This is a genomic window from Corynebacterium frankenforstense (genome assembly GCF_030211955.1).
Classification (GTDB): Bacteria; Actinomycetota; Actinomycetes; order Mycobacteriales; family Mycobacteriaceae; genus Corynebacterium; species Corynebacterium frankenforstense_A.
In genome coordinates, this window is the sequence record NZ_JASODI010000006.1 from 1 (window position 1) to 114527 (window position 114527).

At 70.5% G+C, this 114527-nt stretch carries 92 protein-coding genes, 5 tRNA genes and 2 CRISPR repeat arrays (1 of these 99 running past the window's edge); of the genes, 41 read left to right on the plus strand and 56 right to left on the minus strand.

Translation table 11 applies throughout. The annotated features are described in order from the left end of the window. Positions 1-48: 48 nt before the first annotated feature. A CRISPR array of direct repeats spans positions 49-4959; the repeat unit is 28 nt; unit sequence GGCTCATCCCCGCTGGCGCGGGGAGGAC. A 69-nt stretch (positions 4960-5028) separates the two neighbouring features. From cas2e to QP119_RS04305, 16 genes are all read right to left on the minus strand, one after another. Beyond that, a complete protein-coding gene (gene cas2e / locus QP119_RS04230) occupies positions 5029-5382 on the minus strand; it encodes a type I-E CRISPR-associated endoribonuclease Cas2e (RefSeq protein WP_284774011.1) in 354 nt (117 codons plus the stop codon). Next, positions 5382-6326 carry a type I-E CRISPR-associated endonuclease Cas1e gene (gene cas1e / locus QP119_RS04235; protein WP_284773848.1) on the minus strand — a complete coding sequence of 315 codons (945 nt, stop codon included), beginning with the start codon at positions 6324-6326 and terminating at the stop codon, positions 5382-5384. The genes cas2e and cas1e overlap by 1 nt, the downstream gene beginning before the upstream one ends. A gap of 17 nt (positions 6327-6343) precedes the next feature. After that, on the minus strand, positions 6344-7006 hold the full coding sequence (cas6e, locus tag QP119_RS04240) for a type I-E CRISPR-associated protein Cas6/Cse3/CasE (protein WP_284773850.1): 663 nt from the start codon (positions 7004-7006) through the stop codon (positions 6344-6346). Continuing rightward, a complete protein-coding gene (gene cas5e / locus QP119_RS04245) occupies positions 7003-7701 on the minus strand; it encodes a type I-E CRISPR-associated protein Cas5/CasD (protein ID WP_284773852.1) in 699 nt (232 codons plus the stop codon). The genes cas6e and cas5e overlap by 4 nt, the downstream gene beginning before the upstream one ends. Then, positions 7698-8861, minus strand: a complete 1164-nt coding sequence (gene cas7e, locus QP119_RS04250) for a type I-E CRISPR-associated protein Cas7/Cse4/CasC (protein WP_284773854.1) — start codon at positions 8859-8861, stop codon at positions 7698-7700. Before cas7e ends, cas5e begins: the two co-directional genes overlap by 4 nt. Before the next feature lie 87 nt (positions 8862-8948). After that, positions 8949-9584, minus strand: coding sequence for a type I-E CRISPR-associated protein Cse2/CasB (casB, locus tag QP119_RS04255; protein ID WP_284773856.1), 636 nt, complete (start codon positions 9582-9584; stop codon positions 8949-8951). Positions 9585-9589: 5 nt separating this feature from the next. Next, the gene (gene casA, locus QP119_RS04260) at positions 9590-11284 is read right to left on the minus strand and encodes a type I-E CRISPR-associated protein Cse1/CasA (RefSeq protein ID WP_284773858.1); all 1695 of its coding nucleotides are present in this window, start codon (positions 11282-11284) and stop codon (positions 9590-9592) included. Next, positions 11281-14100, minus strand: coding sequence for a CRISPR-associated helicase Cas3' (cas3, locus tag QP119_RS04265; RefSeq protein ID WP_284773860.1), 2820 nt, complete (start codon positions 14098-14100; stop codon positions 11281-11283). Before cas3 ends, casA begins: the two co-directional genes overlap by 4 nt. A 239-nt stretch (positions 14101-14339) precedes the next feature. Continuing rightward, complete coding sequence (tgt, locus tag QP119_RS04270) at positions 14340-15626, minus strand: tRNA guanosine(34) transglycosylase Tgt (protein WP_284773861.1); 1287 nt, start codon at positions 15624-15626, stop codon at positions 14340-14342. A gap of 178 nt (positions 15627-15804) precedes the next feature. Further along, a complete protein-coding gene (locus QP119_RS04275) occupies positions 15805-16182 on the minus strand; it encodes a hypothetical protein (RefSeq protein WP_284773863.1) in 378 nt (125 codons plus the stop codon). Between the two features lie 53 nt (positions 16183-16235). Then, positions 16236-16928 carry a hypothetical protein gene (locus QP119_RS04280; RefSeq protein WP_284773865.1) on the minus strand — a complete coding sequence of 231 codons (693 nt, stop codon included), beginning with the start codon at positions 16926-16928 and terminating at the stop codon, positions 16236-16238. A 377-nt stretch (positions 16929-17305) separates the two neighbouring features. Continuing rightward, positions 17306-19870, minus strand: coding sequence for an MMPL family transporter (locus tag QP119_RS04285; protein WP_284773866.1), 2565 nt, complete (start codon positions 19868-19870; stop codon positions 17306-17308). A 264-nt stretch (positions 19871-20134) separates the two neighbouring features. Next, a tRNA-Ser gene (locus QP119_RS04290) sits at positions 20135-20222 on the minus strand. A 191-nt stretch (positions 20223-20413) separates the two neighbouring features. After that, on the minus strand, positions 20414-20617 hold the full coding sequence (locus QP119_RS04295) for a CsbD family protein (protein WP_284773867.1): 204 nt from the start codon (positions 20615-20617) through the stop codon (positions 20414-20416). A gap of 273 nt (positions 20618-20890) precedes the next feature. Beyond that, positions 20891-21319 (minus strand): nucleoside deaminase, encoded by a 429-nt coding sequence (locus QP119_RS04300; RefSeq protein ID WP_284773868.1) that lies wholly within the window; start codon positions 21317-21319, stop codon positions 20891-20893. A gap of 170 nt (positions 21320-21489) precedes the next feature. After that, on the minus strand, positions 21490-22023 hold the full coding sequence (locus QP119_RS04305) for a tRNA adenosine deaminase-associated protein (protein ID WP_284773869.1): 534 nt from the start codon (positions 22021-22023) through the stop codon (positions 21490-21492). Positions 22024-22060: 37 nt separating this feature from the next. On the opposite strand from QP119_RS04305, the gene QP119_RS04310 reads away from it, so the two are divergent. Beyond that, complete coding sequence (locus QP119_RS04310) at positions 22061-23116, plus strand: prephenate dehydrogenase (RefSeq protein WP_284773871.1); 1056 nt, start codon at positions 22061-22063, stop codon at positions 23114-23116. 287 nt (positions 23117-23403) lie between these two features. Here QP119_RS04310 and QP119_RS04315 read toward each other — a convergent pair. The 5 genes from QP119_RS04315 to QP119_RS04335 form a co-directional block, all read right to left on the minus strand. Beyond that, a tRNA-Arg gene (locus tag QP119_RS04315) sits at positions 23404-23476 on the minus strand. A gap of 256 nt (positions 23477-23732) precedes the next feature. Then, complete coding sequence (locus QP119_RS04320; RefSeq protein ID WP_284773873.1) at positions 23733-25316, minus strand: SLC13 family permease; 1584 nt, start codon at positions 25314-25316, stop codon at positions 23733-23735. 512 nt (positions 25317-25828) lie between these two features. Continuing rightward, positions 25829-27190, minus strand: a complete 1362-nt coding sequence (gene mgtE, locus QP119_RS04325; RefSeq protein ID WP_284773875.1) for a magnesium transporter — start codon at positions 27188-27190, stop codon at positions 25829-25831. A 118-nt stretch (positions 27191-27308) separates the two neighbouring features. Further along, positions 27309-27384: transfer RNA gene (locus QP119_RS04330), tRNA-Arg, on the minus strand. 1 nt (position 27385) lies between these two features. Next, positions 27386-27476, minus strand: a tRNA-Ser gene (locus QP119_RS04335). A 255-nt stretch (positions 27477-27731) separates the two neighbouring features. On the opposite strand from QP119_RS04335, the gene QP119_RS04340 reads away from it, so the two are divergent. Both QP119_RS04340 and QP119_RS04345 read left to right on the plus strand, forming a co-directional pair. After that, positions 27732-28769 carry a histidinol-phosphate transaminase gene (locus QP119_RS04340; RefSeq protein WP_284773877.1) on the plus strand — a complete coding sequence of 346 codons (1038 nt, stop codon included), beginning with the start codon at positions 27732-27734 and terminating at the stop codon, positions 28767-28769. Positions 28770-28861: 92 nt separating this feature from the next. Next, complete coding sequence (locus tag QP119_RS04345) at positions 28862-29869, plus strand: MDR family oxidoreductase (protein ID WP_284773878.1); 1008 nt, start codon at positions 28862-28864, stop codon at positions 29867-29869. A 105-nt stretch (positions 29870-29974) separates the two neighbouring features. On the opposite strand, the gene QP119_RS04350 is transcribed toward QP119_RS04345, so the two are convergent. Further along, positions 29975-30059, minus strand: a tRNA-Ser gene (locus tag QP119_RS04350). 169 nt (positions 30060-30228) lie between these two features. Here QP119_RS04350 and QP119_RS04355 point away from each other — a divergent pair. Then, positions 30229-31206 (plus strand): NAD(P)H-quinone oxidoreductase, encoded by a 978-nt coding sequence (locus QP119_RS04355; RefSeq protein ID WP_284773879.1) that lies wholly within the window; start codon positions 30229-30231, stop codon positions 31204-31206. 312 nt (positions 31207-31518) lie between these two features. Here the strand turns inward: QP119_RS04355 and QP119_RS04360 are convergent, their stop codons facing one another. From QP119_RS04360 to QP119_RS04370, 3 genes are all read right to left on the minus strand, one after another. After that, positions 31519-32565: a hypothetical protein gene (locus tag QP119_RS04360; protein ID WP_284773880.1), complete on the minus strand. Its 1047-nt coding sequence runs from the start codon at positions 32563-32565 to the stop codon at positions 31519-31521. Between the two features lie 341 nt (positions 32566-32906). Continuing rightward, positions 32907-33254, minus strand: coding sequence for a hypothetical protein (locus tag QP119_RS04365; protein WP_284773881.1), 348 nt, complete (start codon positions 33252-33254; stop codon positions 32907-32909). A gap of 201 nt (positions 33255-33455) precedes the next feature. Beyond that, positions 33456-34742 carry an aminotransferase class V-fold PLP-dependent enzyme gene (locus tag QP119_RS04370; RefSeq protein WP_284773883.1) on the minus strand — a complete coding sequence of 429 codons (1287 nt, stop codon included), beginning with the start codon at positions 34740-34742 and terminating at the stop codon, positions 33456-33458. Positions 34743-35055: 313 nt separating this feature from the next. On the opposite strand from QP119_RS04370, the gene QP119_RS04375 reads away from it, so the two are divergent. The 7 genes from QP119_RS04375 (at position 35056) to QP119_RS04405 (ending at position 40313) form a co-directional block, all read left to right on the plus strand. Beyond that, positions 35056-35904 carry an ABC transporter permease gene (locus tag QP119_RS04375; RefSeq protein ID WP_083666743.1) on the plus strand — a complete coding sequence of 283 codons (849 nt, stop codon included), beginning with the start codon at positions 35056-35058 and terminating at the stop codon, positions 35902-35904. 24 nt (positions 35905-35928) lie between these two features. Further along, a complete protein-coding gene (locus QP119_RS04380; protein WP_284773885.1) occupies positions 35929-36840 on the plus strand; it encodes an ABC transporter ATP-binding protein in 912 nt (303 codons plus the stop codon). Positions 36841-36978: 138 nt separating this feature from the next. Next, the gene (locus QP119_RS04385) at positions 36979-37185 is read left to right on the plus strand and encodes a hypothetical protein (protein ID WP_284773887.1); all 207 of its coding nucleotides are present in this window, start codon (positions 36979-36981) and stop codon (positions 37183-37185) included. Between the two features lie 4 nt (positions 37186-37189). Then, positions 37190-37984 carry a hypothetical protein gene (locus tag QP119_RS04390; protein WP_284773890.1) on the plus strand — a complete coding sequence of 265 codons (795 nt, stop codon included), beginning with the start codon at positions 37190-37192 and terminating at the stop codon, positions 37982-37984. Between the two features lie 134 nt (positions 37985-38118). Then, positions 38119-38733 (plus strand): hypothetical protein, encoded by a 615-nt coding sequence (locus QP119_RS04395; RefSeq protein WP_284773891.1) that lies wholly within the window; start codon positions 38119-38121, stop codon positions 38731-38733. 24 nt (positions 38734-38757) lie between these two features. Beyond that, complete coding sequence (locus QP119_RS04400) at positions 38758-39282, plus strand: hypothetical protein (protein WP_284773893.1); 525 nt, start codon at positions 38758-38760, stop codon at positions 39280-39282. A 122-nt stretch (positions 39283-39404) separates the two neighbouring features. Beyond that, a complete protein-coding gene (locus QP119_RS04405; RefSeq protein ID WP_284773896.1) occupies positions 39405-40313 on the plus strand; it encodes a glycosyltransferase in 909 nt (302 codons plus the stop codon). On the opposite strand, the gene QP119_RS04410 is transcribed toward QP119_RS04405, so the two are convergent. From QP119_RS04410 to QP119_RS04425, 4 genes are all read right to left on the minus strand, one after another. Continuing rightward, positions 40310-40852 (minus strand): hypothetical protein, encoded by a 543-nt coding sequence (locus tag QP119_RS04410; protein WP_284773898.1) that lies wholly within the window; start codon positions 40850-40852, stop codon positions 40310-40312. The two genes, QP119_RS04405 and QP119_RS04410, sit on opposite strands and share 4 nt — an antisense overlap. A 75-nt stretch (positions 40853-40927) precedes the next feature. Next, the gene (locus QP119_RS04415) at positions 40928-41428 is read right to left on the minus strand and encodes a GtrA family protein (RefSeq protein ID WP_284773899.1); all 501 of its coding nucleotides are present in this window, start codon (positions 41426-41428) and stop codon (positions 40928-40930) included. A gap of 11 nt (positions 41429-41439) precedes the next feature. Next, entirely contained in the window at positions 41440-42492 is a 1053-nt protein-coding gene (locus QP119_RS04420) for a hypothetical protein (RefSeq protein WP_284773900.1), read from the minus strand. Positions 42493-42721: 229 nt separating this feature from the next. Then, the gene (locus QP119_RS04425; RefSeq protein ID WP_284773903.1) at positions 42722-43348 is read right to left on the minus strand and encodes a hypothetical protein; all 627 of its coding nucleotides are present in this window, start codon (positions 43346-43348) and stop codon (positions 42722-42724) included. A 42-nt stretch (positions 43349-43390) separates the two neighbouring features. Between QP119_RS04425 and QP119_RS04430 the strand changes: the two genes are divergently transcribed. The 5 genes from QP119_RS04430 (at position 43391) to QP119_RS04450 (ending at position 52609) form a co-directional block, all read left to right on the plus strand. Next, positions 43391-43615 (plus strand): hypothetical protein, encoded by a 225-nt coding sequence (locus tag QP119_RS04430; protein WP_284773904.1) that lies wholly within the window; start codon positions 43391-43393, stop codon positions 43613-43615. A gap of 462 nt (positions 43616-44077) precedes the next feature. Then, the gene (locus QP119_RS04435) at positions 44078-45502 is read left to right on the plus strand and encodes an FAD-binding oxidoreductase (protein WP_284773907.1); all 1425 of its coding nucleotides are present in this window, start codon (positions 44078-44080) and stop codon (positions 45500-45502) included. 136 nt (positions 45503-45638) lie between these two features. Beyond that, positions 45639-46400 (plus strand): decaprenylphospho-beta-D-erythro-pentofuranosid-2-ulose 2-reductase, encoded by a 762-nt coding sequence (locus QP119_RS04440; protein WP_284773909.1) that lies wholly within the window; start codon positions 45639-45641, stop codon positions 46398-46400. 521 nt (positions 46401-46921) lie between these two features. After that, positions 46922-49009, plus strand: coding sequence for a galactan 5-O-arabinofuranosyltransferase (locus QP119_RS04445; protein ID WP_284773911.1), 2088 nt, complete (start codon positions 46922-46924; stop codon positions 49007-49009). Between the two features lie 129 nt (positions 49010-49138). After that, the gene (locus QP119_RS04450; protein ID WP_284773913.1) at positions 49139-52609 is read left to right on the plus strand and encodes an arabinosyltransferase domain-containing protein; all 3471 of its coding nucleotides are present in this window, start codon (positions 49139-49141) and stop codon (positions 52607-52609) included. On the opposite strand, the gene QP119_RS04455 is transcribed toward QP119_RS04450, so the two are convergent. Both QP119_RS04455 and QP119_RS04460 read right to left on the minus strand, forming a co-directional pair. Beyond that, positions 52606-53916 (minus strand): PrsW family intramembrane metalloprotease, encoded by a 1311-nt coding sequence (locus QP119_RS04455; RefSeq protein WP_284773915.1) that lies wholly within the window; start codon positions 53914-53916, stop codon positions 52606-52608. The two genes, QP119_RS04450 and QP119_RS04455, sit on opposite strands and share 4 nt — an antisense overlap. Beyond that, entirely contained in the window at positions 53913-54770 is an 858-nt protein-coding gene (locus QP119_RS04460; RefSeq protein WP_284773917.1) for a hypothetical protein, read from the minus strand. Before QP119_RS04460 ends, QP119_RS04455 begins: the two co-directional genes overlap by 4 nt. Positions 54771-54820: 50 nt before the next feature. On the opposite strand from QP119_RS04460, the gene QP119_RS04465 reads away from it, so the two are divergent. Continuing rightward, positions 54821-56758: a M13 family metallopeptidase gene (locus QP119_RS04465; protein WP_284773919.1), complete on the plus strand. Its 1938-nt coding sequence runs from the start codon at positions 54821-54823 to the stop codon at positions 56756-56758. Positions 56759-56948: 190 nt separating this feature from the next. Here QP119_RS04465 and QP119_RS04470 read toward each other — a convergent pair whose 3' ends face one another. Together QP119_RS04470 and QP119_RS04475 are read right to left on the minus strand one after the other, a co-directional pair. Further along, positions 56949-59087 (minus strand): acyl-CoA dehydrogenase family protein, encoded by a 2139-nt coding sequence (locus tag QP119_RS04470; protein ID WP_284773921.1) that lies wholly within the window; start codon positions 59085-59087, stop codon positions 56949-56951. A gap of 225 nt (positions 59088-59312) precedes the next feature. Then, complete coding sequence (locus QP119_RS04475; protein WP_284773924.1) at positions 59313-60611, minus strand: acetyl-CoA C-acetyltransferase; 1299 nt, start codon at positions 60609-60611, stop codon at positions 59313-59315. 290 nt (positions 60612-60901) lie between these two features. Here QP119_RS04475 and QP119_RS04480 point away from each other — a divergent pair, with 290 nt between their 5' ends. After that, a complete protein-coding gene (locus tag QP119_RS04480; RefSeq protein ID WP_284773926.1) occupies positions 60902-62299 on the plus strand; it encodes a 3-oxoacyl-ACP reductase in 1398 nt (465 codons plus the stop codon). Positions 62300-62302: 3 nt separating this feature from the next. Beyond that, positions 62303-63346, plus strand: coding sequence for a MaoC family dehydratase (locus tag QP119_RS04485; protein WP_284773928.1), 1044 nt, complete (start codon positions 62303-62305; stop codon positions 63344-63346). Between the two features lie 184 nt (positions 63347-63530). Here QP119_RS04485 and QP119_RS04490 read toward each other — a convergent pair whose 3' ends face one another. Further along, positions 63531-64166, minus strand: a complete 636-nt coding sequence (locus QP119_RS04490) for a CG0192 family protein (protein ID WP_284773929.1) — start codon at positions 64164-64166, stop codon at positions 63531-63533. 90 nt (positions 64167-64256) lie between these two features. Between QP119_RS04490 and QP119_RS04495 the strand changes: the two genes are divergently transcribed. After that, entirely contained in the window at positions 64257-65219 is a 963-nt protein-coding gene (locus tag QP119_RS04495; RefSeq protein ID WP_284773930.1) for an alpha/beta hydrolase, read from the plus strand. Between the two features lie 12 nt (positions 65220-65231). On the opposite strand, the gene QP119_RS04500 is transcribed toward QP119_RS04495, so the two are convergent. Together QP119_RS04500 and QP119_RS04505 are read right to left on the minus strand one after the other, a co-directional pair. Then, positions 65232-66998, minus strand: coding sequence for an ATP-binding protein (locus QP119_RS04500; RefSeq protein WP_284773932.1), 1767 nt, complete (start codon positions 66996-66998; stop codon positions 65232-65234). Between the two features lie 315 nt (positions 66999-67313). Beyond that, positions 67314-68189, minus strand: coding sequence for a hypothetical protein (locus tag QP119_RS04505; RefSeq protein ID WP_284773933.1), 876 nt, complete (start codon positions 68187-68189; stop codon positions 67314-67316). Between the two features lie 80 nt (positions 68190-68269). On the opposite strand from QP119_RS04505, the gene QP119_RS04510 reads away from it, so the two are divergent. Further along, positions 68270-68824, plus strand: a complete 555-nt coding sequence (locus QP119_RS04510) for a hypothetical protein (RefSeq protein WP_284773934.1) — start codon at positions 68270-68272, stop codon at positions 68822-68824. A gap of 154 nt (positions 68825-68978) precedes the next feature. Here the strand turns inward: QP119_RS04510 and QP119_RS04515 are convergent, their stop codons facing one another. The 4 genes from QP119_RS04515 to QP119_RS04530 form a co-directional block, all read right to left on the minus strand. Further along, a complete protein-coding gene (locus QP119_RS04515) occupies positions 68979-69323 on the minus strand; it encodes an MGMT family protein (protein WP_284773936.1) in 345 nt (114 codons plus the stop codon). A gap of 1 nt (position 69324) precedes the next feature. After that, the gene (locus tag QP119_RS04520) at positions 69325-70155 is read right to left on the minus strand and encodes a VOC family protein (protein WP_284773938.1); all 831 of its coding nucleotides are present in this window, start codon (positions 70153-70155) and stop codon (positions 69325-69327) included. Next, a complete protein-coding gene (locus QP119_RS04525; protein ID WP_075663028.1) occupies positions 70156-70446 on the minus strand; it encodes an RNA-binding S4 domain-containing protein in 291 nt (96 codons plus the stop codon). It lies immediately after the preceding gene. A gap of 187 nt (positions 70447-70633) precedes the next feature. Further along, entirely contained in the window at positions 70634-71329 is a 696-nt protein-coding gene (locus QP119_RS04530) for a LysE family translocator (protein WP_284773941.1), read from the minus strand. A 194-nt stretch (positions 71330-71523) separates the two neighbouring features. Between QP119_RS04530 and cas7g the strand changes: the two genes are divergently transcribed. Genes cas7g through cas2 form a run of 6 tightly spaced genes read left to right on the plus strand, consistent with a single transcriptional unit; the run spans position 71524 to position 80107 of the window. After that, positions 71524-72732 (plus strand): type I-G CRISPR-associated RAMP protein Csb1/Cas7g, encoded by a 1209-nt coding sequence (gene cas7g / locus QP119_RS04535; protein WP_284773942.1) that lies wholly within the window; start codon positions 71524-71526, stop codon positions 72730-72732. A gap of 3 nt (positions 72733-72735) precedes the next feature. Next, on the plus strand, positions 72736-74277 hold the full coding sequence (csb2, locus tag QP119_RS04540) for a type I-G CRISPR-associated protein Csb2 (RefSeq protein WP_284773943.1): 1542 nt from the start codon (positions 72736-72738) through the stop codon (positions 74275-74277). Beyond that, positions 74270-77101, plus strand: a complete 2832-nt coding sequence (cas3g, locus tag QP119_RS04545) for a type I-G CRISPR-associated helicase/endonuclease Cas3g (RefSeq protein ID WP_284773944.1) — start codon at positions 74270-74272, stop codon at positions 77099-77101. The genes csb2 and cas3g overlap by 8 nt, the downstream gene beginning before the upstream one ends. Positions 77102-77127: 26 nt before the next feature. Continuing rightward, on the plus strand, positions 77128-78174 hold the full coding sequence (locus QP119_RS04550; protein ID WP_284773946.1) for a hypothetical protein: 1047 nt from the start codon (positions 77128-77130) through the stop codon (positions 78172-78174). Positions 78175-78233: 59 nt separating this feature from the next. Then, positions 78234-79802, plus strand: a complete 1569-nt coding sequence (gene cas1, locus QP119_RS04555) for a CRISPR-associated endonuclease Cas1 (protein WP_284773947.1) — start codon at positions 78234-78236, stop codon at positions 79800-79802. After that, positions 79799-80107 carry a CRISPR-associated endonuclease Cas2 gene (cas2, locus tag QP119_RS04560; protein ID WP_284773948.1) on the plus strand — a complete coding sequence of 103 codons (309 nt, stop codon included), beginning with the start codon at positions 79799-79801 and terminating at the stop codon, positions 80105-80107. Before cas1 ends, cas2 begins: the two co-directional genes overlap by 4 nt. Positions 80108-80306: 199 nt before the next feature. Then, a CRISPR array of direct repeats spans positions 80307-80996; the repeat unit is 37 nt; unit sequence ATCGCTGCAGCAATCTGCTGCAGCCCTTCATTGAGGC. A 93-nt stretch (positions 80997-81089) separates the two neighbouring features. Here cas2 and QP119_RS04565 read toward each other — a convergent pair. Next, positions 81090-81824: an SDR family NAD(P)-dependent oxidoreductase gene (locus QP119_RS04565; RefSeq protein ID WP_284773949.1), complete on the minus strand. Its 735-nt coding sequence runs from the start codon at positions 81822-81824 to the stop codon at positions 81090-81092. A gap of 157 nt (positions 81825-81981) precedes the next feature. Then, complete coding sequence (locus QP119_RS04570; RefSeq protein WP_284773951.1) at positions 81982-82668, minus strand: alpha-ketoglutarate-dependent dioxygenase AlkB; 687 nt, start codon at positions 82666-82668, stop codon at positions 81982-81984. 29 nt (positions 82669-82697) lie between these two features. On the opposite strand from QP119_RS04570, the gene QP119_RS04575 reads away from it, so the two are divergent. The 3 genes from QP119_RS04575 (at position 82698) to hrpB (ending at position 88037) form a co-directional block, all read left to right on the plus strand. Further along, positions 82698-83336, plus strand: a complete 639-nt coding sequence (locus QP119_RS04575; protein ID WP_284773953.1) for a sugar O-acetyltransferase — start codon at positions 82698-82700, stop codon at positions 83334-83336. A gap of 641 nt (positions 83337-83977) precedes the next feature. Then, positions 83978-85495: a hypothetical protein gene (locus tag QP119_RS04580; RefSeq protein ID WP_284773955.1), complete on the plus strand. Its 1518-nt coding sequence runs from the start codon at positions 83978-83980 to the stop codon at positions 85493-85495. A 94-nt stretch (positions 85496-85589) separates the two neighbouring features. After that, on the plus strand, positions 85590-88037 hold the full coding sequence (hrpB, locus tag QP119_RS04585) for an ATP-dependent helicase HrpB (RefSeq protein ID WP_284773957.1): 2448 nt from the start codon (positions 85590-85592) through the stop codon (positions 88035-88037). A gap of 65 nt (positions 88038-88102) precedes the next feature. Here the strand turns inward: hrpB and QP119_RS04590 are convergent, their stop codons facing one another. After that, positions 88103-88264, minus strand: a complete 162-nt coding sequence (locus QP119_RS04590) for a hypothetical protein (protein WP_284773959.1) — start codon at positions 88262-88264, stop codon at positions 88103-88105. A 10-nt stretch (positions 88265-88274) separates the two neighbouring features. Further along, entirely contained in the window at positions 88275-88730 is a 456-nt protein-coding gene (locus tag QP119_RS04595) for a TSUP family transporter (protein ID WP_284773960.1), read from the minus strand. A 165-nt stretch (positions 88731-88895) separates the two neighbouring features. Between QP119_RS04595 and QP119_RS04600 the strand changes: the two genes are divergently transcribed. Further along, the gene (locus QP119_RS04600) at positions 88896-89954 is read left to right on the plus strand and encodes an AbrB family transcriptional regulator (protein WP_284773962.1); all 1059 of its coding nucleotides are present in this window, start codon (positions 88896-88898) and stop codon (positions 89952-89954) included. 17 nt (positions 89955-89971) lie between these two features. Here the strand turns inward: QP119_RS04600 and QP119_RS04605 are convergent, their stop codons facing one another. Continuing rightward, positions 89972-91648, minus strand: coding sequence for a DUF885 domain-containing protein (locus tag QP119_RS04605; protein WP_284773964.1), 1677 nt, complete (start codon positions 91646-91648; stop codon positions 89972-89974). 263 nt (positions 91649-91911) lie between these two features. Between QP119_RS04605 and QP119_RS04610 the strand changes: the two genes are divergently transcribed. Next, a complete protein-coding gene (locus QP119_RS04610) occupies positions 91912-92640 on the plus strand; it encodes an NAD-dependent deacylase (protein ID WP_284774013.1) in 729 nt (242 codons plus the stop codon). 259 nt (positions 92641-92899) lie between these two features. Beyond that, entirely contained in the window at positions 92900-94054 is a 1155-nt protein-coding gene (locus QP119_RS04615) for an ROK family transcriptional regulator (RefSeq protein WP_284773965.1), read from the plus strand. Between the two features lie 57 nt (positions 94055-94111). Here the strand turns inward: QP119_RS04615 and QP119_RS04620 are convergent, their stop codons facing one another. Together QP119_RS04620 and QP119_RS04625 are read right to left on the minus strand one after the other, a co-directional pair. Continuing rightward, on the minus strand, positions 94112-95176 hold the full coding sequence (locus QP119_RS04620) for an FAD-dependent oxidoreductase (protein ID WP_284773966.1): 1065 nt from the start codon (positions 95174-95176) through the stop codon (positions 94112-94114). Between the two features lie 4 nt (positions 95177-95180). Continuing rightward, positions 95181-95510 (minus strand): ArsR/SmtB family transcription factor, encoded by a 330-nt coding sequence (locus QP119_RS04625; protein WP_284773968.1) that lies wholly within the window; start codon positions 95508-95510, stop codon positions 95181-95183. Between the two features lie 144 nt (positions 95511-95654). Here QP119_RS04625 and arsB point away from each other — a divergent pair, with 144 nt between their 5' ends. Continuing rightward, on the plus strand, positions 95655-96716 hold the full coding sequence (gene arsB / locus QP119_RS04630; protein WP_284773970.1) for an ACR3 family arsenite efflux transporter: 1062 nt from the start codon (positions 95655-95657) through the stop codon (positions 96714-96716). Positions 96717-96774: 58 nt separating this feature from the next. Here arsB and QP119_RS04635 read toward each other — a convergent pair whose 3' ends face one another. Together QP119_RS04635 and QP119_RS04640 are read right to left on the minus strand one after the other, a co-directional pair. Next, the gene (locus QP119_RS04635) at positions 96775-97311 is read right to left on the minus strand and encodes a gamma carbonic anhydrase family protein (protein ID WP_284773972.1); all 537 of its coding nucleotides are present in this window, start codon (positions 97309-97311) and stop codon (positions 96775-96777) included. Continuing rightward, on the minus strand, positions 97308-97904 hold the full coding sequence (locus tag QP119_RS04640; protein ID WP_284773974.1) for an HAD family hydrolase: 597 nt from the start codon (positions 97902-97904) through the stop codon (positions 97308-97310). Before QP119_RS04640 ends, QP119_RS04635 begins: the two co-directional genes overlap by 4 nt. Before the next feature lie 59 nt (positions 97905-97963). Here QP119_RS04640 and QP119_RS04645 point away from each other — a divergent pair, with 59 nt between their 5' ends. Then, on the plus strand, positions 97964-98377 hold the full coding sequence (locus QP119_RS04645; RefSeq protein WP_284773975.1) for a phage holin family protein: 414 nt from the start codon (positions 97964-97966) through the stop codon (positions 98375-98377). 87 nt (positions 98378-98464) lie between these two features. Here the strand turns inward: QP119_RS04645 and QP119_RS04650 are convergent, their stop codons facing one another. The 3 genes from QP119_RS04650 to QP119_RS04660 all read right to left on the minus strand — a co-directional run bounded on the left by QP119_RS04650 (position 98465) and on the right by QP119_RS04660 (position 102320). Next, positions 98465-99043 (minus strand): nitroreductase family protein, encoded by a 579-nt coding sequence (locus QP119_RS04650; RefSeq protein WP_284773976.1) that lies wholly within the window; start codon positions 99041-99043, stop codon positions 98465-98467. Positions 99044-99201: 158 nt separating this feature from the next. After that, on the minus strand, positions 99202-100593 hold the full coding sequence (locus QP119_RS04655; RefSeq protein ID WP_284773978.1) for an amidohydrolase: 1392 nt from the start codon (positions 100591-100593) through the stop codon (positions 99202-99204). A 5-nt stretch (positions 100594-100598) separates the two neighbouring features. Continuing rightward, positions 100599-102320: an AbgT family transporter gene (locus tag QP119_RS04660; RefSeq protein WP_284773980.1), complete on the minus strand. Its 1722-nt coding sequence runs from the start codon at positions 102318-102320 to the stop codon at positions 100599-100601. 264 nt (positions 102321-102584) lie between these two features. Here QP119_RS04660 and QP119_RS04665 point away from each other — a divergent pair, with 264 nt between their 5' ends. Both QP119_RS04665 and QP119_RS04670 read left to right on the plus strand, forming a co-directional pair. Further along, positions 102585-104948, plus strand: a complete 2364-nt coding sequence (locus tag QP119_RS04665) for a DUF6541 family protein (RefSeq protein ID WP_284773982.1) — start codon at positions 102585-102587, stop codon at positions 104946-104948. A 134-nt stretch (positions 104949-105082) separates the two neighbouring features. Further along, positions 105083-106840: an FAD-binding dehydrogenase gene (locus QP119_RS04670; protein ID WP_284773984.1), complete on the plus strand. Its 1758-nt coding sequence runs from the start codon at positions 105083-105085 to the stop codon at positions 106838-106840. 128 nt (positions 106841-106968) lie between these two features. On the opposite strand, the gene QP119_RS04675 is transcribed toward QP119_RS04670, so the two are convergent. Beyond that, positions 106969-107751 carry an ABC transporter ATP-binding protein gene (locus QP119_RS04675; protein WP_284773987.1) on the minus strand — a complete coding sequence of 261 codons (783 nt, stop codon included), beginning with the start codon at positions 107749-107751 and terminating at the stop codon, positions 106969-106971. A gap of 49 nt (positions 107752-107800) precedes the next feature. Beyond that, positions 107801-108832, minus strand: coding sequence for an FtsX-like permease family protein (locus QP119_RS04680; protein ID WP_284773989.1), 1032 nt, complete (start codon positions 108830-108832; stop codon positions 107801-107803). Positions 108833-108965: 133 nt separating this feature from the next. Here QP119_RS04680 and QP119_RS04685 point away from each other — a divergent pair, with 133 nt between their 5' ends. The 4 genes from QP119_RS04685 to QP119_RS04700 all read left to right on the plus strand — a co-directional run bounded on the left by QP119_RS04685 (position 108966) and on the right by QP119_RS04700 (position 112687). Further along, entirely contained in the window at positions 108966-110513 is a 1548-nt protein-coding gene (locus tag QP119_RS04685; protein WP_284773991.1) for a sensor histidine kinase, read from the plus strand. Between the two features lie 270 nt (positions 110514-110783). Further along, the gene (locus tag QP119_RS04690) at positions 110784-111557 is read left to right on the plus strand and encodes a response regulator transcription factor (protein WP_284773993.1); all 774 of its coding nucleotides are present in this window, start codon (positions 110784-110786) and stop codon (positions 111555-111557) included. Between the two features lie 102 nt (positions 111558-111659). Next, positions 111660-112238, plus strand: a complete 579-nt coding sequence (locus QP119_RS04695; RefSeq protein ID WP_284773995.1) for a Panacea domain-containing protein — start codon at positions 111660-111662, stop codon at positions 112236-112238. After that, positions 112235-112687 carry a type II toxin-antitoxin system death-on-curing family toxin gene (locus QP119_RS04700; protein WP_284773996.1) on the plus strand — a complete coding sequence of 151 codons (453 nt, stop codon included), beginning with the start codon at positions 112235-112237 and terminating at the stop codon, positions 112685-112687. Before QP119_RS04695 ends, QP119_RS04700 begins: the two co-directional genes overlap by 4 nt. Positions 112688-112696: 9 nt before the next feature. Here QP119_RS04700 and QP119_RS04705 read toward each other — a convergent pair whose 3' ends face one another. Then, positions 112697-113917, minus strand: coding sequence for an acyl-CoA dehydrogenase family protein (locus QP119_RS04705; RefSeq protein ID WP_284773998.1), 1221 nt, complete (start codon positions 113915-113917; stop codon positions 112697-112699). Between the two features lie 130 nt (positions 113918-114047). Then, a protein-coding gene (locus tag QP119_RS04710; protein ID WP_284774000.1) for a LysR substrate-binding domain-containing protein crosses the window boundary here: on the minus strand, positions 114048-114527 show its 3' portion. It continues 420 nt past the right edge of the window; the window shows 480 of its 900 coding nt (coding positions 421-900); the start codon falls outside the window, past its right edge; its stop codon occupies positions 114048-114050.

Here is a 114527-nt window from a genome sequence, read left to right on the forward strand (position 1 = left end):
TGGCGCGGGGAGGACGCCCACGTATCAAACATATAGGGCGTCTTTTGGGGCTCATCCCCGCTGGCGCGGGGAGGACCATATCGGCCAATTCGGCCAAATACTTCACAACGGCTCATCCCCGCTGGCGCGGGGAGGACGCCCACGTATCAAACATATAGGGCGTCTTTTGGGGCTCATCCCCGCTGGCGCGGGGAGGACCGGCGATGATGGTTTCTCTGTCACGCCGGAGCGGGCTCATCCCCGCTGGCGCGGGGAGGACTCGCCGGAGGTGATGATCCGCCCCGATGATGGGGGCTCATCCCCGCTGGCGCGGGGAGGACTTGGTAGAAATAACATCGCCCTCTTCGTCAAACGGCTCATCCCCGCTGGCGCGGGGAGGACGTGACCACACCAAAAGCCCGCCGGGCCGGTCAGGGCTCATCCCCGCTGGCGCGGGGAGGACGCTCGGCGCGATCCGGTGCGGCCGGACGACTCGGGCTCATCCCCGCTGGCGCGGGGAGGACACCTTCCACTGCGCGGCGCGCACCGCCGCACTGGGCTCATCCCCGCTGGCGCGGGGAGGACGATGGTGAGAGCGGTTTTCCAGGTGACGCATGGGGCTCATCCCCGCTGGCGCGGGGAGGACACTCAAAATGCGGTGTCCGCGAGGACGTCCCGGGGCTCATCCCCGCTGGCGCGGGGAGGACCCAAAAATCGAGCCACCCAAGAAAATATTCGACGGCTCATCCCCGCTGGCGCGGGGAGGACTACACCTGGCGAAACAAAGGCGCTGATGTTCCGGGCTCATCCCCGCTGGCGCGGGGAGGACTCGCTCGGGCTTCACGCCAAGAAGATCCAGATAGGCTCATCCCCGCTGGCGCGGGGAGGACGCGGCCGCGATCCGGCCGGCGGCCTGCACGGCGGGCTCATCCCCGCTGGCGCGGGGAGGACGCGTCGACGAGGGTCAGGTACTGGCCGGCGGAGGGCTCATCCCCGCTGGCGCGGGGAGGACGGCCGAGCCACCCGTCGACAGTCTCCGGGGTGGGGCTCATCCCCGCTGGCGCGGGGAGGACGCCTCGGTGAGGTCCGCCTCGGCCTGCTTGACCGGCTCATCCCCGCTGGCGCGGGGAGGACACCACCTGGATGAAGCAGATGATCGGCTACGGCGGCTCATCCCCGCTGGCGCGGGGAGGACTGCCTCCGGGAAGCGTCCGGTCCGGGTGGATGGGGCTCATCCCCGCTGGCGCGGGGAGGACTGCGGGCCGACGTGGCCCATGGCCCAGCCGGAGGGCTCATCCCCGCTGGCGCGGGGAGGACGTCCCGTCGCCGCCGTGCTTGAACACGAGGAACGGCTCATCCCCGCTGGCGCGGGGAGGACCACGGACCCATACGGATACGACGGTGGAGGGGGGGCTCATCCCCGCTGGCGCGGGGAGGACTACGGCGGAACTACCGCCGATGCCGTCGAGGCAGGCTCATCCCCGCTGGCGCGGGGAGGACGACGACGTGTCCTGCTCCGGCCATCCGGTCTACGGCTCATCCCCGCTGGCGCGGGGAGGACAGTCCTACCCGCCGCGGCCCGCAGGCTCAGAAGGGCTCATCCCCGCTGGCGCGGGGAGGACTCAATCGGCTTAAGCGTGACCCGGCCGGTCACCGGCTCATCCCCGCTGGCGCGGGGAGGACTTTCGAGGTCGTAGGAGGTTAGTGTGACGAACGGGCTCATCCCCGCTGGCGCGGGGAGGACCGCACCCGGCCACGCCAGTAGACGGACCCCGACGGCTCATCCCCGCTGGCGCGGGGAGGACGCCGCCGGGGTCAAGTTCGGGTTCGTGTGGCAGGGCTCATCCCCGCTGGCGCGGGGAGGACTCCCCACCAACCTGCCTAGATCGCGCCGGTGATCGGCTCATCCCCGCTGGCGCGGGGAGGACCCGGCCGGTGCGGAGCCCGGCACGGACGCCGAGGGCTCATCCCCGCTGGCGCGGGGAGGACGAACTGCTCGACGTGGACGACCGGCAGCGGGCGGGCTCATCCCCGCTGGCGCGGGGAGGACGTCGGCTCCCGCTTCCAGACCGGTGAGCCGATCGGCTCATCCCCGCTGGCGCGGGGAGGACCGGTGCCAGTCGTCCACATCACGGCGCGTGAGCGGCTCATCCCCGCTGGCGCGGGGAGGACCCTGCGGGTGACCAGGTGGTGCGGGGCCAGGACGGCTCATCCCCGCTGGCGCGGGGAGGACGGACGCCCGGGAGGCGCGCCGTCGGTTGGACGGGGCTCATCCCCGCTGGCGCGGGGAGGACCGGGTCCCAAATGTCGTCAAACCCGGGGTCCTTGGGCTCATCCCCGCTGGCGCGGGGAGGACCTAGTCGGCGCCATTCGGCGAGCCCCTCGGTGGGGCTCATCCCCGCTGGCGCGGGGAGGACTCCACACCACGGCCGTGAAGGTCGCGGCTGGGGGGCTCATCCCCGCTGGCGCGGGGAGGACCACGACGGGCTTATGTCGTGGTGGGAGGATGAGGGCTCATCCCCGCTGGCGCGGGGAGGACTGATGATCCATGAGGCCGCCCAATTCGCCGATGGGCTCATCCCCGCTGGCGCGGGGAGGACAACATGGCATTAACCTGGGCCGGATCATCCGCGGGCTCATCCCCGCTGGCGCGGGGAGGACTGTGCCGAATGCCATTGTGCTCAATGAGGCCGAGGCTCATCCCCGCTGGCGCGGGGAGGACCAGGTCCTCGAGGACAAGGAAGTCCTCATGCACGGCTCATCCCCGCTGGCGCGGGGAGGACGTGGCGAAGGCCTACGTGGCCCGCGTCCACAAGGGCTCATCCCCGCTGGCGCGGGGAGGACAGGCCGCGTTCTACCCCCTGGATTCGCGGGTGGGGCTCATCCCCGCTGGCGCGGGGAGGACAACGCCACGGTCCTCGCGAACCCTCACTGCAACGGCTCATCCCCGCTGGCGCGGGGAGGACTCGATCTCGGCGAGCCGTCGGAGTTTCTCATCGGGCTCATCCCCGCTGGCGCGGGGAGGACGGTGAGCTCGCATGTCTCTTAACTACCGCAAGCGGCTCATCCCCGCTGGCGCGGGGAGGACGGGCCGTTGCCGTCGAGGTGATCGGCGATGTTCGGCTCATCCCCGCTGGCGCGGGGAGGACTGTCTTTTGTGGTTGTGCACCATAATGCGGGTGGGCTCATCCCCGCTGGCGCGGGGAGGACCACCCAGTAGGTCTTGTTGGCGGCGCTCGTTCGGGCTCATCCCCGCTGGCGCGGGGAGGACACGGAGATCGCCTACACCGACGGCGAGTTGGACGGCTCATCCCCGCTGGCGCGGGGAGGACCGCGTCGGTTATGTGCAGCGTGAGCGAGGACGGGGCTCATCCCCGCTGGCGCGGGGAGGACCGCGCTCGTTTTGGCCTACAACCGGTCTGAGACGGCTCATCCCCGCTGGCGCGGGGAGGACCTTTCCGCCGAGATTGGTGCGGACCTGGAGAAGGGCTCATCCCCGCTGGCGCGGGGAGGACTTGGAATTGCGGGTAATCAGTGTGATGTCCCGCGGCTCATCCCCGCTGGCGCGGGGAGGACGCGGTGTCGGAACCGGGCAGCACCGGAAACACCGGCTCATCCCCGCTGGCGCGGGGAGGACTTCGCTTTTGCGGCATGATATAATTCCCTCATGGGCTCATCCCCGCTGGCGCGGGGAGGACTGGAATCCGCCCGTGAGTCCGAGAAGTCGGCGCGGCTCATCCCCGCTGGCGCGGGGAGGACTACGTATGACGCTTTCGGTTGGGAGATTGACCGGGCTCATCCCCGCTGGCGCGGGGAGGACTCCGCGGCACCGAGGGCGGCCGCACGCTGACGGGGCTCATCCCCGCTGGCGCGGGGAGGACCTGGCCCTGATGGCCGGCGCCTACGTGATGGTGGGGCTCATCCCCGCTGGCGCGGGGAGGACCCCGCGCGGCGAGCAGGGCTCCCCCGGCTCCGGGGCTCATCCCCGCTGGCGCGGGGAGGACGACGGTGCGGTCATGGAGGTCACCCCGAAGATCGGCTCATCCCCGCTGGCGCGGGGAGGACGGTAGTGCGCCGGAGGATTTCGACCGCATGACGGGCTCATCCCCGCTGGCGCGGGGAGGACATGCCGCAGAAAGCAAGCCCAGGTCCGGGCACCGGCTCATCCCCGCTGGCGCGGGGAGGACGACCGCGCCGCCCGCGCCGCCGCCCGCGCCGAGGGCTCATCCCCGCTGGCGCGGGGAGGACAGCTCCGAGGCGAGCCTTTCGGAGAGGTTGCTGGGCTCATCCCCGCTGGCGCGGGGAGGACCGGCCGTGGCGCTTCACGCTCGGCCAGAAACGCGGCTCATCCCCGCTGGCGCGGGGAGGACAAGTAGTGCTGCGCGGCAGCGACCTCGGGAATGGGCTCATCCCCGCTGGCGCGGGGAGGACGACCGGGCCTAAACGGACAACGAGACGACCAGAGGCTCATCCCCGCTGGCGCGGGGAGGACAAGGTCGGCAATCTAGGCGGCGGCGGGTATTACGGCTCATCCCCGCTGGCGCGGGGAGGACGCTCGGCCTCTGCCGAACCTCTGTCCTTCTTGCGGCTCATCCCCGCTGGCGCGGGGAGGACTTCGATCGAAGAAGAGCGCCGGTTCAGAAACACGGCTCATCCCCGCTGGCGCGGGGAGGACGGCTTCACGCCAAGAAGATCCAGATAGGCGGGGGGCTCATCCCCGCTGGCGCGGGGAGGACTGCTGACGGCCAGGCAGATGGCCGACGACGAGAGGCTCATCCCCGCTGGCGCGGGGAGGACCTCATGATCTTCAAGGCGTTGTCGATCTTCGGGGGCTCATCCCCGCTGGCGCGGGGAGGACTTTCCGCCCGCGAGTCCGGGACAACGTGAGGCGGGCTCATCCCCGCTGGCGCGGGGAGGACACCGAGCGCTTCCTGCGGAAGTCGGGTGCACAGGGCTCATCCCCGCTGGCGCGGGGAGGACACTTGCAGAGCTGCAGCTTTAGGAGCCTGAACCCCATTCTAGATACGACTTGTCCGCGGAAGCCCGACTCTAACCGTGCGGACGACGGGCTCGGCGGGCATTTCTAGCGATACTCCAGCCGGTGTTTCTCCGCGCCGTCCTGCCGCGGGCTTTGGTATCACGCATCATCAGCGTCAATCCATCGAAGTCGGTCGGTGTCCAATCGCTCAGATGCGTGCGGAATTCCATTCCCTGTTCGTTGTCACTGGAATAAACCAGAATCGCTCTACCCTGCTGGAGAAGATCCTCGGTTCGATCCCACAGCAGATCACGGACCCGGGCAGAGGGCCTACCCACGAATACGCCAGGCGCGACCTCCATAAGCCATTTCGTCAGATCTCCGCGCAACCCCGCCGGACAGGCGGTCACCACGAGAACCATCATCAATGCATCACCGGATCATCCTCTGGCCCCCAGTTCACCCCGGATGCAATGACCTCAAGCTCGTTCCACAACATAAGGTCCACATCAACAAGTTCCGCTCCCTCGACTTTCATCAGCGAATAAAGGTCCCGAACCATACGCTTCATCACACGCAATTTCTTCACCTTGTGCCGGAGCGCTCGGCGTACTCTTCCGCCAATTTCTCCGTCGGGTGCGCCAGCGCATTCAAACGCAGCGGGGATAGCGGTCTCCGCCTTGTAGAGATCGGCGATGTCATAAACGAAAGCCCGGTCGGTGCCCGTGTGCACAACCCCGAGGGAGGGCACAAATCCGAGTCCTACGATGACGGCATGCGTGATCCCGTACAAGGCGGCGTTTGCAGTGGTCAACGCGCGGTTTATCGGATCTCCGGCGTCAAAGTCGTTCGGGTCGTATCGGCGACGGTTCCAGTCGACGCCGGTGCGCTCCGCTTCCGCGGCGTAAATGCGCTTAACCCTGGCGCCCTCTCGGCCCCGAAGCTGCGACATCGTCAACCTGGAGACATCCTCACCGGGGAAGCGCATGCCATACATCTCGCGGGCACATTGGAGACGGCGACGTTGGTTCGTCACGATCCGGGCCTGCGCCTCAGCCATCCGGGAGGACTTCGCCGGCGGCCTCCCGTGCGCGTAGTACCGCACGCCACCTGTACCGACCCAGACGACCGTGCACCCGGCGTCGCCAAGCAACGCAATCGCGGCGTTGGTGATCCTGGTACCCGGCCCCAGCATCAACACGGAAAGCGTGGTCGCAGGTACGTGAGCGATGCCCCGACTGTCCAGGACGGTCAGTGCGTTGTCCTTCCTGTTGACGACCGCCCGTTCCACGTAGAGGAAAGTCAGGCGGTCCTCCATGCGCGCGAGTTCACGGCGCACGATCGGAATTTCGCTGGGTGTCCTTGGCATCTTTAGGGGTACCTGTCTTAATGCGGCTGCGCCAGTGTCAGCAGACCACACCCGTAGGCTTTGGCCTTGCCCAATCCGTTAACGAGAGTCGACCTCAATGCGTCGACGTCAGTCACTTCAAGGACGCCGTCGAAACGCGCGGTCCGCACAGTGACCGTCCGGTCCCTTCTCCGGAACCTGAGGTTGGCTCTCTCCACCACTCGTGCGGTAGGCGGACATCCGTCTTCGTCGGACCCGGCCACGGAGAATCCCGCGTTAACGGACTTCTTGATCAACCAGTCCAGCTGTTGCTCCGGGGTGACGTGCGGCACGACTTTGCCTCGGGTACCACGGTCGCCGGCCTTGCTCATGACCGGATTGGCCACTAGCTCGAAATGCCAGTGCTGCCCTTTCTTGAGTGCAGCGAGGAATCGTGTGTACTCCGCGGTTTGCGCCGGCCGTGTCGCCCACCCGGCCTGTTCGACCAGGCCGGTGGCATCCGGCTGCTCAGGCCCCACGACATAGAGAACATGCTCGTGGCCCCGATGATCGACCCTCCACAGCACCCGGGCATCGTCTTGCTCGATGTCCGGCGGAAAAGTCGCCCGCACCGCCGCGTGCATGGCCTGCGGATTGGTGAGGAGCTTCCGCGCCTGCCTGCGCTGCGGGTTGATCAGAACCCTGGTCAGTGTCGCCGTCACGCTGAGATCACCGCCTCGAAGAACGGGTCGTCGGAGCGCCCCTCGGGGTTGTCGACGATCACCGGTTCATCCTGGACGACTTCACGCCAGGAGTAACGGCGGTGTTCCTGAGCGAAGGACACGGGGACGTCCTGATGCGGAACGCCTTCCTCACCGGGGTCCGCATCCCGGTAGATCGGAAGCGAGACACTCCGCGTGCGCTCACGTCGGTGCGATCGACTCGCCTGCCAGGGGGTGTCTCTGAGTGCGGCGACCGCATCACCGTCATGCACCCCGATCACGAGGCCGGCGGGGACCGGGCAGTTACGGCGCCCGAGGAACAACGGGAAACGCGGCTTCCGCAGCGCTTCGGCCAGATTCTCGAGGAGATCACGGTCGTCGGCCTCGATCGCCGCGACGAACACGGCATCGGCCAGGTAGTAACGGGTCACCAGACTCGTCCCGCCCCCGGACTGCCATTCCTGTGCCGTCTGATAGTCCCGGAGAAGGGAACCCGGCTGATCCACGCGGACAGCGAACCGCAGACCTGCCAGATCCGTGACCGGCTCAGAGCGCCGCCGACCCTGAGCGGCGGCGAGCATCCCGATCACACCCGACTTGGTGGGGACCTGGCCGGTGGCACGAATCTTGTATCGGCTGGAGTCGCCCCAGGCCTGCATCGGCCCCTTCAGCAGCAGTAGCAGTGTCGCGGTCACCGGGCCTCATCCTCCAGCGAAAGTTCGCGGACGAGCACCTCGTGGAGCTGGCCGCCGAGCTCCGGCAGCGTCGTCGCCTTCGCGTCGAGCTCCTCGAAGGGCTTGCGCAGATCGCCCAGCCCGATGAGGAAGGCTGCGACGGGGACGAACCCGTACTGCTGCTCGATCTCGCGTTCCTCCGCCGCGAGGCGACGCGCGGCCACCGCGCGTCGCCCTTCATCCTGCTCTGCGACGACGGGCTCCTCGAAGGCGTTGACCAGGGAGACTGGGCGCGTGTCCCGGACAGCGACGTAGACCAGCTCCGGGAGGGTCTGGTTGGCGAAGGTGTTCAGCTTGCCGGTGGGCATACTCTTGATGAAGGCGTCGACGAACGCCTCCGCCGCGGTGACAGCGGCGGAAGCATCACCGAGGTTCTCCGCCAGGGAGTCCAAGGAGACATTGGCGTAGCGGTACAGGGTCGATGACATCATCTGGACCGTGCCGATCATGCCGGCACCGGTCTCGGCCTCGTCCTCGTCGAGGTCGTCCACCGCGGTGAAGTAGTCGAATTCCGGCTCAGAGGCGTGCACGCCGATGGCGTGAGCGACCTGGACGGACGCGTCGACGTTGTAGTCCGCGTCATCTGCGACCATACGACCGAACATCGCGATGTCTACGGAGTGGTCGGTGTTGAAGAGCTTCTTGGCGTCTGTCTTCTTGATCTTCTCCCCGTCAGCGTCGACGACCGCCTGGGCGATGTTGTGGATCTGCTGCTTGCTCAGGAAGAGCAGGTAGCCGGTCTTGGCGAGCTCACGCCGGTGGTCGTCGTCCAGCTCATCGTCCTCGGGAGCGTTCTTCGGGTCGACGAGTTTGATCTTCAGGGTCTTGAACACCGCCGAGGCCTCGGAGACCGCACGGTCATCGGGCCACGCGTCCTCGCCACCGATCTCCTGGATCTCGTCCACCACCAGGTCGAGCACCCGCTTGGTGCGGAACCCGACCATCGCCGGGTCGAAGTCCTCCTCGAAGGTCCTGCGGATCGCGCGCTTCCACGACTGCGAGGAGACACGCTGACGAGGGACGCCGCCGAATACGGCGGACTTGGGCGCGCCGGTGTCGTCCCGGTTGATCAGGCTCGGCGGCAGCGACTGCAGTGCGTGGATGTCGAGGATGAGGGGCATGTCATGTTTCCTTTCGGAGGTCGCCGGGAGTGTTTCCCGGCGTGGGTTGATTCTGGATTCGAGGTGTCGGTACCCGGACCAGCCGGGCTAGGCGGTCGGGTGGCTTTCGGCCCGCCGGTTCTTCCGGTACGGGGCGAGCGCGAAGTCGCGCCCCCACCGCAGCAGGACGCCGTCGCGGTGTCGGGGGTTCATCAGGGCCCGGAGATCCCGGGCGAAGGCCCCGTAGTCGAAGCCGAGCTGCTGACCGCGCAGCAGCGTGATCAGCGACCGGACATGGGTGAGACGGGAATGCGGATTCTGCGCCAGCAACAGCGCGTCGAAACGGGGCTTCATGGACTTGGATTCGCTGCGTGCGGCGAGCAGGCCGCAGGCGGTGGCGAAGGAGGTCCCACGAACGTGCACCGGTGCCGTCGCGCTCTGCATGTGCAGAGCGAACAACGCCAGCGCCTGGTAGGCCGCCTCCTCGGACGGGGACGGCCCGTCCTGGGTGCCGACCTCGTTCTCGGTGAGGACCGGATCCATCACGCCCAGGACCCGCTCCAGGGCGAGCGGGTCCGACAGCGCCGGCCGCCCTGCACCACGCCGCAGCTCAGCGAGCACGCCCCTGGCTGCTGGTGCCCGGCCGCCACCGGAGAGATAGTCGTTCTGCAACCGGTTGACCGTCACACCGACGGCGACGGCGAGTGGCGCACGCTCCTCCGCGTGTGTCTGGGTTTCTGACATCTTCGTCACTTCTCCTCACTGGTCTCTGGGTTCGTTTCCACGGCGGTCGTGGGCAGTGCCTTACGCAGCGCCACCTGCAGGCTCCGGTAGGCGCTGCCGGCGGAGACGATGGAGTCCGGCCCGTCGCCACGCCCGGGTACCGTCTTGCCGACGAGTGCCTTCGGGCCGGCACCACGCAGCAGAACCCGGGCCTGCGAGAGGATGGTCTCCTGCACCGTGGACTGCCAGGCGCGCACCGCCTGGTCGAGGCCCTCCCGATCGAGCTTCCCTATCCACTCGAGAAACTCGGGCTCGAGTTCCTTGAGCAACGCGTCGGTCGGGGAGCTCTGGAATTCGTAGTCACCGCCGGCGGCCTCGAGGAGACTCCCGGCGAACCTCCCCAGCGCCACCGCCGCATCGCTGGTGGCCGCGGCCTGGTCGATCAGCGTCCGCCGGGTGGACACCGCCGAGGGTGCCAGGAGGCTCCGCGGAAGTTCGATGTGGGTCGCCACGGTGGTGCCCATCGTCGAGGCCTGCGGCCCGTACTCGGTCGAGACCAGCTGCAGGTCCACCCAGTCGGGTGCGGCGTCATCGTTCTCAAATTCGGCGACCTGGTCCAGGGTGCGGGGACGCTTGGGAGGGAGGTCCTTCTTCGACCTGGAGTCGCTCTCCTCGCCGTAGCCCTCGTCCTTCTCGGCGATGATCAACGGCTCGAGCGAGCGCCACATCGTCCGCTCCAGGTCGTACGGGCGCGGGTAATAGACGACGTGATCGCGCTTCGACTTGTTTCTGCTGTACCGGTACGGCGTCATCGGGTCGTCGCTCACGTTCGCACCGGCGTCGGGGATCTTGTCGCCGTTGCTGACGAGCACACCGGTGACGAGGTCCCCCTCGGTGTGGAGACGCACGCGGCGCGACTGCCAGGTCGCCAGGTCCGCCGCGCCCTTTGGCGTCGGGTCCTTCCGCTCGGCGGGGTCGTCGGGCTGGCGCTCCCATACGGGGTGGTCGTCCTCGCGGGCCAACGCCTCCTCCACCGTGTTGAACAGCAACGTGTGCCGGAGGGTCTCGCCGACGATGACCGTGCCTCCGGTCATGCCGCTCCAGCCGGTGCCGATGGGATAGCCTCTGCCGCCCTTCACGCGGGGATCACCGAGGGCACCGGACTTGATCCCCGAGTAGTCGTAGGCCTGCAGATGGACCAGCCAGCGGGCCGCCTCGGCCAGGCCCAGGCTCTGCCGGCCGGCGCCCGCGCGCATGGTGAAGTCGTCCGACTCGGCCTCGGGGATCATCCTGCTGACCCCACTGATCTTTCCCGACCCGGTGGCCAGGTCAGCGACCTGCATGAACGGCTGTTCGGGGTGGAGCAGGTCGAAACGGTCACCCCACTTCTCCAGGTACTCCAGGACGGCTGCATCAGCCTCGCCGGCGTCGACACTGGCTAGCTGGGTCTCGAACCACCCGCCGTGGTCGTAGGTCTCACCCGGCGCGGGCTGCGCGTCCGGGACGTGGGCGCGCCAGTAGATCGCCAGCAGCAGTCGCAGCACGGCGTAGTCCTGCGTCGGCGAGTCGCCTCGCACGCCGCGGATCCCGGTGCTCCCGTCGAAGACCTGTCGGATGCTCACCTCCGCTTCCGTTCCGTCGGTGAGCTGGCAGCGGATCCACGGTCTGTCCACCAGCGAGAAACTCTCTGCCATCGGCTTCTTCTCCTTTGCCTCTGTCATTCGTTTTTCACACTACGGTCACCCCGTGACGGAGCCGACAGATCTTCGAAACCAAGTTCGGACGAGTAACGCACCGGATGCCCCGCGATCTCGCCGCGACCGTCCTCGTCCAGCACCAGGGCCAACTGCCCCTTCAGGAGGAAGTGGTTCGCCCACTCCGCGGGCGTGTGCGCCTCAAGATCGTCAAGGACCTTCACGATGACGCCCTCCCTGGTGAAGGTCCCCGGCAACCGCACCGTGGTACGGGTTAACAGGTCCATCACCTCTCGCTCGGGTTCCACACCGAAGCTCGCTTCCGCGGGCGATCCCCACGGGTGGTAGCCGTATTCTCCGACCACGATCGGGATGACCTCGATCGAGTCGCCGGCGTCGCGCACCTGGGCCACGGCGGCCTGCTCCGGATCAACCTTTCGGTCCGGCGCGTGATACCTGGTAAACAAAGGTTCCAGCTTCATGGCGTGCCCGGGCTCCGGGATCTGGAATACCCCGGCACGCCAGAGTGCTTCAGCGCGCGCTTCGCTGCTGCGCTCCTGGGCCTCCGCCCAGGCATTCTCCCAGCCCGGGGGCGCCTCCCGGGAGGGGTCATAGACGGCGTGCACCAACGGCTCGATGTCGTCGGGACGCCGGAACCCGCCGGGGATCACTGTCTCCTCGAACTCGGCCATGGTCGCCAGCAGCACCGCCGGGTCGTAGATGGCGGCGGTACCGGGGTCGAGCCTCGGTGCGGGGTCACGGCCGAGGACTCCCCGCACCAGCATCGCCGCTTGCGTGACCGGTCCCGGCCGGTCGCCGGCCGGACGGTCGTGGCGGTGCATGCGCCCGGCGCGCTGGATGAGCAGGTCCATGGGCGCGACGTCGGAAATCAGCAGGTCCACGTCGATGTCGAGGCTCTGCTCGGCGACCTGAGTGGCCACCACGACCTTGCGGTACGGGCGCCCCGCCCCCCGGTGCGCGTCGGGGCCGAGTTCCGCACGCAGGCGGTCCTCCTTCACGGCGCGTTCGTTGGCCAGGAACCGGGAGTGGTGCAGCTCGACCTCTCCGGGGAATTCCTCGACGCAGGCCGAGTACATCTCCTGGGCCCGGGCAACGGTGTTGCACACGACCAGTGCACACCCGCCCTCCGCGAGCCTTTCGCCCAGTTGAGCGACGGCAGCCGGCACGGCGTCGTCGATGAACTCCACCACGGCGTGCATGTCCGTCGGCCGCGCGGGCACCTCGATCTCGCTTACCTGCTCCCGAGCCACGGTTGTGACCAGCGGGTAGGCGCGGGAGGAGACCGCGGCCGGCTCCGTGGACCACTCGCCGCGGTAGGCGGCGATGAGCTGGGCCTTCTGCGCAGGTGGGAGGGTCGCGCTCATCAGGATCACCGGGACGCGGTAACGCGCCAGCCACTCCAGGGTCTTCGCCAGATAGGAGTACATGTAGGCGTCGTAGGCGTGCACCTCGTCGATGAGCACCACCTTTCCGGCGAGGCCGACGTGGCGGAGCATGGAGTAGCGCATCTGCAGGGCGAGCATGAGCACCTGGTCGACGGTTCCGACGACGAAGTTCGACAGGAGCCCCTTGTGCCGTCCGCTCAGCCAGCGCGACGCGAAGACCTCACCGACCTCGCTCTCGGCGGCCGCCGCGTCCTCGTCGATCCCGTCGAGGAGCAGCCGCTGGTAGGAGTCGGAGAGCGCGGACTTCGAGTGCGCGAGGAACATGGAGGCGACCTCAGACCCGGGGGTCGCGGCACGCGACCACTCGAGGACGCGGTCGAAGAGGCCGTTGGCCGTGGACATCGTGGGCGCGGCGAAGAAGACGCCGTGGGCACCGTCCTTGACCGCGAGATGATGCGCGGCCGCCAGTCCCGCCTCGGTCTTGCCCTCACCGGTCGGGGCCTCGATGATCACCAGTCCGCCGTCACCGTCCGGCATCCCCTCCACCGCCTCGAGCACGGCCCGCTGGACCGGGCGTGCGGTGAAGTGCCCCGGCCAGGCGAAGATCGACCGGAAGTACTCGTCGGCGTCAAGGTGCCCCGGCCAGACGGAGTGCCAGGCCCCGGAGAGGTCGACCGCCGCAGTACCTGCCGCGACCCGGTCGGCCTGGGTGCCGCGCGAGACCATCGGGAAGGCGAACTTGTTGGAGGCGATCCAGTCCGCCATCACCACGATGCCGGTGAGCAGCGAAAGCGCCGGTGCCGCAGGCCGGATCCGAAGGTCCGGCAGCACCTCGTCGATCCCGGTCAGCTCGGCGATGGCCGCGAGAATCTCCTCCTGGACCTCGTGCCACTCGGCGGGGTGCTCCGTGATGAGTATCCGGGCCTGCTTGACGTCCTGCCCGGCCGGCGCGATGCCGTGGTGGGCTCCCGCGACCGAGGCGAAAGCACCGGCGACTCTCCCACCGACGCCCCGACCCTTGAGCCACGCGGCGAGAATCACCTGCGAGGCGGTGCCGTGGGGCAGGAACGGCATGTCCGCGGCCCGCCGCCAGGCGCCCAGGGACAGACCCGCTGCACCGATGCCGGCGACGATTTCCGCCCCGGCCCCCGTCGCCTCGATCTGACGGGTGAAGTTCTGCGTCGCCTTACCGATGTCATGGGTGCCGGCCAGCCAGGTGACTAGGACGAGGGCCTGCTCCTCATGCAGCCCCGTCATCCTCGCGATCTCCCGCTTCACCGCGTCGGGCACCCATCCGCCCCAGAGGGCCTCCGCGACACAGGCGGCGTCGACGAGGTGCTGCGGAAGGGTGAGCCAACCGGTCTCGTCACCGGACTTCGCCCACAGGCTGCGGGCGCGCGCGCTCAGCCCCGAGACGGCGTCGCCGCGCTCCCACAAGGGCACTCTGCCGGCCGGGGCATCTCCCTCCGACGCCGATTTCGGTCGGTGCTCCCCATCCGCCATGACAGCCGCCCGTCGCTTCCGGTTCCCTGAATACCGGCCGAAAATCGCCTGTATTCATCTTTACGAATAGACGCCTTCAGGTTACCGGAACCACTGCGCACCAACAGTGAGCATGACACCACCCCTGGTGGGAATCGCAGACAGCACTCCTCCGAAGCCCAGAACCCAGCCCCCTACTTCCGCCCCGCGTAGTACCGCCCGAGAAACTCGTCGCGGTACTCGGCGAAGCGCCCCTCGGCGATCGTGGCGCGCATGTTTTCCACCAGCCGGACCATGAACTCCAGGTTGTGCAGCGTGCACAGCGTGCCGGCCAGGTACTCGTGCGCCTTGAGCAGGTGGTGCAGGTAGGCGCGCGAGTAGTTCCGCGAGACGTAGCCGCCGAACTCCTCGTCCACGCCGCGGAAGTCCCGCTTGAAGCGCGCGGCCGGCAGGTTGATCCGCCCGTCGAGCGTGTAGACCCCGCCGCGCCGGCCCAGCCGCGTCGGCGCCACGCAGTCGAAGGTGTCCGCGCCCGCCGCCACGGCGGTGAACAGGTCGTCCGGCTCGGAGATGCCCAGCAGGTGGCGCGGCTTGTCCTCGGGCAGCTCGTCGCAGACCCAGCCGACGATGGTGCCCAGGTTCTCCTTCTCCAGCGCCCCGCCGATGCCGAAGCCGCCGAAGCCACGCGCACCGCGCTGCTGCGCGGCGTCGGAAAGCTCAATCAACCCGCGCGCCGCACGTCGCCGCAGGTCCTCGTACTGCGCGCCCTGCACCACGCCCCACAGCGACTGGCGCGGCCGGTGCGTGCGCTCGCGGGTGAGCCGGTCGTGCTCGATGAGGCAGCGCTCGGCCCAGCGGCGCGTGCGCTCGACGGAGGACTCCTGGTAGGCGCGCGTGTCGACGAGCGTGGTCAGCTCGTCGAAGGCGAACATGATGTCCGCGCCGAGGGAGTGCTGGATCTGCATCGAGCGCTCCGGGGTGAAGCGGTGCAGCGAGCCGTCGATGAAGCTCTTGAAGTCCACGCCGTCCTCGTCGACGTGGGCCTTGCGCTCCTTGTCCACGGCGCGGATGTCCGCCTCGGTCAGGTTGGTCAGGTCCATGGCCAGCACCTTGCGAAAGCCCACGCCCTGGCTCATCACCTGGAACCCGCCCGAGTCGGTGTAGGTGGGCCCGCGCCAGTTCTCGAAGGCCGCCACTCCCCCGGCCTCGTCGACGATGTCCTCGCCGGGCTGCAGGTAGAGGTGGTACGCGTTCGAGAGGATCGCCTGCGCGCCGGTGGAGCGCACCTGCTCCGGGGTCAGCGTCTTGACGGTCGCCTTGGTGGCCACGGGGATGAACGCCGGGGTGGCGATCTCACCGTGCGGCGTGCTGATCACGCCCGTGCGCCCGTGCACCTCGTGCCCGCTGGCCGCCACCTCGGCGGGGTCCAGGCGCGTGTCCACGCGGAAGCTGAGGTCGGTGTCCATGGCGGGGGTGTGCATGTTCTCCGATGCTAATGGTCCGATTGACGACGCCGCGCGTGCCCCGCGTGAGCGCGTACGTGCGGCCGTGCGCGGTGCCGTACGCGTTCTTGCGCGGCGCCGGGCGCCTGCGCCCGGCACGGGAAAGCCCCGGGGTGCGGCCTTTCGGCCGCTCCCCGGGGCTCACGCCTCAGCACTGTCAGGCGCGGCGGCGGTTGGTCAGCGCGGCGGCGCCGCGCAGGGCGACGCCCGCCAGCAGCCACCAGGCCACACCGTTGCCGCCCGCCTTGGGCAGCGTGCCGGTGCGCACGTCCGCGACCTTCAGGACGCCGACGCAACCGCAGTCCGCGGTCCCGGCGACCTCCGCCTCAGGGTGCTGGGCGGCGTCGAGTACCTCGGTGACCACACCGTCGTCGGCGTTGACGAGCCGGAACCGGATCGGCTGGGCCAGCAGCTCGAAGCCGCGCGGGGAGCGGGTCTCCACCAGCAGGTACTCCTGGTCGAGCTCCAGCGGCTCAGTACCGGTGGACAGGAGCCGTCCGCCGTCGTCGGGCAGCCGCTGGTCCAGGCGGGCCACGGTCTGCCTGCCGTTGGCCGTGCGGACCTCGGAGGCGTGGCCGGCGTCGATGCTCAGGCGGGCTCGGTGACGCGGTAGGTCTTGACCTCACCCGCGCGGACCTCACCCGCGCGGACCTCGGCCTGTGGGCCACCGTTGCTGCCGGCGACCGCGAAGGTTCCGTCACGCTGCACGCGCACGGCCCGGTCGTCCACGCGCACCTCACGCACCTCTACCGTGTCGGTGAAGCCGAGGCGGTCGACCACGGTGATCTGCCGCGGCACCCGGGACTTCCGGTTGTCCACGGAGATCCGGTAGGTGATCCGGCCGTGCTCGGTGTCGTTGCCGACGACCTCCTTGGTGGTCGACGGGGCCGGATTCTTCGGTTCCGGCACCGGCGCGCAGGCGTCGGCGGCAGCGTCACCGCGACCGGGAGAGCTGACATGTGCGGTGTTGAACAGTCCATGGCCGGGACGGCCGGTGCACTCAGCGTCCGGGTCGTTCTTCGCCTTCAGGAAGTCCCTGTAGCTGAAGTCGACGACGACTTTGAAGCCGAAATGCTTCTTGGCGGGCACGATCGCCCGCCTGTCCTGCGTGCCGTGGATCGTGTATCGCCCCTCGCGGTTCGCGGTGCGCTCCATGCCGCCGACTTCGAAACGCTTGATCTCGACATTGTCGGCGAACTGCGGGCGGTCGAGGTGCGCCGGTAGTTCACGCGCACCGTGTAGGTGTGCTTCTTGCCGGAGAGCCTGCCGGAGATGCCCCACAGGTCGTCCTTCCCGCCCTTCTGCAGCTTCATCGAGGCCGGGTCGATCGGGTCAAAAATGGCGACCTCGCTCATCGTGCCGTCGCGATAGGGCGCGGGCACCTCGTAGCGGCAGGAGTCGCGGGACTCCGGATCGTTCTTGGCCACGGCCTCGCCGGCGCTGGTCGTCAGGTCGACGCCGTCAATGCGGCGCGCCTCGAAGACCGCACCCGCGGCCGGCTGCTTCGGCGACCCCTCCCCGCCGCATCGCGCAGCCGCTCCCCCACCCACGTGCCCCCGGAGACGGCTCGAGCACCCTGCCGCGGCAACCTCGCCGCGCACAGACCGACGCCGCGCCGAACACCCCTGGGTACGCGGCGCGGCGTCGTCAAGCGGGCCTCAACGCCGACGGTGCGCGGCCACCGCACGGGCGCGCGGCGCGGCGTCGTCACTTTCATCCGTGGCGTCCCCGGCCCCCTCCCGGCCGATGAGGCCGGCCTCGAAGTCCTTCTCCAGCTTCGAACCCTCGACGTCGAGACTCGGCAGGATGCGGTCGAGCCAGCGCGGGATCCACCAGGTCGCCCGGCCCATGAGGAACATGGTCGCCGGCACGAGCGTCATGCGGATGAAGAACGCGTCGAAGAGGACGCCCGCGCCCAGCGCGAAGCCGAAGATCTGGATGAACGGCAGCGGCTGGTTGATGAACGCGACGAAGACGGCAATCATGATCAGCGCCGCCGCCGTGACCACGCGCGCGCCGGCGGAGAAGCCCTCGATGACGGACTCCTCGACGCCGTTGTAGCGCGAGCCCTCGCGGGCGCGGCCGCCGTTGTGCGTGTAGTGCTCGCGCATTCGGCTGACCAGGAACATCTGGTAGTCCATCGCGAGGCCGAACGTCACGCCGATCAGGAAGATCGGCATGAAGGAGATCAGCGGCCCCGGCGAACTGACCAGCCCCCACAGGCCCTCCTGCCAGAACAGCACGGTCACGCCGAACGCGGCGCCGACCGAGAGCAGGAAGCCCAGGCCCGCGACCACCGGCACCGTGATCGAGCGAAAGACCAGCAGGAGCAGCACGATCGCCAGGCCGACCACGATGGCCAGGTAGAGCGGCATCGCGTTGCCCAGCTCCTCGGTGATGTCCATCTGGACGGCCGTCAGGCCCGTCATGCCGACCGTGGCGCCCGTGGCGGCCTCGATCTCGGCGGCGCGGTCGCGCAGGGCGTGGGAGACGTCGACGGTCTCCTGCTCCTCGGGGCCCGTGAACGGGGTGATCATGACCTGGGCGGCGGTGGTGTCGTCGTTCATGCCGACCAGCTGGGCGTTCTTGATCTCCGCCATGCCGTCGATCTTGTCGACGGTGTAGATGTAGGCGGCCTGGGCGGCGGCCCTGTGCTCGTCGAAGGGCTCGGGGGCAGCGTTGGCGGCGCCCTCGGCCGGTGCACCCTCGGCGTCGGCGGACTCAGCCTCCGCGGCCGCGGCCTCGGCCGCCTGCCGCTGCGCCTCCACGAAGGGGCGCAGGGCGGGCGCGTCGGGGTCGACGGCGTGGGCGTCGACGACGAAGAGCAGCGGGGCGTTGACGCCGGCGCCGAAGCCCTCGGCCATCAGGTCGGCGGCCTTGCGCTGGGTGGTGTCGACATTCGAGGTCGTGTCCGAGGGCAGCGCCATCTCCAGGCGCGTCACGGGCAGCGAGAGCACGCCAAGGCCCAGGATCACCGCGGCGAGCATGAGCGCCGGGACCTTCTGCACCAGCGTGACCCAGCGTCGGCCCATGGTCATGCCCTTGCGGAAGCGCTTCGGCCAGGTGCCGTCGCGCTTCTTGTTGCCGGCCACGCCTGGGATGCGTGCGCCGAAGGCCTTCTCGCCGAAGATGCCCAGCAGCGCGGGCACCAGGGTCAGGGCCACCAGCATCGCCACGGCCACCGTCAGCGCGGCGAGCAGGCCCATCCAGGACAGAAACTCGATGCCGGCGACGACGAGGGCCGCCAGCGCGATGATCACTGTCGCCGCGGCGAAGACCACGGCCGAGCCCGCGGTGCCCACGGCCATGCCGGCGGCGTCGGGCGCGGACATGCGTTCCCGTTCCACGCGGTAGCGCGAGAGGATGAACAGCGCGTAGTCGATGCCCACGGCCAGGCCGATCATGATCGCCAGGGTCGGGGTGACGTCGTTGAGCTCGACGACGGCTGTGGTCAGAAGGATCGAGAGCACGCCGATGCCCACGCCGATCACGGCGGTGATCAGAGGCAGACCCGCGGCGATCAGCGAGCCGAAGGTCAGCAGCAGCACCACGAAGGCGACGGCCAGGCCGACGACCTCACTGGTGGCCTTGATGGCGATCGGGTCGCCGAAGCCGGCGCCGCCGGCCTCGACCTGCAGGCCCTGCCCGCGGCCGAGCTCCATGGCGTCGTAGACGGCCTGGCGCTGCTCGTCGCTGACCTCCATCGCAGAGTCGACGTCGTAGTCGAAGGTCGTGTAGGCGATGCGCCCGTCGTCGGAGACCAGCGCGAGGTTCTCGGCGTCCTCGCGCGCGGTCGCCTCGGGCAGACCCTGCTCGACGGACATGTCGTAGACGCCCTGCGTCAGCTGCGGCGAGAGCACCACCGGGTTGCCGAAGCGCTGGGTGTTGCGGATCTCGCCCTGCAGGCTGTCCTCGACGGCGCCCACGACGTCGTCGATGGTCTCCTTGTTGTGCTCCTCGTCGAGCCTGCTGCCGTCCGTGGTGGCGAAGACGAGGTTGACCGTCGCGGCGTCGGCGGGGTTGCCGGCCTCGGGGAAGTTCTCCATCATCAGCTTGGTCGCCTCGATGGACGGGGCGTTGCCGATGCTGAACTGGCTGGAGAACGGCTTGCTGAACCCCACCGCGGCACCCGCCACGGCACCGAGGATGATCAGCCACGTCGCGAGGACGACCCACTTGCGACGGAACGACCAGCGTCCCATTTTGAAGAGCAGTTCAGCCACGTCAGTCCAGACTCCAGAGTCGAGGGTGCAGGGCAACAGTCCAATTCTACCCGTGTCCCGGAACGGTACCGAGGCCCCGCGGGTGCCACAAGAACTTTCCGACGCGCGCTGCCCCGGCGTTACATCACCGTCGCGGTGCGCGCCCCGTCTGCGGTGCGGGCGGATTCCCGCCCGCGTCCGGCGACGGTCGCCCCCGCCCATCGCTAAAAAAGGGACCGCGCCCCCCTCCCGATCCATTCGGGGAGGGGACGCGGTCCCGCTGCGCGGTGGCGGAGGGATTTGAACCCTCGGTTGGGGGTTACCCAACAATCGCTTTCGAGGCGATCACCTTCGGCCGCTCGGACACGCCACCGCCGAATAGGCTAACCGACCGGTTCCGCCGCGACCAAATCACCCGTTCGCGACGCTTTCCCCGCCCGCCTCGCGGCACCGCACGCGCCCCCGCGCACACCCCGCGCGCCCCACACACACGAAACGGCCCGGGAGGAAAATCCCGGGCCGTGCGCAGGGACCGCTCGCGCGGGCCCTTGAGGGAGACAAGTCTTACTTGTCGTCCTTGAACTTGCCGATGACCTCGTTGGCCTTGTCCTTGATGGCGTCGCCGGCGTCGGAGACCTTCTCCTTGGCGTCGGAGACGACCTGGTCGGCCTTGCCCTCGTTCTGCAGGTCCTCGTTGTCGGTCACGTCACCGGCGGCCTCCTTGGCCTTTCCGGCGAAGTCCTCAGCCGTGTTCTGGATGTCACCCATATGCATGCTCCTTTCGTCGGTGTTCTTGTGCTCTTCAGTCTAACGACGCCGCGCGCGCCGTGACGGGCGCAAAACTTTCAACGAACACCGTTCATCGATAAATGCCCAGTTCACGGCCCCGCATTTATTTCATGCATTGTGCACGGTCTGCGCGCGGCCCGCCACCGCGCGCGGTTGCGCGGTCGCTTTCCGACGCCGCGCCCGTCACCGTCGCGGCCGCCGCGGCGGCGTCGGCGCCCCGCGCCGCGCGCACCGAGGCAGGCGCCCCACGCCTCACCGTCGGGCGGCGAAGAACTGCGCGAGCAGACCGGCGCACTCCTCGGCGAGCACCCCGGCGCGCACCTGGGGCCGGTGCATCGTGGCGGTGTCGCGCACGAGGTCGAAGGCCGAGCCGCACGCGCCCGTCTTCTCCTCCCAGGCGCCGAAGACCAGCGAGCCGACGCGCGCGCCCACCAGGGCGCCGGCGCACATCGAGCACGGCTCGAGGGTGACCACGAGCTCGCAGTCGGTCAGCCGCCAGTCCCCGCGCGTCTTCGCCGCCGCGCGCAGCGCGAGGACCTCGGCGTGCGCGGTGGGGTCGCCGTCGGCGTCGCGGCGGTTGGTCGCCGCGGCCAGTTCCTCACCGTCCGGCGCGAAGACCACCGCGCCGACGGGCACGTCACCGTCCGGGGTCGTGCGCGCGACCTCGAGGGCCCGGCGCATCCGCTCGCGTGCGCGACGCTCCCCCGTGGCCTCAGGAAGAACAGAGCCCCCGTCCCCGGCCGAACGGGACCCCGGCCCTCCGGCGGCCGCGGAACCGGCACCACCACTGCCCCCGCGCACGGGCGCGCCTGAGCGCCGGGCGCCGGGGGACGGGACGTCGGAAATCGAACTCAATGCTCCGGGATCTCGACCTCGTCGAAGAGCTCGTCGTCGAAGCCGAGCTCCTCGGCGACACGCACGATCTGCTCGCTGGCCCAGGCGTCGAGGTCGTCGGTGATCAGCCCCATGACCTGCTCGGAAAGCCCGAGGTCGGCGAGGATGTCGAAGTCGCCCTCGGCCCAGGGGTCGACGTCCTCGACCTCGTCGGGGTTGAGGTCCGGCACCTCGGCGCCGATCTCCTCGAGCGCGGCGGCGGCGATGTCGTCCTCCACCCCGGCGGTCGCGTCCGAGAGCAGCACGCGGGTGCGGTTCGGCGAGGGGCGCACCACGATGAAGTAGTCGTCGTCCACGCACAGCAGCGCGAACGCGGGCCCCTCGGCGCGCAGCGCACGCACCGCGCGGATCGAGGTGTCCAGGTCGTCGAAGTCGTCGTCGAACTCGCACACGTGCCAGTGTGCGTCCGTCCTGGTCACGGTCACCGCGAAACTGGCGAAGTCCTCGCCCTCGCCGTCGAAGTCCACGTCGTCCGTGGTCTGGGGCTGCATACCGGCAACGGTAGTCGTCTTGTGTCATGCTTGTCAGGTGAGCTCACAACGCATCTCCCGCCCCGTATGCATCCTCGGCCTCGGCCTGATCGGCGGGTCCCTGCTGCGCGACCTCGTGGCCGCCGGCGAGACCGCCTACGGCTACAACCGCTCCCCCGATGCCGTCGAGGAGGCGAAGAAGGAGGGCTTCGACGTCACCTCCTCAATTTCCGACGTCCTGTCCCGCGCCCAGGGCGATGACGCCCTGGTCGTCGTCGCCACCCCCATGGGCGCCGTCGGCGAGATGCTCGACGCCATCGCCGAGCACGCCCCCGACTGCGGCTTCACCGACGTCGTCTCCGTGAAGGGCGCCGTGCTCGACGCCGTGCGCGAGCGCGGCATGGCCGAGCGCTACGTCGGCTCGCACCCGATGGCCGGCACCGCCGAGTCCGGCTGGGAGGCCTCGCACGAGGGGCTCTTCCGCGGGGCGGCGTGGGTGATCGGGTTTGACCTGGCGTGCGGGGCCTCCGGTGCCGGGGCCTCGGGCACCGGCGCCGCGGAGGTCCCGGCCTCCTGGGTGGAGCTGTGGAAGGACGTTGCGACGCTGGCCGGCGTCGTCCACGCCGAGGTCGTGCCCGGCCGCGTCGGGGTGCACGACGCCGCGGTCGCCCGCATCAGCCACATGCCGCACGTCCTCGCCGAGGTGCTCGCCGTGGTCGGCGACCAGGGCGGCGCCCTGGCGCACTCGCTGGCCGCGGGCAGCTTCCGCGACGCCACCCGGGTGGCAGGCAGCGAGCCCGCCCTGGTCCGCGCCATGTGCGAGACCAACGCCGCGGCCGTGGTCGACGTGCTCGACGAGGTCCTCGAGCTGCTCAACGAGGCCCGCGAGTCGCTCTCGTGCCCCGAGCCCGACATCGCCGAGCTCGCCGACGCCGGGCACAGCGCGCGCATCCGGTTCAAGGCCCGCGAGGCCTCCGGGGCGCGCGGCGGCGAGTCGGTCAGCCCGGTGCCGGTCTCCTCGCGCCCGGTGCTGCGCGTGCGCCCGGGTGAGGGCGAGTGGGTCCAGGTGCTCATCCAGGCCGAGTCGCTCGGCGCCCGCGTCGAGGTGTTCTAGGGGTTGGCGTGGGGCGGCCTGGGGTGGTCTGGGGGCGTTCCGCGTGCTCAGTCGACGTGCTCAGTCGGCGCGCCTCGCTCCCCCGGCCGGCGCCGGCCAGCGCCCCGCGCGTGCGGTTTTACCGGGCGCGGGTCGGTAAAAGCGCGCGGATCCGGGCGGGAAACCGTCCCCGCTCCCCCGATTGGCCCCGATGACCGGCCGACCGGACCGGTCAATCAGTCGGCCCACCCGCTGAATCGGGTCACAGACACGAAAATGGACCCCACCTTTCGACGGGGCCCTGATCGTGCGCCCGGAGGGATTCGAACCCCCAACCTTCTGATCCGTAGTCAGATGCTCTATCCGTTGAGCTACGGGCGCAGTCCGTCACCGGGGCTAGCCCCTGCAACGAGGAAATACATTACCCCCGGCCCCCGCGGCCACCAAATCCCCTGCTCACCAGGCAAAAATGCGCCGGCAGGCCCGGCCTTTCGCCCCGGCCCACACACAGACCCGGATCACACACAAAACCAGCCCGCGCAGGACCCTCCCCACGAAACGCAGAACCGGCCCGGACCCCACGAGGGGGCCGGGCCGGAACCGGGGTCACGCAGACCCGACGGTCACCGCACGGACGTCACAACACGATGCCGAAGACCGGGATCGCGATGAAGTACACGGTGATGGTGGTCAGCACGACGGCGATCAGGTTCAGCCAAATGCCACCCTTGATCATGTTGTCGATGCTCACGTAGCCGGAACCGAAGGCGATCGCGTTCGGCGGGGTGGCCACCGGCAGCATGAACGCGCAGGTGGCGGCCAAGGCGACCGGGATGGTCAGCAGCAGCACGTTCTGCTCGTTGCCGCCCTCGGTCAGGCCGATGCCCACGGCCACGCCGGCGAGGATCGGCAGGAAGGTCGCGGCGGTCGCGGTGTTCGAGGTGAACTCGGTGAGGATGAGCACCAGGGCGGCCACGGCGGCCACCAGCAGGATCACCGGCAGGACCTGCAGGCCCTGGGCCAGGTCACCGATCCAGAGCGAGAGCCCGGACTCGGAGAACATCTTGGACAGCGCCAGGCCGCCGCCGAAGAGGAGCAGCACGTCCCACGGCAGGTCGTTGGCGGTCTTCCAGTCCATCAGCTTCACGCCAGGCTTGTAACCGGAGGGCAGGATGAACAGCAGCAGCGAGGCGGCCAGGCCGATCGCGGCGTCGGCGATGGTGACGGACCAGCCGAAGTTGTCGATGAGGATCGGCACGAAGATCCAGCACAGCGCGGCACCGGCGAAGACGATCGCGGTGACGGCCTCGGGCTGGTGCATCTTGCCTAGCTTCTTGATCTCCTCGCGGATGAGCTCCTTGCCGCCGGGGATCTCCTTCATCTCGGGCTTGAACGCGGTGACCAGCACCAGCCACGCGATGATGAGGAAGACCACGGCGATCGGCACGCCGACGAGCATCCACTGGCCGAAGCCAATCTCGATGCCGTGATTGTTGGACATGTAGGCGACGAGCAGGGCGTTCGGCGGGGTGCCGATGATGGTGCCGACCGATCCGATCGACGCCGAGTAGGCGATGGCGAGCATCAGGGCGGTGGCGAAGTTGCGCTGGTTGCGCATGCCGCCGACGGTCTCGGCGGTCAGCTGCAGCACGGACATGCCGATCGGCAGCATGACCACGGCGGTCGCGGTGTTGGAGACCCACATCGACAGGAAGCCGGTGGCCAGCATGAAGCCGAGCACGAGCCGCTTGGGCTGGGTGCCCACGGCGTTGACGACGGTCAGCGCGAGCCGGCGGTGCAGGTTCCAGCGCTGCATGCCGAGCGCGAGGATGAAGCCACCCATGAACAGGAAGATCGTGGGTTCGGCGTAGGAGGAGGAGATCTCGCCGAACTCGATGACCTGGAGCAGCGGGAACGCGACCAGCGGCACCAGGGCGGTGGCGGCCAGCGGGATGGCCTCGGTCATCCACCAGGCGCCCATGAGCACGGCGACGGCGGCGGTGATCCGCATCGCGCTGCCGGTGTAATCGACGCCGTCCTCGGCGTAGGCGTCGTTGATGCGCTCGGCCGCGCCGTCCGGGAAGATCAGGTAGATGACGACGGCCAGCAGCAGGCCGACGATCAGGCCGGTCACCCGCCGGCGGATGTCCTTGAAGTCTGGGGTGCGGGAGTCCTCGCCTACTGCGTGTGAGGAACTCTCTTGGACCTTGGGTGTGGTCATGGCTACGGCGTCCTTCGTGCTGGGGGTCCCGAGTTTTTCCGGGGGTTTTCCCGTGGGTGACCGCGCCTCCCGCCCAGGGAGGCCAGCACCTCCCGCCCGGGGAGGTCAACGGGGTGGACGTCGATATTCTCCACCACCGGCGGTTACGATAATGATCCTAACCACCGGAACACCGGACTCCCAGACGCCTCACACTCCCGCCCCACCTGTCACACATATGCGCAGGTCCGCCCGGTCAGGCGAACCTGGGTGCGGGGGTGGTGCCACCCCCGAAGCGGACGAAATAAATACACCCGGATTTCCGACGTCCCGCCGCTCGCCGCCGGCGCCCACCCGCGCCCATCGCGCAGATCACCCACGGCCCCACACCCCGCCGCGAACCCACCGCACACCTCACCCACCGCCGCTCCCCTGCCACCCGCACCCGCCGCGCGCCGCAGGCGCGCGGCCGCCCCACGCCGGACGGCGCACGGGACGCGCACGGGGTGGGGCGGGACGTCGGCAATCGAAGGTCAGAGGCCGAGCACGGAGATGGCGATGAGGAAGTAGATGATCAGGCCGGTGGCGTCGCAGAAGGTGGAGATGAACGGGTTGGAGAAGACCGCGGGGTCGGCGCCGACGGACTTGGCAACGATCGGCATCGCACCGCCGACGGTCGCGGACATCGTGCACACGGCCAGCAGGGTACAGCCGATCACGGCGCCGATCGGCACGCCGTAGACGAGCGCGGCCAGGCAGAAGCCGATCGCGCCGAGCAGCACGCCCATCATCAGGCCCACGCGCAGCTCGCGCCACATGACCTGCAGGATGTCGCGCTTGCGCACGTCGCCGAGCGCCAGCGCGCGGGTGACCGTCGTGGCCGCCTGGTTGCCGGTGTTGCCGCCGGTGCCCGTGAGCAGCGGGATGAACAGCGAGAGCGTGACCACCTTCGACAGCGTCTCCTCGAAGACGTCGAGGACCTGCACGGTCAGGATCGCCGAGACCGCCAGCACCAGCAGCCACACCACGCGCGAGCGCACCAGCTTGGCCACCGGGGTGGACAGGTAGGGCTGCTGCAGCGGCTCGGAACCGCCGGAGCGCGCGGAGTCCTCGCTGTCCTCCTCCTCGACGATGTCCTGGGCGTCGTCCCAGGTCAGAAGCCCGACGAGGCGGTCGGTGTCGTCGACGACGGGCAGGGCGAGGTAGTCGAGCGGCAGGAACCAGCGGGCGGTGTCCTCGGCGTCGTCGTGCGCGCGGCAGTAGACGGGCTCGTTCATGATCTCGGCCAGGCGCGTGTCGTCGTCGGCGGTGAAGATCTCGGTGAAGGAGCAGAAGCCCTCGAGCTTGCGGTCGTGGGCGACGACGGGCACCGCGTAGATCGTCTCGACGTCCTCGGCGGAGCGGCGCAGCTTCTCCAGCGCCTGCGCGGCCGTCATCGTCGAGTAGATCGTGGCGACCTCGGGGCTCATGCGGCGGCCGACCGAGCCCTTCGGGTAGCCCATGACGACCTCGGTGACGTGCGATTCGCCGGGGTCGAGCTGGCGCAGCAGGGCCTCGGCGATCTCCGCGGGCAGCTCGTCGAGCAGCGAGACGCGGTCGTCGGGGTCGAGCTCGTCGAAGAACTCGTAGATGTCGCGGTTCTGCAGCGCGCCGATCAGGTCGGCCTGGTGGCGCGGGTCGAGCGCGTCGAAGACCTCGATGGAGCGGCGCCGGCTGAGCAGGCGCAGCACCAGGGCCGCGCGGGTGGGGTCGCTGCGCTCGACGAGGGCGACGACGTCCTGGATCGGGGGTTCGGCCAGCCGGGCGGCGAGTTCGTGGGCCTGCTCGGGGCGCAGGCTGTCGGCGCGCAGGATGCGCTTGAGTCCGTCAAGATCCCAGGTTTCGGTGACGCCCACGGCGCACCTCCCGTCTGTCATGGTGCTTGTCCCCCGCCGCGTCCACCGACGCCGCGGCACGAATGAGGCCCCGCGCCCGCCGACTCTAACCGGCGGCCACGAGGCCGTCACTTCATGGTGGTGCGCCCGGAGGGATTCGAACCCCCAACCTTCTGATCCGTAGTCAGATGCTCTATCCGTTGAGCTACGGGCGCGTGGCGGAGACGAGAGGATTTGAACCTCCGGACCTCATCACAAGGTCAACTCCTTAGCAGGGAGCCCCATTCGGCCGCTCTGGCACGTCTCCTGACCGTCCGACTCGAAGTCGGACTGCGTAGAGCCTACCGGAGCGTCGCGTGCGAATTCAAACTTGCTTGACGACGTCCCGGGGCACCCGCCCAGCGCGCACCTGCGGCGTGGGTGGGGGCGGCGCTGTCCGGGCCCCGGGGACTGGGCGGGCGCGGCGCCGGCCGGGCCGGGCGTCCGGTGGTGGGCCCGCCGGGGCGGGCGTCCGGGCGGCGCCGGTGCTTCGGTGCACGCAACCGGTACTAGGGTGAATCCCATGATCCGCCCTGACCTGGACACGCTGCCCTCCTACGCCCCCGGCCGCAAGCTCGCCGACGCCCTGAAGCTCTCCTCCAACGAGGTGACCTTCCCGCCGCTGAAGGCCGCCGTCGACGCGATGGCCGAGGCCGCCGCCGGCGCCAACCGCTACCCCGCCATGCCCGCCGCCGAGCTGACCGCCGCGCTGGCCGACCACCTGAGCCTTTCCCCGGAGCAGGTCACCGTCGGCTGCGGCTCCTCCGCGCTGTGCCTGCAGCTGCTGCAGGCGACCACCCGTGAGGGCGACGAGGTCATCTACCCGTGGCGCAGCTTCGAGGCCTACCCCATCTTCGTGCAGGTCGTCGGCGCGACGTGCGTGCCGGTGGAGCTCACGGAGACCGGCCGACTGGACCTCGACGCGATGGCCGCCGCCGTGACCGAGCGCACCAGCGTGATCTTCGTGTGTAACCCGAACAACCCCTCGGGCCAGACGATCACGCGCGCCGAGTTCGCCGAGTTCATGGACAAGATCCCGGAGCGGGTCACCGTGGCCCTCGACGAGGCGTACTTCGAGTTCAACCGCGCCGAGGACACCCCGGTCGCCACCGAGGAGATCGCCGCGCGGCCGAACGTGGTGGGGCTGCGCACCTTCTCCAAGGCCTACGGCCTGGCCGGCGCCCGCGTGGGCTACGCCTTCGGCGAGCCGGGCATCATCGACGCGATGACCAAGGTCGGGGTGCCTTTCGCGGTCTCCGCCCCGGCGCAGGCCGGCGCGCTGGCCTCGCTGAACTCGGCGGACGCGCTGATGGAGCGCGTCGAGGGGATCGTCGCCGACCGCGACCGGGTCTCCGACGCACTGGGCACCGCGCCGACCCAGGCGAACTTCGTGTGGCTGCCCACCCCGGCCGGCGACGCGGACTACCCGCGGCGGGTCTCCGAGGCGCTGGCCGGGCACGGCGTGGTGGTCCGCGCCTTCCCCGAGGGCGTGCGCGTGACCGTGAGCACGCCCGAGGAGAACGACCGGCTGCTCGAGGCCTGGCGCGCCGCGGGGCTGTAGGTCCCGGGCCGCACCCGGCCGCAGTCCCGGGCCGCACCCGGCCGCGCGAAACCCCCTCACCGCGGCCGGGTTCTCTCCTACACTCACGAGGCATGAGCCACTCCCCCGCCTCCCCCACCCGTGCCGTCATCGTCCGCGAGCTCAAGCAGCCCGCGCAACTGACCGAGGTCGACCTGGACGCCGTCGAGGTCGCCGACGGTGACCTGCTCATCGACGTCGCCTACTCCTCCCTGAACTACAAGGACGCCATGGCGCTGGCCGGCAACCCCGGCATCGTGCGCACCACCCCGCTGATCCCCGGTATCGACGCCGTGGGCACGGTCCTCGAGGCCCCCGGCGGTGAGTTCCGCCCCGGCCAGACCGTCGTCGTCAACGGTGCGGGCCTCGGTGAGCGCCGCGACGGCGGCTATGTCGCACGCACGTCGGCCCCCGCGACGTCGGCAATCGCGGTGCCGGACCGCTTCGACGCGCGCCAGGCCGCCGCGATCGGCACGGCCGGGTTCACCGCGGCGCTGTGCGTGCAGGCGCTGGTCGACCACGGGGTGACCGCCGGCGACGCGCCGGTGCTGGTCACGGGCGCGACCGGCGGGGTGGGCAGCATCGCGCTGCACCTGCTGACCGGGCTGGGCCTGGACACGGTGGCGCTGACCGGGCGGGTCGACGAGCACGGCGACTACCTGCGCGGGCTCGGTGCCGGCGAGATCCTCGACCGCGCCGACTTCGCCGAGCAGGGCAAGCCACTGCAGAAGGCGCGCTTTTCCGGGGTGGTCGACACCGTCGGCTCGCACACGCTGGTCAACGCGGTCGCGCAGCTCAAGTGGGGCGGCGTCACGGCGGCCTGCGGCATGGCGCAGGGCCCGGACCTGCCCGGCTCGGTGCTGCCGTTCATCCTGCGCGGCGTCACGCTGGTCGGCGCGAATTCCGTGGACGCCCCGGCTGAGCTGCGCAAGCGCGCCTGGGCGCTGCTGGCCCGGCACCTGGACACGGAGGTTCTCGAGTCGCTGACCGAGGAGATCGACCTGTCCGAGGTCATCGACGCGGGCTCCGAGCTGCTGGCCGGCCGGCGCCACGGGCGCACGGTGGTACGCGTCGCCGATTGACGACGCCGCGCGGGTCGGCGTTGTGTGAATGGCGCGGGTCGGCGCGTGGTGACGTGAAAAGACCGCCCCGCGGATCCCGGTGGACCCGCGGGGCGGTCGCTCGCGCGGAGGCGGGGGGATTTGAACCCCCGGACGGTTGCCCGTCGCCGGTTTTCAAGACCGGTGCATTCGGCCGCTCTGCCACGCCTCCCTGCCCCCGGAACAATACCGAAGCGGGGCTCGACGACCCGCATGGGCCCGCCCGTGGACCAGGCTGCACCGGCGTCGGGACCGGGTCCGTGCCGGCGTCGGGGCGAGGTCTGCGCCCGGGGGCGGAAACGGTGGCCGCGGCCCCGCGGTCGCCTTTAGGGTGGGGCGGTATGAAGGCCATCACACAAAAGGACCCGAACGACCCGACCTCCCTCGTCCTCGAGGACGTCGCCGACCCGGTGCCCGATGCCGGCGAGATCCTGGTCAAGGTGCACACCGCCGGGGTCAACCGCGGTGACCTGCTCCAGGCCCGGGGCCACTACCCGCCGCCGCCCGGGGCCTCCGAGATCATCGGCATGGAGTGCTCGGGCACCGTCGTTGCGAACGACACCGGTAAAGGGCCTGCGGTCGGCTCCGAGGTCGGCTGTTTGCTGGCCGGCGGCGGCTACGCGGAGCTGGTCGCCGTGCCGGTCGGGCAGACCGCGCCGCTGCCTGCGGGGCTGAGCCTGGCGGAGACCGGCTCGATCATGGAGGTCACCTGCACCGCCTGGTCGAACCTCGGGATGGCCGCCGGCCTGCGCCCCGGCACGGCCGAAGGCAAGAAGGTGCTGGTCCACGGCGGATCCGGCGGCGTCGGCTCCTTCGCGGTGCAGCTGCTGCACGCGCTCGGCTGCGAGGTGGCGGTGACGGCGGGTTCGGCGGAGAAGCTCGAGTACTGCCGTGAGCTGGGTGCCTCGAAGCTAATCAACTACCGCGAGCAGGACTTCGCCGAGGAGCTCAAGGGCTGGGCCGACGTCATCCTCGACATCATGGGCGCGAAGTACCTCAAGGGCAACATCCGGGCGCTCGCGCCGGACGGGCAGCTGGTGATCATCGGGATGCAGGGCGGTACGAAGGCGGAGATCAACCTGGCGCCGCTGCTGCCGAAGCGGCTGACGGTGCGCGGCACGACGCTGCGGGCGCGCCCGGTCGAGGGCAAGGCGGAGATCGTGGCCGACGTGGTGGAGAACGTGTGGCCGCTGATCGCGGACGGGTCGATCACCCACCGCGTGCACGAGACCTTTCCGCTGGCCGAGGCCGCCCGGGCCCACGCCGCGCTCGACTCCGGCGAGGTGACGGGCAAGCTCGCGCTGCGGGTGGAGAGCTGAGGGAGGGGTCTTAGGCCTGTTGACCGGGTATCCGGGGCCGGTTTTCCGGTGAGTCTGGGGCCGGCCCGGGGTCGGCCCGGGCTTTCGGGTCTCCAGCCGAGGTCCGGCGACGCGGTTTTCCGGTCAGCCCGGGGCCGGTCCGACTTTTTGTGTCATCCCAGAACTCCGCTCGGATGCCGACCTGGGGAAACGCGGTTCGTTGAAAGCCCCCATGACACATTTTCCCGGTCCCCCCTGCTATCCCCGGTCGCCCCCTGCTATCCCCGGTCGCCGGTACCTCTCACTCACGCACACTCCCGGAATTCCGCCGACTCACGCACAGTCACGGAGATCCGGCGGCAGATGCCGACTGCCGCTCCCGGTCGGGTACCGGACTCCCCGGTCCCACTGCTCCGGGGACGGTGGCGGGGCCCAGAACCGCCGGTCCACCGGTCTTCCCCTCACCTGGAGCGCCCGGTGGAGGTCCTTCACCCCGAAGAGAGCGCTCGGATCCCGCAGTGTCTCGGCGTCGAGGTGGCGCAGCACCATGCCCAAGTTGTGGAAGCCACGGCTGCGGTGAAGCTCGCGCAGGGCAGTGTTCCTCCCCTCCGCCCCCGTCGTCTTCGCCGCTCCCTCGTATTCCAGGATCATCCCGACGTCCGGGAAGAAGAAGTCCACTCTCCCGATGAACACCCCGTCCCCGTCGAAGATCGACACCTGACGCAGGGGTGCCGGCAGGCCGACGGCGGCGATGTGCAGCGCCGAGATGCTCTCGGCCGGTGATTCGCCGTAGGGAGTGGCGATCTCCCGCGCCTTCCTCGCATACGGCATCCCTGGTGTCCCGGCCAAGAGGTCCAGTTGGACGTCCAGGTCATGTCCGGTCAGCCTCCCCTCGTGCCAGGCGTTCTCGAGAGGAACCAGCCCCGCCGCCGCGCCGTCGAACCGGGCCGCGTCGAGAGCAGCCCGGACCGGGGAGACCACGCGGACCGGCATCCCCGCCACCGTCGTAACGCTCGTCGGGAAAGTGCCACCGGTCTTCGGCCGGTGCAGGCGTACTCCCGGCAGCCGTCTCGGACGGCGGCCCTCGGGAAGGTAGAGGTCGATGCGCATCTGCCCCGGCCCACTCCAGGTCGACAGCCCCATCGCGAGTGCCGCGGCCTGCCCCGTCAGCACACCGCCAGGCACTGCGTGCTGAAGAGCCGCGACTCTGAGGAACAACCTCTGCTTCGGGGTGAGCCGGCGCCAGTCCTTGGAAAGCACATAGGCCCCCTTGGCCAGCTTGATCAACTTCGATTCCCCGTGAGTGTCCCGCCGCCGCAGCTTCTCCTGCTGCCAGGAGGAGAGCCTGTCGGTCAGGATCAGCGCCGCCCCGAAATCCATGACTCCACCCCAGCAGATGATGGGCCGGGAAGGTATCCCCCAAAGTCGGGACTGTGGATACCGCTTCCCGATCACAGCGGTCTTCCACAGGCGAGCGGAGCTATCCCGCGCGGGCCGCCGGCGGGTGCTATCGGCTGTCCTGCCACCGTGGAACGACTCTCCTGCCGCCAGAGAACGGCTCTCGAGCCACCGAGGACCGACTTTTTGTGTCATTCCAGAACTCCGCTCGGATGCCGACTTGGGAAAACGCGGTTCGTTGAAATCCCCCACGACACATTTTCCCGGTTGGGGCGCTTCGCGGCCCCGATCCTGGGCCACCAGGGCACCACTCCGGCGGGGCGCTACACCGGCGGGCCCGAGAAGCAGCAGCCGAACGCCACCGCGATGACCACGAAGGGCGCGGCCACGGCCAGCAGCGCCGCCAGGAACAGGTCGTATTTCTTCCTCGTGACCGCCAGATAGCAGTTCGCGGCGAAGACCCCGACCAGGACCGCGCAGGTCACGATGACGGCCGGCCACCACCAGTCCCGGCCGATGATCCAGAAGAGGTAGCCGACCACGTAGGCGAGGACGGTGAGTCCCCAGCCGATCAGACGAGGCGAGCGGGTCAGCAGAGAATCGCGGTTCGGAGAACCGCCGTCCGAGGAACCACCGTCGGGGCCTTTATCGACCGAATGCGACTCGACCATGGTGCGCCTCCCGGAACATGCGTGCTGCGCTTCTAGGAATAGGCACACAATAAGTGAGCTAGGTCTCGCTCACAAGGGGTCGCGGAGGCACCAGCGCCACGCCCACGGAGCCAACTGCCCCGCTGACCCCGCGGGACCCGCGAGCCCCGACCCAGCGAGGCCAGCGAGGCCACCGCGCCCCGCACCCACAAACCCCGCGGTCTAAGCCAGCGAGGCCACCACGCGGGTCAGGTGCTCGATGTCGTGGCTCTGGTTGAACGGCGCCAGCGAGACCGTCACGGCCCCGCCGACCTCGTCGGCGCCCATGTCGGAGAGCAGCCCGCCGGTCGGCGCGACCGTGGTGACCAGGCCGTTGTCCAGCAGCCGGCGGTGCACCGTCTCGGCGGGCACGCCGCGCACGGCGAAGGAGATCCGCGGCACGCGGTCGACCCGCGAGCCCTGCGCGACCTCGCCGGTGACGCCCAGGATGTGCACCGCGGGCAGCGAGCCGATGAAGGTCACCAGGTCGCGGCTCAGCGAGCGCAGGTAGGCGGCCATCTCGGTCGCCGAGCGCACCAGCCGGTCGCGCCGCGGCCCGCCGGCGCCACCGCGCGCCCCGGAACCGCCGCCGGCACCGGCACCCGAACCCTCCGGGCGCGCCAGCGCCGCGAGGTGCTCCACCAGCGGCGCCACGCCGCCGGCCAGCCCCTCGGAGACGGGGAACTCGAGGCTGCGGTTTGTGCCGCGCTCGGCGGCCGGGTCCACCGGGTCGAGGCGGCGCAGCATCAGCTCGTCGCGGAAGACCAGCGCCGCCAGCTGCGGCCCGCCCAGGCGCGCGAGGTCCACGCCGACGATGTCGGTGCCCCACTCGCCCATGTCCACCGGGCGGTAGGCCGCGTACGTGGTGGCGTCGACGAGCACCCACAGCCGGGCGGCGCGGTGCGCGGCGTCGACGATCTCGGCGACCGGGGTGACGGTGCCCAGAAGCTCGTGCGCCGCGGGCAGCGAGACCAGACGGGTGCCCGGCTCGACCAGGCGCTCGTACTGGTAGGCCGGCAGCTCACCGGTGCCCAGGTCGGGCTGCGCCCAGCGCACGTGGTCGGTGGCGGCGGCGAGCTGGTGACTCAGCTCGGGCCGGTCGAGGTTGGTCAGCAGCACGCTCGAGCCGCGCCGCCACATCGGCCGCATCGCGCGCGCGAGCGTCGCGTAGAGCTGCTCGAGGCTGGAGCCGAGCACGACCTTCTCCGGCGAGGAGCCGACCAGGTCCGCCACGGCCAGGCGCGCGGCCGTCAGGTGGAGCTCGCCTTCGAAGCCGCCGCCGGTGGTGCGCGTGTGCGAGCCGACGCGCCCGGTGGTCGGCGGCAGGGGCGCGGCGGACGTGCGGAAGGCACGCGCGACCCCGGCGGCGACCCGCTCGGGGATCTGGGGCCGGTCGTGCGCGTTCAGGTACGTCCAGCCGTCACCCAGCGACACGTACTGACCGCGCACCTCCGCGACGTCGTAGACCATGGTTCTCCTGACGAGAGTGTGCGCTGTAGTCCCCACCAGTATGCCCGCCCCCGCCCGCCGCGCCACATCGCCAGGTCAGGGCGGGCATGGGTGACGACCAGCACATAATGTGATCCGTCACTGACCGCCATTCACTTTCCGACGTCGCGCCGGGCGACGTCCCCACGCACCCGCGGCGTCGGCGCGCACGACGCCGCGCGGCGCGGCGTCGTCAAGCACGCCACGGCTCACGATCCGCCCACCCCGCCCGCTAGGCTTGGGTGCCGTGCAGGAACAAACACGTACCCAGCAACTGCGCGCGGACCTGGCGCGGATGACGTCGGAGCCCGAGGGCGAGGCCCCCGCCTCGCAGTCGCGCACGATGAAGGCCGCCTGGGCCGACCTGGTCCGGGGGCTCGGCCAGCATGAGCTGTGGCTTTTGCTGGGCTGGCAGGACATCAAGCAGCGCTACCGGCGCAGCGTGCTCGGCCCGCTGTGGATCACCATCGCCACCGGCGTCATGGCGCTCGCCCTCGGCCTGCTGTACTCGGTGCTGTTCAAGGTTCCGATCGCGGAGTTCCTGCCGCACGTGACCGTCGGCCTGATCATGTGGGGGTTCATCTCCGGGTGCATCAAGGAGGGCGCGGACATCTTCATCGACAACGAGGGGCTGATCAAGCAGCTGCCCTCGGCGCTGTCGGTGCACGTCTACCGCCTGGTGTGGAAGCAGACGCTCTTCCTGGCGCACAACATGGTCATCTGGCTGATCCTGGTGCTGATCTTCCCGCGCAACCTGGGCTGGGACCTGCTGCTGGCGATCCCGGCGTTCGCCCTGCTGATCATCAACGGGGTGTGGGTGGCGATGTTCTTCGGCATCGTGGCCACCCGCTACCGCGACATCTCGCCGCTGCTGGAGGCGGGCACGCAGCTGCTCTTCTACGTCACCCCGATCGTGTGGATGACCTCGACGCTGCAGGAGAACATGGCGGAGATGGGCTCGCGGGCCAAGCTCGCCCAGCTCAACCCGCTCTACCACTACCTGGAGATCGTGCGTGCGCCCCTGATCGGCGCCCCGCTGCCCGCCTACCACTGGTGGATCGTCATCGGGTTCACGGTCTGCGGCGTGATCCTGGCGCTGATCGCGATGCGCCAGTGGCGCTTCCGGGTCTCGTACTGGGTCTAGGTCTAGGCGGATAAGGAGCACATCATGGTTTCCATCGACACCCACCACGCGTGCGTGGACTTCCCGATCTTCGACGCGAAGACCCGCTCGCTGAAGAAGGCGTTCCTGGGCGCGGCCGGCGGCGCGATCGGCCGCAACACGGACAACGTGGTCGTCGTCGAGGCGCTCAAGGACGTCAACCTGCACCTGCGCGAGGGCGACCGCGTCGGGCTCGTCGGCCACAACGGCGCGGGCAAGTCGACGCTGCTGCGGCTGCTCTCGGGCATCTACGAGCCGACCCGGGGTTCCGCGTCGGTGCGCGGGCGCGTCGCGCCGGTCTTCGACCTGGGAGTGGGCATGGACCCGGAGATCTCGGGGTACGAGAACATCATCATCCGCGGGCTCTTCCTGGGCCAGACGCGGCGGTCGATGAAGAGGAAGATGGACGAGATCGCGGAGTTCTCCGAGCTCGGCGAGTACCTCAACATGCCGCTGCGCACGTACTCGACCGGTATGCGCGTGCGCCTGGCGCTGGGCGTGGTCACCTCGATCGAGCCGGAGATCCTGCTTCTCGACGAGGGCATCGGCGCCGTCGACGCCGCCTTCATGGCCAAGGCGCGCGTGCGCCTGCAGGAGATGGTCAAGCGTTCGGGCATCCTGGTCTTCGCCTCGCACTCGAACGACTTCCTGGCGCAGCTGTGCAACACGGCAGTGTGGATCAACCACGGCGAGGTGCACCGCACGGGCCTGGTCGACGAGGTCGTCGAGGCCTACGAGGGCCCCGAGGCCGGCGCTCACATGCGCCGGATGGTCCGTCAGTTCCAGGGCGAGGACGCCGCCGTGTCCGTGGCTCCCGAGGACGAGGAGGCCCACGCCCGTGCGTTGGGCCTCGCGATTGACGACGCCGCGTCCCCCGCCCCGGGTGCGGACGCGTCCGGTTCCGGCGACGAGGCGTAGGCCGGCTAGCGCCGGCGGGGGCCGGCGGGGGAGCCGGCGGATCTCCTCGCCGACTTTCGTTGTTCCGCACCTCGAGCGCCTTAGACTCGGTACCACCACAGACTCGGCACGACCACCGCCGGCAGAGGGAGGCGAACCATGTCCAGCCCGACTTCCCCGCTTCGCTACGTCGTCCTCACCCGTGAGGAACCACTCGACGAGATCGACCGCATCCTTGAACGGGTCGGCATGACCGAAGACGAGCTGGGCGAGCTGGGCGAGAGCTCCCTTCTCTCCGAATCCGAGTACACGGATTGGCGACGCCTCGATGGACCCCGCTGGTTGACGCGGCCCGACGCGGAGTGATCCCGTGAGCGCCAGAGACGATCGAGAAGTTCCCGGCGCCATCAGTGACTTTCTGTCGTCTTTGACCACGTCACTGGAGTTCTTCACTGATTGCCGCGTGGAGCTCGAGATCACCCGGCTCGAGAGCATCAACGACTTCTCTATCGCGCCACCCCGGAACGAAGAGGAGAAGGGCAGGCCGACGTCACAACTTGTCGCGCTCACTGCTTACGACGCGATTGCGGAACACCCGGTCGCGCTTCTGGGGCTTGATCTCAATTTCCGCGGATTCATCAGTGATCGACACGGCGACCTCACGATTTCGCAGTCCACGATCGCTGTGTGGCCACTCGCCAAGCGGAGAGGAACTCAGCTTTTCCGCTACGACTACCTACGCAAACCCGGCAGGGAAATTCCGGCGGCATATCTCCAAGTCGCAGCGCATCGAGATCAGTTCACCCACCTTCTCGGTTTCCCGGGACGAGGAACCCATCGATCCAGGGGACGCGCCAAACGAGACCTTTCCGCCAAAGTCCCCTCGGTCGCCGAATATCATTTCCCGCTCGGAGGCCCTCGCTTTCGCCCCTGCCTCGAAGACATCCTCGAGTCGCTGCGCGCCGAATTCGGTCTGGAGGTCGACACAAACAAGTGGAAAACCACACCTCGAAAAGCTCGTGACGAGTGGCACCGCATCCAGCTGACGGCCGCGATTCTCGACGATCCCCGCGTGGCCGCCGAGATTCTCTCCCGGTACACCAACTCGGAAATCGTCCTCGACGAAGAAAAGCTGCCTCAGCCCCGCTCTCCTCACTCCTGGTAGCTGGCCCGCGCGAAAGCTGAACGGCCCGTAGCCGAAGCCTCCGCAGAGTCCGAGGACAACAGCTGCGCAGATACTTTTTGGTACACAAATGGCGGTATTTTTATAAATAGCATTCACTTCGGCATATTTACGAAGTGACCTTTGCAATCGCCGATAAATCCCTGAACGCGCTCGCGGCTCAGGTTCACCTCTTTGAGAGGATCTTCTCCATGAAGAAGCGCCTGATCGCCGTCGTCGCCGGCGCCACCATGCTGACCTCCGTCCAGGTCGCGCAGGCCGAGGAGGCCACCCCGGGCACCCCAGGAGAGTTCGCCTCTCACATCGGCGAGATCGTCAATCGGACCCAGAAGTACCCCAACTGGAACCACGGTACGGAGTGCCCCCGCTTTCAAGGGCTCCTGAGAAACCGCTCTCGAGCAGCAGCCGGGCAAGACCACAGATCAGAGCTCAAGGAGCACGACGACTGGCGGACCGCGGTCGGCTCCTCGATCGAGAACGACGCCAAGCAGAACTACCCTGAGGGCACCACCTGGGACATCCTGTGGGGCGTCGGTATCGCCACCGGCATCGTCGCTCCCCTGGGCGCGCTCGTCCAGGGCCTCGGCCTCCCGATCCCGGGCCTAGGCCGTCAACTCGGTTCTTTCGAGTCACCTGTAACCCGGCCCGTCGCTCCCTGCGGCGCGGCGGGGTTTCCTGCGACCACCACCCGTGCAGATGGCCACCTGAGAGCCACCCGGATAATCTTGTAACCCAGTCGTCCCGAAAGGAAGCCCATGAAGAAGCGTCTTCTCGCCGCCGTGATCGCCGGCGCCACCATGCTCTCCACCGTCCAGGTCGCCCAGGCCGCGGACAACGTTCCGCAGTCCACGGCCCCGGGCACCACCGCGGGCGCAGGCGCGAACGACAAAACCGACGCCGAGAAGGACCCCTTTCTCGACGGACTGGACCGCTACGGCAAGCTCCCTGAGATCGGCAAGCTCCGCGAGGAGCACCCCGAGTGGGCCGAGGGCAACGGCAAGAAGACCAGCGAGCCCTTCAACGGCTCTTCGGCGCTAAGCTCTGAGCGCAGCGACCTCGAGAAGGGCAAGGCCGCCGCCGATTGGTGGTCGATCGCCGGTTCCTCGGTGAAGAACGACGCCGAGAAGGACTACAAGGTGGGCACCACCTACGACATCCTGGCCGGCACCGGCATCGCCGCCGCGGTCATCGCCGTGCTCGGCAGCGTCGCCAACTTCTTCCTCAACGGCGGCCAGCTCCCGCCCCTGCCGCAGATCCAGCTGCCCGGTCTCCCGCAGTAGATCCCTCGTCCGCGCCCCCCACGCACGGGCGAGTTGGGCGACCGCCGAGCGGTGCGCCCCGGCCCCACCCACGTCGCGCGGCGCGGGCGGCGCGCCGGCGACCGTGTGCCAGAATTGAGCCCATGGAGATCCCGCCGCTCAACCGCGAAAACCCGACGATGGCCGTCATCGTCACCCACCACCGCGCCGAAATGCTGCGCAACTCGCTGAAGGTCGTCGCGGACCAGACGCACCGCGTCGAGCGGATCATCGTCGTCGACAACGACAATGAAGAAGCTGTGCGCGACGCCGTCAATCACATCGCCGGGGACCGCGGGGTCTACCTGTCCAGCCGCACCAACCTCGGCGGCGGAGGCGGATTCGCCTACGGGTTCCTCACCGCGCTCGCGCTCGGCGCCGGCGCCGTGTGGTGCGCCGACGACGACGGCCGGCCCGCCGACGAGCACGTGCTGGAGAAGCTCTTCGACGCCGCCGAGGCCCACGGCCTGCACGAGGTCTCGCCCGTGGTCTGCAACATCGACGACACCGACCGGCTCGCCTTCCCGCTGCGTCAGGGGCTGACGTGGAAGCGTCGACGCTCGGAACTCGAGGGCGACCTGGTCGAGGGCATCGCCAGCCTCTTCAACGGCGCGCTGATCTCCGCGCGCGCGATGGAGGTCATCGGCGTGCCGGACTACCGGCTGTTCATCCGCGGCGACGAGGTCGAGTACCACCGCCGCCTGGTGCGCTCGGGGCTGTCCTTCGGCACCGCGCTGAACACGGCGTACCTGCACCCGGACGGCTCGGCGGAGTTCCGCCCGATCCTCGGCGGGCGGATGCACACACAGTACCCGGACAACGAGAACAAGCGCTTCTTCACCTACCGCAACCGCGGCTACCTGATGAACCAGCCCGGCATGCGCCGGCTGCTGCCGCAAGAGTACGCGCGCTTCGGCTGGTTCTTCCTGGTGCAGCGTCGCGACCCGAAGGGGTTCCGCGAGTGGCTGCGGCTGCACCGGCTGGGCCGGCGCGAGCACTTCGAGCGGCCCTAGCGGGGCTTTTCGGCCCCAGGTCGGCCATCGGGCTCGGGCCGGCCCTCGGGCTCGGGTGCACCGTGGTCGAGGCCGGCCCCGGGCTCGCCGAGCTCCCCGCCCGTCTCGTCCCCGCGGCGCCGCTGCAGGAACAGCGCGGCCGAGGCGCCGAGCAGCACCGCGATCGGGCTGAGCGCCACCAGTTCCGCCACGCGCAGAAAGGTCGCCAGTCCCCCGGTGCCGATGGCCGCCGAGTAGACCAGCGACCACACCGCACGCACCGCCAGGTAGGCCAGCGCGCCGCTGAGCGCGATGCGCGCGTGCCCGCGGCGCTTGCCGGAGGTGCGCCGGAAGATGAACCAGGACACCGTAGCCAGGCCCAGGCCCGCGGCGACGCCGATGAACTCGACGCTGGCCATCACCCAGCTGATCGAGCTGCGCACGCCGCTGCCGAGCTCCGCGAACGAGTCGCCCATGAGCACGACGACGACCACGGCCAGGACGGCGGAGAGCACCCCGGCGCAGACCAGCTCGGCCCGGCGCGCGCGCACGGCGGTCATCGGCGGCTCCTCTCCTCGTGTTCCCGACCCGGTGATTCCTCCCCGAGACTACCGGGCGGGACGCGAGAGGTCAGATCAGCGGGCGCCGCGGAAGATGATGGTGCGCTGGATGACGAAGTTGGCCACCGTGGCCGTGCCCTGAGAGACGACGAACGCGATCAGCGTGGACAGCCAGTCCGGCAGCCCCCAGCCGGCCAGCAGGATGAAGCCGTACTTGTAGCCGCCGACGTTGATCAGGTACGTCACGCTGTAGAGCAGGCAGACCGCCAGGAAGCGGCGGACGGAAGGCTCGGCGCGGAAGGTCCAGCGCCGGTTGATCATGTAGGCGCTCAGCGTGCCGAAGATGAAGCCGACCGTGCGCGAGACCGCCAGGCTCTGCCCGAACAGGTACTGCATCACGGCGGTGAAGCTCAGGTCCACCACCGCCGAGGCGACGCCCGAGATGATGAAGCGGACCGCCTGGGTGCGCAGGCTGGATTCGTCGGTGCCCTTGATCACGGTCGTCTGCCTGCCTGAGTGGTGCTCCTCGTGGCCGGTCGGTTCGGTGCGGGAGTCGTCCTCACGTGCGTCGCGCATGGTGGGAAAGCCTAGTCCACCGGGGCCGCACCGCCCGCGAGCAGCGCACGGTAGAGGTCCAGGCGGCCGACCGGCGGGAGGCGGTCGGGGCCGTAGCCGCCGTGCGCGGCGAGCCGGTCGAGCGAGTCCCGGCACAGCCCACGGATCTCGTCGGCCTCCAGGTTGCCGCCGCCGGGGGCGGTCCAGCCGAGGGCGGCCATCGTGGTGGTGATCACTTCGTCGGTCAGTTCCTCGTCGGACAGGCACGTCAGCGCGAGCACGGTCGCCCAGAAGGCGTCGGTGCCGCGCTGGTCGTGCTCGAGGGGCAGCTCGGCGAGCGGCACTAGCACGTCCGCGGCGCCGTCTGCGCCGGGGCCCGCGCCCGTGCGCGCACGGGTGTGGGACGCGACGTCGTCAATCCGCTCCGGCCAGGAGGAGGCCGCCGCGGTGAGGTCGAGGGCCTGCAGCAGGGGCACGAAGTCGAAGAGCCCGCTGCGCGAGATCAGCCCGCGCACCTGCGGGTGCACCGCCGCGAGGACGTCGGTGATCGTCTCCGCGCCGGTCAGGCGTGCGTTGATGCCCGGCAGGTCGAAGGGCGCGCCGGTGAAGCTGCCGTAGCCGCCGACGCACAGCGCGTCCGGGGTGGCCGCGTCGCGCGGGAAGCCGCCGACCACGGTCACGGGCACGGCCCACAGGCCCCAGTGGTAGGTGACCTCGTCGTCCTCCTCGGCGAGGTGGAGGTGGAGCTCGTCGTCGCCGTGGAGTTCCTCGTCGTCGCCGGGGGCGGTGTCGGCGGCCGCGGGGCCGAACCACCAGGCCACGGTGCCGTCGCCGGTGGCCTCGGGGGTGTCGAAGCCGAGGCAGACGTCCAGGATCTGGTGCAGGTCGAACAGGTGCAGGTGGTCGTTGACGCCGATGTGGCGGTAGACCTCCCCCTGGCTCTCCGCCCCCGCGACGCGCAGCACCACGGTGCGCGCGGCCGGGTCGTCGCGGGGCCCGCGGCTGCGCTCTCGACGCGCGGCTGCCAAATCGACGACGGTGTCGTCGTCGATCCCGTGGCGGACGCCGGCCGGAGACGGTGACATGAGCCCCAGCGTAGCCGCGTCTGGCCGCCTCCCGCCGGGGCGAAACCCGGGGGCCGGCCGGGGTGCGGCAGGCTCGTGGGCATTTTGGGTGGGTTTGTCGGATCGGCCCGGTATTTCCCCAGGTCAGATTCCGGCCGTCCGCGCAAACTGCAACAAAATGCCCAAGGTGGCCCGGGATCTGGAACCAGGTCAGGGGCCAGCCCAGCCCCTGCCAGGCCAGCCCAAACCCCTACCCCAGCTCGGGCAGGGGGATCGGGCGCACCGACTTACCGAACTCGTCCTTCAGGAAGGCCCGCGAGCGCCGCTTGTTCTCCACCGCGCGCCACCCGTCGACCACGTCGGCCACCGCGCGCGCCAGCGCCCAGCAGGCCTTCGCCCCCGGCTCCCCGTGGTAGGCCTCGGCGAGGTACCCCGGGTCCGGGACCTCGACCTTCGGCAGCAGCAGCCCCTTGGCCTGCGGGTTCTTCTCCTTGTTCGCCGCGACGGCCGCGCTGATCTCCTTGGCCGCCGCGCGGATCGGCTCGACCAGCGCCGGCAGGACCCCGGCACCGGAGCCGGGTAGCACGCCGGCGGCCGTGGGAAAGTCAAGCCCCCGCTCCACCGCGGCCTCCGTGCGCGCGACGACCGTGCCCGTGAGCAGGTCGTCCAGCCGATCCGGGTCCACGTCACCGTCGCCCTCCGAGAGCACCCACGCCCCCGAGAGGATCGCCGCCGGCGAGGAGAAGTCCGGGTTGGTCTGCACGTGCCAGACCACGGTGCGCGCCTCCCCGGCGTCGACGACGGCGATGACGGGGTGCTCGGCGGGGGCGGCGTTCTCAGCCGCGGTCTCTGCGGCGGTGGTCTCAGGCGACGTCATGGCTCCCGACGTTACCGCCCCGACCCCGCTAGCCTGGATGCCATGTCCGAGATCAGCCACGACGAACGCCACGGCGTCCACGAGGCCGCGCAACGCACCAACCTGCCGCTCGACGACTTCATGGTGCGCCTGGTCGCCCAGGAGCTGCCCATGGTGGACACCACCAGCCAGTCCCTGGTGCTCAAGGAGCTCCGCGAGTACTCCGGGCCCACGATCACCAGCCAGGAGGAACTGCCCGAACCCGTGCGCCGTCTGCTGGACCTCTGAAGCCCCGATTGCCGACGTCGCGCCCCTCCCCGCCGGCGGTTCCCGCCCCGTAGGTGGGCACCACCCCAGGGGCGATTCCCGCCCCGTAGGTGGGCACCGCCCCCAGGGGCGGGCCCGCCGCGGGCGGGCACCGCACCACGGCGGGAACAACCCAGTGACGGAACGCACCGCACCACCCGGAGGGTGGCGCAGATCTCATGTGACGGGACGTCGTCAATCACAACCGGGCAGAACCGGAAACACGGACACGCAGATGTACGCAGACTCACCCCCTGGACACAGCTGTTACATTGTGGATTCCTACGCCCACCCGGGTATCGTTGACCACGTATGAGACCGAAAAGGTCAACATATCCACCCTGCGCGTCGCGTAGGGCCTCTCGTCTGCCCCGAGGCCACAGCCACGGAACCGGGCACAATCCCACATCCATCGGCACCGAGCACAAGGAAAGATAGCTTCCCATGGCACAAGAGACCATCCCCACGACGGAACAGTCGCTGCACGGCTGGGGCCGCACCGCCCCGTCGACGGCCCACGTCCTGTCGACCCCGGACGTCGAGACGATCATCGACGCCGTCACGATGACCGCCGAACGCAACTCGTCGCTGCCCGAGCGCGAGCGCCGCGGCATCATCGCCCGCGGCATGGGCCGCTCCTACGGTGATCCGGCCCAGAACGGCGGCGGCATCGTCGTCGACATGCAGCCACTCAACAAGATCCACTCGATCGACCCGGACACCGCCATCGTCGACGTCGACGGCGGCGTGACCCTCGACCAGCTGATGAAGGCCGCCCTGCCCTACGGCCTGTGGGTCCCCGTCCTGCCCGGCACCCGCCAGGTCACCATCGGCGGCGCCATCGGCCCGGACATCCACGGCAAGAACCACCACTCCGACGGCTCCTTCGGCGACCACGTCACCTCCATGGAGCTGCTCGTCGCCGACGGCCGGGTGCTCCACCTCGAGCCCGAGGGCAGCGAGGACGACCCCGAGGGCACCCTGTTCTGGGCGACCGTCGGCGGCATGGGCCTGACCGGCATCATCCTGCGCGCGCAGATCCGCATGACCAAGACCGAGACGGCCTACTTCATCGCGGACACCGACCGCACCAGCAACCTCGACGAGACCATCGCCGCCCACTCGGACGGCTCGGAGAAGAACTACTCCTACTCCTCGGCCTGGTTCGACGTCATCTCCCCGGAGCCCAAGCTGGGCCGTGCCACCATCTCGCGCGGCTCGCTGGCCACCCTCGACCAGCTCAAGGAGTTCGCCCCGAAGCTGGCCAAGGACCCGCTGAAGTTCAACGCCCCGCAGCTGATGACCGTACCGGACATCTTCCCGTCCTGGACGATGAACAAGCTGACGCTGTCCGCCATCGGCGAGGCCTACTACATGATGGGCGCGCCGGCGCGGAACCAGGTCAAGAACCTCACGCAGTTCTACCAGCCGCTCGACCTGATCGGTGAGTGGAACCGCGGCTACGGCAAGGCCGGCTTCCTGCAGTACCAGTTCGTCGTGCCGACCGAGGCCGTCGAGCCGTTCAAGGACATCATCAAGCAGATGCAGGCCAGCGGCCACTACTCTGCGCTCAACGTGTTCAAGCTCTTCGGCGAGGGCAACCGCGCCCCGCTGAGCTACCCGATGCCGGGCTGGAACGTCTGCGTCGACTTCCCGATCCGTCCGGGCCTGAACAAGCTGCTCGACGACCTGGACCGCCAGGTCCTCGAGTTCGGCGGCCGCCTCTACCTGGCCAAGGAGTCGCGCACCACCCCGGAGATGTTCCACAAGATGTACCCGGGCATGGAGGGCTGGCTGAAGACCCGCAACGAGATCGACCCGACCGGCGTGTTCGCCTCGGACATGTCGCGCCGCCTCGAGCTGCACTGATCCGGCGAGGGCGCCGTGCGGTCGCGGGCCGCGTGGTCGCGAGCCGCATGCTCGCACGCCGCGCCGCGCGGCGCCCACCTACACTCACCGCAAAGCCAAGCGAAGCTACAAGGTAAGCAACAAGGAGAGTCACCAAATGCTCAACGCTGTGGGACAGGCCCAGAACATCCTGCTGCTCGGCGGCACCTCGGAGATCGGCCTGGCCGCCGTCACCGAGTTCCTCGAGCGCGGCCCCGCCCGCGTCATCCTCGCCGCCCGTGAGGACTCGCCGCGCATCGAGGCCGCCGCCAAGCAGGTCCGCGAGGCCGGCGCCTCCGAGGTCGAGGTCATCGACTTCGACGCCACCGCCTTCGACACCCACGAGGAGGTCATCGACAAGGCCTTCGCCAACGGCGACGTCGACGTGGCCATCGTGGCCTTCGGCACCCTGGGCGACCAGGAGGAGCTGTGGCAGAACCACGACAAGGCCGTCGCCTCCGCGCAGGTCAACTACACCGGCCCCGTCTCCGTGGGTGTGCTGCTCGGCCAGCGCATGCGCGAGCAGGGCCACGGCACCATCGTGGCGATGTCCTCGGTCGCCGGCGTGCGCGTGCGCCGCTCGAACTTCGTCTACGGCGCCTCCAAGGCCGGCCTGGACGGCTTCTACACCCAGCTCGGCGTCGCCCTGAAGGACTCCGGCGTCAACGTGCTGGTCGTCCGCCCGGGCCAGGTGCGCACCAAGATGTCGGCCGGGGTCAAGGAGGCCCCGCTGACCGTGGACGCCAAGGAGGTCGGCGAGCGCATCGTCGACGCCGTGCTCAAGGGCAAGGACATCATCTTCGTCCACCCGGCCTTCGAGGCTGTCGCCGGCGTGTTCAACTTCATCCCGCGCCAGATCTTCAACCGCCTGCCGCTGTAAGGGTGGAGTCTGAGGCGGCGGCGCCCTAGAGCGCCGTACGTCCTAGCGCGCCCCGCGCGGGGTGAGACCCGGGTTCCGGTCCTTTGATGGGCCGGGGCCCGGGTTTCCTGTTGCTTGGAGGGCCTGGTGGGGTTGGTGGGGGGGGTTGGTTTTGACGGGGTCGGTGGGGTTCGGCGCGGGGTCGGCGGGCATTTTGTGTCGTTTTGTGCCTGGACCGCGAAATCGACCTGGGAAACGTCGGCGCGGCCGGACAAACCCACCCAAAATGCCCACAGTCGGCCCGCCACAGCCCACCGCCTACCCGCCACAGTCCACGGCCCGCCCGCCACAGCCCACGGCCCGCCCGCCAGAGCCACCCAGGAGACCCCACCAACCCCACCCGCCCCAGGTTCCCCGCGCTGCGGCCGCCTGCCCTCCCCGACCGACCCCGCCACACCCGCCCCCGAGCCCGCCGAACCCCACACGCGACCCGGGCTCCGGGGTGCCGGGCCGCAGACCACCGGTGTGCAAGACTTGAGCTCATGGCAACCAGCAGCACCGCCTCCCCCACCGGCGACCCGGAGACCCCGGTGGGTGCCTCCGCGACCCCGGTGAACGGGGAAACCACCACCGACCCCGAGGCCCACCGCCTCACCCCGCCGCCGGCACCGGTCCGCCCGGACCGCTGGGGCCGGGGCGCAACGGTGGCCGCGATCCTGCTGGCCGCACTGGCCGGCGCGGTGGCCACGCTGGCCGGCTGGCTGGTGCTGCGCGCGGTATCGCTGCCAGCCTTCAACACCTCGATGGTCACCCGCGCGCTGGCCACGGCGGGGACGGTCGTCGTCGTGGCGGCCGTGGTGGTGCTCTGCGCGCTGTGGATCCGCGAACGCGACACAGACGCCGACAAGACCGGCGCCAACACCGGCGCCGACACAGACAACCCCCGCCCCCGCTGGCGCACCTGGCTGACCGTCGCCGTGACCTACCTGGCCCCCGCCGGCCTGGTCCTGACCTCCACGGGCGTCCCGCTCTCGGCGACCCGCCTCTACCTCGACGGCCTGCAGGCCGACCAGTCCTTCCGTACCCAGTTCCTCACCCGCATGACGCAGACCGCGCACCTGGCGGACATGAACTACTGGGACCTGCCCAGCTACTACCCGTCCGCCTGGTTCTGGGGCGGCGGCCGGCTGGCCAACCTGCTGGGGCTGCCGGGCTGGGAGGTCTACCAGCCGTGGGCGCTGGTCTCCATCGCCGCGGCGGCCTGCGCGCTGGTGCCGGTCTGGCAGCGGCTGACCGGCTCGCTGCCGCAGGGCGCGGCGATCGCCCTGGTGACCACCTCGATCATGCTGGTGATGAACCCCGAGGAGCCCTACGCGACGATCATCGCCATGGGGGCGGCGGCCGCGGTGCTCGTCGCCCGGCGCGCCGTGGACGGCTCCTGGTTCGCCACCCTCGGCGTCGCCGTCTACCTGGGTGTCTCGGCCTCGATGTACACCCTCTACACGGGCTTGCTCGCCGGCACCGTGGTGGTCCTGGCCTTCTGGGCCGCCGCCGCGCACCGCTCGATCCGCCCGCTGTTCCACCTGCTCGCCGCGGGCCTGGGCTCCATGGCGATCGCCGCGGTCGTCTGGGCGCCCTACCTGATCGAGGAGCTGACCGGCGGCCACGCCTCGGGGGCGACGGCCATGCACTACCTGCCCGGCGAGGGCACCCGCCTGCCGATGCCCTTCCTGGCCTTCTCCCTGGTCGGCTTCCTCTGCCTGGTCGGCCTGGTCTACCTCATCGCCGGCTGGCGTGACCTCGACGCGCGCGCCCTGGCCATCGCCACCGGCTGCTTCTACGGCTGGATCCTGCTGAGCATGCTGATCACGGCGCTGGGCACCACGCTGCTCGGCTTCCGCGCGGACGTGCTGGTCACCGTGGCGCTGGCCACGGCGGGCATGCTCGCGCTGGCCCGGCTGCGCGCGGTCGGCCCGGACAAGCTCTACCCGGACCGCGTCACCCCGGCCGCGCGCCGCACGGTCAGCCTGGTGCTCGTCTGCCTGCTGGGCCTGGCGGGCCTGGCCTACGCCCAGCAGATCCCGGGCCGCAACGAGGAGCACATCGACCACGCCTACGTGGACACCGACGGCTACGGCGAGCGCGCGGACCGCTTCGCCCCGGACGCCACGCAGTACTACGCGGAGATCGACCAGACGATCCGCGAGGCCGGCCGCGTGCCCGAGGACACCGTCGTCTTCACCGACGAGATCCGCTTCATGGCCTACTACCCCTACTTCGGTTTCCAGTCCTTCACCAGCCACTACGCCAACCCGCTCGGCGAGTTCGACCACCGCAACGAGGCCATCGAGCAGTGGGCGGACGACTCCTGGGAGGCGGACCCGCGGGGCTTCGTCGACAAGATCGAGGACACCCCGTGGCGCGCCCCGGACGTCTTCGTCATGCGCGGCGACGTCGAGGCCGGGCTGGCCGGCGAGGACGCCTACAAGGTCCACCTCGCCGAGGACATCTACCCCAACCAGCCCAACGTCCGCTACCGCGCGGTCTTCTTCAACCCGGAGGTCTTCGACGACGCGGACCTGTGGACCGTCGAGCAGGTCGGCCCCTTCGTCGTCGCCGTGCGCCGCTAGGAGAGAGATTGCCGACGCCCCGACCTCGCCGCCCCGCACCCGCTGCGGTGGCGCGTGGGGCAGGCGCCCACCGGGCGGCCCGGGCGCGGCTTGGGGCCGCGCCGCGGGGCTGCCGTAGACTCACGATATGTGACTGACCCGTCGAGATCCCCCAAGAACCCGCACCCCGACGCACCCGCGGCGGAATCGCCCGCGGCGGCCACGGCGACGTCGGCAAGCGTGCGCGGTGACCACGACGCACGGCGCACGCACACCGCGGAGCTGCCGCAGCCGGAGCGCCCGCTCGCGCCGCGGTGGCTGAAGACCCTGGCCGTCGTCACCGGCGTGCTGGCGTTCCTGTCCTTTTTGGCCGTGCCGTTCCTGCCGGTCAAGCAGACGCAGTCGACGCTGAACTGGCCGCAGGACGGCGACCTGGCCAGCGTGAACGCGCCGCTGATGTCCTACGCCCCGGAGGAGCTCGAGGCCACGGTGCCCGTCGACGCCGTCGGCCGGCTCAACGAGGGCGAGACGCTGCTGCTGGGCACGGTGCCCTCGGACTCGGAGAAGTCCGGGCAGCGCGGGCTGTTCGTGCGCTCCGTCGACGGCGACCTGAGCGTGGCCAGCGCCGGCACCGTCTTCTTCCGGCTCTCGCCCGAGGAGGTCGACGCCCTCGACGCGGACGCGGCGCTGCACGTCAAGGTCACCGAGGACGCGGCGACCGTCGACGTGACCGGGCAGGCCGCCGGCGTGGGCACCCTCGACGAGGAGACCCTGACCGGCGAGAAGCCCGACGAGGACCTGCGCCCCATGGTCACGGGCGTCTACTCCGAGATCGCCGACGCCCCCGACAACGCCGCCGCCCTGGCCGACGCCGGCCTGGACGTGCACGTGGAGATCAACTCCCGGTTCACCTCCTCGCCGACGGTGTGGAAGTCGCTGGCGATGTGGCTGGGCGTGGTGCTCACCGCAGTCTCCCTGTGGTGCCTGTGGCGCCTGGACCGCCTCGACGGGCGCGGCCGGCTGCCCGTGGTGCGGCCCGGGTCCTGGCGCCCGCGGGTGCTCGACTGGATCGTCGGCGGCGTACTCCTCTTCTGGCACTTCTTCGGCGCCAACACCGCCGACGACGGCTACCTTTTGACCATGGCCCGCGAGGCCGGGCCCAGCGGCTACATGGCAAACTACTACCGCTGGTTCGGCGTGCCCGAGTCGCCCTTCGGCACCCCCTACTACGACCTGCTGGCCCTGATGACGCACGTGTCCACCGCCTCGGCGTGGATGCGGCTGCCCGCCCTGGTCAGCGCCCTGATCATCTGGTTCGTGCTCTCCCGTGAGGTGCTGCCGCGCCTGGGCGAGGCCGTCGGCGCACGCAAGGTCACGCTGTGGACCGTCGCCGCGATCTTCCTGGCCTTCTGGCTGCCTTACGACAACGGCACCCGCCCCGAGCCCGTCATCGCGATGGGCGCGCTGGTGACCTGGGTCAGCTTCGAGCGGGCCATCGCCACCCGGCGCCTGCTGCCCGCCGCGGTCGGTCTGATCATCGCCACGCTCTCCCTGGGCGCCGGCCCGACCGGCCTGATGGCCGTGGCCGCCTTCCTGGTCAGCCTGCCGGCGCTGTTCCGCGTGCTCTTCGCCCGCCGCGCCATGGTCGGCTCGGTGCTGCCGATGCTCGCGCCCTTCCTCGGCGCCGGCACCGCGATCCTCATCGCCGTCTTCGCCGACCAGACGCTGGCCGGCGTGCTCGAGTCGACGCGCGTGCGCGGCGAGATCGGCCCCTCGCTGCCCTGGTACCAGGAGTTCGCCCGCTACCAGTCGCTCTTCGACGTCGGCACCGTCGACGGCGCGTTCACCCGCCGCTTCCCGATGCTCATCCTCTTCGTGGCCCTGGCCGTCGTGGTCCTGGCCGTGGTGCGCTGGCGGCGCATCCCGGGCACGGACCTCGGTCCGGTGCTGCGTCTGGTGGGCATCGTCGTCGGCGCGATGTTCTTCATGATGTTCACGCCCACCAAGTGGACCCACCACTTCGGCGTCTACGCGGGCATCGGCGCCGCGCTCGCGGCGGTGGCCGCGCTGGCGGTCTCGCTGCTCGCGCTGCGCTCGCGGCGCGCGCACACGCTGATCGTCGGCGGCTTCCTGCTGCTCTACGCACTCGCCCTGGCCGGCGACAACGGCTGGTGGTACGTCTCCAGCTTCGCGATCCCCTGGTGGGACCGCCCGGTGCAGTACCACGCGGTCTTCGCCACCTCGATCGTGCTGCTCATCGCCATCCTGGTGCTGGCCGTCGGCGTGGTGCAGGCCCTGGTCGCCGGGGTGCGCGGCACCAGCCCGGCGCCGAGGCAGAACGCCTGGACCCGCCTGGTCGCCGCCCCGATCGCGGTGCTCGGCGTGGTCACGGCGGCCTTCTCGGTGGCCAGCTTCGCCAAGGGCTTCATCGACCAGTACCCGGCCTACTCCGTGGGCAAGGGCAACCTGAACGACCTGCGCGGCAAGACCTGCGGGCTCGGTGGCGACGTGCTGGTCGAGGCCGACACGAACGACTCCTTCCTCACCCCGATCGACGGCGTGCCGCTCGGCGAGTCCCTCGAGGCCGGCGAGGTGCGCGGCTTCGACCCGAACGCCGTGCCCAGCGACATCGCCCCGGACGACGTGGCCACCGGCGATGCCGGCTCCTTCGCCACCCAGGCCTCCCAACAGCAGAACACCGCGGACGGTGACGACGCCACCTCCGGCACCACCGGCGGCGAGCGCGGCGGCGAGGCCGTCGGCGTCAACGGCTCTACCCAGGACCTGCCGTTCAACCTGGACTTCCGCCGGGTGCCGGTGATCGGCTCCTACACCCCGGAGGGTGAGCTCGGCGCGGCCGCCGCGGCCAAGACCGCCTGGTACGAGATGCCCGACCAGCGCAGCGGGGACAAGCCGGTGCTCGTCGTCTCGGCGGCCGGCTCCATCGAGCACCACGACATCAACGGCGAGCTCAAGGAGGGCCAGCGCCTGGTCCTCGAGTACGGCACCCGCGGCGCCGACGGCGAGGTCACCGACACCGGCACCGTCGAGCTCTACGACGTCGGACTCTCCCCGACGTGGCGCAATCTGCGCCTGCCGCTCGACGAGCTGCCCGAGTCGGCCGACGTGGTGCGCATCAACGCCCGCGACACCTCGCTCGACGAGGACGAGTGGCTGGCCTTCACCCCGCCGCGCGTGCCGACGCTGGAGCACCTGAGCGAGCGCCTCGACGCCGACGCCCCCGGCATGATCGACTGGTCGGTCGGCCTGCAGTTCCCGTGCCAGCGGCCCTTCGGCCACTACGCGGGCGTGGCGGAGATCCCCGAGTTCCGCGTCTCGCCGGACGGCCCGGGCAAGCGCACGCTCTCGCCGGTGCAGGACTACGCCGGCGGCGGCACGCTGGGCCTGGCCGAGACGGTCAACTGGTCCTACGAGCTGCCCGCCTACCTCGACGGCGACTGGCAGCGTGACTGGGGCTCCCTGGAGATCTACACCCCGCGCTCGAACTCGCAGGGCGATCAGCCGCGGGTGGCGCAGATCGACCACGAGGAGATCACGCGCTCGGGGCTGTGGAAGCCCTCCGAGATGAACATCGACACCCAGGACGAGGAGAAGAACTAGCGGCGGCCCTCGGACTCCGCGGCCCAGCCGCCCGGCTCCGGCCGGTACGGGTCATAGGCGCCGTAGGGGGCCGGGTACCGCTGGTGCGGACCCGCCGGAGGCTGGCTGTAAGGACCTGCCGGGTGCTGGTTGTACGGCCCGGCGGGGTACGGCCCCTGCACAGGCTGACCAGGCGAAGGCTGCACCGGCTGACCCGGCAGAGGCTGATCCGGTGCGGGCCGACCCGGCGCGCCCGGACCACCGATTTCCGACGCGCCCGGCGTCGGCTGCGTCCCCCACCCCGGCGCGCCCTGCGCGCCCGGCGCGGGGACGCCCTTACCGCCCCACCCGGCGCCCGGTGCGGGGAGCCCGGCCGCTGAAGCACCGGGGACACCGGGCCCGACCGCCGGAGCACCGGGAGCACCGCCCGCCGGGGCACCCGGCCCGGGGACACCGGGCCCCGGCACCTGCGCCCGCTGCCGCGCACGCCGGCGCATGCTGCCGTCGTAGTGCCACGGGCGGGCCTCCCGGTCCGCCCGGCCAAGCAGGTGCCCGCGCCACATCAGCCCGATGAACAGCGGGTAGCCCACCAGCGCGACCGCGATGTAGACGGCGATCTGCGCCGGGATCGAGCCGGTCATCATGTTCCAGCAGAAGTGCAGGGCGAATCCGGCGCCCACCCACGCGCACGCCGCGCCCCACCGCCGGGCGGTGCTCAGACGGGCGTCGAAAAGCGCCACGCCGATGCCCCAGCCGGCCAGGCCAGTGAACATCACGTGCAGGCCGGGGCCGAAGACCACGCGCAGCAGCCACATCCCCAGGGTGCCCTCGACGTCGGTGTTCGGGTCGAGCATCGCGCCGAAGCTGGCGTAGAGGGCGTTCTCGTAGGTCTCGAAGCCGAGGCCCACCAGCGCGCCGGTGACCAGCCCGTGCCAGGGGCGGTCCACGCCGCGGAAGCTGAGCAGGATCACGGCCACGGCGGCGGACTTGAGGATCTCCTCCGGGTAGGCGCCGCCGAAGGACATGTTCACCGCGTCCCAGCCGAGCTTGGTCACCACCGAGGAGATCGGCCCGGCCCACGGCAGCACGGCCGTGGCGATACCGATGCCGCTGGCCACGCAGGCGAACGCCCAGCCGAAGCCGGCCGCGGGCCAGTGGGCGAGCAGGCGCAGCAGCAGGATCCACGCGGCCATGTAGACCGCGCCGAGCGGCAGGCTCAGCAACAGCCCGGGCGGCGACATGATCCCGCTGGGTACCAGCAGCAGCGCGGAGACGGGCACCGTGACAATCACGAGCACCCACAGGGTGATCTGGAAGAGCCTGCTCATGCGCGCACCTCCTCGGCGGCGGCGCCCGCGCGGTGCACTCCCGCGCGGACGGCGGCGGCGCCCGCGCGGCCCGCACCGGCACCCGCCGCGTCGTAGAAACTGCCCCGGTGGTCGGAGAGATCGGGGAGATCGGGCACGCCCGAGCGTTCCTCGCGCCCCGGAAGCTCGGAGCCGGAGCCGCCGGGGCCGGCTCCGGGCCTGCCCAGCGCGTTGAGCTCCGCCTGCGCCTCGGCCGGGATCTCCCCGCCACCGAGCGCGCGCCAGACCGGCGCCACGAGCCGCGCGGCGTCGTCGCCCTCGACGACGGCGACGAGCATCGGGTCCGGGTCGTCCGCGCCGGCGCCCTCGCCGCGCGCGTCGGGGTCAATCATGGCCACGCCGACCACGGGTTCCTCGGAGGAGACCGCCATGCCGAAGCGCCCGTCCCAGTGCACCTCGACGTCGGCGAAGTCGAAGATGACGTTCTGCGACAGCGCCCGCATCGCGCGGCGCACCGACCGGTCGGCGTCGCGGTAGCCCTCGGCGGCCATCATGTCGATGCGCTCCCCGCCGCAGTTGTAGGCGGCGCCCGAGAGCGACTCCATGTCGGCCTCGCAGATCATCGTCTGGCCGGTGGCCGGGTCCTCGACGGGCAGCTCCCAGTCGAAGCCCTCGGCGCTCAGGACCACCTCGTCGTCGGCGTCGGCCTCGGGGAGGGCGAGGTCGAGGACGAAGGGGACGATCAGGGTCAGTGCCAGCAGCCCGGTCAGCAGCCACCATGCCCGGTACGGAGGTACGGGGCCGAGCCGCCAGGCGCGCGGATCGGCGATGGCCGCCCGCTCCCCCGGACTCACGCGCGGTGCCGTCAGTTGCATGGCGCCCAGGCTACGCGAGGCCCCCCACCACCCGCTCTATGGTGGACGCCATGAACGATCTCTACCACTACGTCAACGGGCCGTGGATCGCGCGGCACACCATCCCCGCCGACCGCGGCGTCGACGGCACCTTCCACGCGCTTCGCGACGCCGCCGAGGCCGACGTCCGCGACATCCTCACCGCCGACGAGGGCCTGCCGGGGCGCCTGTTCGCCTCCTTCATGGACACCGAGGGCGTCAACGCCGCCGGTGTGACGCCCCTGGCGCCGGAGCTGAAGAAGATTGACGACGCCGCGTCGGCCCCGGCGTTGGCGCGCGTGCTCGGCGAGCTGGACCGGGTGGGCGGCAGCGCCCCGGTCGGCTTCTGGGTGGAGAAGGACTCCGGCGGCGAGGAGGCCCTGGCCTACCTGGTGCAGGCCGGACTCGGCCTGCCGGACGAGGCCTACTACCGCGAGGAGGCGCACGCCAAGACGCTGCGCCGTTACCGCGGGCACGTCGAGCGCATGCTCGGCTTCCTCGACGGCGTGGACGCCGCCGCGGCCGCCGACGCCGCGAAGCGCGTCGTGGACCTCGAGACCGAGATCGCGGCCGGCCACTGGGACGTGGTCGCCTCGCGCGACGCCGTCAAGACCTACAACCCGACCGAGTTCGCCGAGCTGCCCGAGGTGGTGCGCGAGATGCTCGCCGGCGGTGGGCTGCCGGAGCACCGCATCGTGGTGATGATGCCGAGCTACCTCGAGCACCTCGCCGGGCTGTTCACCGACGAGCGCCTGGACGACTGGAAGCTGTGGGCGCGCTGGGCGCTACTGCGCGCGAGCGCCGGGGTGCTCTCCGAGGAGATCTCGGCGGCCAACTTCGACTTCTACGGCCGCGTACTCTCCGGCGCGGAGGAGCAGCGCGCGCGCTGGAAGCGCGGCGCGGGCCTGGCCGAGCAGATGGTCGGCCAGGAGATCGGCAAGAAGTTCGTCGACGAGCACTTCCCGGCCTCCTCGAAGGAGCGCATGCTGGGCCTGGTCGACGAGCTGGTCGCCGCCTACCGCGAGCGCGTCAGCCAGCTGGAGTGGATGACCCCGGCGACCCGCGAGCGCGCCCTGGAGAAGCTGGGCCTGTTCCGCGCGAAGATCGGCTACCCGGACAACTGGCGCAGCTACGAGGGCCTGGAGTTCTCGGACAAGGGCGCCGACCTGGTAGCCAACACCCGCAAGGCCGCGGCGTTCAACCACGACTTCGAGGTGACCAAGATCGGCAAGCCGGCGGACCGCGACGAGTGGGTGACCACCCCGCAGACCGTCAACGCCTTCTACAACCCGGTGGTCAACGACATCACCTTCCCGGCGGCGATCCTGCGCCCACCGTTCTTCGACCCGGAGGCCGACGCCGCCGAGAACTTCGGCGCGATCGGTGCCGTGATCGGCCACGAGATCGGCCACGGCTTCGACGATCAGGGCTCGCGCTACGACGGCCACGGCAACCTGAACTCCTGGTGGACCGACGAGGACCGCGAGGCGTTCACGAAGCTGACCAACCGGCTGGTCGAGCAGTTCGACGGGCTGGTGCCCACCGAACTCAAGGAGGCCGGCATCGAGTCCGGCGGGGTCAACGGCTCGTTCACGCTGGGCGAGAACATCGGTGACCTCGGCGGCCTGGGCATCGCGGTGGTGGCCTACCTGCGCCATCTCAAGGCCGAGGGTGTCTCCCCGGAGGAGACCGAGAAGAAGGCCTTCGAGGTCTCGGACGCGGACCCGGAGATCGCCGGGCGCAGCTTCGACGGCCTGCAGCGGCTCTTCCTGGCGTGGGCGCGCGTGTGGCGCACGGCGATCCGCCCGGAGATGGCCACGCAGTACCTGGCCATCGACCCGCACTCGCCGGCGGAGTTCCGCTGCAACGTCATCGCGGCCAACATCGACGAGTTCTACGAGGCCTTCCCCGAGGTCGGCGAGGACAACCCGATGTACGTCGCCCCCGAGCGGCGCGTCACAATTTGGTGACCGTCGCTTGACGACGTCGCGCCGCACCCGCCGTGCGCACCGCGCGGCGTCGCGCGCGTGACGACGCTCCGCACGTGACGGCGCTCCGCACCGTCACCTATAGATAAGGAGGCCGCCGATCCCGAACCGGGACCGGCGGCCTCCTTGTCTGTTCTCCGGCGGCGGCGCGTCAGCACCGCCGCGCGGGTGTTTACTCGGCCGCCTGGCGCCCCGCGGCGTCGTCACCCGACACCTCGCGGTTGGGCACGCGGTCGGCGACGCCGGCGCTGGCGGCCAGGTCCGCGGCGATCTCCTCGCGGTTCTGCTCCGGCACGCCCTCGACGCCGGCGCGGGTGGTCAGCATCGGCACGTCGAGGACCACGTCCGGCACCCCGAAGCCGTCGACGAGCTGCTCGGCCCAGGGGCCCAGCGAGTCGACCAGGTCGTTGACCGCAGCGCGCGCGGCGGAGATCCGGCCGCCGACGAGCACGTTCTTCTCCTGGTACCAGCCCGAGTTCTTCAGTATGGTGTCCAGCGCGAAGAGCTGGCGGATCTGCTCGAAGACCTTGCGCAGCAGGGAGTCCTCCGGCAGGTCGTCCATGTCGGCCTCGGCCTCGAGGAGCGCCTCGAGCAGCAGGGTGTCCACGCGCGCCCAGGCGCAGTCGATGAGGTGGTCCTGGGCCTTGTCCACGACCTCGGCGGCCTCGGCCAGCGGCAGGTCCTTGGCCGTCCGCAGGCGGCGCCCCAGCGCGCGCAGCATGTTCTGCTCGCGCTCCTGGAAGAGCTTGAGCTGGTAGGACGCGTTGAACAGCGAGTTCTCGTCGTTGCGGCTGATGCTCTCGACCCAGTTCTGCACGGTCAGCGGGATCGGGGTGCGCTTGCGCAGGATCTCGCTGACGCTGTCGACGCCGAACTTGACGATGTCGATGCCCGACAGCCCGGACATCTCGCGCGAGTAGGCGGTGATGATCTCCTTGCCCACCAGCTGCGCGAGCACCGTGTTGTCGCCCTCGAAGGTGACGAAGACGTCGGCGTCCGCACGGAAGGTGGTCAGCAGGTTCTCGGCCATGTAGCCTGCGCCGCCGCAGGCCTCGCGGGCCTCCTGGATGGCGTCCATGGCGTGGGCGGTGTTGGCGATCTTGACGGCCGCGGCGCGCGACTCGAACTCGCGCTGCTTCCACAGGTCCTCGCCGGTGCGGTTGACCGTCTCGGTGTCGCGCAGGCGCTCGTCGGCGGTCTTGATCAGCTGGTTCTGCAGCAGCGCCAGCGCGTAGGAGCGCGCGATGCGCGGGATGAGGCGGCGGCGGTGCTGGCGGTGGCCGATCAGGAGCCGCTCCTTGCCGGGCACCGTCTCGAATTGACGACGCCGCGTCGCGTACTTCGTGGCGATGGCCAGCGCCGAGCGCGTGGCGGCGCCGGCGGCGGCGCCGACCGCGATGCGGCCGCGGATCAGCGTGCCGAGCATGGTGAAGAAGCGGCGGTTGTCCGACTCGATCGAGGAGGTGTAGTGGCCCTTCTCGTCGACGTCGCCGAAGCGGTTGAGCAGGTTCTCGCGCGGCACGCGCACGTGGTCGAACTTCAGGGTGCCGTTGTCGACGCCGTTGAGGCCGCCCTTGTGGCCGTTGTCCTCGATGGTCACGCCCGGCAGGGGGTTTCCGGCTCCGTCGCGGATCGGCACGATGAAGCAGTGCACGCCGCGGGACTCCTCGCTCTCCGGGGTGTAGAGCTGGGCGAAGACGGCGGCGATGGAGCCGTGCTTGGCGGCGTTGCCCAGGTAGGTCTTCTCCGAGGAGGGCGTCGGTGAGTGGATGTCGAACTCGCCGGTGGCCGGGTCGAAGTGGGCGGTGGTCTCCAGGTCGCGGACGTTGGAGCCGTGGCCGCGCTCGGTCATGGCGAAGGCGCCGAGCAGCTTCAGGTCGATGGTGTCCTGCACGTACTGGCGGTGGCGCTCGGTGCCGAGGGCGTCGACGGCACCGCCCCACAGACCCCACTGCACGCCGGCCTTGACCATGAGCTGCAGGTTGACCCCGCCGATCATCTCGAGGCTGGTGAGCATGTTGCCGTTCTCGCCCTGGCCGCCGTTGGCCACGGAGAAGGCGCCGGACTGGATGCCGGTGGCGCCCATGGCCTTGACCTGGCCGAGCAGGCGCTCGCGCTGCTCGTCGAGGCTGAGGTGCGGGGCCGGCAGGAGGTCCGGGTTGTTGATGGTCTCGCGCACCTCGCGGCGCAGGCGGGCCCAGGGGCCGTCGAGGATGGCGCGCAGACCGCGGCCGATCTTGTCATCGGTCTCGGTGGGCAGGACGGCCGGGCTACCGGACTCGGGCTTGGCCGTGGTAATTTTGTTACTCATAACATAGTCCTTTCCTCGTGTGCTATGGCTCACCCTAAAGGAGCCGACACTCCCCTGTCATGGAAAAACGAATAACGATTCGGTTGAGGACACCCGGTCCGACCCCGCCCCGGCGCGGCCCGGCATGGCCCGGCGCGGAGGCGCACCGCCGCGCGAGGCGGCCGGCACGTCCCGGCGCGGCCCGGCACTCGAGGCCGGCGCGCGAGGCCGGGGCGGTGGCGCGGGTCAGCGCTCCAGGATGGCGACGATGCCCTGGCCGCCGGCGGCGCAGATGCTGACCAGGGTGCGGCCGCCGCCGCTCTCCTCGAGCGTCTTCGCGGCGGTGGCCAGGATGCGCCCGCCGGTGGCGGCGAAGGGGTGGCCGGCGGCCAGCGAGGAGCCCTTGACATTGAGCTTGGCGCGGTCGATGGAGCCCAGCGCGCCGTCGAGACCCAGGCACCCGCGGCAGTACTCGTCGGACTCCCAGGCGGACAGGGTGGCCAGGACCTGGGAGGCGAAGGCCTCGTGGATCTCGTAGAAGTCGAAGTCCTGCAGGCTCAGACCGTTGCGCTCGAGCATGCGCGGCACGGCGTAGGTCGGGGCCATCAGCAGGCCGTCGGGGCCGTGGACGAAGTCGACCGCGGCGATCTCGGTGTCGACCAGGTAGGCACGCACCGGGATGTTGTGCTGCTCCGCCCATTCCTCGCTGGCCAGCAGGGCCACCGAGGCGCCGTCGGTCAGCGGGGTCGAGTTGCCGGCGGTCATGGTCGTCTGCGCACCGTGGCGCTCGGCGTCCTTCTTGCCGAAGACCGGCTTGAGCTTGGCCAGCTTCTCCGTGTCGGAGTCCGGGCGGAGGTTGGTGTCGCGCTGCACGCCGAGAAACGGGGTCAGCAGGTCAGAGAAGAATCCGGCCTCGTAGGCGGCGGCGAGGTTACGGTGCGAGGCGACGGCCAGCTCGTCCTGGGCCTGGCGCGTGATGCCGAACTCGCGGGCGGTGATCGCGGCGTGCTCGCCCATCGACAGCCCGGTGCGCGGCTCGCCGTTCTGCGGCTGCTCGGGCGCCAGCTGCTTCGGGCGGATCGAGCCGACGAGCTTGAGCTTGTCCGCGGTGGACTTGGCGGTGGTCAGCTTGATCAGGGTACGGCGCAGCTCGTCGCCGACGGCCAGCGGGGCGTCCGAGGTGGTGTCCACACCGCCGGCCAGGCCGGCCTCGATGCGGCCGCGGGCGATCGCGTCCGCCACGGAGACGGCGGCGGCCAGGCCGGTGCCGCAGGCCTGCTGGACGTCCATGGCCGGGGTCTGCGAGCTCAGCGCAGAGCCGAGCACGCACTCGCGGGTGAGGTTGAAGTCGCGGGAGTGCTTGAGCACGGCGCCCGCGACGACCATGCCGAGGCGCTCGTCTTGCAGGCCGTAGCGGGCGACGAGCCCGTCGATGGCGGCGGTGAGCATGTCCTGGTTGGAGGCGTCGGCGTACTCGCGGTTGGAGCGCGCGAAGGGGATGCGGTTGCCGCCGAGGACGGCGACGCGGCGGGTGGAGGTGATCATGGTGTACTCCTCGGTTGTCGTGGCCGCGGTTTTCCCGCGGGGCGTTCCCGGGGAATGATCGCACACTCCGACGTGGCGTGTGCAACTTTTCTTTTTTGATTTGGCTTGCGCCACACTTGCCGCTGCTACGGTGTAGCCGAACCGTGCAGCGGCACCGGCGCCCCGGGCCCGCCCGGGCGCCGCACGCTGCACCGTGCACCGACACCTACAAGACAGAAACCACCTGGGTCCAGGACCGCCGGGTCCGACTCCACACGAGTACAGCACCACCGACCAAGGGAGCCAACACCATGCCGAAGTCCGGACTGCTCGAACAGTTCATCAACTCCCCGCTCGCCGCCAAGGCCGGCGTGCCGCAGGGCGAGAAGCTGCGCCGCCACGCCCCGGGCGAGCCCGCCCTCGACGGCCCCGTCGTCATCGGCGGCGACGGCCGGCTGGCCGGCGGCCTGCGCGACCTGCTCGGCGGCGACTACCAGTACCTCTCCGCCGAGGCCGACACCAAGCGCGCCGCCCTCGTCTTCGACGCCACCGGCATCACCCGCCCCGAGGACCTCGAGGCCCTCTACGACTTCTTCCACCCGCAGCTGCGCAAGGTCGCCCCCTGCGCCCGCCTCGTCGTCCTCGGCACCACCCCCGAGGCCACCGCGGACATCGACGAGCGCATCGCCCAGCGCGCCCTCGAGGGCTTCACCCGCTCGCTGGCCAAGGAGCTGCGCCGAGGCGCCACCTGCCAGCTCGTCTACACCGACCCGGCGCTCCGCGCCGGGTCCGCCGCCACGGGTGCGGGAACCGGCGAGGGCGGGGCGCACGCGGCGTCGGCAAGCGGACTCGCCCCGCTGGCCTCCACGCTGCGCTTCCTGCTCTCCGGCAAGTCCGCCTTCGTCGACGGGCAGGTCATCCGCGTCGGCGCGCAGGCCGCCGAGGAGCCCGCCGACTGGGAACGCCCGCTCGAGGGACGCGTCGCCGTGGTCACCGGTGCGGCCCGCGGCATCGGCGCGACCATCGCCGAGGTGCTCGCCCGCGACGGCGCGCGCGTGGTCTGCGTCGACATCCCCGCCGCCGGTGAGGGCCTTGCCAACACCGCCAACAAGGTCAAGGGCACCGCGCTGCCGCTCGACGTGACCGCCGACGACGCCGCCGAGGTGATCGCCGAGCACGTGCGCGAGCGCTTCGACGCCCCGATCGACACCATCGTGCACAACGCCGGTGTGACCCGCGACAAGCTGCTGGCCAACATGAACGAGGGCCAGTGGAAGATGGTGCAGAACATCAACCTCGTCGCCCCCGTGCGCATCACCGAGGCCCTGCTCGAGGCCGGTGCGCTCTCCGAGTCCGCGCGCGTGGTCGGCGTCTCCTCGATGGCCGGCATCTCCGGCAACCGCGGCCAGACCAACTACGCGACCACCAAGGCCGGCGTGATCGGGCTGGTCGACGCCCTCTCCGGCAAGTTCGCCGAGACCGGCGCGGGCCTGACCGTCAACGCCGTGGCCCCCGGCTTCATCGAGACCGCCATGACCGCCGCGATGCCGCTCGGCCCGCGCGAGGTCGGCCGGCGCATCAACTCGCTGCAGCAGGGCGGCCAGACCGTCGACGTCGCCGAGACCATCGCGTACTTCGCCGCCCCGGCCTCGGCCGCGGTCAGCGGCAACACCGTGCGCGTGTGCGGCCAGAACATGATGGGGGCGTAGAACATGGCTGCTGCGACCAACGGTTACACGAAGCTTGCGGCCGTCCCCGACCTGATGGGCGAGTACCGCGCGGCGCTCGGCGGGCTGGTGCCGGGGCTGGGTGCGCTGAAGAAGGGGTCGGGTGCCGGCGGTTCCGGCGCGCGCTCTGGCGGTGGCGCCGGTGCCGGTGGTGCCGGCGCGCGGGAGATCCCGGCCGAGCGCTTCGAGGTCCACGGCGTGGTCCCCGACACCGCGCACCTGGCCGAGTACTGCCGCACCACCGGCCTGCGCTTCGGCGAGGAGCTGCCCGCGACCTACCCCTACGTGCTGGCGTTCCCGCTGGCCATCAAGGTGATGAACTCGAAGGGCTTCCCCTTCGGCGCCGTCGGCGTGGTCCATCTGACCAACGCCATCGAGCAGACCCGCCCGCTGCACGTCGGCGAGGCGCTCGACATCCGCGTGCGCGCCGAGAACCCGCGCGCCCACCGCGCGGGCATGCTCATCGACATGGTCACCGAGGTCACCATCCCCGCCGAGGGCGACGAGGTGGTCTGGCGGCAGGTCTCCGGCTTCCTGGGCAAGGGGGCCAAGACCGAGGGGCTGCCCGCCGCGGCCGACTCCGCGGTCAAGGCCGCCGGGGAGCCTGCGGCCAACCCCGCCTTCGTGCGGGTCACCCAGGACACGATCTCCGCGTACGCCGAGGCCAGCGGGGACAAGAACCCGATCCACGTCTCCAAGGTGGGCGCGAAGGCCTTCGGCTTCCCGAGCACCATCGCCCACGGCATGTGGTCGGCCGCCGCGATGCTCGCCGGGATGGAGGGCCTGGTGCCCGAGGCCGCGCGCTTCGAGGTGGAGTTCGGCAATCCGGTGCGGCTGCCCTCGAAGGTCGCGTTCACGGCCGACCGGGATGCGGACGGTGCAGGCGCGGACGGTTCGGGGGCGGCCGGCGGGTCGACCGGCGGGTCGACCGCGGTCTCCGCGACCGGTTCGGGCTGGGGGCTGCAGCTGCGTTCGGCGAAGAAGCCCGAGGTCGTCCACGCCGTCGGGCGACTCGAGCCGCTGAGCTGAGTTTGGCCGGGGGCGCCGAGGCCCCGGGCCAGCGGGGGTTACCGGGCCCGGGTCGGTAATCCCGAAATGGGCCCGCTAAACCCGCAGGTCACGGAAGCGGGCGAAATCGCTTACCGACCCCGGGTCGGTAAAACCGTGCGCGCACCCCGGAAATCGAACCGGAATCGCACCGGCCCCTGGCCCCCTACCCCATCCAGTACAGGTCGGCCAGCACGACCTCGGAGTCACCGAAGAGCTCGGGCGCCGTGGTCGTCAGCCGCAGCTTCGGCGTCTGGTACCCGGTGCTCGAGGGGCGGGCCGGGCCGGGCTGCGCGGCGATACGCAGCACGAAGTTCCTGTGCGCGCCGTCGACAAGCGCCACGCCGGAGGCGCGCTGACGGGTGCACTCACGCACGTCCACCTCGCTGACCTCGCTGATCGGGTCGTCGGCCACGCAGCCGCTGCCGTGCGCGGTGAGCACGGGGCTGCCCAGCGAGAAGTCCGCCGAGGTGTCGGCGCCGAGGATCGCGCGGATCATCTCGCGCACGGCGACCGGGTCGGCGGTGGCCATGCTGACCGCGCGCCGGCCGAGCTCACTGTGGTCCATCTCGGTGAAGGTCACGCCCTCGTCGAGCGCGGCCTCGATCGGCCGGTAGGTCACGGGCAGCTGGAGCACGCGGCCGTAGAAGTCGCGGCCTACGAGGATCTCGATGCCGACCTGGTCGTCGGGGTCGACCAGCCGCCAGGACCCGACGACCTCGTCGAAGCCGGCGAAGCGGCGAGCCAGTTCATCCTTGGTGGGGTTCAGCTCGGCGTCGTAGATGTGCGCGGTTCCGCTCATTGGCTCGCTCCTGCCCTTCGAGGCGTTTCAGCACGCTGTCTCCTCCTTATGTACCACAACCGGCTGTGGGACAGACCTAGACTGGTGCTCATGAACGACGCATCCCACGAGCACGACCAGGACCTCGAAAAACAGGCTGACCAGCGCACCGAGGAGGAGATCGACGCCGCCGAGCGCGCGGCCTTCCACGTCGGCGGGGTCGACCGCACCCCGACCGAGGAGGAGCAGCTCGAGCAGATCGGCTCCTACATCGACGCGCACTACCCGCTGCCGCCGTTCACCCCGCCGTGGGCCGGCGGCGACGGCGACCCGGAGCCGGCCGACAAGTGGACCGCGCTGCTGCCGGACCGCCTGACCCACGCGGGCATGCTGATGCTGGGCGCGGGCCTGGACCACTCGATGCCGGGCGTGGCCTTCGGCACCCCGGCCACGGTCGAGGATCTCCCCGAACTGGGCGCCGCCGCCTTCGTGCCGCCGGAGCCGACGGGCGCGTGGGCCGTCTCGCTGCACTCGGGCGGCTGGTGGCGCGGCGCCGGCGAGGCGATGGAGATGCAGTGGCGCCCCGAGGTCGCGGCCGCGGCGGTGCTCTCGGGCACGACGATCATCGACCTCGACTACCCGCTCGCCCCCGAGCACACGGTCCCGGAGATGGTCTCCGCCGTCGAGGCGTGCATCGACCACGCCCGCGCGCAGGGCGCGAAGACCGTCACGGTGTGGGGTTACTCCTCAGGTGGCGCGCTGGCGGTGCTCGCCGGCGCGCGTGCCGACGCCCTGGTGCTGACGTTCCCGGACCTGGGCAGCGTGGCCAAGCTTCCCGACGCCGTGCGTGACGGCGCCGAGCTTCCCGCCCCGTCCGAGTGGGCGCCGACGCTGGCGCAGATCGGCCTACAGGACGAGATCGCCGCCCGCCCGGAGGGGATTGACGACGCCGCGCAGATCACCGTGAGCGAGCTCGTCGCCCGACACCGCATCCAGACGCCGGCGGTGGCGCGCAAGAAGGTGCAGCAGGTCGCCGACTACCTGCGCGAGGTCACCCCGCGCGAGGGGAAGTAGGCGGGAGCCGGGTCAGCTTTCGGATTTGACCCGGTAGAAGGTCCGGCGGCTGCCTTGGCCGCCGACCATTTCTATGGCTTCGGCTTCGATCAGTTTGTTCACCGCGTAGCGCGCCTGCCCCTGAGTCAGCCCGGTGCCGTCCACGATGCCGGCGAAGTTCAGCGGGCCGGCCGCCAACGCCTCCATGACGAGCTGCTGGTTGGTGGGGACCCGATCGATCCCTCGGCCGGTCGAGGACGGTACCGGCTGCTCGTCAGGCCCAGCGGACTGTTCCTGCGGGAAGCTCGAAGACGGACCGGTATCGCGGTCGTTTGCCGGGCTCAGCGAAGCCGTCTCCAGGAAACCGTGTTCCCGCAACCACTCGATCTCGCTTCGAGCGCTTTCCCGGTCCAGCGGCGAGAACTCCTCGACTACCCGCTCCGGGGTCCACGTCTCTCCGGCGTCGCCGGCCAGAATGACCGTCTTCTGGATCGCCGAGAGATCAGTGCCGGGGAAACGCCGCTCCAGAGCCTTCTCGTCGTCGGCGGTGAACCGTCGTTTCCTGGGCAGCATGACGGTGAATTTCACGCCGTTGTCGAAGAGCCTGGGCCTGGCCAACCCCGCCTCACGCACGGAGTCGAACATCTCCCGGATTCCGCCGCCCTCTCCCTCGACCACGCGGGAACCGTCAGGGGTGACGGCGTACTTCATCAGCTGGTAGAGACGCTGGTTGACCTCAGCGGTGTGGACCTCGGCGCTCTCCAGCTGTTCAACCGACACGCCACGCAGACCGCCCGGGCTGGTGATCACCATTCGGTCGTTGTGGACCCGGACGTCGACGTGTCGGCCCGGCTCATCGAGGGACGCCGGGCCGAGATCCCGGTGGACCAGGGCATTGGCCACAAGCTCGCGGATCGCCCGTCCGGGGAACTCCGGACGCTGCTCCATGTGCCCGTCCTCGCGGTAGGCCTGCTCGGTACCGGTGTTCGCGGCGATCCAGTCCACCACGTCAGTGAGCATCTGCGGCACGGGTCCCTCGAAGTGAGTCAGATTCCGGGTTCGCGCCGGTCCCCGCCCCCGGTCGAGACGCACCGCCGCGGTCGCAGAGAGCGAGGGCAACCGTCCCTGCGGGTAGTACCCGAGTCCGTAGAGGCCGGCGACCGTCAGTTCCCCGTCCTTTGTCAGGACTCCGACTGCGCAAAGAAGATCGTCATCGGAGGACAACGCCCCGAGACGCCTGCTATGCCGTCGGATGCTGCCCAGGTAAGCGTCGGTCAGATCGCCATCGAGGTCTTCTCTCGAAGTGCCGGCCACCGGCCGTAGCTCGCCGGGCACCTGCCCACTGAACAGCAGCTTGTCGATCTCGAGAAGGCGTAGGTCATTGGCGTTCATCTGGTAATCGCCGTCACCCTGACGCAGGTACGCGACACCATCCACCGCTGCGGGGCGAAGACTCGGGTGGACCGGTCGCACTTCCGCGACCACGACGCTGACGCCATCGATCTCCACTGAGCTCGTGACTACGTGAGGCGCGGGATCCACCGTGGCACGGGTCTTTTCGACCAGACCCTGGGCGAGCACATTGGGTTGGCGGACACCGGAAATGGCGAAACCGTCATGCTGGTCGACACCGAGCAGAATGACACCCCCGCCCGGCATGTTCGCAAAAGCGCACACTGTCTCCGAGAGATTCTCGGGCAGTCCCCCGTCTGCGCGTTTGGCTTCCACCGAGACGAAGTCGTCACCGTAGCGCCGCAGGTCCTCGACAGCTGCACGCACCTTGTCCGCGGTCCAGTCCATATCGCCAGAGTACAACCAGAGTCATACTTTTACAATGAGTCAGTACAACTTTTAAAGTGAGGGCCCGTACAACACGAAGTCTCAGGGCGGGCAACCTCAATCACCGAGAAAACACCTGCACAAGGAGGCTATCCGGCTTCGCGGCCTCCAGACGAGACTCCCGGATAAATCACCGTCATCCACCCCAGAGTGTGAAACTTTCACACTCTGTTTGCACTCTGGCAACCACAATGAGACTCTCACTGTGGTTTCACTCTGACTTGCTCAGTGAGACTTTCTCACTCCGGCGATCGCGGCCGGACTCCCGCCGCCTGATCAGCAGGCCGGGATCGCGTCGGCGATCTGGACCGGGATCAGCCAGGCGTCGTCGATGCCGGCGCGCAGGTTGTACGGGTCGTGGCAGGCCAGACGCGCCTTGAGCTCGGCGCCGCTGACCGCGGGGATCGCCGAGGAGCCCAGGTCGATCGACAGCTGGCCGGACGGGGCGCCGGGCAGCTGCGGCAGGCCCGCGGGCAGCGCGGCGTGCACGTCTGCGGTGTGGGCCTCGCGGGTGCCGTAGGTGTTGGCCGCGAGCACCACGCCCGGGGCGATCGAGGCGGTCGCGTGCACGCTGCGGCGGTCGTCCGACCAGCCGAACTTGGTGCCGGTCACGCCGGGCACTGTCGCGGTGCCGTAGTCCTGGCGGTACCCGTCGGCGGCCACCGGTGCGGCGGTCTCCATGCCGCGGAACATCGGGGCGGCGACCGGGTCGTTGCGGGTGGCGTCGAGGAAGCGCGTCAGGTCATTGGCCGAGGTCACCGAGTTGCCCCAGAAACCGTTGCGGTGGGTGTTGGGCAGCCCGAACCAGCCGGCCGTCTCGTCGATGGCCTGCGGGTAGCGCGCGTCGAGTTCGCTGGCGATGCGGTCGTCGGAGAAGCGGATCATCTGCTCGACGCGGGCGGCGTCGCCCGGCGCGCCGTGGTGGAGGACCCAGTGGCCGAGGTACAGCTTCGACAGCGAGAGCGCCGGGCGCGGCTCGTCGGCGTTCGGGGTGGCCAGGCGCGGGCCGTTCTGCACCTGGACCGAGGCCTGGGTGCGCGGCGGGGTCGCCCCGAGCGGCAGGGCCGAGGCGACAGGCTGAGCGGAGACGGCGACGCCCACGGCGAGCAGGAGAGCTGCGGCGGAACTGGCTGTGCGCTGGGTGTTCCTCATGGAAACTCAGTCTAGACCCGCGAGGTCGCCGCGCACGTCAACCGCGTCGCCTCGTCGCGGCCCCCATTACGATGCCGCCTATGAGCTCCGGTTACGTCGCGTTCGCAGATGAGTCGATCATTCAGATGCCTTCTGGTCGACAGGCGTACCGAATCGGAGCGGCTCTCCTAGCTACAACTGAACTCGAAGCAGCACGTGATGTCCTTCGTCCTCTTCTCCTGCCGGGCCAAAGCAAACTTCATTGGAGAGACGAGAGTCCTCCCCGCCGCGATCAGATTTCACGACAGGTCGCCGCTACCGGGTCGATGCTCACCATCGTGACTCATTGGAGCGAAGTCCCTGCCAAAGAGGAGAGATCTCGCCGGAAGTGTCTCGAACGGCTCTACTACGAGCTTGCGTCGATGGATGTCCAAGATGCCTCCCTCGAATGTCGTCAGCAGGCACAGGACGCGAAAGATATTCGCCACATCGTTGCCCTCCAGGCACGCAATCAAGCGAAGAATCTGCGGCTCTCCCACCTACGCGGCAAAGACGAACCTTTGCTATGGATCCCCGATGCCGTCTTGGGGGCGCTGAATGCGGCGCAACTCGGCGAACCCAGGTTCTGGGATCAGGTCCGGGACACCGTGTGCTAGACATCACGACTTCGTAAGGCTCTAAACCTGCACATTAAAATGCGGCAACCCCGGGTCCAGTCGTCCGGCTGGCATCCCGGGGTTCCCTTCCGATCCTGTCGTAACAGGTGGCGTCAATGCCTAACTTAGCTGACGGAACATGTTGATGTCGAGGCTAAATTTCTCCCGGTCGCAGACCCGCGGAACGCATATCCACGCGGTAACGCGCGCCCTCGCGGGTGCGGGTCACCGTGTACGGGATGCCCTCCTCGTCCCAGTGGACACGTGCCCGCTCCCCCACCGGCGAGGTGCCGTCCGCGCGCACCACCCGCCACCAGGCGGTCAGGTGGCCGTGGGTGCGCATCGCGCGGCCCGCCCGGCGCGCGGTGGTGCCGGCGGCCGCACCGACCGCGCCGTAGCTGGCCACCCGGCCTGCCGGGATCTTGTCGACTACTGCGAGGACGGCGTCGGTGACGTCGTCCAACGCCAACGGCGAGTCGGGCGCGGCGTCGTCAAGCAAACTAGCCCAGGCCCTGCGCGCGCAGGGCCTCGAAGACGTCGTTGCCCTCCTGGATGTCGAGCTCCTCGTACTCCTCGACCTCGCAGAGCGTCACCGTCGCGCCGGTGGGGTCGGCGATGATGAGCAGGCGGCCGAACTCGGCGTCGAAGGGGCCCTGGATGACCTCGCCGCCGAGCTCGGGCACGCGCGCGGCGGCCTTGTCGACGTCGAGGACGCCCAGGAAGGTCTGCCAGAAGCCGTGCACGCCCTCGGGGAAGTGGCCGGCGGCGTCGCGCAGCCCGGCGAAGGGGGCGGAGTCGGCGAGCAGCGTGCCGTAGCGCGGCAGGTCCGTGCCCTCGCCGCCGACGGTGGCGGACTGCCAGCCGAAGAGGCCGGTGTAGAAGTCCAGCGCCTCGTCGAAGCCGGAGGTGCAGGTCAGCTCGTGCCAGACGGCGCAGCCGGGCTCGCCGCCGGCGACGAAGGCGTCCTCGCCGCGCGGTTCGACCAGGCCGAAGAGCGCGCCGTTCGGGTCGGCGGCGACACCCATGCGCCCGATCTGGGCGTCGGTGGGACCGGCGAGGACCTTGCCGCCGAGCTCGCCGATGCGGTCCAGCTGCGCCTCGAGGTCGTCGGCGAGGAAGTAGGTCACCCACGTCGTCGCGCCGCCGGTGGCGGGGATCAGGCCGGCCACCGGCAGGCCCTGCACACGGGCGACGAGGTAGCCGGAGCCCTCGACCTCCTCGTTGACCTGCCAGTCCAAAAGCCCGGTGTAGAAGCGGGCCGCGGCCTCGGGCTCGGGGGTGTTCAGGTCGATCCAGTAGGGCATGCCGCCCTGGGCGTTGAACGCGGGCATCTACATGTTCCTCCACTTCTCGGGGTCGAAGTCGTCGTCTGCGGTGGCCTCGTCGAAGTAGTCGTCCTCGCCGTCGTCCTCGGCGACCACGGCGCAGGCCTCGGCCACGCAGACCCGGTCGCCGATGGCGAGGTGGCGCCCGCGGCGCGTGTCGGTCTCGCCGTTGACGGTGACCAGGCCCTCGGAGATGACGGCCTTGGCCTCCCCGCCCGTGGCCACCAGACCCGCGAGCTTGATGAACTGCCCCAGTTTGATCGACCCGCCGGAGACGGGAACCTCAACGTCCTGCATGCGCACGAGTCTAACGGGCGGGCGGGACGGGCGGCCGGGTGGACGGTGGGGCGGGCAGGATTGGCAGGGCGGGTAGGATTCGGGCGCGGGGCGGCGCAGCCCTTCATTGAGGGAAGTTCGTTTAGCTGGAGTCCCTCGGAGCCAGTACATCGCTGCGCCGCCTCCTTAATCTCTTGGCCGTCGAGCACTAGCCGCCGAGCAGTCCGAGAACCCCCTCGACGACCATCACCGCGGCCAGCAGGCAGAAGATCGCTCCGGTGACGATGTCGATGACCGCGGAGTTCTCCGCGATGCGCGCCGAGAACGCGCGCACGGCCAGGGCGAAGCTGACGAACCAGACCAGGCCGACCGCGATGAGCAGCGCCGCGATGAACGCCGTGATCCCCCAACCCATGCCGGGCTCGATGAACTGCGCGAAGACGGCGCCGAAGAAGAGGACGGCCTTCGGGTTGGCCAGGTTGGTGGTGAAACCGGCGCGCCAGGCCTGCCCGGCGGTCGAGTCGGCGTCGGTGCGCTTCGGCACCGGCCCGGGCGTGACGGATTCGCGCGAGCCGGAGGGCACGTCGGCGTGCACGGCGCGGGCGGACTGGCAGCGGGTGGCCAAGCCGCCACGGATGGAACTGACGCCCAGGTAGGCCAGGTAGGCCCCGCCGATCAGCTGCAGCCAGGCCAGCAGCGCCGGGCGCGCGGTGAGCAGGGCGGACAGGCCCAGGAGGCTGGCCAGGATCCAGCCGGTGTTGCCCGTCATCACTCCGAGGGCGGCCCACACGCCGGCGCGCTTGGAGCGCGCGCCCTGGCGCGTGATCTGCACGACGTCGGGGCCGGGACTGATGATGGCCGCGACCCAGACCCCCAGCAGGGTGAGGATGGAACCGAATGTCATGATGGTCAGGTTACATCCTGCGTCGGGCATGACGTCGACCACACCTTAAAAGCACTACAAGTTAGTTTATCTTATTTGTCGCGACTTTCGTGTATGTTTGGTGCTGCATCGTCCGTTGCACCGCCCATGGGACCACAAGCCCGGGACGGAATCCCTTCCTCATCCACACTCCTGTTCGACCCGAAAGGATCGTCATGTCCGAAGCACAGACCTACGAGAACCTGCTGAGCGCCTGCCGCCGCGGAGGATCCAGCGTCCTCACCTCCACCACCGAACTGGGCGCCGCCGCCGGGGCGCACGCTTCGATCGCGCCGGCGAAGTTCGTCAGCCACTCCAACCCCACATTCGCCTTCGAGACCCGCTACATCGACGGCCAGGCACAGACCGTGGCCCTCATTGACGGCAAGCAGTCCTCCAGCAACCGCGGCGAGGCGGCACTGGCCCAGTCGATTCGCGACGCCGAACCGGTCGCCTCCCGTATCCCCCGCATGCGTGTTCAGTACGAGGACCGCGACTTCCTCTGCATGGAGCTTCCGCACCGCGCCTTCGACGGCCACTTCCGTGCCGCCACCCTGGAGGGCCGGCCCGCCACCCAGACCAATGTGTTCCAGGCGCTGCGCAACTGCACCCCCGCCGATTCCCGTGCGCTGCTCGAGACCTCCCCGATCAGCCTCGCCCTGGGTGCGTGGGACGCCACCCGCGCAAAAGACCAGGTGCGCATCCGCAGCTCGGTCACCGGCGAGATCATCGGCGTTCTCGCCGACCAGGAGGCCGAGGGGCGTGACCGCTACTCACTGCGCGGCGGTGCCCGCGTCGACCCGGTGGCCATGAGCGTCCAGCTGGACGGAGCCAGCATGGAACGCATCCTCGCCGATCAGGAGCACGACCTCAGTGCCAAAACCGTCGCGTCCCTGCGCTCCGAGATCAACAAGGCCAAGAAGGAGCCCGTCTCCGCCTCGTCACTGGGCCTTGGCGGCATCCCGCCGAGCCTCGATGCCCTGGGCGGGGTCGCCTGCTCCCGGATCATCCGCTCTTGGGTCCTCTCCTTCGCCTCCCTGCGCCAGCTGCGCTTCGGCGCGGGAGCCGAGGGTGACGCCGCCTGCCGCACCCTGCTCGCCGCACTCGACCTGGCAGTCGTCGCCCGAGCCGAGGAGGAGCTCTACCTGCGGGCGAACTGCGATCTCGTCGAGCTTTCCGAACCCGAGACCAAGCTGGACCTGCGCTTCGGCAAGTCTCAGCCGATCGACCCGATCACCGTCGACACCGCCGACGCCCTTCTCGAACGTGCCATGGACGAGGCCGAGGCCAAGGCCGGCATCCGGTGGCAGGGGCAGACTCTCGAGTTCATCGGCAATCCTGCGGTCCTGCGGGGCGCCGTCGACGAGTCTGAGGAAGAGGCCTGACCGATGACCCCGCTCGCCATCACCGCCCGGTTCCCCCTCGGGGTGTACGTCGGGCACCGTAGCGACGGCTCGCCGGACCCCTTCCCCGACCCGGCACGCCTGCACGCCGCACTCCTCAACGCCGCGGCCACCGGCTGCTCCGCTGTCGAAGACCCTGCCGGGCTGGGCCCGAGTCCCGAGTCCCTCGAGGCCCTGCGCTGGCTCGAGGAACACCCGCCGGAGGGCCTTTTCCTCCCCGAGCGCCGACCTCAGTCCGCCGACTCCTCCCGCATCATCTTCCGCAAGGAAGGCCTGGTCAACCCCAAGAAGTCAACCAACCACCGACGGGTGTCCGACGGCGTGAGCCTCAACGGTCCGATCGGATACCGCTGGTCGGAGGCCCCGGTAGCGGTCGCCGAGACCATCCGCCTGCTGTGCGCGGACGTCGCCGTCCTCGGAGAGACCGAGAGCGCCGTCGTCCTGAGCCACGAGGACTTCGAACCGAATCTCGTCCTCGACCGCGAGTCATCCATGTTCGCTCCGGGCGGGCATCCTGTCCGTGCTCCCGGGCCGGGCCGGACCGCCGGCCTCACCGCGGCCCACCGTGCGGCGAATCCCGGCAAAAACCCTGTCCAGAAAGCGACGAAGAGCGAGGTGACCCGCCCCGCCCCCGTCCCCGGCGACGGGCTGACCTCACTGCGTTACCGCAGCCCGGAGCCGCCTAAGCCCGAGACACCGTGGTCTCGCGTCCTGCTTCTCGAGCTCGGGGGCCCCGCACTCGCGCCGGAGGAGCGGATGGACTGGGCGGTGGCCTTCCACCGTGCGCTCATCGCCGCCATCGACGGACCGGTTCCGGCCATGGTCACAGGCGCTTACCCGAAGGGACAACCGCGTCCAGCCAACCAACTGGCCATCCAGTACATCCCCGCAGGCATGGCCTGCCACCACGGAATTGACGGCCACGGCCTGGCCTTGCTTGTGCCGACGGATGCAGCCGATGAGGATCTCGCCGCACTCGCCGGCGGCCTGGCGAACATCCGCAGCCTCTACTGCCGTCACGGTCGGCGCACGCTGCGTTTCCAGGGCGTCAGCGCCCCGGGAGACAGGTTCTGGGGTCCGGCCCCAGACGGCCACCGCCGGCTGTGGTCGCCTCTTCCCGTCGCCGTCACCGAGCACCGCAGCCCTAGGGCCACCGCCACCGGCGGCAAGCAGTGGGGCCTGCGGGAGGCCGGAGTGGTCTCGGTGGCCCACGTGTGGCGCGACGAGTTCCCCACCACCGCACGCGGTGACCGAAGGCTCATCGAGCTGCACGCCGCGGCATCGGCGCGCGGGGTGAAGGTCGGCGCCACGCGCCTCGTTCCTGGAGACTCCAACAGTTTCGTGCACAAGGCCTCGCCCCGGATGGTACCGCGGATGTGGAGCGGGCTGGTGGACCTGGGTGACCTCGCCCTGGACACCGCGATCACCGCGATCGGACAGTCACGGCACCTGGGCGGGGGCCTGCTGACGCCCGTCGACATACCCGAGGGCCTCTACCCGACGCTGATGGGAGATGACAATGACTGACTCCACCAATTTGTCTCTGTGGCATGGCGAATTCGGCGACTTCTTCGCGGCGCTCAATGACGGCCACGCTCCGTTCCGCTGGCAGGAGCGCCTGCTCGACGAGATTCTGACCGGGGGCGAATGGCCCGACCAGATTGTCGCGCCCACCGGCTCCGGTAAGTCCGCCGTCGTCGAGGTCCACGTATTCGCCAACGCGCTGGCCGCCGCCGGCGCCGCACCCCGCGTTCCGCGCCGCCTGTTCGCCGTGGTCAACCGGCGTGCGCTGGTGGACAACCAACACGACCGTGCCACCCGATGCGCAAAGCTGCTCGACGAGGCGCTCTCCGAAGACGCCCACCCCGGACCTTCCAGCGACGTCGTCACTCGGGTCGCTGCCCTGCTCAGAGGCCTGCGCACCCAACGCGCGACGGATCTCGACGACTCGGATGCGCAGGCCCCCTTGTTGGTCGGCCACATCCGTGGCGCGACCCGACCGGAGAACCCGACGCTCCTGGACCCGAGTGCTTGCGCGGTCGTGGCTGCGACGCCGGACATGTTCGGCTCGCGGATGCTTTTCCGAGCCTACGGCGCCACCCGATTGTCCCGGCCACGCGAGGCGGCGGTCATCGGGTATGACTCGGTGCTCGTCCTCGACGAGTCTCACCTCAACCGGCAGCTGTTACTCTCCGCGAGGCGCATCGCCGAGCTGGTCCACCGGGAAACCGACCTCGGGGTACCGGCACTCCAGGTCGTCGAGTCCACCGCCACGCCTTCCGGGGTCTCCGCCCGTCGTGTCGGGGTCTCCGCCGAAGACCTCGTCGACGGCGCCGACGAGGTGCTCAGTCGACGCGTCCGCGCCGCAAAACCCCTCGAGCTCGTCACCGATTCACGATGGAACGGCAAGAAGGCCACCGTCGCGTTGGCCAGGGCTTTCGCCGAGGAGATCGTGCGCGTGCGCGCGAGGGTGATACCCGGTACGGATCCGGACGGAACCTCGGCAAACAGCGCGGAGGCACAAGAGCTCCGGCCACACACGGTCGGCTGCATCGTCAACCACGTCGACACCGCCGTGGCTGTGGCCGCTCAGCTGTCGAAGCTGGACAAGTCACTCAACGTGCAGGTCCTCGTCGGCCGGATGCGCCCCTGGGACCTCCGACAGCTACGGAACGGCAAGCACCATGACCTGTTCACCCTTCGCGGTGACGCCACTGTTGATGTGCTGGTGGCCACCCAGACCCTCGAGGTCGGCGTGGACATCGATCTCGCCGGACTGGTCACCGAACTGGCGCCCGCCGATTCGCTCGCGCAGCGCTTCGGCCGCGTCAACAGACTCGGGATGCGCGAGTCCTCACCCGTGCGTGTCATCGTCCCCGAAAAGCTGCCCAAGAAGGTGGACCTGCCCTACGTCCGCGAGGACCTGAGTGCAGGTCTCCGCTGGTTGCACGAGCTCCGCGACCTCGGCGCCGGTGTCAGCCCCGAGGCGCTCGCTTCGGTCCCACAACCACCGGCTACCCCCCGTCGGCTTCTCTTCCAGCGCCCCGAGCACGCGGATCTCTTCCGCTGGGCACGCACCGGCGATGCACTCTTCGCCGACGACGACCTCGAGATCTGGCTGCGCGATGATCTCACGGCTGACATCGCGCAGGTCGGCATCGTGGTCCGCGACCTGCTGCCACGCGAGGATTCGACCGGTGCTCTCCAGATCTTGCGGGCACTCCCTCCACTGGAGGACGAGGCTTTCCCCGCCAACATTTCGGTGGCCCGCAGGATTCTCGCCGGAATCATCACCCCACGAAATACCGGTCACGCGCCGACAGCCCCGCCGCGCGCCTTCATTGTGCGCGAGGACACCGTGACGCTTGCCGACGCCGCGCATCCCCCCGCCTTGCGTCCGGGTGACACCGTGGTGCTGGACCGCGGGCACAGGTTCACCACCCGTGGAATCGTGGTCGACAATCCGCAAGACCGCACTTCCCCCGTTCCTGTTCCGGACATCGGCGGCCGGGTACTCGTCGACACGGATGCGGTACCCGAGCCTGCTGAGCTCGACGTTCCGGTGCGAAGCCTGCTCCGCGCCTTCGTGGGGCTCAGTTCCGAGGAAGCCACCCGGCTCCTCGCCGAGCACGGCATGGAGGGCACAGTGGTTCTTCCGCCCCATGATGAGACGATCCGTCAGCTGCCCTGGGCCGCCGTGGTGCAGAAGCCCGAGTCCTTCGACTCTCCGGTGTACCAGCGGTGGACGCCGTCGTCTGAGCCGGTGACCTTGGCCGCTCACAACTCGGACGTCGCCGGACGTGCCGAAGAAATTGCCGCGGCCGTCGGCTTGATCTCCGATTACGCCCGAAGGGTGAGTCTGGCCGGGCTCCACCACGATGACGGCAAGGTCGACGCCCGTTTCCAGCGGCTGCTTGGTAACAGCGGTGCGACCGGCCGAGGCGACGACGCGGAGGAGGATGCGCCGGTGCCACTCGCCAAGAGTCACGGCCCCCGAGCCCGTGCTGCACGGAGATCCGTCTCCGGGCTGCCCACCGGCTGGCGTCACGAGCAGCTCTCCGCGGCGCTTTTCGCCGCCGAGGCCAGCGGTTCAGGCGGCCAGGTCGACCGGCTCGTCCTGAGGCTAGTCGGCACCAGCCACGGCCACGGTCGCCGAGGCTTCCCGCATGTTGGCGGCGAACTCATCGAGGCGTCGAACCCCGCCTCAGCGGTAGCGACCGAGCTGTTCACCGCCGGCGAGTGGGACCGGTTGGTCGAGGACACCGAACGGTCCACCGGCGTCTACGCCACCGCATACCTCGAGGAGCTGCTCCGCGCCGCCGATAACCAGATTTCCCGGGAGGGACGATAATGAAAGCGTTTTTTATGGGTGGTTCCGTGCGCTCTGCCCTGACCCACTTCGCCCTGTACGGTCTCGCCGACATCATCGAGCAGGCCGGCGGACAGGCACGGCTCGGCTGGACCGACGAAGGACAACCCCGAGGTCGCGTGCTGAGCTCACTTGACGCAGAGGAGATCGCGACGGCGGTTCTCACAATCGCACGTCGTGACCGGGACGCCACCTGGGTCAACGCGGACGTCGACACCGGCGGACGCGTGCCAGTAGCCGCATTCTCACCCCGCGTCAAGACCCCTTCGGTGACTGACCGCCCCGGATGGCGAAGGCTCCAGCGCACGCGCCACGCAGCGCTGGACGAGCTCGACGTCGTCAATGCCGCATCGACACTGCGGTTGATCGACGCACTCGGTGAGCCCTCACACTGGCACATGGGACAGCAGAACCTGGAACCTGACCGGGGTGCGTCCCGATGGGAGATGAAGACGCGCAACCGCGGTGAGGAGTTCATCTCCCACCGTTACCGCCCGCTATGCCACGAGGTTGCGGATTGGCCTACTGAGCACATCATCCAAGGTCTCACGGGGGAAAAACTGCGGGATCCGCTAGGCAAGGACAGGGACACCTCACGCAGCTCGTCGGGCTTGACCACCCCCGGGCCGGCGGATAACGCCATGGTCTACTGCGCGCTGCGCGGAATCGCGCAGTTCCCCCTCGGGCACCGCGGTACCGCCGGCAGGTGGGGTACTCCTGTCAATGCGACCCCCGGCGTCTGGCCCAACGAGGTCACCCATCCTCGGAACATGGCCCTGCCCGCCCTCGTTGGCGAGGTCACTCCGGCACGGCTGCGCGCGATCCTCGTCTCCGCGCAGATGGACCTGGTGCACCGCGATCTGGTCAGGCCTCCCCGGGATGCCCCCGGTGAGTCAGCGGACGCGGATCGTACGGACCCCGCGTTGGTCGCGGCGGCGCGCGCATGGCTCCGGCAACGGCGTGTACCGGCAGTGATCGTGTTCCCGATCCTTAAGACGGGCAGCGGCAACGCTCCTGAACGTCAGGTTCAGTCCGGAAAGGTCCACGTGCTGTGACTGCCCCAGAGTCATCAGTGGAGGTCGGTGTCCCGGAGCCTCCGCTCCCGATCAGCCTCGTGGCTCACACCGTGTTCTGTCCGCGCCGCGCCTGGTTGGAAGCCGCCGGAGAGCGCAGCGACCATGTCCAGATTCAGGCGGGGAAACAGGCTCACCGCCGAGTCGATTCTCCCTCGGAGTCTCGGCCGGACGGGTTACGCAGCATGAACATCCACTCAGATGCCCACGGTCTGGTGGGCCGGACAGACGTCGTCACCGTTACCGGCGGCGGAGTTGAGGTCACAGAGTACAAGGCGACACCGACAAGAAAAACGCCCACGGTGACGGACGCGATGGTCGTCCAGCTCGCACTTCAAGGGCTTTGCCTTACAGAGGACGGGCAGCGCGTTGACGGACACCGGGTGTATTTCCCGGACAGCAACAAGTCGGTGTCAGTGGACATCGGTGCCGAGGAGATCGCGAACGCATTAAGCTACGTGCGGCAAACCAGAAAGATCTGCAACTCCGTGCAGGCCCCGGAACCGTTGGAGGATGATCCGCGGTGTACCGCTTGTTCGCACGCCGGGGTCTGCCTACCGGACGAGCGCAGGTTGCACACTGTGAGGCGGAGGATCCGGGTAGCCGATCCAGACGGGCAGGTCCTGCACGTGGCAACGCCGGGTGCACGCCTGAGTACACGACAGGGACGGGTGTTAATCAGCGTGCGGGGCGAAAGGCAAGCAACCGTTCCACTCGAGCGGGTCAACGGGCTGGTCCTGCACGGAAACGTCGATGTGTCGAGTGCACTGCTACGCAATCTCATGTGGCAGCGGATCACAGTGGTGTGGTGCTCGAGTTCCGGCAGAGTTTACGGATGGAACCAGCCAGGCGACGGGCCCAACGGTGCCGCACGCGTCCAACAGCACGTGGCATCTGCTCACGGGAGGGTGGATCTCGCGCGCGAGTTCATTGCCGGCAAGATTGCTGGCCAGGCGACACTTCTCCGACGCAACGCCGACCCATCTCAACCTGCCGCCGTGGCCAGCATGCGGGAATTGCAACGGATCGCCGCTGCTTCTACCTCTCGACAGGAGATTTTCGGTGTCGAGGGTTCGGCGGCCGCCTTGTATTTCGGTCACTTCGCCACCATGCTGCGCGGTACTCACCGGGGATGGTTTACCAAACGCTGGCCTGGACGTTCCGGCAGAGGCGCAACGGATCCACTGAACTCAGCCCTCAATTACACCTACGCCTTGCTGACGGCTGAGGCGGTGAAGGCCCTGATCGCGTGCGGCTTGGATCCGCATGCAGGATTTCTGCATTCCAGCAGCCGAAACAAGCCAGCTCTGGCCCTCGACTTGATGGAGGAGTTTCGCGCAGTAATTGCAGACTCGTGTGTGATCAGTTGCATTAACCGGGGTGCGCTTACTCCATCGAGTTTTTCGGAGGTCACCGGTACCCCTCGACTCACCCCAGAGGGGAGAAAGGCTCTGATCAGGGTCTTTGAGAACCGGATGAACACCGAATTCACCCACCCGACATTCGGATACAGAGTTTCCTGGAGGCGTGCGCTCGAGGTGCAAGCCCGCTTGGTTCTCGGTTGCCTTGACGGAACGCAGGAGCACTATGTGGCGGTGAAGACACGTTGAGCCGGAACGACGCGCGCAGAACACTCATCGCCTATGACGTTCCCAATGACAGGAGACGTACCCGGCTCGCAGATGCTCTGGGAAGCTACGGAGACCGGATTCAGTACAGCGTATTCGTAGTGGACATCAGTCCGGCGCGCCTGCTTCGGCTGGAGGACGCCATAAGGGGAATTATCGATGGAGAGGAGGACTCAGTGTTGTTCTGCGATCTCGGTAGGGTTGCGGATCTTGAAGAGCACAGGCGCCGATTCAGGTTCCTCGGCCAATCGAGAGAACCGACGCCGGACGGCCCATTAGTGTTCTGATTGGGTGGCCGTGAATTCCGATCAGCGAGCACCCACCTAATCCGACAATCTCGCGTGTCGCTCGCGAACTGTCTGCCCAGCTCACAAAGGTGGACCATGGCGAGGACTCAGGTGACCGCTTCGTTACGACCATCGAGGAATCCGTCACTCGCGGAACACCTGGTACGCTGCTACTCAGGGCGCTGTTTTATCCCGTGCTATCGCTGCAGCAATCTGCTGCAGCCCTTCATTGAGGCGCCCTCAATGTCCACAAGGACGACTTCAAGGACGAATCGCTGCAGCAATCTGCTGCAGCCCTTCATTGAGGCGCGATCAGTCTGCTGTGTGAGGAGACGGACCGGTATCGCTGCAGCAATCTGCTGCAGCCCTTCATTGAGGCCCGACGCCGAAGAGGCAGCCTGCGACGCCGCCGAATCGCTGCAGCAATCTGCTGCAGCCCTTCATTGAGGCGCGGAAGCCAACGCCCGCAGTGCTCGAAGCGCTCGATCGCTGCAGCAATCTGCTGCAGCCCTTCATTGAGGCGATAGTCACTCCGTGGCACTAGTCAAGTCCATCCGATCGCTGCAGCAATCTGCTGCAGCCCTTCATTGAGGCTGTTCTTAATTCCTTTGTCGGCGTCCCGGCAATGGACATCGCTGCAGCAATCTGCTGCAGCCCTTCATTGAGGCTGGCACCCCACAGAAAGGACCCCCTGTGCCTGACATATCGCTGCAGCAATCTGCTGCAGCCCTTCATTGAGGCGCACCGTAGAACGCGCACTGCACTACCCGCCCGACATCGCTGCAGCAATCTGCTGCAGCCCTTCATTGAGGCTCGTCCTCCCACGATGCGGTGTCGCGGCCGTGGACTCCGATCGCTGCAGCAATCTGCTGCAGCCCTTCTTCACAAACTCATGGAACCGCCGAGGACGGTAGCGTTCAGCGTCACTTTGACGTCGCCGACCGTAGCTCGCGCCAACCCACGTCCCGGGCCCGCCAACCCCCTACACCTGATCACGCGGCATGATGTGGACGCGGTCGATGTTGACGTGCGCCGGCAGCGAGGCCACCCAGCGCACGGCCTCGGCGATGTCCTCCGGGCCCAGGTTGACGTGGCCCTCGTAGACCGCGTCGGCCTTGTCCTGGTCGCCCTTGAAACGCACCAGCGAGAAGTCCGTCTTCACCCGGCCCGGGTCGATCTCGGTGACACGGATGTTCGTGCCCTCGGTGGCCTCCTCGATGCGCTGCACGCGCGTCATGGCGCGCAGGCCGAACTTGGCCGCGTTGTAACCGGCGCCGCCCGCGTACGGGTTGAGCGCGGCGACCGAGGCCATGTTGACGATCAGCCCTTCAGACTCGACGAGCTTGTCACGCAGCGCCAGGGTGACGCGCAGGGTGCCGAGCACGTTCGTCTCGTACATCCACTTCCAGTCCTCGAGGTCGGCCTTCTTGACCGGGTCGAGGCCCTTGGCACCGCCGGCGTTGTTGACCAGCAGGTCCACCCGTTCGATCTGGGCGGCGAACTCGGCGACCGAGTCGTCGTCGGTGACGTCCAGGCGCACCGCCTCACCCCCGATCTGCGCGGCGATCTTCTCCAGGCGGTCCACGCGGCGCGCGGCGACGATCACGTGCCAGCCGTCGCCGGCCAGCGCACGCGCGGTCGCCTCGCCGATGCCGGAGGAGCCGCCGGTGACCACGGCGACCTTCTGGTTGTCCTGTGCAATCTCTTTGTCAGCCATAGGACCATTCTGGCAGCGCCGCCCGCGCCTCGCAGACGGATCCCGCCCCGCCCCCACATCCGGGGCAAGCCACACTTACCCCGGGCTGTGCCCCTCCCGGACCGCCGCCGACCCAGTCGCGGCCCACCCGTTTCCAGCCCCGGCACCACCCCACGCCCTAGTAGTCCACCTGCCGGATCGTGATGTTGATGCGCCCCTCCTTCAGTCCCGCGTGCGCGGGCGCGGTACCGTCCTCGACCTGCGTGATGCCGTGGTAGGCCCGGCGCGCTGGCCCGCCGAAGACGACGGCGTCGCCGCTGATCAGCGGCACGTCCACGAAGGGGCCGGTGCGTTCCTCGGCGCGCCCGAGCCGGAAGAGCGCGGTGTCGCCGATCGACAGCGAGACCACGGGTGCGTCGGCGACCTCGTCGGCGTCGACGTGCAGGCCCATCCGCGAGCCCGGCGGGTAGTAGTTGACCAGCGCGACCTCGGCGCGCATGCGCCCCGCCCAGGGCGCCAACGCCGCGGAGCGCTCGCCCGCGACGACCAGCACGGCGTCGACAATCTCCTGGTAGTTCGCCGGGATCTCCGGTACGGGCACGCCCTCGAACTCGCGCACGTAGCGGTACGGATTGGTCGCCCAGTGCCGCCCGAGCGAGAGGATGTGCACGCTCATCTGCCCGGTGCGCGTGCGCGGGCGCGCCATGGCCACCGGCGTTCCGGCCACCGAGCGGGCGATCTCGCGCGCCTGCGTGACCAGCCCCGACTGCTGCCACGCGCCGAGAAAGCCCGGCAGGTGCACCGCGCCCGGGGCGAGTTCACGGGGCGGGCGGGGCAGGCCGGCGGCGTCGAAAAGCGTGGGCACGGGCACTCACCTCCTGGCACGATGGGGCCATGTCCGGATTCGACGCCCCAGCCTATTCCTCCATGGACCGGATGCGCTCCGGCGCCTGGTACCTCACCCACGGCGGGGACATCGCCGCCGAACAGCACCGCACCGCCGAGCTCATGCACGAATTCAATGAGCTGGCCAACACCGACCTCGAGCGCGGCCGCGCGATCATCCGCGAGGTCACCCACGCCGAGCACGCCGAGGCCACGCTCTTCGCGCCCGCGCGCATCGAGTTCGGCGAGAACGTCCACCTGGGCCGCGGGGTCTTCATCAACTTCGGCGTCACGATCCTCTCCTCGGCGGAGGTCACCGTCGGCGACCGCGCCATGATCGGGCCGAACTGCCAGCTGATCACGCCCACGCACCCGACTGACGACGTCGCGATGCGCCGCGGCGGCTGGGAACGTGCGGCGCCGGTGCGCCTCGGCGCCGACGTGTGGCTCGGCGCGGGGGTGACCGTGCTGCCGGGCGTGGAGATTGGCGACGGGACCACCGTGGGTGCGGGATCCACGGTGACGCGTTCCCTCCCGGAAAATTGCATTGCCGTCGGCACGCCGGCCCGCGTGATCCGTGAGTGCGACCCGGAGCGCCGGGAGCGCGGGCAGCTCGACGAGGGCAGCCCGGTCGAGCCCTTCGCCTGAGCCGCGGCGGTGGCGCCGGGGACCGCGCTGAGGCAGGCACGGCGAGCAACGCGCTGAGGCGGGCGCGGCGACCCGGCCACGCGGGGCGACCCGCCATTGTCGATTGGCCAACTTTCGCGATCTGAGGTACAGCCCCGGCTACATAGTCCCACTCCACCCCGCCGGCCCGGGCGGCGGGGCCGGAAGGCGCATATACCCTCCCGGGGTACCGGCGTTTCCGCAGTTCACAGACTCGATACAGAAATCGTTCAATCTTCTCCCACAAGGTTCCCGGGAGACGGTACGCTACCCCCGGCGATGGTTGACGCATCCCTGATCGGGCAGGCAAGGTAACGGATAAGACCGCCGCAGATGAAACAGGCACCCCCGGATTAGGGTTTTTGTTTCACGGGTTATGAACGATCTTCATTCCGCCAGCGACGCGACTATCAGGGGGAATGGTCTTACCTACGCCGGCGAAACGTGCACGGGAAGGTAAAACTTTCGTCGATAAAGCGGTTGCGGGGCGGCGGGCCCGGCGTCACCATTCACAGCGGCCCGTGGGACGCTGTTCAGCTCCCTCGGATTCGATTTTCATTCCCGGCGTGGCTCCGCCCCCGGTATCTCTCCCCGCAACACCTCTCACACCAGGAGAAAATTCAATGAAGCTCACCCGTCGCGTCTGCACGTGGCTGGCTGCCGCCTCCGTCGCGGCCACGGGCATCATCGCCCCGACCGCCGGTGCCGACACCTTCCACGAGACCTACCCCGAGACCCCCGCCCTGAACCCGGACCTGCCGATCGTCCACACCACGCACGGCTCCGACCACATCAAGGCCAACATCCTCAACCCGCGCCCCGTGTGCAACTCCGGTGAGGACTACCGCACCGTGGTCTACAAGGTCACCGACAACTTCTCGCCGGCCGGCACCATCTCGGCGACGAACAAGACGAAGAACGACATCCCGCTGACCCAGAACCTGTCGAAGTCGCAGACCGTCTCCCTGTCCATCAAGGGCGACCGCACCGACCAGACCTCCATCAACCTCGGCGGCTCCCACAGCCAGGACGGCACTGAGGGCTCCATCGGCATCGCCAAGACCATCACCGAGCAGATCGGCGGCGAGTTCTCCTACTCCCTGACCTGGGATGCCGGTCAGCAGATCGGGCCGTACGACGTCCCCGCCGGCCACACCGGTGAGGCCACCTACGGCTTCCGCACCATCAACCTGGACGGCACCCAGCAGTACTGCCGCCCGAACGGCACCTGGTCCACCCCGACCCCGTGGCGCGTCTTCGCCCCGATGAAGAACGAGGTCGAGGTCAAGCTGTACAAGAACGCCTCCGACTCCTGGATGGGCACCGCCCACGAGGTCGAGGAGGACGAGGCCGTCGACGAGTCCACCCAGACCGAGGACATCATCGACGACACCCTGACCGACGAGGTCGCCGAGGCCGACGCCGACGCCGTGGCCACCGACGAGGACACCGAGGTCGACCCGGAGGTCGACACCTCCGTCGCCGACCCGGAGGTCGAGGACGGCACCGACGCCGAGCCGGAGATCGAGCCGGAGACCGCCACCGACCCGGAGGGCGACCTGCCCGCCGACGGTGAGACCGTGCTGGACGAGGACGAGGCCACCGACGAGGAGGCCACCGAGGACGAGGCCACCGACGAGGAGGCCACCGAGGACGAGGCCAAGGCCGACTACGACCTGGAGCCCTACTTCACCGTGGCCGCCGGCAAGTCCGCCGGCTTCGCCGGCCTGGTCGCCCTGCGCGTCAAGAACGTCGGCGACAAGCGCTACTTCCAGGACAACATGGCCACCCGCTTCCGCATCGACGTCCACACCGCCGAGGGCCCCGAGGGCGTCGACCGCCTGATCACCCCGGGCTGGTTCAACGGTGCCTACACCCGCGACCTGGGCTTCGACGCCGAGAAGGGTGTCCGCTCCTTCGAGGTCACCCTGTCCAACCCGATCAACTCGGGTGACACCGCCCTGGTGGCCAACCTGAACTTCGGCGACGGCCTGACCAAGGAGGGTCGCCTGAAGAACTACATCACGGTCACCCAGACCGGCCGCATCGACGGTGACGAGACCACGTCCAACGACCAGGACGTCGACTCCCGCGAGCACACCTTCGATCACATGGGCCGCCAGAACAAGGGCATCTTCTAAGAGACAACAGCCCTGCTGCGCGACAGACCGGGCGTCCCGCCACCACGGCGGGGCGCCCGGTTTTTCCGTGTGCGCAGCTACCCTGGGATAAACCATGAACATCCCCGCCAGCCCCTTCGACCTCGACGCCATCGGCGCGGGTCTGCCCGTCGCCGGCGCGCTGCCGGAGATCGCCGAGGCCCTCGAGGCCCACCGCCGCGCCGTGGTCGAGGCCCCGCCCGGCACCGGCAAGACCACGCTGGTCCCGCCGCTGGTCGCCGACCTGCTCGCCCGCCGCGCCGCGAACGCAGCGGCCGACGGCACCAGGAACGGCGCCGCCCCGCTCAAGACCATCGTCACCGCGCCGCGGCGCGTGGCCGTGCGCGCCGCCGCCCGCCGCCTGCGCCACCTCTCCGGCAACGCCGGGGCCGTCGGCCACCGCGTGCGCGGCGACTCCCGGGCGGGCTCGGCCGTCGAGTTCGTCACACCGGCGGTGCTGGTGCGCATGCTGCTCTCCGACCCCGAGCTGACCGGGGTCGGCGCCGTGGTCATCGACGAGGTCCACGAGCGCCAGCTCGACACCGACCTCGCGCTGGCCTTCTCCGCGGAGCTGGCCGCCCTGCGCGAGGACCTCGACCTGGTCGTCATGTCCGCCACCCTGGACACCACGCGCTTCTCCGAGCTGCTCGGCGAGGCCCCGGTCGTCTCCACCCCGGCGGTGACCCACCCACTCGAGACCAGCTACCACCCGCACCCCGGGCGCATGGCCGCCGACCGGCGCTCCCGCGACGCCTTCTGGGCCCACCTCGCCGCGCTGGCGGACAAGGCCGTCGAGAAGTCCGGGCGCTCCGCGCTGGTCTTCGTGCCCGGCGCCCGCGAGGTCGAGCAGACCGTCGCCGCCTGCCGCACCCGGGCGCTGCCCCTGCACGGCCGCCTCGAGCGCGCCGCCCAGGACGCCGCCCTCGACGGCACGGGCCCGGCGCGCGTGGTCGTCTCCACCGCCGTCGCCGAGTCCTCCGTCACCGTGCCCGGCGTGCGCACCGTCGTCGACTCCGGGCTCTCGCGCGTACCGCGCCGCGACTCCGGGCGCGGCATGTCCGGCCTGGTCACGGTCTCGGAGGCGCGCTCGACGGCCGAGCAGCGCGCCGGCCGCGCCGGCCGTGAGGGTCCCGGCACCGTGCTGCGCGCCTTCACCTCCGACGACCTGCGCCACTTCGACGCCCACGTCACCCCCGAGATCGACACCGCCGACCTGACCCAGGCCGCGCTCTGGATGGCCTGCTGGGGCACCCCGCGCGGCGAGGGCCTCGCCCTGGTCAGCGAGCCGCAGCCGGCCGCCACCGCCGCCGCCGAGGAGACCCTGCGCGCCCTACACGCCGTCGACGCCGAGGGGCGGCCCACCGAACTCGGCCGTCGGCTCGCCGACCTGCCGCTCGACCCGCGCCTGGGCCGTGCGCTGCTGGCCGCCGGGCCGTCGGCGGCCGAGGTGCTCGCCGCGCTTTCCGACGGCGCGTCCGGCGACCTGGGGCGCGCGAGCGCACCGTCGCGGGAGGTCGCCCGCCTGCGCTCGGTCGCGACGCGCACCGGTACCGGGACGGGGCACCGCGCGACGTCGGCAAGCGACGGGGTGGCCGTGGGCCTGGCCTTCCCCGAGCGCATCGCCCGCCGCGAGCGCGACGGGGAGTACCTGCTGGCCTCGGGCACGCGCGCCGTGCTGCCCGGGGACACCGGGCTGAGCGGGGCGGAGTGGCTGGCCGTCGGCGAGGTCACCCGCTCCGGCACTCCGGGACGGGCCGGGCGCGCGGGCGCGACGATCCGCTCGGCGGCGCGCATCGACGAGGCCGACGCCCTGGAGATCATCGGGGTGACCGAGGAGCTGCGCGCCGACTTCGCCGGCGGGAGGCTGCGCGGGCGGGCGGTGCGCCGGGCCGGGGCCATCGAGCTCGCGGTCACCCCGACCACCGTGCCGCCGGAGCGGGCCGCCGAGGCCGTCGCCGCCGCGGTGCGCGAGGAGGGCACCGGCATGTTCCGCCTCGGCGAGAAGGCCGCCGCCCTGCGCGACCGGCTGGCCTTCCTGCACGAGCGGGTCGGCGAGCCGTGGCCCGACCCGGAGACCGCGGAGCCGGAGGTGTGGCTGGCCCCGGAGATCCAGAAGGCCGCCCACGGCACCCCGCCGGGCTCGATCGACCTCTTCGACGCCCTGCAGCGCCTGCTGCCCTGGCCCGAGGCGACCCGCATGGACGAGCTCGCACCCCGGCGCCTCGCGGTGCCCAGCGGCTCGCACCCGCGGGTGGACTACTCCACCGGTCGGCCCGTGGTGAGCGTCAAGCTGCAGGAGTGCTTCGGGCTGGCGGAGTCGCCCCGGTTCGCCGGGGTGCCCGTGCAGTTCCGGCTGCTCTCGCCGGCCGGGCGCGACCTGGCCGTCACCGACGACCTGGAGAGCTTCTGGTCCGGGCCGTACGCACAGGTGCGCGCCGAGATGCGCGGGCGCTACCCGAAGCACCCGTGGCCGGAGGACCCGTGGTCGGCGACGGCGACCGCGCGCACGAAGAAGCGGATGTGAGCCGCGCGCGGCGGGCGCGGTAAGCGGGCGCGGCCGGGTGAGTGCCCCGCGTGGGCCCCAATCTCTCAGCCCCACTGCTGCCAGGCGAGGTAGCCGCCCATGACCACCACGACCACCAGCAGCGCGGCGCGCAGGAAGCGGGTGCCGCCGGCGATGACGGTGCGCGCGCCGACGACGTTGGCCGCCGCGAGCACCAGCGCCAGGCCCCGGCGCGCACGCCCGGGCAAGGGTCGCTTGTCAGTAAGCCGAAGCCGGGGGTGCAGGGCCCCGGCGCGCACGCCCGGGCAAGGGAGCCGAGGTCTCCCGGCCCAGGGAGGGGTTGGTCGCCACGACGAGGCCTGCGGCCAGCATGAGCACGATGACCAGCAGGAGCATCACCTCGGCGGGCACCGGCGAGGTCGTCGCCGCCCCTGCCATCGCGCAGACGACGGCCACGGGCAGGTGGTAGCGCAGCAGGTGCACGGGCGGGCGGGCCTTGCACATCAGCGTCACCGCCGCCGAGCCGCTGCCGCAGATGACGGCGACCTTGTTGGTGGCCACCGCGACCGCCGGGGCGAGTTCCGGGGCGACGGCCATGATCAGCGGGATGAGGATCAGGCCCCCGCCGCCGACGACGGCGTCGGCCCAGCCGGCCACGAGCGCGCCGCCCGCGAGCACGGTCAGCGCCTCCGCCGAGAGTCCGAGGAAGAGCACGCGCGGGTCTCCTCTCGCTGATCATCCCGCGTCCTGTCTGGGGCGGGCGTCCCGCATCCTGTCGCACGGGATGTGCCCCGCCCTTTCAGCCTAGGCCCGGTGGGTGACCCACTAGGATCGGGAGCGCACCCCGCAGCCACGAAGGAGAGGATACCCGCACGTCCGATGGCTCTCACCCGCCCCGACAGTCCCTTGCGCTGGCTGTTCGTCGTGCCGGCCTCGATCGGGCTGGGCTGGCTCTTCGACCGCTGGAACGTGCCCGCCGGCTGGATTCTGGCCGCCATCGTCGTCTCCGGCACCGTGGCACTCGGTACCGGGCATGACCTGCAGGTCAACAAGTACTACCGGCGCTTCGGCCGCGGCATCATCGGCATCCTGGCCGCGATGCCGATCGTGGGTGTCTCCCTAGGCGAGATCGCCGGCACCCTGATCCCCGCCGCCGTCTTCGGGGCGGTGACCGTGGGCGCCGGGGTGGGCGGCGGCATCCTGCTGGGCCGCTCGGAGAAGGAGATCTCCACCGAGACCGCGATGCTGTCGATGCTGCCCGGCGGGGCGTCGACCATGCCCGCGCTGGCCGACGAGATCGGCGCGGACTACCGCTACGTCGCCCTCGTGCAGTACCTGCGCCTGCTCATCGTCTCGGTCACCCTGCCGGCCGTCGCGCACCTGCTGACACCGCCGGCCGAGGCCGGCCACGCCATCGGCGCCGACTTCCACTTCAACCTGCTGGCCGCCGTGATCATCGTCGCCGCCGCCATGTTCGGCGACCCCATCGGCCAGAAGCTGAAGATCCCGGCCGCCGGGGTGCTCTGCCCGATGCTGCTGGCCGTGATCGGCAGCTGGGTCACCCCGGACTCGATCAGCTTCGAGCCGCCGATGGTCTTCGCGGTCATGGCGTTCCTGTCCATCGGCTGGATCGCCGGCGGCGCGCTGTCGGTGCCGACGCTGAAGCTCTTCGCCCGTCAGCTGCCGGTGACGGTGGCCTACATCTTCTTCATGATGGCCGTCTGCGCCGGCGCGGGTGTCCTCGCCGCGCTGTGGACGGGGGTCACCCACTTCGAGGGCTACCTGGCCACCACGCCCGGCGCGCTCGAGACGGTCCTCGCGCTCTCCGCAGAGGGCGGGGCGGGCTCCGAGGTGATCACCTTCCAGATCCTGCGCCTGGTCGCGGTGCTGCTGCTGGCGGCCTGGCTGCCGCAGATCCTCCGCATCATGCGCAGATAGCTCACCGGGCGGGTCGCTCAGTCCAGCAGATCCTCGCGCAGCACGGACATCGGGATCGAGCCGCGGCGCAGCGCCTCGTTGTGGAACTGGCCCAGCGTCATGCCCTGATCGAGGGCGTCGTCGCGCAGCTCGCGCCACATGCGCTCGCCGAGCGCGTAGGCCGAGCCCTGGCCGGGCCAGCCGAGCAAGCGGTCGAGCTCGAAGACCAGGTTCGGCTCGGCCATCGCGGTGTTCTCGCGCAGGAAGGTCTTGGCGTAGGAGGAGTCCCACACCCCGCCGTCCGGCGTCTTCTTGCCCAGGTGCACGCCGATGTCCAGCGCCACGCGCGCGGCGCGCAGACGTTGGGCGTCGAGAAGCCCCATGCGGAAGCCGGGGTCGTCGCAGTAGCCCAGGTCGGCCATGAGCTGCTCGGCGTAGAGCGCCCAGCCCTCGCCGTGGCCGGCGATCCAGGTCACCGAGCGGCGCCACAGGTTCAGCGAGGACTCCGCCAGGCCGATGCCGATCTGCAGGTGGTGGCCGGGCACGCCCTCGTGGAAGACGGTCGAGAGCTCCTGCCACATGTGGAAGGTCTTCTGCTCCTCCGGCACCGACCACCACATCCGGCCGGGGCGGGCGAAGTCGTCGGACGGCGGGGTGTAGAAGATGCCGCCGGTGCCGGCCGGGTCGATGCGGCACTCGATGGTCTTGATCTCGTCGGGCACGTCGACCTCGGTGCCGTCGAGGTGCACAATGGCCTGGTCGGCCACGCCCTGCATCCACTCCTGGAGCGCCCCGGTGCCGTTGATCGTGTAGTGCTCGTCCTGGTTGAGCTGGTGCATCGCCTGGCGCACGGTGGTGCCGGCGCCATAGAGCTCGGCGGCGACACCCTCCTGGCGGGCGCGCAGCTCCGCGATGCGCTCGAGCGACCAGGTGTAGGCCTCGTCGAGGTCGACCACGTCGCCGAGGTGGTCGTGGGAGAACAGCTCGAAGCGGTCGCGGCCCACCGCGTCCGAGTGCGGGGCGACCGGGGCGAGGTGCTCGTTGAGCCAGTCGGCGAACTCACCGAAGGCCTCCTTGGCGGCCGCGACCTCACGCGAGTCGGGGTCCAGGCCCAGGCCCTCGAAGACGGAGCCGGTCTCCGCCAGCTCCTCGCACTGGGTGTTGACGGCGTCGACCTGGCGCAGCGGGGCGACCAGGCCGTGACCGGCGGCCTCGTCCAGCGAGGCGCGGTAGCCCTCGAGGGCGGCGGGCACCTTGGCCAGGCGCGCGCGCACGGCCTCGAGGTCCTCGGCCGTCTCGTGCGGCATGAGCAGGAAGGAGTCGCGGATCGTCTGCACGGGCGACTCGATGACGTTGAGGTCGCGCAGGTCCTCGGCGTGGTGGTGGCGGTCGAGGAAGACACCCAGACGGTCGCGCAGCGCGGCGGCGGTGACCTGGTCGACGTCGTCGAAGTCGTCCTCGTCGTCGGAGCTGTCGGTGGCCTCGTCGAAGGCGTCGACGTCCATGACCATCTCGCGGGTCCGCTCGCCCAGGGCGTCGTAGTACTCCGGGGAGAAGTCCTGCAGCTCACCGTCGTGGCCGGGCAGGCCCCACTCGGTGGCCCACGTCGGAGACAGCTCCGCGAGGTCGGCCACGAACGCCTCACAGGCGGCGTCGAGCAGGGAAGGCTCCCGGGATGCCTCGTCCGAGGAGCTCAGCGCAGTCGGAGAACTCATAAGCGGACAGTCTAGCCCCCAGCCCCGGAGCGGGGCCACCCGTGGAAAAATTACGGCTGACCTGGAATTTCCGGCGCCTTTCCCGCGCGCGCCCGCGCGGGCGCCGGTAGCCTCGGAGTCACAGCGAAGAGATAGAGGAGCAACCGGTGCACCACTCAGACACCCTCGACGCGGACATCGCGCGCGCCGCGGAGCTCATCGCCGCGGCCGCCGGGACGCACTCCGACGCGGCCGACGCGGCCGCCGCCGACCCCCACCACGACCTGCGCGTCGAGGTCTTCACCGGGGCCGGCATGTCCGCCGACTCCGGCCTGGACACCTTCCGCGACGCGGGCACCGGCCTGTGGGAGAACGTCGACCCCACCGCGCTGGCCAGCATCGACGCCTGGGCGCGCGACCCGGAGCCCATGTGGGCCTGGTACCTGTGGCGCGCACGCAAGTCGCTGGACGCCGAGCCCAACGCCGGGCACCTGGCCGTCGCCGACTGGCAGGCCGAGGGCCCCGGCCAGGTGCACGTGACCACCCAGAACATCGACGACCTGCACGAGCGCGCCGGCGCGCACGACGTCGCCCACCTGCACGGCTCGCTCTTCGACTTCCGCTGCACCATCTGCGCGCGGCCCTACCGCGGCATCCACGAGGGCGACATCCCCGTCGAACCGGTGGAGCGCGCCACCCCGCCGACCTGCCCGCGCTGCGGCAACCTCGTCCGCCCCGGGGTCGTGTGGTTCGGCGAGGCGCTGCCCCACGACGAGTGGGACGCCGCCGAGCGCTGGGCGCGGCGCGCGGACGTGATGATCGTCGTCGGCACCTCGGGCGTGGTCTACCCCGCGGCCGGCCTGCCGGTGCTCGCCGCGCAGTCCGGCGCCGTGATCATCGAGGTCACCCCACAGCCGACCGAGCTGACCGGGCTGGCCGCGGTGTCCCTTTCGACCACCGCCGCCCACGGGCTGCCGTTGCTTTACGACGCCGTGCTCGGCGCCGTCGGCTGACACGTGCGGCGCGGGCGCGGCCCCGGCGCGGCCCCGGCGCGTCCCCGGCGCGCCGCCGCGCGCCCGACGGCGCGGGTACCGCGCCCGGGGGGGACGGGCGGGGCGTCGGCAATTTCGTGTACCTTTACCCCGATACGGGTGAAACCGATGGTGGCTCCCCGGACGTATGAACTGGTGAGAACGCCCGGATTAGACCGAGCGGTACAGATTAGGGGGCATTTTTTGGACAACTTGGTCTACACAGGTTTATTGTGAACTCATGCACCGTCGCCCAGGCACCACAGCTTTCGCCCGCCCGCAGTCCCCTGCGGCGAAGTGCCTGCACCTGATCCGCCTGCGCAGAGCACGCACCCGCCCCGAGCTCATCGAGGCCACCGGGCTGTCGCAGCCGACGATCACGCGCGCCGTGACCACCCTGATCAACGCGGGCCTGATCCGGGCGCGCGCCGACCTGGCGGTCTCCGACGGACCGGGAAGGCCCACCACGCCGCTGGAGCCGGCCGACTTCCCGGCGGTATTCGTCGGCGCGGCCGTGGGCACCTCCTCGACGTACCTGGGACTCTACGACGCCGAGGGCCGCCGCCTGCGCGACCTGGACCTGAAGATCAAGGTCTCCGAGCACGAGGACTCCGACTTCCTCGAGCACCTCGTCGCCGGCATCAACCGGCTCACCGCGGGCGTGGCCACCCCGCTCGGCGCGCTCGGCGTGACCACCTCGGGGCAGGTCACCGAGCGCGGGATCGTGGACGCGCCCAACCTGGGCTGGCACGGCGTCGACTTCGCCGGGCGGCTGCGCTACCACTTCGACGTGCCGGTGACGGTCTCGGCGGCCGTGCCCGCCATCCTCGGCTCGGAGACCCAGTCGGCGAACCTGCCGGCGGCCGGCGACGAGCCGCCGCGCACGCTCGCGCTCTTCGCCGACGACTCGATCAGCGCCGCGGTCACCCACGCCACCGGAGTCACCCAGCTCAGCTCGCTGCCCGCACCCGCGCCCGGGCCCGGGCTGCCCACCACCGCCGAGGAGCGGCTGAGCACCCAGGGCTTCCTGGACACCGTCGCCGCGGCGGGGCTGGGCACGATGACGCTCGAGGACGCGGTGGGCCGCGCCGAGCACTCCCGGGAGCTGCGCGCGCTGCTCGACGAGCGCGCCCGGATGCTCGGCGACATGTGCGCCGCCCTCATCGCGCGCCACCACCCGGACACCCTGGTCCTGGCCGGCAGCGCGCTGACGGCCGACCCGCGCGCGCCGCAGACCTTCGCCAAGACGGTGCGCGGCCGGGTGGGCAACGACGTGGAGCTGCGTATGATCCCCGGTCACCGGGAGATCGTGGTCGCCATCGCGCGCGCCGTCGCGCTGGACAAGCTGCTGCGCGACCCGGTCGAGGTCGCCGACGGCGTCGGCGCCGCGGCCTGAAGGCTACGGCCGGTCCGGCTCAGCGCGCGGCACCCGGCTCAGTGCGCGGCACCCGTCTCAACGCGCGGTGTCCTTGACCTCCTCCGCCACGGCGCGGGCCGTCTGCTTGGCGTAGGGGCCGACCCCGAGGATCGTCGCCGAGCCCGGGCCGGTGCGGTCGCCGTAGCCGACCAGGTGCAGCCCGGGGACAGGTTCGTGCGGGTCGGCCCCGCGCCGGTCGGCCCCGCCGGCGCCGCCGAGGAGCCCGCGGAAGGGCCCGAGGGCCGGGCGGAAGCCGGTGCACCAGATCAGATGGTCCGCGCCGACCTGGGACAGGGAGGCGAACATCGGGGTGGCGGTGAGCCGCCCGGCGTCGCGCATGCGGCGCACCTGGGGCAGCACGACGATGTCGCCCAGCCGCGAGTCCGACCCCGGGTCGGGGCGGCCCGCGGCGATCTCCCGGAAGCGCTCCCGGTTGCGCCGGAAGAGCACCCGCCCGTCGACGTCGTCGGGCATCCAGCGCGGGGCGTGCCGGGTGTACCAGGTCACCTCGCCGACGTCCGGATCCTCGAGCAGTTCCGCGGCGATCTGGGCCCCCGAGTTCGCCGCGCCGACCACCGCCACCGAGCGCCCGGCGAAGGGGGCCGGTCCGGGGTAGTTGGCCGAATGCCACTGCCTGCCGGAGAAACGGCCCGGATAGGCCGGCACGAACGGGGCCGACCAGGTGCCGGTGGCGCCGATGACCCGCGCGCACGTCCACGTCAAGTCCGGCACGGCGGCGTGCACCCGGAACCCGCCGCCGTCGAGCGCCTCGACGCGCCCGACCCGCACGGGCCGCTCAACGGGGATGCGGTAACGGCGCTCGTACATGGCCAGGTAGTCGACGACGTGCCGGGCCGGCGGGAAGCCCTCATGGGCGGGCATGGGCACGCCGGGCAGGTTGGAGAACCCGGCCGTGGAGAACAGCGTCAGCGACGGCCAGGCGTGCCGCCAGGCGCCGCCCGGGCCGGGCTGGTCGTCGAGGACCAGCACGTCGACCCCGGCGCGCAGCAGGTAGAACGCGGTGGCCAGGCCGGATTGACCGCCGCCGACGACGATCGCCTCGTGGTCGAACCCGGCCCCGGGTGCAGTGCACGCGACCATGCCGTCAGTCCATCTGGAGTACGGCGCGCAGCCGGGCGAACGGCTCCGGACACACGCGGTGCACGACGGTGCGGCCGATCTGCGAGCGCTCGAGCAGCCCGACCTCGGTCAGCTTCTTCAGGTGGTGCGAGACCGTCGGCTGGCTCAACCCCACCAGTTCTGTCAGCTCACCTACCGTGGTCGGCCCGCAGCCGCCGGCGGCGAGCTGGGCGAGGATGCGCAGGCGGTTCGGCTCGGCGAGCACCTTGAACAGCTCGGCATACCGGGCCGCCTCAGCGTCGTCGAGCGGCCCGCTGCCCAGTGAACAGCACTCCCCGGATCGTGGACTCGTCATGGCTCCAATGTTATATTGACGGCTGTCAATATGAAAGACGCGAGAGGAGCCCACCCCTTGTCCACCCCCTCACCGCAGGCCCGCGCCCCACGATCCGGAAGACCCGGGCAATCCGGGGCTCCCGGCACGCCACACCGTGCGCGCATGTCCGTCGCGGACCGGTACCTGCCGGTGTGGATCCTGATCGCCATGGCAGTCGGCCTGTTGCTCGGGCGCACGGTGCCGGGCCTCGGCACGGCGCTGAGCGCTCTCGAGATCGGCGGCGTCTCGCTGCCGATCCTGATCGGGCTTCTCGTGATGATGTACCCGCCGCTGGCCAAGGTGCGCTTCGACAAGACCGCGGAGGTCGCCGCCGACCGCAGGCTCATGGTGCTCTCGCTGACGCTGAACTGGCTGGTCGGACCGGCGTTGATGTTCGCTCTCGCCTGGATCTTCCTGCCCGACGAGCCGGAGCTGCGCACCGGGTTGATCATCGTCGGCCTGGCCCGGTGCATCGCGATGGTGCTCGTGTGGACCGAGCTCTCCTGCGCGGACCGCGAGGTCACCGCCGTGCTGGTGGCGGTCAACGCGCTGTTCCAGGTGCTCATGTTCGGCGTGCTCGGCTGGTTCTACCTGCAGGTGCTTCCCGGGTGGCTGGGGCTGGCCACCACCACCGCGGAGTTCTCCTTCACCGCCATCGTGACCTCGGTACTGGTCTTCCTCGGGGTCCCGCTGCTGGCGGGGCTGGTCTCACGCTGGATCGGGGAGCGCCGACGGGGCCGCAAGTGGTACGAGTCCCGGTTCCTGCCCGCGATATCCCCGCTGGCCATGATCGGCCTGCTCTACACCATCGTGCTGCTGTTCTGCCTGCAAGGCGAGCAGATCACCGCTCAGCCCCTGACCGTGGCCCGCGTAGCCCTGCCGCTGCTGATCTACTTCGTCGGGATGTTCGCCCTGGCGCTTCTGGCCTCACGGGCCGCCGGCCTGGGCTACGCGCGTTCAACCTCGGTGGCGTTCACCGCGGCGGGCAACAACTTCGAGCTGGCCATCGCGGTCTCGATCGGCACCTTCGGGGCGAATTCGGCGCCGGCGCTGGCCGGTACCATCGGTCCCCTGGTGGAGATCCCCGTGCTCGTCGGCCTGGTCTACGTCGCGCTCTGGCTCGGCCCGCGGCTCTTCCCCGGCGACCCGACGCTGCCCGCACCCCGCAGACCGCGGGCACGCTAGCCCACCGTGCGCGACCGACGCTCCCGGCGCCCGCCGCCCCGAGCCGCTGAACCCGCCCCTACGGCCGGTCGGGCTCGACGCGCGCGCCCTGCCCCTGCGCGGTCTGCACGTAGTTCGCGGCGTGCGGGATGAAGGCCTGCGACTCCTCGGCCGTCAGCTCGCGGCGTACCTTCGCGGGCACCCCGGCGGCCAGCGAGCGCGGCGGGATCTCCGCGCCCTCGAGGACCACCGCGCCGGCGGCGATGAGCGAGCCCTCCCCGATCCGGGACCGCGAGAGTACCTTCGAGCCCATGCCGATCAGGCAGCCGTCGGCCACGTGCGCGCTGTGCACCAGGGCCAGGTGCCCGACGGTGACGTCGTCGCCGAGCACGCACTCCTCGCCGGTGTCGACGTGCAGCACGCAGTTGTCCTGGATGTTGGTGCGCTCGCCGACGCGGATCGCGCCGACGTCGCCGCGCAGGACCACCCCGTAGAAGACGGAGGCCCCGGCGGCCACGGTCACGTCGCCGATCAGGGTCGCCGTCGGCGCGATCCACGCGTCCGGGTGCACGGTGGGCCGGCGGCCCTCGTACTCGTAGAAGTAGGGCCCGGTCATTTGAGCCCCAGCTCCCCGGCCACGGAGTCCCAGCCGGTGAAGAGCACCGCGCACAGGCCGGCGGCCTCGGCGCCGGCGATGTAGTCCTCACGGTCGTCGAAGAAGACGGTGTCGCGCGGCGAGGCGCCCAGCGCGTCGACGGCCACGGCGAAGGCCTGGGTGTCCGGCTTGGCCACGCCGATGTCGCAGGAGAAGGTCACCGCGTCGAACTCGTCGAGCCACCCGGAGTGGCGCCGGCGCACACGTGCTGCCAGCCCGGTCGGGATGTTGGAGAGGATGCCGACCTTGTAGCCCTTGTCGCGCAGGGCCAGCACGTTGTCGACGACCTCGTGGTCGGCCTCGAGGCAGTCGCCGTAGTCGGCGGCGATGGCCTCCTGGATGTCGAGGTCCTCGACCCCGGCGCGCAGGGCGACCTGGCGCCAGTAGTTGACCTCGGTGACCTGGGCGGCGTCCAGGGCGGGGCGCAGCTCGGCGTAGACCGGCCAGATGTCCTCGTTGCCGCCGGCGGCGGCGAGGACGCCGCGGCGGAAGCTCGGGCCGGGCAGACGCATGAGCACGCCGTACATGTCGAACAGCAGGGTGGGGTGACTCATCAGGCATCCTTTCGTCGGTCACCACGATACGTACATTTTCGGCCCGTAGGATCGGCCCCATGCGCATGATCTGGAACCTCTTCGTGCACGCCGTGGCCACCGCCTTCGCCCTGCTCGTCGTCACCGCCTTCGTGCCCGGGGTGGACGTCTCCGTGCCGGCCGCCCCGCTGGTCGGCGACGGCGGGCACGACCGCCTGTGGGTCTTCCTGGGCGTCGGCGCGATCATCGTGGTGCTCAACACGCTGGTCAAGCCGGTGGTCCAACTGCTCGGCCTGCCCCTGACCATCCTCACGCTGGGGCTCTTCTCCCTGGTGATCAACGCGGCGATGCTGCTGCTCGCCGCGGCGGTGGCCCAGTCGGTGGGCCTGGGGCTGACGGTCTCCGGGTTCTGGGCGGCGGTCTTCGGCTCCATCGTGCTGGGCCTGGTCAACGCCGTCGTCAGCCCGATCACCGCGGGGCTGACCCGACGCTGAGGCGCGGTCGCTTGCCGACGCCGCGTCGGTCGGCCCCGGCGCGTCCCACCCGGCCCCGGCGCTGAGGCGCCGGGGCCTCAGTGGTTGTCAGTAGCGGTCGTCGACGCGGCGGTTGGCCGCACGGCCCGGGTGGGCCGGGGTCTCGTCGGGGTAGCCGGCGGCGACGACGAGCGCAATGGAGCGGTCGGAGCGCCCGCCGAGCCCGATGGCCTCCTTGACCTTCTCCTCGTCCCAGCCGGTCGTCGGGCTGGTGGCCAGGCCCTCGGCCTGCGCGGCGACGAGCAGGAAGCCGCCGACGAGCATCGCGTCGCGCAGGCCGTGCTCGCGGCGGACGGCCTCGGAGCGCGTGGCGCGCCCGGCGCGTAGGTTCTTCGCGCGCTCGGCGCCGAGGATCTCCTCGTCGTCGTCCTGCTCGATCTCGGAGCGGCCGACGGCGACGAAGACGACGGGCGCGTCGAGGAACTGCCGCTGGCCCGAGGCCTCGAAGAGGGCTTCCTTGACGTCGTGGTCGCGGACGACGACGAGGTCGCGCAGCTGCGCGTTGAAGGCGCTGGGCGCCTCCAGGGCGAGCTCGGCGACGCGGTCGATGACCTCGTCGGAGGGGACCAGGTCGGTGTACTTGCGGGTGGCGCGGCGCGAACGGATGGCCTCTTCGACGGTGAGCATTCTGGAGAGCTCCTCAAGACATAGTTGACGCGTAAACGTTTCGCGGCGATCCTACGCGAACCCGCCCCGACACGACCATGCGTCAACGACATGTCGACGCGATCGACACATCGGGCAGACATGTCGTTTTTTCTCCTCTGAATCGACATGTCCCCGCATCACCCCAGGTAGTCGGCCACCGCCAGGCGCCCGCCGGCCGCCTCGAACGCGGCGCGCGCCGCGGCCAGCAGCTCCGGCTCGTCGAGCATGTCCACGGCCACCTGGGCCAGGCCCGCGGCGGCGTCCACCGCGGCGTCGACACCCGCCTTACTGCGGGCGCACTCGGCGAAGCGCGCGGTGTGCAGCGCGGCGTCGTCGGGGCCAATCTTGATCATCGGGTGGATGCCGGGCACCAGGTGCGAGACGTTGCCGAAGTCGGTGGAGGCCGCCAGCGAGTCCGGCAGGATCCCGCCGGGCAGCGCGGTGCGCCCGCGCAGCACCTGGGTGCGCGCCCACCGCCGGGCGAGGACGTGGTTGTTGCGCACCGGCAGGCTCGGCGGGTGGATGTCCCAGTCCAGCTCGACGTCGACGCCGGCCATGCGCGCGGCGCCGAGCAGCACGTCGTCGACACGCGCGGACAGGTCGCGCAACGCCGCCGGGATCAGCGAGCGCACGTAGACCGACAGGCGCGCCTCGTCGGGGATGACCGAGGGGCGCCGCCCGCCCGAGTCGATGACGGCGTGCAGCCGGTCGCTCGGCGGCATCTGCTGGCGTAGCAGCCCGAAGCCCTGGTAGGCGAGCGTCGCCGCGTCCAGCGCGTTGCGCCCCATGAACGGCTGCGAGGAGGCGTGCGCGGAGATCCCGCGGAAGGTCGCGGTCATGGTGCGCCGGCCCACCCAGGCGTGTTCGGCGAGGTCGTAGCCGAAGGGGTGGACCATCACCGCGGCGTCGATGCCGTCGAAGGCGCCGCCCCGGATCATGTGCTCCTTGCCGGTGTGGCCCTCCTCGGCCGGGGTGCCCAGCAGCACGATCCGCCCCGGGCCGGTCACTCCCCGCTCGAGCTCCCGGGCGGCGGCGAGGAAGGCGCCGACCCCGGCGGCGGCGATGATGTTGTGCCCGCAGCCGTGGCCGAGGCCCGGCAGCGCGTCGTACTCGGCGAGGATCGCGACCGTCGGCCCGCCGTCGCGGGCGTCCCCGCCGTCGCCTTCGATTTCCGACGTCCCGCCGCCCGGCGTCTGCGCCACCGCCCGCAGGGCGGTGGGAAGGCCCCCGACGCCGGTCTCGACGCGGTGGCCGTGGGCGCGCAGCAGCTGCGCCAGGGCGGCGGCCGCGTGGTGCTCCTCGAAGGCCTCCTCGGGGTGGTCGTGCAGGTCGAGGGCCAGGTCGCGCAGCTCGCCGCGCAGCTCCTCGGCGTCGGCGGCGATGCGCTGCCACGACGGGGAGGGAGCTTCACTCCCTCCCCCGGAAGCTCCTCCGGCGTCGGCGGCCCCGGCGCGCTCCCGGGCACGGGCGGCGCGGGCGTCGAGAAGCTTGCGGGTGTGGTCGAGGTACGCGGTCGACGGCGTGTCCATGGGCCCTACCCTGCCAAAAAGACGCCCTGGCCGGGGCCCAACGGGAGATCGAAGTAGAACCAGACGGCCAGCAGGCTGACCCAGGTGATCCAGAAGGGCACGACGAAGACGACCAGCCGGCTCATCAGCGTGCCCAGCCCGGCCTTCGGCTCGTAGCGGCGCAGCAGGCCGAGGATGACGATCATGTACGGATTCATCGGCGTGATGATCTGGGTGGCCGAGTCGCCCACGCGGAAGGCCGCCTGCGTGAAGCCGGGCTCGTAGCCGAGCAGGGCGAACATGGGCACGAAGACGGCGGCCATCAGGGTCCACATCGCGGAGCCGGAGATGATCAGCAAGTTGAGCACGCTGGCCAGGATCGCGAAGCCGACGATGGCGGCGAAGCCGGTCAGGCCGATGGACTCGAGCAGCGCCGCGCCCTTGACGGCGGTCCAGGTGCCGATGCCGGTCCAGGTGCCGATGCCGGTCCAGGTGCCGATGCCGGTCCAGTTGAACAGCTCGACGAACTGCCCCAGGATGAACGCGAGCACGAGGAAGCCGGAGAGGTCGATCAGGGACTTGCGCATCATGTCGACGACGTCGTCGAAGCGGCGGATCGAGCCGGCGACCATGCCGTAGGCGATGCCCATCACCGCGAAGAAGACCACGACGATGAAGACGATCGAGTTGAGCAGAGGGGACTGCGGCAGGTAGCCGCCGTCCTCGTTGCGCCAGGGCGAGCCCGGCCACAGCACCGCGGCGGTGATGACCACGCCGACGAGCAGGGTCACCCCGAGCGAGACCTTCAGGGCGGCCCACTCGCGGGCGGTCAGCTCGGGGTCGAGGCGGTGGTCGTCGGCCTTCGCGGTCTCGAACTCCTGCTGGCCGGAGGCGGTGCGCTCGACCGGGACGTCCTGGCGCCACATGCGCGGTTCGAGGACGCGGTCGATCAGCCAGCCGGCGACGACACCGAGCAGCACGGCCGAAGCGATGTTGAAGAAGTAGTTGGACACCGGGTTGGCCTCGGTGGCCTCGTGGCCGGGAAGCGTACCCATCACGGCGTTGGTGATGCCGGCGAACAGGGCGTCGAGGCTGGTGGGCACCAGCGCGGTCGAGTAGCCGGCGCCCACGGCGGCGAATCCGCCGAGCAGGCCGGCGACGGGGTGGCGGCCGGCGGCGCGGAAGACCATGGCGGCCAGCGGCGGCACGACGACGAAGGCGGCGTCGGCCATCACCGAGGCGGTCACGCCGATCACGCCGACGGCGTAGGGCAGCAGGGTCTTGTTGGCGCTGCCGAAGAGCTTGCGGATCAGCGCGGAGAGCATCCCGGAGCGCTCGGCGACGCCGACGGCGAGCATGATCGGCAGCACGGTAACCAGGGGCGGGAAGCCGATGTAGTTCTCGGCGACGTTCTCGGTCAGCCACACCATGCCCTCGCCGGTGAACAGCCCCTTGACGTGGAGCTCCTCGTCGGAGCCGGGCACGGCGACCGAGACGCCGGCCCACGCCATCACCGAGGAGGCCAGGGCGGTGATCAGGAAGAGGTAGGTGAACAGGAGGAAGGGGGTGGGCAGCTTGTTGCCCACCTTCTCGACGCCGTCGAGGGTGCGGTCGCCGAGGCGGGCCAGCCGGGAGCGCGGGGCGTCGGCCTCCGCGGTGGCGGTGGCGGTCGCGCCGGACCCGGCGGCGCCGGAGCCACCCGCGCCGGACCCGGTCGATTCCTGGGTGCGGTCGGTCTTGTCGTCCATGAGCCGCGCCTTTCAGTGGATTCAGCCGGCGGGGAGACGGGCGGCGGGACCCGGGGCCCACCGCGGTGCCGCCTCCGCGCCGGTATCGACGTGTGGTGCAGTTCACTTTATTGCACCAAAGTGTCGCGTGTGGTGGAAAACGGGCCACGGACGAACCGGGGCCGTTGTGTCCCGGCCTCCCACTAGACTCAGTACCCGCATCACAACCCCACTCCGACCCTGCCCCGGCGGGCGGGCCGGCCGCGAGGAAGGACACGCATCATCGTGACGGTAACCGCCGCCCCAGCGCCGACGGCCAGCACCGCGGCCACCACCGCGGGCACCCCCGAGCTGGTCCTGCTGTGCGCGCTCATGCTCGCCACGCTGGTGGTCCCGGGCCTGCTCATCGGCCTGGCACTCACCCGCCGTCCCGGGCTGTCTGCGGCGGCCGCGGTGCCGGCCACCGTCGGCGTGCTCGGTTTCTTCGGGTGGGCCTTCGGCGGGCTGGGCATCCCGGTCAACCCGCTCAGCCTCACCCTGTCCTGGGTCTTCGTGCTCGCCCTGGCGCTGCCCCTCGGGGTGATCGCCACCCAGCGCCGGCGCGTGCGCGAACGCCTCGACGCCGAGCGCGACGAGAGCTACGACCCGCGCCGGCCCGGCGCCCTCGGCGCCGGCCACACGTACGACGGGCGGGGCGCACACGCGGTGCACCGGGACGTCGGCAATCGGGGCGCGCGCCACGCCGGCAGCAGCCCGGGGGCCACGCCGTGGGCCTGGGCGCAGGCGCTGCTCTCGGCGGGCACCGTCGCCGCGCTGGTCGTCTGGGCCTCGGTGGACGTCGCCCGACGCATCATCGAGGACGGCGACCGCGGCCTGCGCGCGATCCCGCAGGGCTGGGACATGCACTGGCACGCCTCGCTGGTGCACTGGGTCCACGAGACGGGCGTGATCTCGCCGACGCGCACCGGCGAGCTGCGCTACGCCGAGGACGCCAAGGAGGTCTACTACCCCACCGGATGGCACGTGGCCTGCGACTACGCCGGCGAGATCGCCTTCAGGGTCACCGGGCGCGCGTGGGACACCGTCGAGGTGATCAACCTGTTCATGGCCGTCTCGCTCGCCGTGGCGGCCGCCGGCTCGGCCGCGGCGCTGGTCTGGATCGGCGCCGGGTTCCTGCTGCGCCGCAGCGGCGACACCCCGCTGGCCCCGGCCGCGGCGGCGACGCGCTGGGCGGCGACGACGCTCGCGGCGGCCTCGGCGCTGCTGCTGCCGGCCTGGCAGATCATCTTCTTCGACGGCTCCTGGCCGGCCGGCTTCGGCATTGGGCTGGCGGGCGTCGCCGTGGCCGTCACCGCGGCGGCGACCGTCACCCTTGACGCGCGCTGGGCGGCCTCGACGCTGGCGGCGCTGGCCGTGCTCGGCGCGGCACAGACGCACGCCTCGGCGGCCACCGTTGTCGCCGCGGGCCTGGGGCTGTGGCTGATCCAGCAGCTGGTCAGGCCGGCCCCCGGGGTCACGCGCCTGGGCGCGCTGGGGCACCTCATCCTCACCGCGGTGCTCACGGCCGTGCCGTTCGCCCCGCAGTTCCTGGTGGGCCTGGGCAACGTCGGCGAGGTCACCGAGTCCACCCAGCAGCTGGTCGACGTGCGTTCCGATTCGGTGACCCAGGCGTTGATGCTGGAGACGAAGTTCTTCGACTTCTACGGCGACGACACCGTCTGGTACGCCCTGATCGTCGCCGGCCTGGTGGGTCTGGCCGTCCTCGCCTTCACCGGCGGGACCTGGCTGACCGCGCTGTGGGCGCTCGGCTTCGGCGGCACGGTCTACTGCCTGATGCCCTTCGACAACGGGCTGGGCGACGCGCTCGAGTTGTTCACCTCCTTCCACTACAACGCCTCGCACCGCGTCGCGCTCATCTCCGCGATGGCGGTCGCCGCCGGGGTCGGCGCGCTGATCGCCGCCCTCGGCGCCGGGTTGCAGTTGTGGGCCGCCCGCGCCCGGCGCGGCACGGAGGAGCCGATTGACGACGTCCCGGTGGTCGACGCCGGCGCCGGCCGGGCAGGCCGGGTGCAGGCCGCCCAGGCCGCGGCGGTCATCGGCGTGACGGCGCTGGTGATGACCACCCAGCTGCCCGCGGTGGCCGGCGCGGAGGACCAGGGCCTGCAGATCATGGCCGCCGCCGGCGACAAGACCGGCCGCGTGGTCTCAATGGCGGACCTGCGTGCCTTCGACTTCCTGCGCGGGCAGGTCGACGCCTCCCCGACGCCGTTCTCCATCCTCTCCGCACCCGAGGAGGGCATGGGCTGGGGCTACGTCACCCACGACCTGCCGATGGTCTTCACGCACTACCTCAACGACCGCCAGGCCGACCCGCTGGACACCACCGACGTGCTCTTCCACGCCGACCAGCTCAACGGCGACCCGGCCAACCCGGTCGACCAGGCCGCCTGCCGGCTGGGCATCCGCTACATCGTCGCCTCGCCGCCGATGTTCTGGTCCTACCTGGACCCGTACCCGTCCTTCCTCAACCTGCACAACGCCCCGGGGCTGACGCCGGTCTACGAGGAGAACGCCCCGGACCCCGAAGACCAGGTCTTCGTCTACGAGGTCGACAGCTGGGACCCGCGCTACTGCCGCAGCGTGCGCTGAGGCGTGGGCAGGCGCGGCGTCGGCAAGCGGGCGCGCGGCGCCGCGCACGCCGTGCCGGAACCTGCGCGGCGTCGGCAAGCCCGCGCGGGCGATAACGGGGACAGCGGCGGCGAACGCGTGTTAGCTTCGTTGCCATGACGGACAAAACTTCCTCCGCAAAAGCCTCCGCGGACGCCGGGTTCGACCACGACCCGGCCTGCGACTTCGCGCCGGACGTCATCGTCGTCGGCGCGGGCCTGGCCGGCATGGTCGCCGCCTTTGAGGCGCAGAAGGCCGGCGCGCGGGTGCTCGTCGTCGACCAGGAGAACGCCGCCAACCGCGGCGGCCAGGCGTTCTGGTCGCTCGGCGGGCTGTTCCTCATCGACACCCCCGAGCAGCGCCGCCTGGGCATCCACGACTCCCTCGAGCTGGCCCGCCACGACTGGTTCGGCTCGGCCGGCTTCGACCGCGCCGAGGACCACTGGCCGCGCCGCTGGGCCGAGGCCTACCTCGAGTTCGCCCACCATAAGAAGCGCGCTTACCTGCGCGAGCTGGGGCTGCGCACCATCCCGATGGCCGGCTGGGCCGAACGCGGCGACGGCACCGCCGACGGCCACGGCAACTCCGTGCCCCGCTTCCACGTCACCTGGGGCACCGGCCCGGAGGTCGTGCGCGTCTTCGACGAGCCGCTGCGTGCCGCCGAACAGCAGGGCACCGTGCGCTTCGAGCACCGCCGCCGCGTCGACCAGGTCATCGTCGAGGGCGGGCAGGTCGCCGGGGTGCGCGGGGCGAAGCTCATCGAGTGCGACGAGCTCGAGCGCGGGGTGGCCAGCCCGCGTGAGGAGGTGGGCACTTTCGAGTACCGCGCCCCGGCGGTGCTCATCGCCACCGGAGGCGTCGGCGGCAACCTGGAGGCGGTGCGCCGCTGCTGGCCCGAGGACCGGCTGGGGCCGATGCCGGCGGACGACCAGATGGTCGTCGGCGTGCCCGCCCACGTCGACGGACGCGGCATCGAGATCGCCGAGGCCGCCGGCGCGCACCTGGTCAACCGCGACCGGATGTGGCACTACACCGAGGGCATGATGAACTGGGACCCGATCTGGCCGGGCCACGGCATCCGCATCATCCCGGGGCCCAGCGCGATGTGGTTCGACGCCGAGGGCGAGCGGCTGCCCGTGCCGCTGATCCCGGGCGCGGACACCGTGAAAACCATGACGCACATCCTGGCCACCGGGCACACCTACTCGTGGTTCGTGCTGGACAAGACCATCGTGGGCAAGGAGTTCCTCTTCTCCGGCTCGGAGCAGAACCCGGACCTGACCGACAAGGACCTGCGCAAGCTGGTGGGCAAGCTGACCTCCGGGGTGGCCGAGCCGATCCGGAAGTTCATGGACAACGGCGAGGACTGGGTGGTCGCCGACACCCTCGAGGAGCTGGTGGCCGGCATGAACGCCACCGCGCGTGAGGCCGACCCGCAGGCCCCGGAGCTCGACGTGGAGCGGCTGCGCGCCCAGATCGAGGCGCGCGACACCCAGATGGCCAACAACTTCGCCAAGGACTACCAGGCCAACGTGGTCAACGCGACGCGGCGCTACCTGGGCGACAAGTTCGCCCGCACCGCCGCCCCGCACCGGCTGCTCGACCCCGAGCACGGCCCACTGATCGCGGTGCGGCTGCGGCTACTGACCCGCAAGACGCTCGGCGGGATCGAGACCGACCTCGAGGGCCGCGCGCTGACGCTCGGCGGCGAGCCGCTGCCGGGTCTCTACGCGGCCGGTGAGGCCAGCGGCTTCGGCGGCGGGGGCATGCACGGCAACAACGCCCTGGAGGGGACGTTCCTGGGCGGGTGCATCTTCTCCGGGCTGACGGCCGGGCGCGCGATGGCGGAGGCCGCGCGGGAGGCGCGCGGGTAAGGCCTCTGGGCCTAGGGCCCTGGGCCGGCGCCCGGCTGGGACCCGGCACGGCGAAGGCGCCCGGCTGGGGCCCGGCTGGGTCCCGGAACGGCGAAGGCGCCCGGTTGGGGCCGGGCGCCTTTTGTCTTCTAGGCCGCGGCGGTGGCCGGGTCGATGGCGCGCAGGGTGCCGTCGCGCATCTCGACGGCGACGTCGGCGTAGTCGAGCAGCGAGCGGTCGTGGGTGACCAGGACCGTGGCGGTGCCCAACTCATCGGTCACGCTGCGCAGCAGCCCCGCGATCTCGTGGGAGAGCTCGCGGTCCAGCGCGCTGGTCGGCTCGTCGGCGAGCAGCACCGAGGGCCTGTTCATCAGCGCGCGGGCGATGTTGACGCGCTGGCGCTGGCCGCCGGAGAGCTGGTGGACGCGGCGGTCGCCCATGCCGACCAGGCCGACGGTCTCGAGCAGCTCGTCGGCGCGCCCGCGGTCCAGGGCGTTGCCGCGCAGGTGGTCGGCGATGAGCAGCTGGTCGCGCACCTTGAGCGAGGCCAGGAGGTTCGGGTTCTGGAAGACCACGCCCTCGCGCTCGCGGCGCACGCGGGCCCGCTCGTTCTCGTCGACGGCGGCCAGGTCCACGGCGTCGGCCTCGGCGGAGGCGGTGGCGGCGGCGCCGGCCTTCGCACCCGCACCGGCACCCGTTCCCCCGGCACGGCCGCGCACCAGCACCTCGCCGGCACTCGGCACGACCAGCCCGGCGGCCACGGAGAGCAGCGTGGACTTGCCGGAGCCGGACTCGCCGACCACGGCGGTCAGCGTGCCGGGCACGGCGGAGAAGTCGATGCCGTCCAGGGCGGTGACGGTCTGGTCGCCGTCGGGGTAGGTCACGGTCACGGAGCGCAGGTCCAGGGCCGGGGTGGTGTTCTTGTGGTTCATGGTGGTTCTCTTCAACGTCCTTTTGTGTCCGGTTGTTCTCAGATGCAGGTCACGCGTTGAGCGCCAGCTGCGGGTCGACGCGGGCGACGCGGCGGGTGGCCACCACGGCGCCGATCAGGCCGAGCACCACCACACCGACGACCGGGCCGGCGACGGTGGCCAGCGTCAGCGCGAAGGGCACGGCGCCCGCGGCCAGGGCGCCCAGGCCCCAGCCGACCAGGCCGCCGCCGACGGCACCGGCGAGCACCACAGCACCGGCCTGGGCCAGCGCGTCGCGCAGCACGTAGCCGCGGGAGGCGCCCAGGGCGCGCAGCACGGCGATGTCGCGGGTGCGCTGGATGGTCCACACGCTCAGGAAGGCGACGATGACCAGCGCGGAGATGCCGTAGAGCAGGGCCTGCATGGTCACCAGCGAGCCGCGCTCGGAGCGGTAGGCGGCCAGGCCGTCGTAGGAGTCGCGCAGGGAAACGGCGGTGGAACCGGTCTGGTGGGCGACCTTGTCCGCGACGTCGTCGGACGGGGCGTCGGCAAGCAGGACCGTCGGCTCGTCGCTGTGGGTGACCTCGCGCCAGGTGGTCATGTCGGTCCACACGACCGGCAGGTGCGAGTAGTACTCGGTGGGCACGGTGCCGGTCACGGCGACGTCCTGGCCGCCGAGGACCAACTCGCCGGAGTCGAGCTCGTCGGGGATCAGCGCGCCGGAGTCCGGCACGGTGCCGCCGGGAACCTCGGTGCCGGCGGGCAGGCCGAAGACGGCGACGGCCGTGGCCTGGCCGGACACGTCGGCACGCGTCTGGCCGGCGCCGAGCGGGGTGACGTCGGTGACCTCGCGCCAGGCGCGCTCGGTGGACTCGTCGACGTGGGATTCGGCGAAGTCGACCTTGGGCTCCTCGCCGGCCGGGGCGCCGGCGAAGACGACGCGCTCGGGCTCGAGGGCGTCGAGCGCGGAGGTGTTGCGCTGGGAGAGCCCGCCGGTCAGCCCGGTGAGCATGACGAGGAGCAGCGTGACCAGCGCGATCACGGTGCCGATGAGGGCGAAGCGACCGCGGGCGTGTGCGATGTCGCGCAGTGCGAGAAACATTGTCGGGTCCTTTCTTCGATGTACTCTCATCCTCCGTCCAAGCCTGTGACCTGCACATCGGCCGCGGACCTCACTTTCCGGTCAACCGGTCGGTTGATCCGTCACCGACGCCGGGGCGGCTAGGTTGGGCGCCATGGCCCCCTCGATTTCCGACGCCGCGCCTTCCGCACCGCCGGCGCCCGCCGCGCCGTCGGGCGCGGGTGCGGCGCCCGACGCCCCATCCGCGGCGGGTGCGGCGCCCGACGCCCCGTCCGCGGCGGGTGCACCGCTGGCCCGGCTGCTCACCGCGATGCGCGTCGGCGTGCACGTCCTCTTCGCCCTGCTGCTCGCGCTCGCCGCGGTGCTGAGCTGGCGGGGCGCGCGGTATCTCGAGCAACAGGCGCCGGGCGGCGGGTGGACGGGAAACCCCGACCATCCGTTCCTGGGCGCGGCCTCGGCGTTCTTCCCCCACGACGCCACACCGCTGCGCTGCCTCGTGCTGGCGCTGACCGCCGCGCTGGCGGTCTGTTACCTGGTGGGCACCACCTGGGACCACCGCCTGGCGATGGGGCGGACCACCCGCGGGCCCGGTGCGCTGCGCGGCTGGTGGCTGGCGGTGGTGCTGCTCCTGTGGTTTGCGTTGCTGATGCTCAGCACGGACTTCCTCTGGCTGCTCTTCCCGCTGGTCTTCGTGATCATGCACGTCGCCGGCGACGGTGTGCCCGGCATGGCCGTGGTGGCGGCGACCTTGGTGGTGGGCGTGACGGTGCCCGCGCTCGGGCTGCCGGTGATCTCCGAGGCGGACGGCTGGAACGTCGGCGGGCTGATCGGCCCGACCCTCGGCGTGGCCTTCGCCGTGGCGGTGCGCCACGTCTACCGCGCGCTCGTCGAGGAGCTGGAACGCCAGCGCGAGATCGCCCGGCAGCTGGCGCTGACCCGCGCCCGGGCGCTGGCCGCCGAGAACGAGGCCGGGCGGCTCGCCGAGCGCGAACGCATCTCCCGCGAGATCCACGACACCCTCGCCCAGGGCTTCAACTCGGTGGTGCTCTTCTCCCGGGCCGCCGGCAAGGCGCTGGACAGCGGCGACACGCGCACGGCCGCCGAGCGGCTCGGGGTGATCGGCGAGGTCGCCGCCGAGAACCTCGCCGAGGCGCGCCGACTGGTCGCCGCCGGACGCTCGGGAGCGCGGGGCGGGCGCTCGGGGGCGGTGGATGCCGCGGCCGATCCAGTGGGTTCGGCTGACGGCGCGGATGCTGCCGGTGGGTCGGGGTCGGGTGCCGCCGGTGGGTCGGCCGCCGGGAACGCGGTGGCCGCCGGACCGGACCTGCGCACCCGGCTCGAGGAGCTGGCCGCGGCGACCACGCGGCGCTTCGGGCTGCCCGTCGAGGTCGTCGTCGACCCGCCCGGCGAGGTCACCGGCCCGGCCGCCGAGGTGCTCGAGCGGGTCACCCGCGAGTCGTTGACTAACGCGGTGCGCCACTCCGGTGCCGACCGGGCCCGCGTGACGCTGGGCGTCTGGGAGCACGAGGCGACCCTCGACATCCACGACGACGGCCACGGCTTCGACCCGGACGCGGTGCCCGAGGGCCACTTCGGGCTTGCAGGCCTTCGCGACCGCGCGGCCGAGGCAGGCGGGTCGCTGGCGATCGACTCCTCGGACCGCGGCACGACGGTCACCGCCCGGATCCCGCTGGCGCGGTGAGGCGGGGCGGAGCGGGGTGCCGAGCCTGGCGGGGTGCGGAGCCTTGGCAGGGTGCGGAGCCTGGCGGGGTGCCGCGGTCCGCAGGGCGGGGCCACAGGCCGATCCCACCTGCCCCTCCAGGCCCATCAGTACCCTGTCCGGTGCACCCGGGCCGGGCGCACCTGCAAAATGTGTCACTCCAGCTTTGGACCCCGGCGTTTCCCCAGGTCGGATGAGACTGCAAATTCTGCAATGACACAATTTCCCGGTGCCTCATATCCTGGGGGCACGATGACACCTCCCGCCCAGCACCCGTCCCCCGCCACCGAGCACACCGAGCGCACCGCCGGCACCGCTGACACCACCGACACCCCCGGCACCGGACCGACCGTCCGCGTGGTGCTCGTCGACGACCACCCGGTCGTGCGCGCGGGCCTGCACGCGATCCTGGAGTCCTTCCCCGAGATCACCGTCGTCGCCGAGGGTGCCAGCGGCGAGGACGCACTGCGCCTGACCGGCGCCGACGGGGCGGGAAGCGCCGACGGGTCCGACGGGGCGGGAAGCGCCGACGGGTCCGACGGGACGCCGAAAAGCGTGGACGTGGTGGTCATGGATATCCAGATGCCGGGAATCGGCGGCATCGAGGCGATCCGGCGGCTGCGCGCGGCGGGCGGGCCGCCGGTGCTGGTGCTGACCACCTACGACACGGAGGCCGACATCGTCGCCGCCGTGGCCGCGGGCGCGCTGGGCTACCTGCTCAAGGACGCCCCCGAGGAGGAGCTGCACCGGGCGGTGCTGGCGACCGCACAGGGCCGGCGCACGCTCTCCCCCGAGGTCGCGGCGGCCCTGGCGGAGCGGCTCTCGAGCCCGCAGGAGGCGCTCTCGGCACGCGAGATCGAGATCCTCGACGCACTGCAGACCGGGGCGTCCAACCAGGAGCTGGCCGACCAGCTGTTCATCTCGCTGGCGACCGTCAAGACGCACCTGCTGCACATCTACCAGAAGCTCGGGGTGGACAACCGGACCGCGGCGATCACGACGGCGCGGGCGCGGCGGCTGATCTAGCGGCGCGACGCCATCCTCCGAGGGCACGCGCCCGTACCATGGTTTTTGAGGGATAACCCGGATACAGTGACCGGGTAATTCAACACCGCGAGAGGAGGAATCATGACACGCATCGTCGACGTCGCCCAGTACATCGTCGAGCGCCAGCCCGACGTCGACCGCATGAAGCTGCAGAAGCTTTGCTTCTACTCCCAGGCCTGGCACCTCGCCTGGGCGGGAGGACGCCTTTTCGAGGAGGACATGCAGGGTTGGACGTACGGCCCTGTCGCGCCTCGGCTCTGGAAGGCCGTGAAACTGGCCGAGAACGATGCACGGTCCTCCTCCGCTCCCGTCGAGAGCATCCGAGGCGGTGATTCCTCGCGACTCTCCGAGTACGAGCGCGCGGTCATCGAGGCCGTGGTGGCTCACTACGGCGATCTGAAGGGGACGGTCCTCTCCGACAAGAGCCACAGCACTCGCACGTGGCGGGAGAGCCGCGCGGGCCTGACGAGGACGGACCGCGGGAACGTCCCGCTCAGTCTGAAGACGCTGAGGGCGGAGGCCGTGGCGTCCTCCATGACCGGCGAGTCGCCGACCCCTCCCGCGATATTTCCCCCCGTCAGCGCGGATGGACTCGCCGCTGCGGTCGACCGCGTGGAACGCCGGAACTGGGACACGCTCCGGGCGCTGGCTGACCTGTGAACGACGATTCCTATTGCGACGAGACCAAACGCCAGGTCGAGGCGCTGAAGGACGCGGCCCGCACCGCCAACCGGCGGTGCGGGGCACGCATCGATCCCGTGCACGGCCCCGAGCACTATCGCGGGTACGGAGTGGACGAAAAGGCCCTCGACTCCGCGATCTCGGCCGCGTTCCAGACAATATTCGGCGAACCGGCCTTCCCGACCGTGTTCGAGCGCGCGGCGGCTCTCATCGCGTATCTCGCGAGAAGGCACGCATTCGACGACGGAAACAAGCGCACATCCCTCAGCGTCGCGCTGGCCTACCTTGAGAGCCGGGGCGTGGTCGTGACCGCACCGAAGCAGGCGATGATCGACCTGATTCAGGAGATCGTCGGATCGAAGGCGGCCCCACGCCAGGAAGACATCAAGCGGGTGGCCAAGCTCCTGCTGGAATGGTCCAGTCTCTGATTCAACCCCTCACGCGAACGCGGCGATCCCCGTCAGCTTCCGGCCGAGGATGAGCGTGTGCACCTCGTCGGTGCCCTCGTAGGTGCGCACGGACTCGAGGTTGACCGCGTGCCGCAGCGGCGAGTGCTCGGTGGTGATGCCGTTGCCGCCGAAGACGGTGCGCGCCTCGCGGGCGATCTCGATGGCGGTGCGGCAGTTGGCCAGCTTGGCGGCGGAGATCATGTGCGGCTCGAGCGTCCCGGCGTCCTTGGCCCGGCCCAGCCGCAGGGCGAGCAGCTGGCCCTGGTTGAGCGCGACGGTCATGTCCACCAGCTTCTTCTGCGTCAGCTGGAAGCCGGCCAACGGGGTGTCGAACTGCCGGCGGCTACCGGCGTAGTCCAGCGCGGCCTCGATGGAGTCGCGCGCAGCGCCCATCGCGCCCCAGGCGATGCCGTAACGGGCCTCGTTGAGGCAGAGGAACGGCCCGCGCATGCCGGGGTTTTCCGGCAGGATCGCCTCGGCGTCGAGCTCCACGCCGCGCAGCTCGATGTCGCACTGCAGCGAGGCGCGCATGGACAGCTTCGACTCGATGGGCGTGGCGGTGAAGCCGGCCGCGTCGGTCGGCACGATGAACCCGCGCACCTGCTCGTCCACGCCCTCCCTGAGGCGGGACTCGTCGAGCACCCCGGCGGCGCGCGCGGAGTCGTTGTCCACCTTCGCCCAGATGATCGCCACATCCGCGATCGAGGCCAGCCCGATCCAGCGCTTGGCGCCGTCGAGGATCCAGCGCCCGCCGTCGAAGCGGGCGCGGGTGGTCATCCCGGCCGGGTCGGAACCGGCCTCGGGCTCGGTCAGGCCGAAGCAGCCGATGAGCTCGCCGGCGGCCATGCCAGGCAGCCACTTCTCCTTCTGCTCCTCCGAGCCGTGCTTGGAGATCGCGCTCATCGCCAGCGAGCCCTGCACGGAGATCACCGTGCGCAGGCCGGAGTCGCCGGCCTCCATCTCCTGCATGGCGATGCCGTACTCGACGGCGCTGCGCCCGGGGCAGCCGTGGCCTTTGAGGTGCATGCCGAACAGGCCGAGCCCGGCCATCTCGGGGATCAGCTCGACGGGCAGGTGGGCGGCGTCGAACCAGGCGCCGATGTCGGGGCGCACGCGCCGGTCGACGAAGTCGGCGATGCGGTCGCGCACCTCCAGTTCCTCGGCGCTGAACTCGGATTCGATGTCCATCAGGTCGGTCACGCTCGGCATGTCGTTCTCCCTCTCGGCTGCGCCCTCGGCGGGGCGGTCGGTGTCAGGTAGGTGGCTGCCATCTTGGCGGTCCCGTGCGCGTTGCGTGATGGTTTTGCTTAACGACGTCCCGGCTGTTGCGGCGGCGGTATCAATTCGGCGTGGGCGTCGCGTAGAGCTCGCGGGCCAGGTCGACGAAGACCTTCAGCGCCTGGCTGCGGTTGTCGCGGCGCCACACGAGGCGCAGGTCGAGGGTGGGCCGGCCGGGCAGGCGGGAGAAGGAGACCCCGTGGGCGGTGAGGTTCTCGCGGATGGAGTCGAGGGTCAGTGCCACGCCCATGCCGGCGCCGACGAAGAGGAACTGCGTCATCGAGTCGGGGGCGACCTGGCCGACCTGGGCGGTGAAGCCGGCGGCGCGGGCCTGGTAGTTCAGGCGGTTCTGCAGGCCGGCGGACAGCCCGCCGGGCAGCACGATCCAGTTCTCGGCGGCCAGCTCGGAGAAGTCGATGTCGTCCTGGCCGGCGAGCCGGTGGTCGTCGGGGAGTGCGACGAGGAGCTCCTCGCGGGCGACGACTATCGACTCGATCTCGTTGGGCCAGGTGTCCCAGCGGCCGAACGTGGCGTCGAGGGT

What these genes read in the sequence shown, in the direction of transcription:
- cas2e (WP_284774011.1), bottom strand. Translation starts at nt 5,382, where the DNA reads ATGATGGTTCTCGTGGTGACCGCCTGTCCGGCGGGGTTGCGCGGAGAT.
- QP119_RS04485 (WP_284773928.1), top strand. Translation starts at nt 62,303, where the DNA reads ATGGCTGCTGCGACCAACGGTTACACGAAGCTTGCGGCCGTCCCCGAC.
- arsB (WP_284773970.1), top strand. Translation starts at nt 95,655, where the DNA reads ATGTCCGTCGCGGACCGGTACCTGCCGGTGTGGATCCTGATCGCCATG.
- QP119_RS04375 (WP_083666743.1), top strand. Translation starts at nt 35,056, where the DNA reads ATGACGTCGGAGCCCGAGGGCGAGGCCCCCGCCTCGCAGTCGCGCACG.
- QP119_RS04320 (WP_284773873.1), bottom strand. Translation starts at nt 25,316, where the DNA reads ATGACCACACCCAAGGTCCAAGAGAGTTCCTCACACGCAGTAGGCGAG.
- QP119_RS04415 (WP_284773899.1), bottom strand. Translation starts at nt 41,428, where the DNA reads ATGCGCGACGCACGTGAGGACGACTCCCGCACCGAACCGACCGGCCAC.
- QP119_RS04355 (WP_284773879.1), top strand. Translation starts at nt 30,229, where the DNA reads ATGAAGGCCATCACACAAAAGGACCCGAACGACCCGACCTCCCTCGTC.
- tgt (WP_284773861.1), bottom strand. Translation starts at nt 15,626, where the DNA reads ATGCACACCCCCGCCATGGACACCGACCTCAGCTTCCGCGTGGACACG.
- QP119_RS04495 (WP_284773930.1), top strand. Translation starts at nt 64,257, where the DNA reads ATGAACGACGCATCCCACGAGCACGACCAGGACCTCGAAAAACAGGCT.
- QP119_RS04300 (WP_284773868.1), bottom strand. Translation starts at nt 21,319, where the DNA reads ATGCGCCGGGCCCTCGAGGTCGCGCGCACGACCCCGGACGGTGACGTG.
- QP119_RS04380 (WP_284773885.1), top strand. Translation starts at nt 35,929, where the DNA reads ATGGTTTCCATCGACACCCACCACGCGTGCGTGGACTTCCCGATCTTC.
- QP119_RS04705 (WP_284773998.1), bottom strand. Translation starts at nt 113,917, where the DNA reads ATGCCGAGCGTGACCGACCTGATGGACATCGAATCCGAGTTCAGCGCC.
- QP119_RS04340 (WP_284773877.1), top strand. Translation starts at nt 27,732, where the DNA reads ATGATCCGCCCTGACCTGGACACGCTGCCCTCCTACGCCCCCGGCCGC.
- QP119_RS04655 (WP_284773978.1), bottom strand. Translation starts at nt 100,593, where the DNA reads ATGGACACGCCGTCGACCGCGTACCTCGACCACACCCGCAAGCTTCTC.
- QP119_RS04480 (WP_284773926.1), top strand. Translation starts at nt 60,902, where the DNA reads ATGCCGAAGTCCGGACTGCTCGAACAGTTCATCAACTCCCCGCTCGCC.
- QP119_RS04410 (WP_284773898.1), bottom strand. Translation starts at nt 40,852, where the DNA reads ATGACCGCCGTGCGCGCGCGCCGGGCCGAGCTGGTCTGCGCCGGGGTG.
- QP119_RS04445 (WP_284773911.1), top strand. Translation starts at nt 46,922, where the DNA reads ATGGCAACCAGCAGCACCGCCTCCCCCACCGGCGACCCGGAGACCCCG.
- QP119_RS04370 (WP_284773883.1), bottom strand. Translation starts at nt 34,742, where the DNA reads ATGGTCTACGACGTCGCGGAGGTGCGCGGTCAGTACGTGTCGCTGGGT.
- cas7e (WP_284773854.1), bottom strand. Translation starts at nt 8,861, where the DNA reads ATGCCCCTCATCCTCGACATCCACGCACTGCAGTCGCTGCCGCCGAGC.
- QP119_RS04510 (WP_284773934.1), top strand. Translation starts at nt 68,270, where the DNA reads ATGAGCTCCGGTTACGTCGCGTTCGCAGATGAGTCGATCATTCAGATG.
- QP119_RS04685 (WP_284773991.1), top strand. Translation starts at nt 108,966, where the DNA reads ATGGCCCCCTCGATTTCCGACGCCGCGCCTTCCGCACCGCCGGCGCCC.
- QP119_RS04470 (WP_284773921.1), bottom strand. Translation starts at nt 59,087, where the DNA reads ATGAGTAACAAAATTACCACGGCCAAGCCCGAGTCCGGTAGCCCGGCC.
- QP119_RS04695 (WP_284773995.1), top strand. Translation starts at nt 111,660, where the DNA reads ATGACACGCATCGTCGACGTCGCCCAGTACATCGTCGAGCGCCAGCCC.
- QP119_RS04600 (WP_284773962.1), top strand. Translation starts at nt 88,896, where the DNA reads ATGGCTCTCACCCGCCCCGACAGTCCCTTGCGCTGGCTGTTCGTCGTG.
- QP119_RS04400 (WP_284773893.1), top strand. Translation starts at nt 38,758, where the DNA reads ATGAAGAAGCGTCTTCTCGCCGCCGTGATCGCCGGCGCCACCATGCTC.
- QP119_RS04425 (WP_284773903.1), bottom strand. Translation starts at nt 43,348, where the DNA reads ATGACGTCGCCTGAGACCACCGCCGCAGAGACCGCGGCTGAGAACGCC.
- QP119_RS04305 (WP_284773869.1), bottom strand. Translation starts at nt 22,023, where the DNA reads ATGCAGCCCCAGACCACGGACGACGTGGACTTCGACGGCGAGGGCGAG.
- QP119_RS04660 (WP_284773980.1), bottom strand. Translation starts at nt 102,320, where the DNA reads ATGGACGACAAGACCGACCGCACCCAGGAATCGACCGGGTCCGGCGCG.
- QP119_RS04605 (WP_284773964.1), bottom strand. Translation starts at nt 91,648, where the DNA reads ATGAGTTCTCCGACTGCGCTGAGCTCCTCGGACGAGGCATCCCGGGAG.
- QP119_RS04405 (WP_284773896.1), top strand. Translation starts at nt 39,405, where the DNA reads ATGGAGATCCCGCCGCTCAACCGCGAAAACCCGACGATGGCCGTCATC.
- QP119_RS04440 (WP_284773909.1), top strand. Translation starts at nt 45,639, where the DNA reads ATGCTCAACGCTGTGGGACAGGCCCAGAACATCCTGCTGCTCGGCGGC.
- QP119_RS04455 (WP_284773915.1), bottom strand. Translation starts at nt 53,916, where the DNA reads ATGAGCAGGCTCTTCCAGATCACCCTGTGGGTGCTCGTGATTGTCACG.
- cas1e (WP_284773848.1), bottom strand. Translation starts at nt 6,326, where the DNA reads ATGCCAAGGACACCCAGCGAAATTCCGATCGTGCGCCGTGAACTCGCG.
- QP119_RS04505 (WP_284773933.1), bottom strand. Translation starts at nt 68,189, where the DNA reads ATGAGGAACACCCAGCGCACAGCCAGTTCCGCCGCAGCTCTCCTGCTC.
- QP119_RS04645 (WP_284773975.1), top strand. Translation starts at nt 97,964, where the DNA reads ATGCGCATGATCTGGAACCTCTTCGTGCACGCCGTGGCCACCGCCTTC.
- QP119_RS04640 (WP_284773974.1), bottom strand. Translation starts at nt 97,904, where the DNA reads ATGAGTCACCCCACCCTGCTGTTCGACATGTACGGCGTGCTCATGCGT.
- QP119_RS04365 (WP_284773881.1), bottom strand. Translation starts at nt 33,254, where the DNA reads ATGGTCGAGTCGCATTCGGTCGATAAAGGCCCCGACGGTGGTTCCTCG.
- QP119_RS04625 (WP_284773968.1), bottom strand. Translation starts at nt 95,510, where the DNA reads ATGACGAGTCCACGATCCGGGGAGTGCTGTTCACTGGGCAGCGGGCCG.
- QP119_RS04650 (WP_284773976.1), bottom strand. Translation starts at nt 99,043, where the DNA reads ATGCTCACCGTCGAAGAGGCCATCCGTTCGCGCCGCGCCACCCGCAAG.
- csb2 (WP_284773943.1), top strand. Translation starts at nt 72,736, where the DNA reads ATGACCCCGCTCGCCATCACCGCCCGGTTCCCCCTCGGGGTGTACGTC.
- QP119_RS04670 (WP_284773984.1), top strand. Translation starts at nt 105,083, where the DNA reads ATGACGGACAAAACTTCCTCCGCAAAAGCCTCCGCGGACGCCGGGTTC.
- QP119_RS04490 (WP_284773929.1), bottom strand. Translation starts at nt 64,166, where the DNA reads ATGAGCGGAACCGCGCACATCTACGACGCCGAGCTGAACCCCACCAAG.
- casA (WP_284773858.1), bottom strand. Translation starts at nt 11,284, where the DNA reads ATGACAGAGGCAAAGGAGAAGAAGCCGATGGCAGAGAGTTTCTCGCTG.
- QP119_RS04520 (WP_284773938.1), bottom strand. Translation starts at nt 70,155, where the DNA reads ATGCCCGCGTTCAACGCCCAGGGCGGCATGCCCTACTGGATCGACCTG.
- QP119_RS04680 (WP_284773989.1), bottom strand. Translation starts at nt 108,832, where the DNA reads ATGTTTCTCGCACTGCGCGACATCGCACACGCCCGCGGTCGCTTCGCC.
- QP119_RS04435 (WP_284773907.1), top strand. Translation starts at nt 44,078, where the DNA reads ATGGCACAAGAGACCATCCCCACGACGGAACAGTCGCTGCACGGCTGG.
- QP119_RS04580 (WP_284773955.1), top strand. Translation starts at nt 83,978, where the DNA reads ATGAAGCTCACCCGTCGCGTCTGCACGTGGCTGGCTGCCGCCTCCGTC.
- QP119_RS04500 (WP_284773932.1), bottom strand. Translation starts at nt 66,998, where the DNA reads ATGGACTGGACCGCGGACAAGGTGCGTGCAGCTGTCGAGGACCTGCGG.
- QP119_RS04475 (WP_284773924.1), bottom strand. Translation starts at nt 60,611, where the DNA reads ATGATCACCTCCACCCGCCGCGTCGCCGTCCTCGGCGGCAACCGCATC.
- QP119_RS04635 (WP_284773972.1), bottom strand. Translation starts at nt 97,311, where the DNA reads ATGACCGGGCCCTACTTCTACGAGTACGAGGGCCGCCGGCCCACCGTG.
- casB (WP_284773856.1), bottom strand. Translation starts at nt 9,584, where the DNA reads ATGTCAGAAACCCAGACACACGCGGAGGAGCGTGCGCCACTCGCCGTC.
- QP119_RS04690 (WP_284773993.1), top strand. Translation starts at nt 110,784, where the DNA reads ATGACACCTCCCGCCCAGCACCCGTCCCCCGCCACCGAGCACACCGAG.
- hrpB (WP_284773957.1), top strand. Translation starts at nt 85,590, where the DNA reads ATGAACATCCCCGCCAGCCCCTTCGACCTCGACGCCATCGGCGCGGGT.
- QP119_RS04385 (WP_284773887.1), top strand. Translation starts at nt 36,979, where the DNA reads ATGTCCAGCCCGACTTCCCCGCTTCGCTACGTCGTCCTCACCCGTGAG.
- QP119_RS04575 (WP_284773953.1), top strand. Translation starts at nt 82,698, where the DNA reads ATGTCCGGATTCGACGCCCCAGCCTATTCCTCCATGGACCGGATGCGC.
- QP119_RS04615 (WP_284773965.1), top strand. Translation starts at nt 92,900, where the DNA reads ATGCACCGTCGCCCAGGCACCACAGCTTTCGCCCGCCCGCAGTCCCCT.
- QP119_RS04430 (WP_284773904.1), top strand. Translation starts at nt 43,391, where the DNA reads ATGTCCGAGATCAGCCACGACGAACGCCACGGCGTCCACGAGGCCGCG.
- QP119_RS04360 (WP_284773880.1), bottom strand. Translation starts at nt 32,565, where the DNA reads ATGGATTTCGGGGCGGCGCTGATCCTGACCGACAGGCTCTCCTCCTGG.
- QP119_RS04295 (WP_284773867.1), bottom strand. Translation starts at nt 20,617, where the DNA reads ATGGGTGACATCCAGAACACGGCTGAGGACTTCGCCGGAAAGGCCAAG.
- cas7g (WP_284773942.1), top strand. Translation starts at nt 71,524, where the DNA reads ATGTCCGAAGCACAGACCTACGAGAACCTGCTGAGCGCCTGCCGCCGC.
- QP119_RS04565 (WP_284773949.1), bottom strand. Translation starts at nt 81,824, where the DNA reads ATGGCTGACAAAGAGATTGCACAGGACAACCAGAAGGTCGCCGTGGTC.
- QP119_RS04345 (WP_284773878.1), top strand. Translation starts at nt 28,862, where the DNA reads ATGAGCCACTCCCCCGCCTCCCCCACCCGTGCCGTCATCGTCCGCGAG.
- QP119_RS04465 (WP_284773919.1), top strand. Translation starts at nt 54,821, where the DNA reads ATGAACGATCTCTACCACTACGTCAACGGGCCGTGGATCGCGCGGCAC.
- QP119_RS04525 (WP_075663028.1), bottom strand. Translation starts at nt 70,446, where the DNA reads ATGCAGGACGTTGAGGTTCCCGTCTCCGGCGGGTCGATCAAACTGGGG.
- QP119_RS04675 (WP_284773987.1), bottom strand. Translation starts at nt 107,751, where the DNA reads ATGAACCACAAGAACACCACCCCGGCCCTGGACCTGCGCTCCGTGACC.
- cas3g (WP_284773944.1), top strand. Translation starts at nt 74,270, where the DNA reads ATGACTGACTCCACCAATTTGTCTCTGTGGCATGGCGAATTCGGCGAC.
- QP119_RS04420 (WP_284773900.1), bottom strand. Translation starts at nt 42,492, where the DNA reads ATGTCACCGTCTCCGGCCGGCGTCCGCCACGGGATCGACGACGACACC.
- QP119_RS04460 (WP_284773917.1), bottom strand. Translation starts at nt 54,770, where the DNA reads ATGCAACTGACGGCACCGCGCGTGAGTCCGGGGGAGCGGGCGGCCATC.
- QP119_RS04620 (WP_284773966.1), bottom strand. Translation starts at nt 95,176, where the DNA reads ATGGTCGCGTGCACTGCACCCGGGGCCGGGTTCGACCACGAGGCGATC.
- QP119_RS04530 (WP_284773941.1), bottom strand. Translation starts at nt 71,329, where the DNA reads ATGACATTCGGTTCCATCCTCACCCTGCTGGGGGTCTGGGTCGCGGCC.